Genomic DNA, 115,343 nt, shown 5'->3' with positions numbered 1-115,343 from the left:
CTCCAGCATATCCAGCAACCGCTCGTGCTCTTCGGCGCCGTAGCGCTTCTCGATTGCATCATAGATAGCGACGCGCTCGGGCGCCAACTCCTCGATCAGCGCAACACCGCTCGAACTGATGGCGAGCAAGGCCCGGCGACCGTCATCCTTGACCTTGTTGCGGGTGATGAAGCCGCGCTCTTCCAGCGTCTTGATGATGCGGGTCAGGCTGGGCGGCAGGATCGACGCGCGGTTGGCAAGCTCGGTTGCCTCAAGCGGCCCGGTTTCTGCGAGCACACGCAGCACGCGCCATTGCTGCTCGGTAATGTCGTGGCGGGCCAGCATCGGCCGGAAATGCGCCATGATCACTTCGCGGGCGCGAAGCAATGCCATCGGCAAGGAGCGGCGTGTGCTGGGCGGTAGCAAGATCAGGTCTCCAAAAATCCATCCAGTCCGAGTCGCGGTTGATATCAGGGCCTGGATCGCAGCTATATCCGTCATTTTGCCGGGAGCGGCAATCCCGGCCCTTTGGGGCATAGAACGACGCTTGACATTCCAGCGTCAAGATGTAATTCACATGTTAATTACAAGACCGTGGCGCCGGTGGAGGAAAGCCTTGCCGCATATGGCGATCGAATATTCCGCGAACCTCGATGCGAAAGTCGACATGCCGGCGCTGTGCGAACTGGTTTCTCGCACCATGCTCGACACCGGCGTATTCGAACCGGGCGCGATCAGGGTTCGCGCCTTTCGCGCCGAGGCCTATGCGATTGCCGATCGTCTGCCCGAGAACGGCTTCATCGACATGAACCTGCGCATCGGCAAGGGCCGCAGCGCCGAGGACAAGAAACGCGCCGGCGAGGCGATCTTTGCGGCGGTCTCGGGCCATCTGGCATCGCTGTTTGCCACCCCGCATTTCGCGCTGTCGCTGGAGATCCGCGAGATCGACGCCGAACTCAGCTGGAAGAAAAACGCCATCCATCCGCGCCTACGCGGCAAGTGATCAGGCGAGAAGAGAGACAGGAAAGACCCGATGGCGGCACTGGACGACAATCTGAGGAAGGCCGAGGCCTATCTCGAGCGCTTCCGCAAGGACGGCGTGCTCAACCAGATCGGCGGCGAGGCGGTACCTTCCGTCGACGGCTCGACATACGAGACGATCTCGCCGATCGACCTGAAACCCATCGCCACGGTGGCGCGCGGCAAGGCGGCCGACGTCGACCGCGCCGCCAAGGCGGCCAAAGCGGCGTTCAAGGACTGGGCGGCGATCTCGGGCGACGCGCGCAAGAAGCTCCTGCATAAGATCGCTGATGCCATCGTTGCACGCGCTGAAGAGATCGCTTTCGTCGAATGCATGGACACCGGCCAGTCGCTGAAATTCATGGCCAAGGCGGCGTTGCGGGGTGCGGAAAATTTCCGCTTCTATGCCGACCGCGCGCCGGAGGCCCGTGACGGTCAAACCATCCGTGCGCCGGGCCAGGTCAACATGACGACGCGCGTGCCGATCGGCCCGGTCGGCGTGATCACCCCGTGGAACACGCCGTTCATGCTGTCCACCTGGAAGATCGCGCCGGCGCTCGCCGCCGGCTGCACGGTGGTGCACAAGCCCGCCGAGCTTTCGCCGCTGACGGCGCGGCTGCTGGTCGAGATAGCCGAGGAAGCCGGCCTGCCCCAGGGTGTGTGGAACCTCGTCAACGGCTTTGGCGAGGATGCCGGCCGCGCGCTGACCGAACACCCCGACATCAAGGCGATCGGTTTCGTCGGTGAAAGCCGCACCGGCTCGATGATCATGAAACAGGGCGCCGACACGCTGAAGCGCGTGCATTTCGAACTCGGTGGCAAGAACCCGGTGATCGTTTTCGCCGACGCCGATCTGGAGCGCGCGGCGGATGCCGCCGTCTTCATGATCTACTCGCTAAACGGCGAGCGCTGCACCTCGTCGTCGCGCCTGCTGGTCGAGGCTTCGGTGCACGACAAGCTCACCAGCCTGGTTGCGGAGAAGGCAAAGCGCATCAAGGTCGGTCATCCGCTCGATCCCGAGACGGTGGTCGGCCCGCTGATCCATCCGGTGCATGAGGAGAAGGTGCTGTCCTATATCGAGATCGGCAAATCGGAAGGCGCGGTCGTTGCTGCTGGTGGCGGCAAGTTCGCCGGCCCGGGCGGCGGCTGCTATGTCAGCCCGACCCTGTTCACCGGCGCCACCAACACGATGCGCATCGCCCAGGAAGAAATCTTCGGGCCGGTGCTGACCGCCATCCCCTTCAAGGACGAAGCCGAAGCACTGGCGCTCGCCAACGACACGCAATACGGCCTGACCGGTTATCTCTGGACCGCTGACGTGACCCGCGCCTTTCGCTTCACCGATGCGCTCGACGCCGGCATGATCTGGGTCAACTCGGAAAATGTACGGCATCTGCCGACGCCGTTCGGCGGCGTGAAGAGCTCGGGCATCGGCCGCGACGGCGGCGACTGGTCGTTCGACTTTTACATGGAAACCAAGAACATCGCGTTCGCCACGGCGCCGCATTCGATTCAAAAGCTCGGCGGTTGACCGGAGAGACATGATGCCCCTGCCCCAACCCAACCTCTATCCCGCCTTCAACATCGTGCGGCTCAGCCATATCGAGCTTGCTGTCACCGATCTGACGAAATCCCGCGCCTTCTATGTCGACACGCTCGGCCTGCAGGTGACCGACGAGACCAGTGACGCCATCTATCTGCGCGCCATGGAAGAGCGCGGTCACCACTGCATCGTTCTGCGCAAGGGGCCAACGGCGGAAGCGCGCGACCTCGGCTTCAAGGTCTTTTCCGACGAGGACCTCGACAAGGCCGAGCATTTCTTCAAGGGCAAAGGCCTGCCGGTCGAATGGGTCGAACGCCCCTACCAGTCGCGCACTTTCCGCACCCGCGACCCGCACGGCATTCCGCTCGAATTCTATTCGAAGATGGAGCGGCTGCCGCCGATCCATCAGAAATACGCACTCTACAAGGGCGTGAAGCCTTTGCGCATCGATCACTTCAACTGCTTCTCGCCGAATGTCGACGAGGCGGTTGCCTTCTACAACGAGCTCGGCTTTCGCGTGACGGAATATACGCAGGACGAGGAGAGCCACAGACTGTGGGCGGCCTGGATGCACCGCAAGGGCGGCGTGCACGACATCGCCTTCACCAACGGTGTTGGCCCGCGCCTGCACCACGTCGCCTTCTGGGTGCCGACGCCGCTCAACATCATCGACCTGCTCGACCTGATGTCGACCACCGGCTGGCTGCCGAACATCGAGCGCGGGCCGGGTCGGCATGGCATCTCCAATGCCTTCTTCCTCTACATCCGCGACCCCGACAACCATCGCATCGAGATCTATTGCTCGGACTACCAGACGGTCGACCCAGACCTCGAGCCAATCAAATGGGATCTGAAGGACCCGCAGCGTCAAACGCTGTGGGGCGCGCCGGCGCCAAAAAGCTGGTTCGAGGAAGGCAGCGTGTTTGCCGGTGCAAAGCCGCGCACGTCGGATCTGGCGGCCTCGCCGATCATTGCGCCTTAATGGCCACGGAGTTTTGAGTATGAGCCATGGACGCCTCGCCACCTTCACCGTTGGCGGCAAGACGCGCTACGGCGCAATCACCGACAAGGGTGCTGTCGATCTTTTAGCGCGGCACAGCCAATGGCCAACGCTGCGCGAGGTGATCGAGGCTGGCGCCTTGCGGCGAATAGCCGAGGAAGCGGATGCCTATTCCCCCGACTTCGCGCTCGACCCCATCGCCTACGAGATCCCGGTCCCCTCGCCGGAAAAGATCATCTGCGTCGGCGTCAATTTTCCGGACCGCAATGAAGAGTACAAGGACGGACAGGCTGCCCCCTCCAACCCGTCGCTGTTCATCCGCTTTCCGCGCTCCTTCGTCGGCCACGGCGCGCCGCTGGTGCGGCCGCCGGAATCGCCGCAGCTCGACTATGAGGGCGAGATCGTCATCGTCATCGGCAAGGGCGGCCGCCGCATCGCCGAAGCCGATGCGCTCGGTCACATCGCGGCGCTGTCGCTGTGCAACGAAGGCACCATCCGCGACTGGGTGCGTCACGCCAAGTTCAACGTCACCCAGGGCAAGAATTTCGACCGCACCGGCTCGATCGGGCCATGGCTGGTGCCGTTTGCCGACGAGGCGCAGATTGCCGACATCGGACTGACCACGCGGGTCAATGGAGAGATACGGCAGCGGGACCGCACCGGCCGCATGATCTTTTCGTTCCGCAAGATCATCAACTACGTCTCGACCTTCACCACGCTGGTGCCTGGCGATGTCATCGTCACCGGCACACCGACCGGCGCCGGCGCGCGCTTCGACCCGCCGATCTGGCTGAAGCCGGGCGACGTCATCGAGGTCGAGGCCGACGGCATCGGCCTGCTCCGCAATGGCGTCATCGACGAAGGAGCCGCCCGATGATAACGGAAGCGCAAGTCGAGGAGGCTGCAGGCAGGCTGTTCGAGGCCGAACATGACCGCCGACAGATCAGGCTGCTCAGCCTCGATTTCCCTGAAGCGACGATGGACGATGCCTATCGCGTTCAGGCAGCACTGGTGAAGCGGAAGGCCGCATCGGGGCTCACAATCAAGGGCTGGAAGATCGGGCTGACCTCGAAGGCCATGCAGCAGGCGTTGAGCATCGACATTCCCGACTCCGGCATTCTGTTCGACGACATGTTTTTCGAAGACGGCGCAACGGTGCCGGCCGGCCGCTTCATCCAGCCGCGCATCGAGGCCGAGATCGCTTTCGTGATGAAGGCGCCGCTGGCCGGCCCCGACATATCGATCGACGATGTGCTCGACGCTACCGACTACGTCGCGCCTGCGCTGGAAATCCTCGACACCCGCATCGAGCGGATGAACAGGGAAACCGGCAAGATCCGCACCTTCTTCGACACGATCTCCGACAATGCCGCCAATGCCGGCATAGTGGTGGGAGGCCGTAAGGCCAATCCGCGTGACGCCGACTTGCGCTGGATCGGCGCCATCGTATCGCGCAATGGCGAGGTCGAGGAAACAGGCCTTGGCGCCGGCGTGCTCGACCATCCGGCCAAGGGCATCGTCTGGCTCGCCAACCGGTTGCATCAATATGGCATGCGCATCGAGGCCGGACAGGTCGTGCTGTCAGGTTCCTTCATACGACCGGTCGAATGCCGGCATGGCGATACCATCGTCTCTGATTTCGGACCCTACGGGACGATCCGCATCGCCTTTGCCTGACAAGCAGCAGCCGAATTCGATGCGCTAGGTGCGGCAAAATGATGCCCACTCGATTGTTCGGGCGGCATCTCAGGACCGACGCATTTGACCCGGCTGCGCATCCACATCGGTAATCAGCATGTGACCTGGCGACACCGTGACACACAACGCCAGTTCGGCGCGTGCAAGGGCATCTTGGGCCGTGAGGCTGCTGGCCCAAAATACAGGGACTTCACCTTCCCTGATTTCGACCGCATCGCCCCAGTCGGGCGCCATCAAATCCTTGATACCGATCGCCGCCGGATCGCCAACATGGATGGGAGAGCCGTGAGCATGCGGGTAGCGTGCGGTGAGCACGCGCACCTTGTCGACATCGCATCGTTTTATCGGCCGCATCGAGGCGAGCATCTCACCCCCGAACGGCCCAACCTGGCACGTCTGGATTCTGGTTCGGAAAGTGGGTGGTGTTTTTCGATAGTCGGTGCTGCGCAGCCTCACACCCTTTTCAGCAAGCGCTGAGTCTACGCTCAAGGCACTGCCGAGCGCGAAGGCGGCAAAGTCGTCGCGCCACAAATCGATGATGTCCGTTTTCCAGCCAATGACCTCGCCGAAACAATAGATGTTGTACTGCGGGGCGTCGGTACGGATATCGATGTCGCCAAGGGTCGGCAACGACGGGCTGCCGATGCGGTTGATGCCGACCAGCGGACAAGGTTTCGGATTGCGAACGCAAAACTGATGAAATTCGCCGGCGAAGCGGCGCGGCAAAATAACAACATTGGCCTGGAGCTTGCCGCGCGCAAGTCCGGTTGTGCGCCCCTCATAGGCGCCTGTTCTGACAAGTTTGCGCAGCCGGCTTGACTCGACGAGCCGCAAATCCTCAGACATCAGTGACGTGGAAGGGTAAGCCATGGCTTCCAGAGGTATGCACGGTTCAGAGTCAGGTCGTGACTGTCTAAGATCATCGACGCCTCGTCTGCCTGTCAAATTCTTATAATCTTTCCTTGCCGATAAATTCTATTTATTGGCCGGCCAATGCCTACGCTACAGACAGATCCTGCCACTATGCTTCAGCGACAGCCTCGACAGGCTATCGCTTCTATTTGCCGGCCGGCCTCGTGCAGGAAACCGAGGTCGCGATTCATATAGAAAATGAGGAACGCGGCGTAGAGGACGAAGACCAGGCTGAAAACCAGCGTCTTGACGACCAGCGAGAGCGCGAAAACGTTGAGATGGGGGGAAGCGCGGGCAAGAAATGCCAGCACGATGTCGGACAAAAGCATGCTGATGACGAGGGGAAACACCAGGGTGAGCGCCATCATCAGGATGCGATTGAGCAGGCCCAGGAACAGCAAGGCGGCCTCCTTGCTGAACACGGGCAGGAGCGCGTCGACCGGCCAGAGGCCGTAGCTGTCATAGATGCCGGTCAAGGAGAGCTGGAGCCCGCCGGCCGCCAGATAGACGCTGAGCATCGTAACCGCGAGCAAGGTGCCGGTGGAACTGGTTTCGTGGGTCATCATGGGATCGATCAGGCTCCCCATCGTCGAGCCGCGCTGCAGGTCGAGAATGTCGCCCGCCGCCTCGGCGGCCCAGAACGGGATCCCCATCGCCAGGCCGAGCGTCACGCCGACGACCGCCTCCTTGAGAATATAGAGGACGACCAACGTCATCGAGATGTCGGCGCTCGCCAGCTTGCTTGCGATCATCGGAAAGACCGGAACCGCCAGCGCCAGCGCAACGCCGTTGCGCAGAAGCCCCGACAGCGGCACGCGCGAAAAGAGCGGCATCAGCAGCATGAAGCCGATCAGGCGGGCCAGCGCAAAGCTGCCGGCAAGAAGGTAGAGCTGAAACTCCCGGAGGGACGCGAAGAGGGGTTCGGCCGCCATGTCGTGCGGCTCAGCGCGTAAGGGCCGGAAATTCATCCAGCGCCGCCGATGCCTGCTGGGCGATCTGCTGGCCAATCAGCGGGCCGGCGACCATGATGACCAGCAGGATGACGACGAGCTTGATGGTCTGCGGCAGCGACTGGTCCTGGATCTGCGTCAGCGCCTGCGCAAGGCCGACAAGGAGACCGACGGCAAGTGCTGCGACGATTGCCGGGCTGGATGCCAGCAACACCGTCATAAGCGCGCCCTGGACCCTTGCCAGGACAAGATCGTTGTTCATGCAGCTCTCCTGCGCCTCAAACGTAACTCAGGATGAGGCCATGCATCAGCCTCGACCAGCCGTCGATGGCGACGAACAAAAACAGCTTGAGCGGTATCGAAATGAGGACCGGCGAAACCATGATCATGCCAAGCGTCATCAGGACATTGGCGACGACGATGTCGATGATGAGAAAGGGCAGATAAAGCAGAAAGCCGATCTCGAAGGCACGCGTCAGCTCGGAGGCGACAAAGGCCGGAACCAGGATCGAGAGATCGTCGTCCCTGAGGTTCTGGCGCGCTTCCGGCGGCCAGAGACGGCTGGTGCCGTCGAGGAAGAACTGCCGCTCCTGTGGCTTTGTGAACTTCATGAGATGCCGCCGCAACGGCTCGCGAACCAGTTGCGCCGCCCTGGCGATGTCGTCGGTGGTCTGGAGCTGGACCTGCCCCTCTTCAAGCCGGTTCATCATCTCGCTCAGCACCGGCGTCGTGACGTAGACGGTCAGGACAAGCGCAATGCCGTAGAGCACGAGATTGGGCGGCATCTGCTGGACGCCAAGGGCGTTGCGGATGAGAAACAGCACAACCGATATCTTCAGAAAGCCCGTCATCGTGACGACTGCCAGGGGCAACAGGCCGACAAGGCCGATGGCCAGCAGGATCGCGAGCAGGTTGGGCGAATTCTCAACCATTGTCGAACATCCGCAGGATCCGTACGCCCAGATGGTCCCCCACCCGCACCACCTCGCCGCGGCCGACACGTTTGCCGTTGGCCATGATGTCGACCGTCTCTTCTACGGCATCGGGAAACGCAACGATGGCACCAGGCGCAAGCTGCCTGACGTCTCCAAGCGGCATGACAGTGCGGCCGACCTCGAAAGCGAGCGCAACGGGCAGCTCATCCAAGCTCGATTCTTCCAATGTCTGGCCGCTTGGCGGTGTCTTCTGATCCATGGTCCACTCCCAGTTCGATCCGGCGATTGCCGCCGGCGCGGCAAGCAATTGCGACCCGGCGGCTGTCAGGCGCACCGGCGCGAAAAATCGCTCTGCAACAATGATTGCCGCCGTTCGGTCCTTCTCGGCATCGCCCAGCAGGATGACATCGTCGGGCTGCAGGCTACGGAGCATGCCAAGGGTGATTGTGAGCGCGTCACGCCGAAGACAGACCAGCAGCGGGAAATCGGTCGGAACCGGAAGCGGTGCGCCGGCCTCGTCAAGGAGGCGGGCCAAGCGAACCGCGAGCTCGGCATCGTCGGCAAAAAACGTGCATTCCGTCGTTTGACCGTCACCGCTCAAGGCGAGGGCGAAGGGCGTCGTTGGCGGCGGTGCGGCGCTGCGTTTGATCGAGATGAATTCTATCTTTTCGCCGAGCGCGCCCTCGAGCCTTTCAATGTCGTCGGCCAGGACAGCTTCCAGCAGCAAGGCGGCGTGCGGGGGCGCAAGCTTGCTCAGGTCCACCGAAACCTTCGCCTTGGCCAACAACCGTTCGACGGCGCGAAGCGGCAGTTGCAATGTTGCCCTCTTTGCACCGACCGTCACACCGATCGCGCACAGGGATTGCTCCGCCACGTCCGTTGCCGGCCATCGGGCGGCAATTTCGGTTTTGTCGCCCGCAACCGTGATCCGGGCCTTGCCGCGCCGGCGGTAGAAGGCGTTCAACGCCGCCATCTCGGTTGCCGTCACAGATGCCGGCATCAGCCGTTCGGCACCGTCTGTCCGGCGGGGCTGGCGCTGCTCCCGATCCTGTCGCGCCATCGTTTCGGCTGACGCCAAAGCCTGCAGCATCTTGCGTTGATCTCCACCGTCAGGGCCGCATCATCGGGCCGGGGCGCTGCCGTTCCGCAAGAATGGCGAAGCGCGCGCCGTGCCTTTTGTTTTCAAGCAATTGCGAAGGACCTAGCGCGACGAACCACGTTCATCCTCCTCGGCGAGTTCCAGCAATGCGAGACGGCGACGCGCGCCGCGCCTGTCCAGGGCCTCCGTCAACCGATCCAGTTTCGACACCGCCAGCTGGCGCGCATGATGGCGGCGGCGGGCTGCCGACAGTTCCGATGCCAGGCGGTCCCTGTCCGCATCCGCGGCCTTTTGCCGATCGCGCAGTTCCTCGGTCCTACCGGCGGCGGCCTCGAAGCGGCCCCGAAGCCCATGCAGGCTCGCGACCTTGACCGGACGGCCAACGAGGGAACCGAACGCCGCATCCTCGGCATCGGCCGTTTGACGCACATGCCGGCTGACCGCCGTGGAGGCATCCCGAGCGATCACAGCCGCCCTGCGCTCGGCGCCATGTCCCTTGATGACGTCCTGCAGCGCGCGGTCTTGCCTGCGGCGCCTGAGCTCGCGTAGTCGAACGATCATGTCATGGTCGGTCATTGACGATGTCCCGCATGCGTTGACGTGTGGTCTCGAAATTTTCCTGGGTGGCAGAGGGCTGGCGCAGGAAGGCGTTGATCGCTTCCATCTTGGCCACGGCCTCGTCCGCGATCGCATCGCTGCCCTTTTCATACTCACCGACACGCAGCAAAAGTTCGATGTCGGCGTAGCGGGCAAGCAGCGCCCGCAGATGGCCCGCATCGGCGCGATGCGCCGGTTGCGTGACCGCTTCCATGAGGCGGCTGCGGCTGCGCAGCACGTCGATGGCGGGGAAATGGTTGCGCTGTGCCAGTTCGTTCGACAGGAACACATGGCCGTCGAGAAGGGCCTGGACCTCCTCGGCGACGGGGTCGAGCGTGCCGTCGCCTTCCAGAAGGACGTTGTAGAGGCCGGTGATCGAACCGATGCGGCCGGGGCCGGAGCGCTCGAGCAGGCGCGGCAGAACCGCAAACAGCGACGATGGAAAGCCGCGGCGGGTCGGCGGCTCGCCCGACGCCAATCCGATCTCGCGCTGCGCGCGGGCAAAGCGCGTGATGTTGTCCATTGCAAGCAGGACGTGCTTGCCCTGATCGCGAAAATATTCGGCAATGCTGGTCGCCACATAGGCCGCCTTGACGCGCTCGATTGCAGGCCTGTCGGACGTCGCCACCACAACGATCGCCCGCGCGCGCCCGCGCGGCCCGAGCTTGCGGTCGAGGAATTCGCGCACCTCGCGGCCGCGCTCGCCGACAAGGGCAACCACGGACACGTCTGCATCGGTGCCGCTGACGATGTCGGACAGGAGATTCGACTTGCCGACGCCGGGCTCGCCGAAAATGCCGACGCGCTGGCCACGCGCGCAGGTCAGCAATGCGTCAAGCGCGCGGATGCCGAGCTGGATCGGCTCGGAGATCAGGCTGCGCTCCAGCGGCGATGGCGGATAGGCGTTGACGGGGTAGGTGCCGGCAATGCCTCCGGGCGAAAGCGGAGTGCCGTCCAACGGCTCGCCGAGGGCGCTGATGACGCGTCCGAGCAGGCCGGGACCGACGGGCACACGCTGGTCCTTTCCGGTCGCAAGCACTTCCGTCAGGTTCGACAGGCCGGCCACATCGCCAAGCGGAACCAGGATCGCCATGTCGTCGAAGAAGCCGACGATTTCGGCCTTGGCGACGGCGCCGGTCCTGGGGTCGGACAGTTCGCAGACCTCGCCGATGCGGGCTTCCTCGACGGTCGCATGGATGACCCAGCCGGTGACCCTGCGCACTCGCCCCTTGCGAGGCCGGCTGGCTTCGTCGCGCAGCACCGACCGCAGGTTCGGAATGATCGACGCCAGACGGCTGTCGCTCTCGGACACGGGCGCCGTCATGAAGCCTGCGCCCTTGCGGCGATCGCGCCTTCTATGGCCCGCAATTGTGCGTCGATGCTTGCGTCGACGACGGCAAAGTCGGTCGACAAGGTGCAGGCGCCGGCGGCAAGGTTTTCATTGGTGTCGATCTCGACCGTCATGCCGAGCTGGCTGTCACGCAACATCGCGTCCAGTGCATCGCGCACCTTGTCCAGGGCGCCGGGGTGGATCTGGACCTTCAGATGTTTGCCTCTGCGCAGCTCGGCAACGGCTTGCCTTGCGGCCTGCGCCACAAGCGTGCCGACGTCGAATTCCCCAAGCACGCGCTCGACCACGCCAAGCGCCAGGCTGACGACCTCGTTTTGAATGCCGCCGAGGTAGCGATCCACCTTGACTGCTGCCTCGCTTATCAGGCGGGCGGCTTCCTCTTCGCCTCGCGCCTTGCCGTCGTCATAGCCCTGCGCATATTCGGTCGCATAGGCGCGCCGCGAGGCCTCCCGCAACTGCTGCGCTTCGCGCCGCGCATTCTCGACCAGGGCATAGCCCTCTCGCAGTTCGCGCGCCTCTGCCGCGCGCAGGATGCGGGCGTGGGGGCGCAGCGAAACCGTGCCGGATGCCGTGTGCGGTTCGCTCATGGCCCCATCGCTCGTCGCACAATGGCAGGCCCGGCCCTAACGAAGGCTTCGTCTGCCTTCTGGTCGATCAGCGCATGCGGCATGAGCTTCAAACGCACGCGCATGCCCGTGTCGCCGGGCTGCGACTGACACCAGGCGCCAAGGCAACGCAGGCCGTCCTCGTAAACCAGGCCATGGACATCTTCCAGCGGCTCGGTCGGCCGCTGCGGCCCTGTCAGATCGCGATTGGCGAGGGCAAAGGCATAGGCATCGGCTCCAAGCGCTGCCTGCAGGGCGGCGGCTTGCCGGCCGGCAATGACCGAGGCCAGACTGCCGGCCCAATAGATCGCGCCGGACCGCAGCGCTATGTCCTCCAGCGCCTCGCCGGAGGCAAGGGCGATGGCCCGGTCGATGTCATCGGCAGGCGCCGCGGTTTCCAAGGACAGGCCGTAGCGCTCCATCAAAATTCCGGACAGCCGGCCATGCAGGCGTTCAGCACCAAGCATGTGCAGGCATGCGGCTTCGTCGATCGAACCATCGAAGCACGGCACCAGCCGCGCCGCGTCCGCGTAGGCGGCGGGATTGGACAGGAATGCCTGCCAGCCAGCACTCTGCGCCGGGTCTTGCTGCATCACGTCCTCTTCAACGGAATTGCCGCGGGATCCAGCGCGTAGACCCCGGACGGCCGTCGGCGCCACTGCAGGTAGAAAAGCCGTGAGCCCAACGCCAGGATGACCGCCGCCATCCCGCAAAACAGCCACATGGCCGCGTTGAGGCTGTCGGGATGCAGCCAGATGCCGAGGAACGATGTGAGCCTTGGCTCGGTGATCGCCTCGGGCGCCGGCGCCGGGATGAGCGTGACCGAGACATTGTCATAGGTCAGCCCGGCCACGCCCTTGGCCACCAGCATCTTGACCTGCGGGACGAGCTCGTTCATCGCAACCGATGCACGATGCCGGATAAAGACCGACGCCGATGACGGCACCAGCTGTTGCCGCAGCGGGTCGTTTTCGGGCAGGACGAGGTGAACGCGCGCGGAAAGCACGCCATCTATGTCGGAGATCGTCTGCGACAGTTCCTGGCTCAGGCCGTAGATCATCGTCGCCCGCTCCTCCACCGGTGACGAGACCAGCCCGCCTCGCTTGAACACATCACCCAGCGTCTGAAATTCCTGTTTGGGCAAGCCGTTCTCATCGAGAATGGCCATGGCTTCGGCGAAGCGACCTTTCTCCACCGAAACCGCCATCTTGCCGTCCTTGGCCGTCTCGCTTTGCGCCGCGATGCCATGGCGCATCAGCGTCGCCACGATCTCGTTTGCCTGCCTCTGGTTCAAGCCCGAATAGAGCTCCACCGAACATGCCTGAAGCAGAAGAATTGCGAGAAAGACGAGCGCGAAGCGGCCGCGCGCGACGCAACCGTTCAACAGTCTTGTCAACAGCGGTGATGACAGGTTGAGCACGAACACTCCTTGACGCCTACTGTTGCTTGACGAGCGCGTTGGTCGACGAGGTGGCGGCGGTGACGCTGCTCGTCACCAGTTCGAGGTTGGCGGCCGCCCACATGACCGAGATGTATTTGTCGAGGAGTTCCTCGTTCGTCGTCGGATCGGTCGGATTGTCCGCCGCCCCGGTCGTCTGCTCGGGCGACTGCCCGGCCGTTGCTTTCGCCGACGAGGCCGGGTCTCCGAAGGCCTTCTGCATGCCCTGAAGCGGTCCTTTCAATGCGTTGATGGCCGCGCCGAACATCTCGGACGGCCCTTTGAACGCCATGCCGCCTGCCTTTTCCGCCTCGGCCAGATATTCAAACAGCTGTCGCTCAACGATCGGTTCGATTCTTCCAGGATTGGAGGACTGCCCGGCCATGGCCGGGCTGGCGCCGGCCGATGCCTGCGCCACCTGCTGGCCGGGCCGCGCGGCAGTATCGCCACGCTCGGCCGCGCCGGCTTTGGCCGCCTCATGCTTTTCCTGCATGGCGCCGACCATCCGGTTGCCCTCCGGCGTCGCGGCGGCAATCGTCTGCTGCTGCGTGGCGGCGCTTGTGGCCAGGCTCGAAAGCGTGGCCTCCAGCGCTCCGATGGGTGCGATAGCCATGGGCTTGACCTCCGTCCTCAGTCGGCCTTGTAGGAAGGCACATCCACCACCTCGGCCTGCTTGGCGCCGCGAAAGACGCGGATTGATGTAACTTTCGCGGACTGCTGCTTGGGTTGCGGTGCGGCGGCCTGCCCGAGCGTCTGCTTTACCAGCGCGATATAGGACGGCGGACCCGATACCGAGGCGGCTTCGTCCTGCCTGGAGATCGTGACGGGAAACCTTGGGTCGAGCACGCCCAGCCGCGACAGCCGGTCCTGCGCTCCCGCCACCGCGTTGGCACTGAGGGGCAGTATCTCGGTGCGAATTTCGGCCTCGGTCGCGACGTTCATGACGATGCCGTCGAAATGCCAGACCAGGCCATAGCGGCTGCAGATCGCTTCGAAAAATGCGCGCGCTGAACTCTGCGGCATGCCGGCGCTGAGCCGCCCCTTTACCTCGGCGCTGACCCGTATGGGCATACCCATATTGCGCCCCAGTTCGATGAGCGCGTCCGACACGGACTGGTCGATGGCAATGTATTTGTAGGGCCCTGGCGGCCAGTGCGGTTCGGCAGCGGCGGACCGGCCGGCAAGACCGAGCATCAGCAACAGTGCCAGAATACCTGTTCCGGCGGCCGCAGCCGCCGCCTTCAGGTCTAACCGGTCGATGTAGCGTCCAGTCGCCATCTGATCCTGCCCGAGGCTTGCAATCGGCCATCATCCGCCACGTCGCTCGAAAGCGCCGCCTGATCATTCTATCGCGCGGACATGGACATTGGAAGTCCAATTGGAATGCGATTGTTAAATTCGTGCCAAATGTTGCGCAGGATCTGCAAAGCGCTATGGTGTGGACTGAATCGGATGCAACCACCGACATCGCCGGCACGAACAGGCAAGAAGTACAGCCAACAGGATCGGTCTTTGTGACAGGAAACAGCGGTCCGCTTGCAAGACAGTCGGCCGGGTTCACCGCGCGAAGCCGCGGCCGGGCGGCGTTGGGCGGTGCATGGCTGATTGCCGGTACGATTGTGTCGGCACACGCTCAATCGAATGGCGGCTACGATCCCAGAAGCTGGACCTACGACCAGGATAGAAGCCTGCTAGTATCGCCTGCCGCTCCTGACGAAGCGCCGGACGAAGGCCCGACGCCGGCGCGCTCTGCGATGTCAAGGCAGGTCGTGGACTTCAACGAGCCTCAACCGAAGGGATCGATCGTGATCGACACCACGCAACGGCGTCTCTACTACGTGCTGGGGAACGGTAAGGCGCTGCGCTATGCGGTGGGCGTCGGCAAGCAAGGGCTGGAGTGGTCCGGCCGCGATACGATCTCCAGCAAGAGAGACTGGCCGGACTGGCGGCCGCCCGCCGAAATGCGGGCCAGGGAAGCAACCGGGGGTCGGGACCTGCCGGCACGCGTTCCCGGAGGACCAAACAATCCATTGGGCGCGCGCGCCCTTTATATCGGCAACACCCTGTACCGCGTTCATGGCACCAACCAGCCATGGACCGTCGGCCAGGCGAATTCTTCCGGATGCATCCGCATGACGAACGAGGATGTGATCGACCTCTATGACCGGGTCAAGATTGGCGCCCAGATCATTGTCCGGCATTGAACCTTGATCCCCTTCAACATCAAACAGCTCGAGACCTTTCTGCTGGTTGCGACCTTCGGCAGTTTTCGCAAGGCGGCCGACCGGCTGAACACGACGCAACCGGCGGTATCGGCGCGAATAGCGAGCCTCGAGGAGGCGCTCGGCGCCAGGCTGTTCGAGCGCCAGAGCAGCACAGTCAAACTGACTGCCGAGGGCCAGCGTCTGCTGCCGCCCGCGCAACGCGTTTTGCGCGACGCGGAGCGCTTGCAGCTCGCCGCCAGCTCGCTTTCCGAAACGGCGGGAGTGCTGAGGCTAGGCATGGCCGAATCGATCGTGCACACATGGCTGTCGGACTTCCTGGGCGAGCTCAAGGAACACTACCCGCTTGTGGAGACCGATATCGTCGTCGACGCCACGACAACGCTGCGCAGCGAGCTGATGTCTCATCGCATCGATCTGGCGGTGCTGATGGGGCCGGTGCTGGAGTACGGCATCGAGAATGTCGATCTGCCGTCCTTTCCGCTGGTATGGGTCTGCGCGCCAAACCTGAAGTTGCCGAAGTGCGGTCAACTGACCCTGAACGAGTTGATGCAGTTTCCAATCATCAGCTATGCCCGCAGTACGAGGCTCTACAGCGAAATCCATCGCAAGCTCAGCGGTGAAGTGGAACAGACGCCGCGCATCTTTCCCGCCAACTCACTCGCGGCGTCGATCAAGATGACGCTCAACGGCATCGGCATTGCCTCATTGCCCGAACAAGTGGTGCGGGAACACACCGCGGACGGCACATTGCGCATCGTCGACTGCGAATGGCATCCGTCCGATCTGCAATTTACCGCTTCTTATCCTTCGGAGCCCTCAAACTCCGTAGCCGAAAGGGCGGCCAATCTCGCCGCCTGCGTTGCCCGAAGGTACGCGGCGCGAGCCGTTGAGCCATAGCTGCCCGCCGCTTTGGTGACGCGGAGGGCGCCCTGTCCACTGGCCGTCACACCGACCTGTCGGGCAGATAGATCCTGTCGCCCGAGACGATCATATCCGGCGTCAGGATGTGATCCATGTTGAGCATCATTGTCTGCGCCACATCGACCGACTGGCTCCTCGCAATCAGGCGGATGGTATCGCCGCTTTGCGCCTGGACCCAGCGATAGCCATCCTTTTCCAGCGTGGGGTTCGTGCGGCCTTCGGAATCGCCATTGCCCTGCGGCTCGACATAGTTGACTGGCTTCAGGCCGCCACGCGGTCTCCCGCTTGTGGGAGGCGGCGATTGCGACGGCTGGGAGGACGTCGATTGAGGCGCCGGCGGTTGCGATGACTGTGGTGCTGGCGGTTGAGAGGCCGTCGTTTGGGGCGCCGGCGGCTGAGATGACTTAGGCGATGGTGGCACCGGCGACTGGGACGTCGTTGGTGTCGGTGTCGGTGTCGGCGGTGTGGCAGGCTTTACCTTCCAGGGTTCGCCGTCGAGAGTGTCCCAGGCAAACAGGATCATGCCGACGCCGAAGGTTATTCCGAGCGAGAGACGGTCGGCCGTCGCCCAGCGCTTGTCGGACTTGGCCCTTTGCTCGGACTCCTGCTCTGTCCTGGGAACCGGCTTGCGGTTCAGAATGTCGGTTCTGGCGGCCGACGCCCAGAACTCGCTGCAGCCGACGGTAAACAGGCCGCCCGCTACCCAAGCTAATGGGGAATCGAGGTTCTGGAATGTGTAGAAGGCCGACCCAAGCACATAGAGCGGTTCGCCGAGATGCTCGCCCGCATTTCGGAATACAGTCCGTCCGGTGAAGACTTGCAGCCCGGTCTTGGTGCCGAAGATGATATTGCCAAGACCATAGGTGCCGTTCACCCACAGATTGTCGCCGTGCAGGGCAGCATTGACTGAACCCGGCGCCGCAAAGACGAAGGTTACAGCGTTGATGGCGTTAAGCGTTCGCCCAAGCCGCGTGTTGCCTGCCGTGGCGTTGGGAAAAATTGCCTGTGCGCTGAAGACAAGGCCACGAACCCCAAAGGCCACGCCGGAAGCTGTTGCGGCCCATTGCGGCGGTAAGGCTTGCTGTATCCCGTAGGCGGTGCCGGCCATGCCACCGAACGTCGCGACGAGTTGGCTGTTTTCCTTCCACCGGGCATGGCCCAGAACCTCGTCGACCGCGGCGGCCTGTACAGGCGTCATGGTCTTCTTGTGGGTTGCCCGGAAGGTCGTCATGTGCAGCACGGAAAGCGCCTTGGCCTGATCCGCGGACATCCATTCAAACTGCTCGGGCGTGAACTTGCGGAAGAGGCCCGGGCTCATTTCGCCGAACCGTTTTGGCGGCACTGCAGCGATCTGCGGTTGGGTGAAGGCTTCAATGTGGTCAAGCGGGAAGTCACCCCATTGGGCCACGGTCAGCTGAGGGACTTGCTTTTCGGTCAGCCAGGGAACCTGACCGGCATTGAGCTTCTTCACGTCGATCGCCCCGACCTTGTCTTCGGGGATCGCTCGAACCATAGGTTCTGTAAATGAGCTCAACCGGCCAGCCTCGCCCAGATCCGCGAATTGCTTTGAGGTGAACTTCGCGACCTGGTCGGGTTCGAACCAGGCAATTCGGCTTGGATCCACCTTCGTCATATCGAAGAGGGCGACCTTGTCTCCCGTGATCTGCTGCCATTGCGGCCGCGTAAGGTTTGAACTCAAACCGGTATCGATCAGATCCTGCGTCTGTTTGTCGGTGAGATTGCCTATGTGGCCCTTGGTCAACCAGGGAATTTGTTTCCCTTCCAGACCCGCAATGTTGACATCAACGATCTTGGTCTCAGGGATGGCGCGCAATTGGGCCCTGGTGAGATGAGGCAGCAGGCCCGCGCGATCCATGTCACCCAACTGCTGTTTCGTCAGTTTCGCCACCTGCTTGGGTTTCAGCCAGGAAACCTGGTTCGGTTGAAAATTGCTCATGTCGAGGCCCGGCACTCGAGCGAGCGGGACCTTCTGGACGCCACTTTGGGTAAGCCCCTTCTTGGGCTGGCCTTTGTCTGCGGGCGCGGGCTGGCCGGGTTGCAGCAGAGGTCCGGTGGCGCCGCTTATGTAGTGGTCATACGCTTTGTCGGCCTGGTTGCGATAAAACTCGGTGTAAGTTCCCTCGCTGGTGCTCGGCTGCCTGTCGCCAATCAGCTTTGCCATGTCGGCGATAGCCTGGGGCCGACCGATCTCGCCGGACTTGTATTGGACGAATATTTCGGCCATCGGCACATCGCCGGCGAGAATTGCAGCCGGCTTGCCGCCATTGGCCGCAAGCTCGTCGGCCACGACATACTGAGTGAATGTCGCTTCGCCCTCGGGGTGCAGATTGGCTGAGACCACCGCGTCGCCATAAGCCTGCCGGTCGCTGAAGTTGTCGGGTTTGAGGTCGACCGCGCCGCTGGCAGCGTGCTTTGCCTCATGGCTGAACAGATCGACGAATTCGGCAAGCACAGTGTCGCCGTCCGAGCCGGGCGCGCGGAACGTTTCGGCGTCGACAAAGATGACCCCCAGATTGCTATCGAATTGCGATCCGGTCGCTGTCACGTCCTCGCCGGTGCCGGCGTCGGAAAGCCTGAGATCGCGCCGCGCCGGGTTGACGATACGCACGCCCCTGTCATGAGCGTCGCGCAGAAGGCCCATAAGCGTTGGCGACCTGCTGAACTGATCCACCAGGCTGTCCTTGGTGACTTCAGGCATGCCGAGATCCTGATGCAGCATGTCATTGAGCAGGCTCGACGCCTCCTTGCGATATGCCGCGATTTCGGTCGGCGTCAGCGGCTTGGCCATGGGGTTGTCGAAGAGCCCATGCAAGACCGGCCCGTTCTCTGATGACACCGGCCTTGGCGCCGGATTGCCGGGAGTAGCGATGTCCCTGCCTGTTGGCGATGAAGGCAATGCGCTTTGACGGGCGTCGCCCTCGAACAACAGATTGAGGTAATGGGCCTGCGTGGGTGTCAGTTCGCCCCGCGCCTGCTGATCCAATTGTTGCCGCAACGCTTTCCACGCCGCCCTGCTCATGCCGTCGGGCCGTCCCTGGGCAGTGGCGAGCTGGTCCGGATACGGCGCATTGCCGAGTTCCGGAAACACGTCCGAGACGCGTTCGCCGGCAAGCCTGACCTGAGGATTGGAAGAAGCAGCCGCCTCGCCGAGATAGGCATCGAGATGCACCAGGAAATCCGGTGTCACGCGCCCGCCCGACGTTCCCAGCGCCGACAGGACCTTGTTTGCGCCTTCGCTGAATTGGGGATGCGGGCGCGCGGTCCGGTCATGAGGAACCAAGGCCTTGTTCACCGAGCCGGCCTCCGCCGTCAGCAACGGCAATTGCGGCAGGCTCACGGACGCGCCGAAGCCGTAATCCGTCCGGTCCAGCCGGTTGACGGGGCCAGCGCCCGCCTCACGTGGCACACCCTGGAAGGCAACGCTGCCGCGCCAGGGCTCCTTGCCGCCTCCGAAAGGCGCAACGACGCTGAAATTCCGGTAGAGGACGCGGTCGTCCATGCCGGGCACCTTGCCTTCGGCGCTGTAGTGGCTGGCGCCGCCTCGCGTGGCCTCTTCCCAGAACGAGGCCGCCTCACGGCTGAGCGGGCCTTCGGGCCTTAACGTGTAGCCCGGCCGGCCGCCCTCGCCGCCAAGATAGTAGAGCTTGCGCGCGACGAAGGCTCCGCCGACGGAGAAGCCGCCGATGGAAACGGACAAGCCAAAGGCTTTTTCGCTTTGATACGTGTTCTTCGTCAGCATCGGCGCCGCGCCGATCCACTGACCGGTCGTTTTGTCGAATGCATAGTTCGGCCGGTAGCCATTGGCGAAAAGTGCCTGGCCCTTCGCATCGTCGGGATGGACAGGCAGCAGGAAGCCGGTGCCGCTGGGACCATTGTTCTTCAGGCTGAGTTCGCCATAGGCTTGGCGGCTCGGCAGCGGCAAACTGATGCCCAGCATCGATCCGCCGAGCCCAAGCGTGTTGGTCGCCAGGCTGTTCAGTGCCGGCCCGCCAACAATGTTGGACTCGTGCTCCTGCAGGAACCAGGAGACCGTCGCGCGGTCGGAGCGCCAGACACCTTGCGCATCGGTGAAGAAGTTCGGCGACCGCCACGAGCTTGCGCTGTCGGCATCCCGCAATTGCTGCAGAAGCACAGGCACGGTGCTGTTGATTTCGGTGCCGACCTTGGGCTTGCCGCCAGGCAGCGCGTCCGCCAGGGAGTGGGCCAGCGACTGGACCACGGGATCGGCGGATTTCTGCTGGTTGGCGGCATAGGCGCGCATCTCTCGCCACAGATGCGGCGTCCACGTGTCGTGCCCGGACAGAACCTTCTCATTGTAGCGGCCTTCCGGCGAAAGCTTGCCGGATGGGCTGAACGCCCGCCCCGGCTGCAGCCTGGGACCGTAAACCCATGTGCCGCCGGCATCGGCGGCAAGAACCTGCAGGAGCGCGTCCTGCTGCTCCGGTGTCACGACCTTGCCGGGCTTGGTGGCGCGTCCCTTCAAAGCCGGCAGCGCGGCCTTTGCCGCGGCGGCAAGGCTCGGATCGGTGGCGCCCGTCGCGGCCTCGACGTAATCGCGCACGATATCGCGGCCGGCATCGGTCCAACGGGCATTTGCCGGCAGCGCTCCTGATGTCAGCAACTGCTCGCCGCCAGGCAAGCCGCTTTCGGACGACAGACCAAGTCGGTCGATCACTTCGGCCGGCGACAGTTGCGGCAGCTTGCCTTGCACACCGAACACCTGGAGTGTCGTCACGCCGTTCATCGAAAGCTGCCCGACCGGCTTCGAGCCGGTGAAGGCGCTGTGCTGGTCCGCATCGAGGATTTCGGTCAACGCATGATGCTGGGCCGGCGTCATTTCGGTGCCGGCCTCTGGCAGGCCCCTGCCCCCCAGTTGCAGCCTGGTCGTGGTCACGGCATCGCGTAGAACCGGATCCGTCGAGCGTTCGAGCGAATGCAGATAGTCGCCGACGAGTTCCACCTGCTGCGGTGTCCATGTCGATGCGGGCGTTGCCGTCTCGCCGGGCAGTTCAGGCAAAGTCGCGGCAAGCGTTTCTCCCAGCGCCGAGCAGTTCGTGATCTCGGCATTGTCCTTGGGATCGAAGGTATGGACCTCGCGCGCGGGCGTGTTGACCCTGATCTGGCCGTTGGGCGTCGTCATAGACAGCCGTTTGGCGCGCTCGACGGTAGAGCCGGAACCCAGGTAGCCGGCTTCCGTGACATGTTCACCCGGCACGACATCGCCGTGGACAATGCTTGCCTGCGGACCGGCGATGATGACTGTCGCTTCCAGATATTTGCCGCCCGCCTCGACATAGATGCGCTGTCCCGCGGCGACCCCTTCCGGGACCGGTCGCTGGTAGATGCTGTCGACCAGTTCGCCAAGCTTCGGATAGTCATAGCGGGGGGCGGTGTCGAGGTAACGCGTGCCGATGCGCCGCAGGCCGGCTTTGATGGCGAGGAACGTCTGGCCCAGGCTGAGCGGGTTCGACGAGAACCTGTTGATGATAGGCGTGCCGTCGGACCTCACGGGTTGAGGTTGCCCGGTGTCGGTCACCGCGCTTGTCTCGGCCTCTTGCCACGTGAGCGGTTCGGTCGTCCAGCGGCCATTGTCGCCGAGATAAAGCACTGGCAAGGAGGGATCGAGTTCGACGGGAGCCGGAACCGGCTTCGCTGCGGCCTCGATTGCTTTGGTTTCAGGCAGGGCCGTCGTTCGTTGCCCTGCCGGCAGATTGAAGTCGGAAAGGGTCTCGCCGGTATGGCGATTGCCGATCGTATAGCGCATCAACGGATGGGAGCCTCCCGCGGAACCGCTGGCGTCCCGTGAGGTTTGATCACCAGAAAAACTGCGGCTTTCTGGGTCCCAGATCAGCGGACGCTGCGCATTTGCCACCACCACCGTGCCTGGCACGACGATCGGATCGTTGTCGGCGGGCGCATCCCCCTCCGGCTTTGTCGATGACCGCGAGACTGGAACCAATGCCGTGCCAGGTTCGCTCGCGCCACCGGCATCGTCCACGTCTTGGCGAATGACGGGAAAAGCAGGATCGTGGTAGACCAGTTCTCCTGTGTCCACAAACACGCCGTCTGCGTCGGCTTCCAGCAGTTTCATCGGTTTTCCCGAATGGCCTACGGCCGGCTCGGAAGTCCAGGAATCGGTGTAGTCGGACGAGGCATCCTCGTTGAAGCTGGCGGGCCCTGCCTCGTCGCCTGTTCCCGGGCGTAGCATGCGCAGCCCGTGTATGCCCAGGCCAGTTCCGGTAACGCCGGTACCCACGCCAAGGATTGCGTTGGCGAACTGGAGACCGCTCATCTGGTCTCCATTGCTGGCAAGATCGACAATCGACGCACCGACCAATGGCAGGCCTGCAGACACCGCGCCGACATCCACGCCCCAGGCCGCTTTGTTGAGCTTGGTGCCCGATTGCATATAGGTTTGCGTCGCATCAGCCAGCGGCGAACCCGCGCGTGTCGCGCCGATGCTGCCACGGAAGGCCTGAAGCGCGTTAATTTCCTTTTCGCCTAGGGCGACCTTCCCAGCCATGCCCACGGTGCGAAACGTGCTGGAGACTCCCGGCAAAACCGTTGTCACGACGCTGCCGATATTCATCAATGAAGCGCCATCGTCCCACTCGCCACCGTGGTTCAGATAGTCGACCTCCTTCATCAGCGCCCGGGCCCCGAGATACGCCGCTCCCGTATAGGCTATTGGCGCCGCGACCGGCGCAAGCGGCGTGAATGACAGGACGGTGGCGATGCCGGTGCCGAGGCCAATCAAAGGATCGACAAGCCTGTCCATGACCGAGACATGACGCGCATCGACGACCTCGAGCGCGATCTTGCCGTCATTGCCGGCCTTCATCTCAAGGCCCTTGGGAATAACCAGCTTGCCGCCTTCGGCAAACTGTATGGTGTGGTCCTGCATATCGGCCACGTCGGCAAAATCATGCGAGGTCGCATCGACAAAGCGCGTGCCTCCGTCGCTGTCATGCACGGCAAAGAAGGCCGTCGGCCGCATGCCTACGGCTTTATCGACGTAGAAGATCGGCACGACGCGCACCGCTGCATTCTTGCCGCCGATATCGCGAATCGCTTGCGCCACATCGTCGATGGTCTTACCGCCTTGTTCGGTCGAAGGATCGAGATTGAGCGCACGGGCTACGGTGTTCTCGAGGTCCTTGCCCGGCTGTTCGTGGAACGTGTTGTCATAGCCCGATTTCAGCATCTGCTTGAATTTGGGCTGATAGATCACATCGAGCGTCTCCTGCTCATGCCTGTCCAGATAGGATCTGTCCACGCTGGCGTTGCGCTCGATCAACAGCGAGGGCTCACTCGCCATGAGCTTGTGGTAGTCGCTGAAGCCCTGCACCACCTGGCGCAAATCTTCCGCTTTCGAGATCTTGTTGCTCGTTGCTTTCAGCGCCAGCTGGGCGGCAGCCAGCTTCGGATCGACCCAGCGGCCGGTGGCGTCGCCGTCCTGTGTATCGAGATCGATCCAGACCGCCTTGCCGCTCTGCGTCAACGCATCGATGCCTATCTGCGAATAGGCCTGGGCAACGTCCGGCGCCACTTTGATGGTCTGCCCGTCAACATCGATTTCGACCGGCTTCTCGCCTTTGGCCAGCGTTCCGTCAGGCGCGTTGATGGTTCCAGATCCGTTTGGCGCCGCAAGGCCCTTGTTGACGTCGGCTTGCAGCCCGGCCAGCTTGGCTTTCAAGTCCGCAATGCCCTTGTCGAGCTGCCCGTTGAATGTGTCGTTGAGCGTCTTGGCCGCCTGCTGCTCGGTGACCTTGACGGCCGTCAGACCGTCTGCAGTGCATTGCAGCGCGTTCGAACCATCCCCCTGTAGAAGTTGTTGCCAGTCCTTGTTGAGCTGACGGTCGCGATAGTCATTGCGGACGTTCTTGTTGTCCGACCTGTAGGTGAGCGCCTGCTCCGTCGTTCCCTCTTCGAAGTGGTTTACCACCCAAAGCTGCCCATCGCGAACCTCAAGGGTGGATCCCTGATAGCGTCCGAGGTAGTCGCCGTTGATACGGCTCACTTTCTCGTTCGGGTCGAATTTCTGCTTACCGAGGTACTCCTGAAGCAATCGCTGCTCGAGAGCGTCCTGCCGCGCGCCGACCTGGGCGGCGTTGTTGTGGGCGTCATAGTAGTTCTGTTGGGCCTGCGCCAGCTCCAGCTGACTGGTCGCGGCAGTCTGCAGCGCCTTGAGGTCCTTGTACTCCTTGGAGTCCACGGGAACGCCTTTGAAGTCGGCCTCATTGAGCATGGAATCGATGGTGAGCTTGTCGCCCTTGCTCAGATGCAGACTTACTTCGGAAAACTGCCTGTCGATGGCGGCGTGGTCGGCAACCTGCTGAGCGTATGACGGTCCGGGCGGCGCGCCCGTTGCCCTCACAGACGGCACATTCGGATTGGTCAGCGGGGCGAGCTTGCTGTTGCCCGCAATGGCCTCGCTGAGCACACGTCCGGCGTTTTCATACTCGGCGCGCGCGCCTTGCGCGCTCTTGAGCATGGTATTGGCCTTGGTCAGCCGATCCTGTGCCTCGGCGAGCGTTCCCTGCGGCTTCTGCACGGTCCATACCTGCCCCAAGGGGGCCAACCGCTTGTTGACGGTGGCGCGCGCTGCGGAGACGGCGCCTTTGTAGGCGGGATCGAGAAGCTGAACGTCCAACTGAGCCTGCTGCTGGGCAGCCAGCGCGCGTGTCTCATTTACCCGCGACCACGCAATGTTCTTGTTGATCATGGCCTGGGCGACTTGCGGATCGACCCAGGTCCAGACGCCATCGATATTCATCGGCGTCCACTTCCCTCCGGAAGGGGCGTTGCCTGGCGGCGGGGTGCCGAACGTACCGACCACCTTGTTGTTGCCGTCAAGCTGGGCCGGCTCGCCCGGGCCGTATTTGTCGAGCAAGGCCTTCAAATCCAGATCGGCCTTCGACGCATCCGCAATCAGACCAGGCAAGGCCTCCCCGGCCAGAATGCCCTCGACAAGGGTCTTCACGACCTGGCCTTCCTTGGCCACCTCGGGGTCGCTGCTGTTGGGGTTCACGGCCATCAAGGTGTTGGCCAAGGCCGCCTGCGTGCTTCCGGCATCGATGGCCAGATCGGCGCCCGTGGTGGCGTTGTGCAGCGTCATGCTGCCGTCGGGCCTGGTGGTCAGCGTATAGCCGTTGAAGGTGACCGTTACCGTCGTACGGCTGCCGCTCGCGACAGTGACCTTTTCGCCCGGATGGATGACTGAATCGCCAGGTGAACTGAAAAGCTGCGGGTTGGCCCGCCGCAAGTCGTCTACCGAAACGCCATATTGTTTCGCGATCGCGCCCAGGCTGTCGCCCGATTTCACCTCGTACTCGATGGGCTTGCCGCCATTGATCTGCTCGGTGGTGGTCGTCGTCACCCGGCCATCCTTGTCGGTGACCGTCTTGACTTGCGTGCCGGCTTTCGGATCGATGGCGGTGGTCGTCGTCTCGCCCGTCGCGATGGTGCGAACGGTTTCACGGGTCTTGCCGTTGCCATCGGCCCATTGCGTGGTTTCTTTGCCACCGGCATTGGTCACGACAGTGCGTTCGTCGTGCTGGATGTCGTTGGTGTAGACGGTTTTTGCGCCGGTGTGCGCGTCGACGATTTCGACCGACTGGACGTCGCCATTGCCGCTCGTTGCCGCCACGGTCTTGACCTTGTAGCCGGCCGCCTGAAGCTCGGCGGTGACCTGTTCCGGCTTGAGGTTGTTCTCGCGCGCGATCTGGTCGATGCTTTTCCCCGCGGCCAGGCCGTCCTTGATGATGCGCGTGCTGTCGCCGCCGGGCTTCTGCTTGGGAGCCAAGGTGGTCTTCGTTCCATCCGGACCGGTAACGGTGGTCACCGGAATGGACGGGCCGCCGCGCGGCGTCACCGTCTCCACCGACGCGCCGTTCGGCATCGATGTGCGCTCCGTTACCGTACCCGTGCCGAGATCGTCCTCGTAGCGCGTCGTCACCGCGCCGGTGTCGGAATTGTAGCTGCTGGTCTCCTTGCGCCCGAGCCCGTCGCGCACCGGCGTCGAGGTCGTCGGGCCGCCAGCCTTTTCCTGAACGGTCGTATAGTAGCTGCCGTGCTGGTAGTCGTAGTTTTGCGTGACAGTGCGGCCACCGCCAGCGTCTATGGTCGTGGTTTCGAATTCGCCATTGCCGCTGACGGTCACGTTCATATGTCCGGACCTGAGTGCGGCAATGACCTCCTCGGGCTTCATCCCGCGCGCGGCGGCGATCTGATCGATGCTCCTGCCGCGTACGGCCTCATCGACGATGCCACACGCCTTTGCCGCGTCGTCCTCAGCCTTGCTTGCGTTAAGCTTGACCGGAGCCATCGCGGTTGGCGCAAACTCGTAGCGCTGAGGAAAGATGTATGGCGTCAGCGCCGTGGAGGCGCGCACCGGTTGAAAACCGTTTGTGGTCGCATTGGCGCGCGCCAGATTGGTCACCGACGCCGCCTGCGCCTGAAGCCGGGCTGCCTCGATCGCGCTCGCAATCGCCTTTTGCAAATCGAGCAGGGTCCTGGCGAACGATATCATGGGTGCGACCTCCGGATTGCGTTGCCGGCGACAAGACAGCCGCCACCCGCTCCGGTCACACCCCTGGGGAGTCTACCGCGCGGGCTTCCAATAGATGCCGAAAGCAGCGAGTTGCTCTTCCGACTGTTTTACCCGTTCCGCAGCATCCGGCTCGGAGCGCGCCGCCATCAGCGCCACCAGCAGTTCGACGGCCGCGAAAGCCGGCGCCATGCTTGAAAAGAACGACTGCGAATTCGATGTGACGATGATCGTCTCTTGCGCGATCCGGGCGAGCGGCGCGACGCTGCTGTCAGTGATCGCCACCACGCTGACGCCTTGCCGGGCCGACTGACGCGCCATCTCGATCGTCGCGCGCTCATAGGGCGCCATGCTGATGGCAAGCACCATGTCGCCGCGGCCGGCGCGCCGCAGAGCGTCCAAGCCCTGGCCGGCCATTTCGGTAACGACAGCCACAGTGCGGTCATCGTCAGCCAGGAGCGACATGAGGTGCGCGAAGTGGCTTGCGACGGGATAGGCTGCGCGCGAGCCGAGACCGAAAAGGCGTCGCGATCGTTGCAGGACGTCGGCGGCGGCAATGATCTGCATGGCGCTGGTATATTCGCCGAGGCTCGAAATCTGCGCGGCAAGACTGTCGGCGACGACGCCGGCCACCGAATAGCCCGTTTCACCGGCTCCTCCGATCGCTTGCCGTGTCGTGCCTCGCGTGCTCGCCTCGCGCAACGCGCGAGCGTAGAGGCTGCGCATATCCTCGTAGCCTTCGAGGCCGAGCCATCGCGCCAACCGCATCATCGTGCTGTGCGAAACGCCTGCCTGTTGCGCCTGTTCGCGCATCGACATCAGCGCCACATCCTTGGGATGATCCAGCACAAAACGCGCCGCTACCCGCAACTGCGGCGGCATCGTTTCGAAGCGCTCGACCAATAGTTCCGCCAACGGACCATTTTCCATTTCATCAAACCCCTTTGACCCCTATCGCAGCTTATGCCTCAGACGCCTGCAATGCAACACTTGGAACTAAATTGGTTCATAAATTCCAAATGGACTTCCAATTCCAGTTGGACTGCCGTAAGGTGATAGTCGCAAGAGGCCAGGCAGCATCGCGCGGTCGCCTGGCGTTTGTAATTCGAATGGTTCTTCAAGGAGACGATCATGACCACAACCCCTCCGATCACCTCTGGCGGCTCGCCGGAAGACAACCTCGAGAAGATGATCAAGCAGCAGGAACGCATGTTCAGCCTCGAGGTAAAGAAAGATACCGCGAAATCTGAGCATGACATGAAAATGGGCCTGGCAAGCACGATGGGCCGGTCCGCCGAAAAAGTCTGACGGCTTACCGAATTCACGCCGCCGCGGACAAGCGGCGGCGTCTTCGCCGCCCGGCACCTTGAAAACCGTCATTGGGGAGACGAACCGGCATGACCGCCTTTTCAGCCGGCAAGCCAATGGAAGCGGTGCAGTTGCCACAGTTGAGGGCTGCAGGGACGACGCCCGCCGGCCATCCGGTCGTTCTGGCCGTCATTCACGGCGTGCACGGCGGCGCCGAAATCAGTCTGCACGAACCCGTTCACACAATCGGCTCCAGCACCGAAGCCGACATAGTCCTTGGCGATGCCGGCGTAGGGCCGATTCACGCAAGGCTGCGCCGGCAAGGCGGCATCGTGGAGATCGAAGCGATCGGCGGTGACGTGGTCCTCGCCTCGGGCGAGACGATCGAGGAAGGACATGGCAGCCGTTGCAGGCTTCCCGTCGTCATGACGCTCGGTGGCGCGACGGTCCGGCTGGCCAGCCAGCGACGGTCGACGGATTGGACCGCTGCCGGCCGCCTGGCTATGGCCGCGGGCTGCATCGTCTTCGTCCTGTGCGCGATCACCTTCACGGCAAGCGGGCTGTCGAAATCCTTGCCCGGCCTCACCCACCCGGCGTCGGCGTCGGACGGCGAGCCTGTCAAAGTCGCCTTCGCCGACCAGGCCAGGCAACGGACGCTCGACGATTCCTCGCCGCTCATGGCGCAGACCCTTGCCGAGGCGGAAAGCCAGCTCAGGCAGCGCCTCGACCAAAGCAGCCTGGGCGCACTGACCATTGAGAAATCATCGGAGCGTCTCGTGGTCTCGGGCGTGATCGCCAATGACATGTCGGGCGCCTGGACCGAAACGCAGTCATGGTTCGACCAGAAATTCGGCGCCCATGTCGCGCTTGCCTCCGCCGTCATGATCGGCAACGCCCAGCAGGCGCCGCGGCTGATGCTGCAGGCGATCTGGTATGGCGAGCAGCCCTATGTCATCGCGGCCGACGGAGCCCGCTATCACGAAGGCGCCTTCACCGACGATGGCTGGACGGTAAAGCACATCGGCGACACGGAACTCTTGCTGACCAAGGGCGGCGCCACGGTCGCGCTCAAGTATCAATGAGCCGCCGGCTCGAAGGGCCACGGCTGGACACGGCGCGAGCGGACGGCCGCGACGTCCGCCAGGCCGAAAGCGTTCGCGGCCAATCGATCGGTCGGCGACGCATGAACGACGCCGAGAGAGCCGCAAGCCGCACCCGGCAGGCGGCATCGGCCGGAGCCGCGGAAGACCCGCAAGTGCCGGAATTCCAATCGGCCAGAAATGCAGCCGACCTGTCTCTCGACGAGGTGCTCCTCGACTTCGTCATGCCGGTCGGCGCGGAGTCTGGAATCCTGCGGCGCTGCGTGCCGATTTTGCAGCGCTTCGTTGTGGACCTGGTTCCAGACCTTGAGGGCGGCGAGCAGCTCAGAACGCTTGCCGTGACGCTGATGGAAGAGGAAATCGAGCGCCATCGCAATCTGGTCGGTCGCATGCAGGAAGGAAGCGGAATCTGATTGAACCGCAAGAACCGGTGCATCTGCTGCATGTCCTGGGCTATCTCTACGGGTGTCACGGCCAGGCAAAGCGGGGCGTGGCCTACCTGCTCATCGCTGCGCAGCTCGAGCCACGCAATGCCGGCGTGCTGAAGACGCTTGCCCATCTGCTGATCCTGGAGGGCGAAGCCGAAAAGGCGCTGGCGACGGTTGCCAGGCTGGAGACCATGGACGGGAATGACCATCCGGCTCTCGCTCTCTTGAAGAGCCGCGCCCTGCTCGCGGCCGGCCGCAAGACCGAAGCGCGCAGCGCGCTCCGCAGCTTCCTATCGCAAAGAGGTGGTCAATGACGCAGCGGCTCCTGCAACTCCTGGTCAAGCTGTCTCGTCGCAGCGACCTGGTCGTCGCCGTCCTCCTGCTTTTCGCGGTGGTGATGATGCTCATCCCGCTGCCGACATTCCTCGTCGACATTCTCATCACCACCAACATCGCCATCAGCGTGCTTATCCTGCTGGCCGCGTTCTATGTTTCGCATCCGCTGCAGTTTTCCTCGCTGCCGTCGGTCATTCTGATCGCCACGTTGTTTCGGCTGGCCATCACCATCACGACGACACGGTTGATCCTGCTGCAGGCCGATGCCGGCGGCATCATCACCACCTTCGGCACCTTCGTGGTCGGCGGCAGCATCGCCGTCGGCCTGGTGATCTTCATGATCATCACCGTCGCGCAGTTCATCGTGGTTGCCCGCGGCGCCGAACGCGTCGCCGAGGTTGCCGCCCGCTTCTCGCTGGACGCGCTGCCGGGCAAGCAGATGAGCATCGATGCCGAGTTGCGTAACGGCGATATCGACCAGGCCGAAGCGCGCCGCCTGCGCCAGCAGCTCGAACGCGAGAGCCAGCTTTTCGGCGCCATGGACGGYGCGATGAAATTCGTCAAAGGCGACGTCATTGCCGGCATCGTCATCATCCTGGTCAATCTCATCGGCGGTTTCAGCGTCGGCACGCTGCAGCACGGCATGTCGCTCGGAGAGGCGGCCACGACCTATGCGCTGCTTACCGTGGGTGACGGGCTGGTCGCGCAGATACCTGCGCTGCTCGTTGCCGTGGCGGCCGGAACCATGGTGACACGGGTCGGCAGCGCGGATGGAAAAGGCGATCTCGGCGCACAGATTACCAGTCAACTCCTGCGCGATCCCCGAGCCATCGCACTGGCCGCCATCATCATGGTCGGCCTGGCCCTGGTGCCGGGCTTTCCAGCCCTGGTGTTCCTGGCAATCGGCGCCTGTCTTGGGGCGGGCGCCTATCTGATAAACCGCGCAATGCGGCGCCCAGACGAGGACGAGGACGCGGGCCAGGCCGCGGCTGGGGCTGCCGGCGACGGCAAAGCCGCGCTCGCAGCGCCTCAGACCCTGGCGCTGCCTGCGTCCTATCGCATTGTCGTGCGTCTCGGACGAGGGCTGGCGCAGGCTATATCGGAGACCGAATTCAGCACGCTCGCCGAAAGCGTGCGCGGCGAATTGTTCGGCGACCTCGGGGTCAACGTTCCAGCCATCGGCATGGAGGTCGACGAGACCGCTTCGCCGCGCGGCATCCGCATCGACCTGGAAGGCGCACCGATCCTCGACGAGGAAATCCCTGCCGCGCGCGTCCTCGTCGAAGCCGATGCCACGCATCTCGAGCTGCTTGACGTGACATTCGAAAAGGCGTCGCCCGTTGCCGGCGGGCGCAAATCCGTATGGGTCGACGAGCGCCATGTTCACGTCTTGAAGGAGGCAGGGTTCAGCTTCGCGACACCGGCCGAAGTGGCGGCAAGATGGGCGAGCAACGCGCTTCGTCTTTATGCCGGTCATTTCGTCGGTATCCAGGAGACACGCAAGCTCCTGTCCGACATGGAAGCCGAGTACGCGGATCTGATCAAACAGGCACAGGAAATCGTTCCGCTGCAAAAGATCGCGGAGGTCTTGCGCCGGCTCGTCGGCGAAAACGTGCCGATCCGCAATCTGCGCCTGATCCTCGAAGCCATCGTCGAATGGGGCCAGCGCGAGCAGGACGTCGTGCTTTTGACGGAAGGGGTGCGCACGGCACTGAAACGCCAGATCAGCTTTCGTTGCGCGGATCGCAACAACATCATTGCAGCCTATGTGCTGCAGCGATCAGCCGAGGACATCCTGCGAAAAGCCGTGCAGACCATGTCGAGCGGCACATTCCTGAACCTGTCCGACGACGATGCGCAGGCCCTGGTCGGGGAGATCGAACAGGTGCTTGCGCACAATACCGCCAATGCCGCGCCCGTGGTGCTCGCAGCGATGGATGTGCGGCGCCATATGCGCAGCCTGCTGGTGCACAATGGCATCGAACTTCCGGTCCTGTCCTTTCAGGAACTGGCGCAGGAATTCAACGTCCAGCCGCTGGCCACGATCACCGGTCGTTCCGGCAAGGCCGCGCGGGGTGGCGCGCAATCGCTGCCGCCGGCACAGGCAGAGGCCGAGCGAGAGGCCGCTTCGTGAGTTGGCGGACGGGATATTTTCGGGGAGCGGGAGACGCACGGTTAAGATCGAAAGATGAGCCAGGAAGCGGAAGAAAAAACACTGCCGGCTTCCGACAAGAAGCTGCGCGACGCCCGCCGCAAAGGACAAGTGTCGCATAGCCGGGATTTTGTCTCGGGCTTTACCTTCCTTGCAGTGCTGGCCTATCTCTACGTCGCATGGCCAATGCTTCTGGACCACATTCTACAGCTGGTTCAGACCGTGACTACACCCGGGGACGCATTCGCTGACATCAGCATGCGAGCCGTGCGACACACCTTTTCGGTGCTGATGATCGCCACGTTGCCACTGGTTGGGATCGTTGTCGTGCTCGCCATCGTGTTCGGCATGCTGTCGACGTTCGGACCGGTCTTTTCCTTCGAACCGCTGAAGCCGCAATTCGACAACATAAACCCGGCAAAGGGTCTTCAGAAAATCCTGTCGCTGCGCAATGTCATCGAATTCGCCAAGAGCCTGATCAAGGTGGTTCTGTTGGCTGGCGTGTTCGCAATTGTCCTGGCTTCGTCGCTGCAGCCGTTGTTCGACGCGCCCGGCTGTGGCCAGACATGCCTTGGGCCGACCGTCCTGGCTGTACTGGTGCCGCTGGGCTCTGCCGCAGCCCTCGCCTTCGTCGCCATCGGCGTGATCGATGTTCCACTGCAGCGCTGGCTGTTTCTTCGCGACATGCGCATGACGGTGAGCGAGTACAAGCGTGAAAACAAGGACCTCGAAGGCAATCCCCTGATCCGCCAGGAACAGCGGCGGCAGCGACGTCAGGCCGTGACGAGGCCGATAAGGCTCGGCGTGAAAAATGCGGTGATCGTGTTCGTTTCCGCCGACCGTGCCGTGGCATTGCGTTACATCAAGGACGAGACGCCAGTGCCGGCGGTCGTCGCCAAAGGCCAGGGCCGCGCGGCTGGCGAACTGGCGGCCCAGGCGCGTGAGGCAGGCATCGTCGTCGCCGAGGATGCAGCGCTCACTGAGGCCCTGTTCGAGGGGGCGCCGATGGGGTCCTATATCAAGCAGGAGATGTTCGCGCCCGTCGTTCGCCATCTCTCCCGCAACGGCCTCACCTGAAGCGCGTCGCGTGAATCCGTTTCAGCGTGACGGCTCTTTAGAGCGTTCGGGCGCTTCAATAGACTCTGAAAGGACCGATATCGGCGCGGCTATCCACATCGGTGATGAGCATGTAGCCGGGCGCGTTGGTGATGAAGATTTCCGGGCGCGGACGCTGCAGTGCATTCTGTGCGGTGAGGCCAGACGCCCAGAACACAGGAACTTCATCGTCCCGAACCCCAACCGCGTCGCCCCATTCCGGGGCCTCGATGTCATCGATGCCGATGACGTCTGGAGCGCCGATGTGGATTGGCGCGCCATGGGCCTGAGGATAGCGAACCGAAATCGCCCTCACCTTGTCGATATCGATACGGCGGATCGGGCGCATGGAAACAGCTAGGTTTCCGCTGAAGGGTCCCACACGGACTGTCCTGATGGCGCTGCGATAGACCGGCACCTTCATCCCCATTCTCACATGGCGCAGCTCGATGCCGCTTTCGATCAGCCTGTTCTCGAACGTGAAGGAACTGCCCAGGGCAAATGTGGAAAAATCTCCCCGCCACTCTTTGGTTATGTCCGTCTTCCGGCTCACCAATTCGCCAAATCGGTAGACATCGTATTGCGGCGCGTCGGTGCGCAGATCGATGTCGCCGAGCGCTCTTATGTGGGGCGACCCAACATTGCCCACCGCGACCAGGGGGCATGCCTTTGGGTTTCTGGCGCAGAACTGCTGAAATTCGTGGGCGTATCTGTTCGGGATCACCACGACATTTGCCTGAAGTTTGCCTGCCGACAGACCAGGGGTCCGTCCTACGAATTGCCCCAACCTGATGGAAATGCGCAGCCTTGCCGCGCTCATTTTGCGGACGTCTTCGTCCTTCTTCCAGGTGAGTAGCCGGAGAGTCGCGGCGCTCATGGCGACACCATGCAAAGAGCCGTCCCGGCCATTGGCGGGGTTGGGCGCTTTCCTGGTCCGCTTTTCCTGCGGAATGGCTGAATGGGTTGCAGCCTGAACTCGGCGCAAGACGGTCCCAGGCCGCAGTCTTCGCACGGCCCGGTCGTGCCGTATCGTTCCAGGCATCCGACCGGCCGGCAGGATGCGTGGCAATGTCGCTGCCTCATCAGCGAATTTACAGCGACCGACATCGTTCTCCCTCGTAGCGCAGGATGGACTTTGCGACCTGAGTGGTCTGTGCGCGATGCCGCATGGTTTGATCCCGATACCGCAGACTGTTGCAGCGGCTTCCAGCAGCCCGATTGCCTGGCCCCTCCGGCGCCAGGGCAAGTCTCGACCACATCGTGAGAGGACCTGAACTGCAGGCTGCTGGCGCACGCGGTCGCCGCCGGGAGAATTGCTGTCGTTCTCATCGTGATGGACCTAGAGAGAAAGGATCCAGTCAGCCCGTATCGCCGCTTGCCCGGATCGTGTTCAACAATGCCTGTTGCGTTGCTTGCCGGTACCAAACATGGGGTCGCTAAGGACCGCCGGCTTTCTCGACCCGGTAGCCGAATGTCGTGACGAAGCGTTTGCGGTCAGCCGGGCTGATTGCATCTGTGACGATCGTGAACCCGGCGCCGGGAGGGGCGACACGCACCAGTGCGCGACGGGCGAATTTCGAGGAATCGCCGACCGCGAGCACATGCGCCGACCGTGCGATCGCCTGCTGCTTGACCGCCACTTTCTCAAGATCGAAATCCATCAGTGCGCCATCCTCGTCGAAGCCGGAATAGCCGAGCACCGCGTAGTCGAAACGGAAGCGACCTATCATGGCCAGCGTCGTCTCGCCGGCCAGCGAACCGTCGGCGCCGCGCACCGCGCCGCCGAACACGAAGAGATCGATACCGGGGCGGCCGGTCAAAATCGCCGCAGCCGGCAGGCTCGCCGTGAAGACGCGCAGCCGCCGCTTTCCACATAGGGCCCGCGCGACGGCTTCGACGGTGGTGCCGACATCCAGAAAGACGATACTGTCCTCGGGAATCAACTCCGCCGCCCGCTCAGCGATGCGCAGCTTGGCGTCGGCGGCAACCGTTCGCTTTTCGGAGTAACCCAGACGCACGGACGCCTCGCACACCCCGACGCCGCCGTGAAAGCGCTGCAACAGGCCTTCGGCATCGAGCTTGATGATATCGCGACGCACGCTCTGGGCCGAAACGCTGAAATCGCGGGCCAGCGTGTCGATGGTGGCAAAACCGTGCTGGCTGACGATCTCGACGATGCGCGCCTGCCTCTCGGTAATCTTGTCGTTCAAGCTGGCTTCCATGGGTCCGACCTTGTCGCGACAGCTTCGAAGTGTGTAAGATATCTTCCATGTACTATCGCAGCATGATAAGCCTGCGGCAAGAGGAGAATAATGGTGAGCGAAGGGTTTTTGTGGTCGGCGTCCGAGAAAGCCCTGTTCGGCCCGGACGGCCGGTTCGATGCCTGGGCCATGGTATGGCGCGCTGGCGACGGGCCTGCGGACGCAGTTGCCGTCAGCGCAGTCGAGGCACTGCGCAGGCTGGCCGCCAATGGCGGCATCCGCCGCGTACCGGTCGGCATAATCGGACCGAAAATCGCCACGGACGACGAATTGGCAATGGCCGAACATATAGGCGGCGAGTTGGCGCGGCTCGGCCTGCAACTGTTATGCGGCGGCAGGAATGGCGTGATGGAAGCCGCCTGCAAGGGTTGCAGCGATGCCGGCGGGATGGCGATCGGCCTGCTGCCCGACGACGAATGGACCGCGGCCAACGACTATGTCGCCATTCCCATTGCCACCGGCATCGGCCCGGCCCGCAACGCCATCATCGCCCGCGGCTGCCAGATCCTTATCGCCATAGGCGGTGGCCACGGCACGCTTTCTGAAATGGCGCTTGGCCTGCATTTCAACCGCCCGGTTCTGGCGCTCGGCAACACGCCTCCGGTCGACGGCGCCACCCTGTGCCAGGATGCCGGCGAGGCCCTCGCCCGCCTGGCCGGATACATTCTGCGAGGCCAGAAACCAAACTTGTCATAAATCTATCACCCGCTGCGGATACATGGCACGATGAACGAAAACTTCCACGTACAGCCATTCAAATCAGAGGGACGCGGTTCGTGCTGCCAGTAACCGTTTTCTATCTGATCTTTCTGGCAGCGCCGATCCTGCTGTTGCTCATGGGTTCGTTTGGCGAGACGTGGAGCAACACGCTTCTGCCGCAAGGTTTTACCGGACGCTGGTATGCCGAGATCGCGGCGGACCCGAGCTTCCGCCGCGCCTTCACGACCAGTCTTCAGGTCGTGGCGGCCACATGCGTCCTCAACGTCATCGTCGGCCTGCCGCTGGCCTACGCCATCCATTCGGCAGCCCATCGCGGCCTGCGCTTCGCCGCGCGGCTTGCCGCGCTGATGCCGGTGGCCGCGCCCGAACTGGTGCTGGCCTTCGGCTTCATCCTGGTCTTTTCGTCGGACAGCCTGCCGTGGCTCGGCAGCTTCTGGCTGCTCGTCGCCGCGCATCTCGTGCTGACGCTTCCCTACAGCGTCACCACGCTGCTTGCCGATATGGAACAGCTGCGCCTTGCCGACTACGAAGGCGTGGCAGCTTCCCTTGGCGCGGGCTTTGCCCAACGCGCCCGCGACATCGTCGTGCCGCTTCTTGGCGCGAGCCTGACCTCTTCCCTGCTGACCGTGGCGGCGCTGTCGATCGGCGAGTTCCAGATTTCCAATCTGATCTCCGGCTTCCTCTCCCGCACCTATCCGGTGGTGCTGCTGCAGGCGTTCTACGGGGCGACGGGATTTGCCTGTGCGGCAACCGTGGTGCTCCTCGCATTGGCCACCATGGCGTCACTGGCGAGCTCGCTGGCGGCACGCACGACGGCCGGCGGGAGGACGGCCTGATGCTGGATCTCGACCAGGTCTCGTTCCACTATCCGCGCGCGAACGCCGGCGTCAGCGATGTGTCGCTGAAAGTCGGACGGGGCGAGCTGGTCGCCGTCATAGGCGCTTCCGGCTCGGGAAAGACCACCTTGCTCAACCTGCTTGCCGGCTTCCTGACCCCGGCCCAGGGACGCGTGATCATCGACGGCAAGGATGTCTCGGCCATGCCGCCGGAGCGGCGCGATCTCGGCATCGTGTTCCAGTCCTACGGCCTCTTCCCGCATATGCGCGCTTGGGAGAACGTTGCCTATCCGCTCAAGGTGCGGGGCATGACGCTGACTGAGCGGCGCAGGCGTGCGCTGGATGCCTTGGAGCGCGTCGGCATGAGCAACCGCGCCGACAACGCACCGCGCGAACTTTCAGGCGGCCAGCAGCAGCGCGTGGCGCTTGCCCGCGCGCTGGTGTTCCAGCCGCGCGGCCTTTTGCTGGACGAACCGCTTTCGGCGCTTGACGCCAATCTGCGCGTCGAGATGCGCGACGAGATCCTGCGCGTGCAGCGCGCGGCCGGCATCGCAACGCTTCTGGTGACGCATGACCAGCAGGAGGCGCTGTCGATCGCCGATCGCGTCGCCGTTATGCGCGACGGCAGGCTGGTGCAGGTGGCGCCGCCGCGCGAGCTCTACGACAGCCCTGCCGATGAGGCGGTGGCGCGCTTCGTCGGCGAGGCCAACCTCTGGCGCTCGACGATTACGGCCGCGGGCCACATCGAAACGCCGGTCGGCGTTCTCGCCTGCGACACGGCCGGCCATGCCCCTGGCGCGACCGTCATTGCGCTCGTGCGGCCCGAAAGCGTGGTTCCGCTCGGCGCGGATGCCCTGAGACACGTCAACTCACTTGCCGGCACCATCGTCGCCGACCGTTTCCTCGGCTCCACGCGCCGCATAGATCTTGCCGTCGGCAACGGCACGGTGCGGCTGGAAACTCGCATGCGCGAAGACGTAGGCGGCGTCGCGATCCCGCCGGACGCGATCCGGCTGCTGCCGCCCAACCAGCAAACCAGTTAGTCAAGCGACAGAGAGGAAATCGCAATGAACACGCATATCGGCCTCGGCGCCGCCCTTCTTACGGTCTCGCTGCTCAGCACGCCTGCCTTCGCCTTCGATGGGCCGGAACTGTACCAGGGGGAGCAGGCACTTTACGACGCCGCCCTTCAGGAGGGCATGGTCGTCTCCTTCGACACCGGTCCGACCTGGGCCAACTGGGCCGCCGAATTCAAGGCCTTCAAGACCCGCTATCCGGGCGTCGAAATGGTCTACAACGACCTTGGCTCGGCCGCGACGGTCGTGACGCTCGACAAGTCGAAGAACCGCCCCCAGGCCGATTCCGCCTACTACTTCGCCGCGTCCGCGCTCGACGCCGCGTCCAAGGGCCTGGCGGCCGATTTCAAACCGGTCAATTTCGACAGGCTGCCGGACGCTTTCCGTCATGAAAACGGCCAGTGGTTCACGGTCCATACGCTCAACGTATCGTTCCTCGTCAACACCAGGCTGGTCAAGAATGTGCCGCAAGGCTGGGCCGATCTCTTGAAGCCCGAATACAGGAATTCCATCGTCTATCAGGATCCGCGCTCGACGGGGCAAGGCCAGGTGATTGCCTTCGCCGCGGCCTTCGGCAATGGCGGCAGCATGGACGACGTTCAGCCCGGCATCAACTATCTCGGCAAGCTGACCGCGGCCGGCAACGTTCTGCGCACTGTCGGCACGACGCCTTACGCCCAGTTTCTGAAAGGCGAGATCCCGATCTGGATCGGCTACGAGAATGACGGCCTGAAGGCAAAGTACACGGACGGCATGGGCGACGACATTGCCGTGGTCATGCCGAAGGAAGCCTCCGCGGCCGCACCCTACGCCATCTCGCTGGTCAAGAACGGGCCGAACCCGAATGCCGGCAAGCTCTGGCTCAACTTCATCATGACCGAGACGGGACAAGGCATCTTCGCCGAAGGTTTCGTACGTCCGTCGGTGCCTGGCGTCAAACTGCCCGAGAGCGTGGCCGGCAAGTTGCCGGACGCCCCGCAACTGAAGCCGATCGATATCGTCAAGGCGACCGCCAGGAAGAGCGAGATCGATGCCGGCTGGGCGAAAGCGGTGCTTGGCCAGTAATCATTGCCGCATGACGGTCCGCGAGGACGAACCTCGCGGACCGATGCACAGCAAGGAACAAAAATGTCCGCAAGAACGCCCGGCGCCGTCACTGCGTCATTCGCCGTGCCAGGAACGGTGGTATTCGGCCTGTTCTTTCTTTTGCCGCTTGCCGCCATTCTGACCGAAGCCATGAGCGACGGCGGTTCCGCCTTCGCCCGCGTCTGGGACGATCCGACGTTCTGGACCGGCTTGCGCGGATCCATCCTGCTTGGCGTTGCCGCCCCGCTCTTTTCGCTTCTCGTTGGCGTGCCGGTGGCCATCACGCTGGCGCGCCTGTCGCCGCGCATGCGCACCTCGCTTCTGATCGCCATCTCGCTGCCCTTGACCTTCTCCGGCCTGATTGTCGCCTATGGCTTCATCCTGCTTTTGGGACGCGCGGGCTTCGTCACGCTGCTTCTGGCACAGCTCGGCTTCGACCCGGCGGCGGTCGGCGGCTTCATCTTCTCCACCCTCGGGCTCGGCCTCGCCTATTCCTACTATCTGGTGCCGCGCGTCGTCCTCATCGTGCTGCCGGCCGTGCGCAATTTCGACACCGTTCAACTGCGCGCAGCGCGCTCTCTGGGGGCCAGACCGCTGCGGGTTCTGGCGGATGTTCTCATACCGCAGATAATGCCTTCGCTGATCGCCGCTTTCTGCCTCACTTCGGCGGTGTCGGTCGGCGCCTATGGTACCGCGCTCGCCCTGGTCGGCACGCAAGTGAACATTCTGCCGTTGCTGCTTTACAGCAAGATCTCCGAGACCGGCACGGACCTGCCGTCGGCAGCCGTCATCTCGATCGTATTGATGGCTATCTGCGCCATCGCCATCGCCATCGGCGAGATCGTCTTCAGCCGCTCCAGGACGCGCGGCTGACCGCGGCTTCGCTGTCGACAGCTTCCTGCCATCCGGCTTCAAGCGCGCCGCCTTGGGCTTTGGATGGGGTATCATCCAAAACGCAATTCACGAGAACCAAGCAAGCCCTCGGGCCATCCTCGATGGCCGCTTCTGCCGTGCGGTCCCATGGGCAAATCGACAACGCATTCCCGCACACGTCTCGCAGTAAATTTGGTATGCATATGCGAGGGAGAGGGGAAAAACAGATGAAACACGATCCTGGCTTGCGGTCCGGCGCGGCGCCGACGCTCCTGTTTCCGAAGACCTGATGCAAAAGCAAAGCAAGATCTCATGTCTTCTTCAGATGTGACCGGCTCATCCAGTCCCGCAGGCTGGGGATTGGCTGCAAAGCTTTTTACAACCCTCGTCCTTCTTGGCGCGATCGCCGTCATGGTCACCGGGGCGCTCGGTTACTTCCGCGCCCGCGACGCTCTCGAAAAAGCAGTCTTCGACCAACTTACGGCCGCCCGTCAGACCAAGACGCGCCAGATCGAAACCTACTTCCGCACAATCGAGGCGGAACTGCGCCTGCTTGCCACTTCCAAGATGGTGGTCGATGCGACACGCGAGTTCCGGACCGCGGTCGACCAACTCGACCGGGCAGGCGCGCCGCCTGACCTGCGGCAGAGGGTCGGCGATTGGTACGCTGAGAACTTCATCCCCGAAATGACGCGCACCCTGGGCCGGGAACCAGCCCTGTCGGACTACCTGCCGGTCGATGGGGCCCCCTACTATCTGCAGTATCACTACATTGTGGACAATCCCAACCCCGCGGAGCGGCGCAACCTTCTCGACGACGCCGGCGACGGAAGCGAATACTCCAGGCTGCATGCCATCTATCATCCATTGATGCGCGCTGCGGCTACCACGGTCGGCTTTTTCGATTTCATGATTGCCGATCCCAAATCAGGTCGCCTGATCTATACGGTCGAGAAGGAGGTGGATTTCACCACGTCTCTTCAGTTGGGTCCGTACCGCAGCACCAACCTCGCGGCCGCCGTCGCCCGCTGCGCGCAGATCGCGGACCCGTCAGCCATCTGCCTCGTAGATTTCGCCTCTTATGCCCCATCAGGTGGCGCGCCGATCGCCTTCATGGCAGCACCGGTGATTGCCCAGGGCGTCGTCATCGGCGTGCTCGTCGCGCAATTGTCGAATGATGAGATCGACAACGTCGTCACCGGCAACCGCCGCTGGCGGCAGGAGGGGTTCGGCGACACGGGTGAGGCCTATCTCGTCGGACCCGATTATCTGGTGCGCTCTGGCCCGCGGGCGTTCTACGAGAACCGGGATAGCTTCTTCGCTGATCTCAAATCCGTCGGCACTTCAGACGAGGAGATCACCGTCATTCAGCGTTACGGGACACCAGTGCTGCATCAGCGCGTCGATACCAAGGCCTCGCGTGCCGCGCTCGCCGGTGTCGAGGGCACGGGCGAGATCATCGGATACCGTGGCGTCCCGACGCTCGCTTCATGGGGACCGCTCGCGATTTCCGATCTCAAATGGGCTGTCGTCGCCAAGATCGACAGCGCCGAGGCCTTCGCACCGATCGCCGAACTCCGCCGGGATCTGTTGCTCGCCGGAGGACTGGCGATGCTCGTGGTCGCGGCCACCGCCGCCTGGCTTTCGCGCGCGCTGCTCGGACCGCTCCGCGATCTCACTGCCGGGGTCAAACGCTTCTCTGCCGGCGACTATGCGACCAGCGTGCCGGTCCGCACGCGCGACGAGATTGGCGAACTCTGCTCGGCCTTCAATGGCATGGTTGAGGATCTGCGCCAGAAGAATGTCGTGATCGAGACCAAGAACCGCGAGAACGAGCTGCTGCTGCTCAACGTCCTGCCGGCACCGATCGCCAATCGGCTGCGCGCTGGCGAGGAGAGGATCGCCGACGGCTTCGCCGAGGTCACGGTCGCCTTCGCGGACCTGGTCGGCTTCACGGCACTGACATCGGACATGCCGCCGCACGATGTCGTGATGTTTCTCAACGGACTCTTCACGCGCTTCGACGTTGCCGCCAACGATCTCGGCATCGAGAAGATCAAGACGGTGGGCGACTCCTATATGGCGGTGTGCGGCCTACCCGTGCCGGTGGCCAACCACGCCGAGCGCATGGTCCGCATGGCCATCCGCATGGTCCACATTACCCGCGAGCACGCGCTGGAACACAACGTCTCGATGAAGCTCAGGGTTGGCGTCAATAGCGGGCCAGTGGTCGCCGGCGTCATTGGCAAGAGTAAGTACATCTATGATTTATGGGGTGACACAGTGAACCTGGCGAGCCGCATGGAGTCGGGTGGAGTTCCCGACTCTGTTCAGGTGACGCGCCCCGTCTACGAACAGCTCAAGGACCAATTCATCTTCGAGCCGCGCGGCGCTATCGAAGTCAAAGGCAAGGGAAAAGTGGAAGCCTGGGTGCTGAGATTTTAGTGGCGGGGCAGCTCCGATGCCGGTTTGCCCTCTACCTGTTCGGCGTCAATGGCTTTCGCCGCCGGCGCGACTTGGGCGTCCTGAGGGGAGCGGACCCGAATGTCCGCTTCACGCCTCAACGCGGTCAGCCGGTCGTCGTTCAACTCGATCCGCTCGCCGACCTGCTCAACCGAGCACCGCCCGGAGCCCTGAGTCGTCCTGGCGGAGACGTTCCTCGATCCATTGCGCCGTGCGGTCGTAGGCGTCCGAAAACAACTCGGAATGCCGACTCCAATCCATGAAGGTGCTCGAAACCTGCGGACAGACCAAGACATCCTCGTCGCCGACGGCAATGTCCTGCGGCCCGTGTGCCAGGATACTCGCGGCAATAACCTGAAGCATACTCGGAACCTGCGGCAGGCGGGCACGGCCGAAAGGGTTCAGCAGGGCGATCGCCAGTTCCGATCTTCCGGGGATGCGGTCATAGTCGATGTGGTATTTTTGCGGTGCACTGGACCCAAAGCTCACGATGACATTGGGGCCGGTCTTGAGTTCCCTCATCTGTTCCAGCGGCAAATTGTTCATGATGGCGCCGTCCACCAGCATATCGCCGTCGGCCGTAAAGAACGGCGGCAGGACACCCGGGAGCGAGCCGGATGCCCGAACGGCTTGCCAGAGTTTTCCACGACGGTGGACATGGGGCTGACGGCTGCTCAGATTGCTCGAAAGCGCAAAGAACGGAAACCAAAGATCTTCGATCAGAACGTCGCCGTATTCCTCCCGAAGGGCTCGATCGAAGGCTTTGTGATCCAGAAGCGCGAAACGCGGCCAGGTGGGGCGCCGAAACGCCCGACTCTTGACAAATACGTTGTGCGTGCCGCGGTCGATCTGCTCCGCGTCCAACCCTCTTGCGAAGCCGGCCATCATCGCCGCTCCGGAACTCGTCCCGCCGAGATAGTCGAAGCGCCCGCCCGCCTCGACGAAGGCCTTGTAAACGCCCAGATGGGCGCTGCCCAGGGACCCACCCCCCGCCGCCACGAAGCCACGTGCCTTGCAGGAAATAAATCGGACCAGGCGCTGGATATCAGACGCGTCCTCCAGCGCAACATGATGATGCTGGCCGACATGGGGGCGCTCATCGAGCCACGCAGAGGTGCCGGAGACCGCAGCCGAGCGATTGTCGTGAATTAAGACAAGCCGACCGGTCGATGGTGGATGGACCGATAGCGCCAATTCCTCGGACGTGTTCAAGTGAGGCGAGGAGGACGCGTTCGCTAGCAACAAAACGGTATCGGCCTGGCGAATGCAGACTCGTGTCCATTCATTAGGTTCTTCATCCGCGACGTAGACAACGAATTCAGCTTGCGCCTCCAGTTCGTTCAACCAGTTAAGGACCGGCTGGTCGTCGATCGGACGACCTGGGAACTTCGCGTGGACGTCAAGCCGGGAAACGAACTGAGCGCGCGTGACCGCGCCGAACTCTTGCTGTAGGTGCCCGATGAAAGCCGGTGAGATGCGACTTCCGCCGGCTGCAATGATGGCAAGCGTTCGGATTTTGGCAGGTTTCTGGAGACCTGACAAAATCGGAGATTGCGTGGCGAACCGACGCGCCAGAGATATTGTGACCGCCTCTCTCAGGTTCGGCAGAGCCTCGGCCGCCTTCTCGAAATGACTACGACTGATTTCAAGGACGATCGAATCGCGCGCTGCAAGGACAGTGGCCGTACGGGGCAGCCCTGCAAAGAAACCAATTTCGCCGACCAGTTCGCCCTGCGCGATCTCGGCGACCGAGCCAATCCGATCTCCTTTGTGTACCGTAAAGCGACCGGACAGCACGACGAAGAACCTGTCCGATGGATCGCCTTCGCGAACCAGGACCTCACCGCGCCTTAGGACCCGACGGTCGGATTCGGCAGCCAAAGCCTCGAGCGCCAGCAACGACGCACGATCGAACATCAATGTCGCCGACAATAATCTCGCGGCGAGAGAATCGGCGGACGACATTTTGAGCCATCCGGGGAACGCATTCGCTTCGGTATTGTATCCTGTACCGCTCGTGTTTGCAGCATCGCAAGGCGATACGAGCCGAACCGCAACGTTGCCGGCTGGGCCCGTCTAGGGGGCGGGGCAGCTCCGATGCCGGCTTGCCCTCCTCCTGTCCGCCGTCAATGGCTTTCGCCGCAGGTGTGACTGGGCGCCCTGAGGGGACCCGCTTCGCGCCTCAGCCCGCAATAACTTCGTGAACCACAAGGCGGACTGCCGGGGCCGCAAGAAGCTGTCATTTTCCGCACTGGTGCGATCCGATACTTTACATACTATGTGACCTTCAATCGGGGGCCATAGCAAATGAAAGAAGAGACCGGCGTTCAGAAGTTGGTGCGCACGCTACGTGCCCGAGCACCTGATGACGCAGCTGAATTGCTCGCCAGAGAGTCTCCCGAGTTCATCCGCGACACACTGAAGCTGTTACCGGACGGGCACGCCCGTAAGGTGGCCGAGCATTTGCCACTGCACATGCGGCCCATCGGGCCTCATGACGGTGGCGAGGATATCGCGATGCCCGAGTCGCTCATCGAGCTGATGGACCCGATTTCCGCCAGCGTTCCTGTCGGGACGACAGTTGCTGCCGCAGTTGAAGCTGTCAGACGCGCCCAGGTGCCGACCGAGCTCACTTATCTCTACGTCACGGACGAGGGCAATAAACTGGTTGGCCTGGTGGTCCTGCGCGATCTGATGCTGAGCGAACCGGACGCCATTGTCGATCAGATCATGCTGCCCAAGCCGTTCGCTCTCAATGTCGATCTCCCTTTGAGCAACGCATGCGAGGCAGCGGTACGGCGTCACTACCCTGTCTACCCGGTGGTGGACGCCGAGAACCGGCTGCTCGGGCAGGTTCGCGGTTGGCGCTTGTTCGAGCAGCAAATCATTGAGATTTCCGCCCAGTCTGGCCAGATGGTAGGCGTCCAGAAGGAGGAGCGCTCTTTTACGCCGCTGTTTTCAGCCTTCTTGAAGCGTCATCCGTGGCTGCAGTTGAACCTCCTGACGGCCTTCATGGCCGCATTCGTGGTCAGTTCGTTCACAGGCACGATCGAGAAGATCGTCGCCCTGGCGGCGTTCCTCCCGGTCTTGGCCGGGCAGAGCGGAAACACCGGCTGCCAGGCACTGGCCATGACGCTGCGTGGCCTTGCCTTGGGGGATGTGGACAAAAGACCGAAGCTGCACTTGGTGATGAGAGAGGGCGCGCTCGGGATCGCTAACGGCTTGCTGGTCGGCCTTCTTGCGGCTGCGGCGATGTGGTTCTACGCCTCGAGGCAGCCGGAGTCGGCGGCCCAAGCGCCCATGCTGGCACTTGTGATCCTGCTTGCCATGTCCGGAGCGTGCCTCTTGTCCGGAATCTCCGGCGTGCTGATCCCGTTGGGCCTGCGCCGGGTCGGTGCCGATCCGGCGGTCGCTTCGGCGATCTTCCTCACCACCTTGACTGATATTGTAGGCATGGGCCTGATGCTGTGGCTGGCCACCATGCTCGTGCTGTAGCAAGGCGCAGGCACGCGTCCCTGGGGATTGGGGGCAATAAGCTGGCCTCGTCGCCTTCGGAGAAATTGCGAGAGCCAGGCCGCATCGCGGACGCATGAGGAGCACCTCAGCATTTCGACCTTTGCGCAACGCGAAGGAAGACCTTTTGATAAAACGTGCGCGACCTTGAAGCCTCATCCGGTGACCGGATACGCGCAGAATCGCGCAAACAATGTAGATCTTGTTCCACGTAGGAGTTTGAATTATTTGCCACTAGAGCCGGATACTCCAATTACGTTCAGCAACGCTTGAGAAGATGTCTCGGCAAACAGCGTAGCCGAAATAGGAATGAACCCAAAAATTTGTTGCGCAGCTGCAACAGCTGCTGAGGCTCGCACGGTCTGGTGACGGTTCCGTCGCCTTTTTTCTTGTAGTCGTGCTAAATCCTTCGCACTAGTCGGGTTCGGGTGGGTTCTCGGCATGCTATCTTCGGCTCGAACGATCTTCGGCTTGGCCGCAGCGCTGCTTTTTAGCGGCGTATTGCCGGCCGGCGCACAAGGTCTTTCTACGGTCTATGACGATGCGTTTTCGGCCCGCATCGCCAGTCCGGCCGACAATGGAACACTCGCCCAATTCGTCACGGTTGCGGTCAACGCGGGACAATACGATCAGGCGATCTCCTCAATCGAGCAGTATCTGATCAAATACCCCCGCGATGCGCGCGCCCGGTTGGCGGCCAGCCGGCTGTATTATCATGTCGGGTCCTATGAATTGGCCCGGAGGCAGGTGCAGTACGGCATCGAAGTCGGCGGTCTGACCGCAAGTGAGCAGCAGGAAGCTGTCCGCCTGCTGGCGCGCATCGAGCGCGCGTTGCGTGGCGTCACCTGGGAACTCGCCCTGACTGGAGGCGTATTCAGCGCATTCACCGATTTTGAGCCAGGCGGGGCGCAGGACGACGACAGCTTCGTCTCGCCCTACGGGCGGGCCGACGGCTTTGTTCGGTGGGACCTCGGCACGCCAAGTGCTGACGCCCTCGTTCTTTCGGGCTCGTTGACGGCGACAGAGCGTTTTTTCACTGAAGACCTGTCGGTTCCGGGTAGCGAGAAGACTTTTGTCCACGGCAACGCAGCGATTACCTGGGACAAGGGGCTGCCCAACAGTGGGATTGATTCGCTTCGCCTGCTGCTTTCCGCGTTTACCGTTACAGATCGTTTCGACAGCGATATCCACGAAACCGGCGTCGGCCTCAGTGGACGTTTCCTCGTTCGCCCGACGGTCGAGACGACCCTCTTCGCCGGTGGCGGCTACATCGATCTAAGCGCCTCGCAAGGCATTTTCGCCGATAGCAGGGTCTTCTATGAGGCAGGCGGCAGTTACCGCTTCCGTAATGGCCAGGCGCTCGGACTGCGCTTTGTCGGCTCGAATGACTTCGCTTCGGGATCTGGCGAAATCGGCCGCAGCTACACGGGCGAGGTCCGCTATGGCGGCCTGTTGACGACCGTACCGGATTTTTTCGCATGGTCGCACCAGATCGCCCTCTCGGCCGGCCACAGCGACACTCCCGATCTGTCTGTCGGCATCGGCACAAATATCAAGAGCGACTTCTGGCGCATTGCCTCGGAAAGCGATTTTCAGATGACGGAAGCCCAGAAGATCAGCGTTGATCTCGCCTATCGAGAAACCAACTTCGCCATCGCTAACCGAGACCAAAAATCGTTCGAAATGCTCATGAGCTATACGTTGACGCTCAATTGAAAGGGCCGCGATGAGGTACCGTCCGATCGCGATTTTAATCGCCTGCCTTGCCTTCGCGGCACCCTCCGCCGCTGAGACGGTCGGGTCGATGACAGCCTATCAGACCAACATCGTCCGCAATAACGGTGGGACAATGAACGTTGGTGCCGGCGTCGAACTGGGCGACCAGCTGCGCAGCGATCCCACCGGTCTTGGAATGCTGGTGTTCCGGGATGAATCCAGCGCCAAGATAGGTCCGAACACCAGCCTGACGATCGATGAATTCGTCTATAATCCGGGCTCCGGCTCGGGAAAGATCGACATCGGGATGAACAGCGGCCTGGCCCGTTTTTATGGCGGTCAGGTTTCGAAACGGGGCGTCATGCAGGTTGCGACGCCGCACATGGTGCTCGGGGCGAGGGGCGGCATCATCGAAGTGCTGGTGGCAGCCGGCCAGACCGTCGGCATACTGCGCGCCGGCCGTATGACCTGCACGATCAATGGCAAACGGCTAGTCATCACAAACCCGGGCTACGCCTGCACATCGGAAGATGGCAAGCTGCTGGCCGGCTACGGCGGAATCGACACCTTCCCGATATTGGACAGTATCGACCGGATAGCCGGTACCGGCCTGCCAGGCGCACCGGGTCCTGGATTGGACGTAAGCGCAATTTGTGCGTCGGCGCTCGGCGGCTCGCTCAAAGTCTGCGACTCCACGGACGGCGCATTGCCAGGAGTGGTCATGGAATTCCCTGACAGCCCAACGCCACCTGTGGGCAGCGGAGGGCGGAGGGGCGATGGCGAGGGCGATGGCTGCTCCCGCTTCTGCAATTAAGCCCGGTCGTTCGGTATGAGCCCCTTTGCCGATCGGCGCTGGGCTGATCGGGGTTGGGCCGATTGGCGCTGGACCGTGAGGCGCAAGATATCCGGTCTCGTGCTCATTCTTTTGCTGCTCGCTTGCCATTTGGCTTTCGACGGGCCGCTGTCGCGCCTGCGCGAACGCACGTACGACTTCTACCAGTTTCTCGCCCCACGCCAAGCGACGAGCAATCCTGTCGTGATCGTCTCGATAGACGACGCCAGCCTCAATGCACATGGGCGATGGCCCTGGAACCGTGGCCTCTTGGCCGATCTGGTCGATGGCATCACCCAATCCGGCGCGTCGGTGGTCGGGCTTGCGCTGGTACTCCCCGAAGCCGACACCTCGCCTGAGGGCATCGCCGGAGACAAGCGCCTGGCCGCAGCGCTGGCCAAAAATCGGACGGCGCTTGCCGTCAGCCTGGGCAATGAGGCGACGGTTTCAGAAGCAGAACCCAAAGCCGGCTGGTCGATCGTCGGGCAAGTCCCGGATACACTTCCCGGCTTCACCGGCCTGACCGGCTCGCTTGCCGAATTCTCGCACGCGGCCGTGGGCCTCGGCGTGATTCGCACCTTGCCCGATCCCGACGGCGTACTGCGCCATGTGCCGCTGCTCTGGATTCGCAACACCGCTCAAGGCGTGCAACTGTGGCCGTCCTTCTCACTCGAACTCCTGCGCCTTTACGCCGGACAGGACGGTTACATAGCCCGGATGAATGCAGCCGGGTTCGACGCGCTCAGGATGGCCGGCGCCATTGTGCCGCTCGAGCCGGAGGGGGGCATCCGCCTCTGGGAAACCGCCACCGATACCCCCCGCCTGTCTGCCAGCACCATCCTTTCGGGCCATGGCGATCCGCGACTACGGAACGCTATCGCCATTGTCGACCTGTCGGCTGTGGGACTGACGCAGTACCTGCCCACGCCGACGCATCCAACGCGACCAGGCGCGGACATCCACGCCGATGCGATCGCCCAGATGCTTGCCGGGCGCTACCTGGCAGAGCCAACGCACGCGCGAATGCTCGAGCGGCTCTGGTTTCTCCTCGGTGCCGTCGTTTTCATCGGGCTTTCCGGCGTGCTCGCTGTGCGTGTCGTGGTTGGCGCCCTCGCCCTGACGCTGCTGGCCGTCACGCCGTTCGTGTTCGGCGCTCTCGAGTACAGCCTGCAGGGCGCACTCTATGACCCGCTGCAGCCGGCGCTTGCAACGATCATGGTTGCGGGCTTCGAAGGCTATGTCCTGTACAGGCGCAGCGAGCAGCGCCGGTCCACCCTGACGCGACAGTTCTCCCAATATCTTTCGCCCTCCGTGGTACAGCGCCTCGCAAGCTCGGACACAGAGGCAATCCTGTCCGGCGAGAAGCGCGAGATCACAATCCTGCTCAGTGACATACGCGGCTTCACGACGATGAGCGAACAGCTCGACACCCAGGAAATCGCCAAGGTGGTCAACCACTTCCTTGGCATTGCGACCGATGAGATCCTCAAGCGCGACGGCACCATCGACAAGTTCATGGGCGATGCGGTGCTGGCCTTCTGGAACGCACCGCTTGATCAACCTGATCATCGCGAGCGTGCGCTCGAGGCGGGCCTTGCCCTGATCGAGCGGGTGAAGCTCGAAGACGCCGCTTTCACCGCGGATGGCCATCGCTCCATCGAAATTGGCGTCGCCATCGAGACCGGCATCTGCTCGGTAGGCAATTTCGGCTCCGAACGGCGCTTCGATTACACCGCGATCGGCTCCCCGGTGAATCGCGCGGCACGGCTCGAATCGACGACCAAGAAGCTGGGCATCCCCCTGGTGCTTGGACCGGGCTTTGCGGCGGGAGCATCGATGCCGGTTGTTCAGGCGGGCGCCTTTGAGCTGCAGGGTTTCAAGGGCGAGGTACCGGTTTTCACCGTTCCGGAGATGCAAACTGCCGAGCCGCGAAGTACAGAGCCAACGTGAGCAATCTGGCGCCCCTGTCGGGGCGGGTGGTTCGCCGCCAACGGTGCAAATGGCACCGCCTAATGTTGCAGCCCGAACCCGAAGCACACTCTGACCGGTCCGCTCCCGGCTAACTTCAACATTTTCCACTTTGAGGTGAAATAATTCCCAACTATGATCCACCACGCTTAAGGCATGGGGGATTGCCGATGGTTTTGTCACGCAGGGGTGTCGTGATCGGTGGCCTGGCGCTGGTCGCAGCCAGTGCAACCGACACTGTTGTTCAAGCCGCGGCGGTGGCAAAATCCTTTTTCGCCGGCACCGCCACCGACAACAATTTTGTCTATCGCAAGACCAACTTCGCCAAGATCGACAAGAGATGGCATCGCCAGATCGTCAAGTATTTCAGCAGCGAGCCGGTCGGCACCGTCGTGGTCGATACCCGCCACCACTTCCTCTACCTCATCATGGAAAACAAGACCGCCATCCGCTACGGCGTCGGCGTCGGCAAGGAAGGTTTCAAATGGTACGGCCGCGCGACGATCGACCGCCGCGCGTTGTGGCCGCAATGGGTCCCGCCCCCCGAAATGCGTAAGCGCAGGCCGGAGCTGCCGGCCATGGTCGAAGGCGGCGCGCCCAACAATCCGCTCGGGCCGCGCGCGCTCTATCTGTACCGCGACGGCGCCGACATCGGCTACCGCCTGCATGGCACGCTGGAGCCATGGAGCATCGGTACCGATGCTTCCAGCGGCTGCATTCGCATGTTCCCGGAAGACATCATCGACCTCTACCAGCGGTGCCCGATCGGCACTGCGGTGGAGGTCCTGCCGCACATCGCCGACCAGGCGCCCCCTTCCACCACTGTCGAATGATTGGGCGCATCATGAACCGCTTGATTGAAAACACGCGCCGGCTGCTCGCCGCCAGCCTGCTGGTGCTGACCGCATCCTGCTCGACCAGCAACACGCTGACACCCACGCCGCCCACGCCCGACGTCACCAACGCCGAGATTGCCGGCTTCCAGAACGTGCAGCCGGGCAGCGAGGAGGATTTTATCCTCAATGTCGGCCGCCGCACCTATTTCACGAAAGGTTCGGCCGCGCTCGATTCTGTCGCCAAGACCACCCTCGACACCCAGATCGCCTGGTTGTCAAAGTATCCGCGCTGGCTGCTCAAGCTGCAGGGTTTCGCCGACGATCCCGGCGCAAGCGAAACTGCGCTGTCGCAGCAGCGCGCCGATGCAGTGATGAACTACCTCGCCGCCGGCGGCATTGACCGCAACCGGATGTGGGCCAAGGGCTACGGCAAGGACAGGCTCGTCCGCGACTGCCCCGACAACGCCTGCAGGTCGCAGAACCGCCGCGTTGTGTCCAATCTGCGCGATGAGAGGGACGACTCGTAGGAGGCTGCTGTTTTGCTTGTCACCAAATCAGAGCCTCACAACGCGACCGAATTTGCCCGTCTTGGCACTCCTGCCTGTATCATCCGCCGCCGCCCGCCTTGGCTTCCGGCATAACTTGCAGCAACGGTTGCGGTGATACTGCGATCTCTCCCGTAAAGGGCCGGTCGTGGGCAAGAATCAAGAGAACGGATGCCGCCACGCCGGTCGCAAAACTTCCAAGAGCGATCGCCGATGCCATTCGGTTATCACTATGAACGATCGCGATCGCGAGAAGAGCACAGAAGGCTTGCAGGATCAGGCATGCCCACTTCGTGGGGTTGACCTGTGCCGAGCTGACGAGAACCCGCTGGCGACGCGCCTCGAAGGCGTCTTCAAGCCACCTCGTAATCTCGCGCTGCGCGATCTCCTGGCCGGGATTGCTTGGCGTCAAAGCCAGCGTCGTCCGCAGCGCCTCGTTAAGCGCCGGTGGAATTATGGTGAGGGTCGCCGCGCTCTCGGCCATCAGCGGCCACTCCTGGCTCGTCGTTTCCTCGATATAGCTGCGCACCAGCGTCCGCAGGCGCGCCTCGGGCTCCCCGGGAAAGCTGCTCGCCAGAAGCACGACCGACCGCAACGCACTGGCCTCGCGATTGACTGCCGCATTGGCGCGATCGTTGTCGCTCCAGACCTGAGCGGCGGTGAACGCCACAAACAGGCCAAAGATGATACCGAGCGGCGGCAACATGCCAGGCGAAAGCGCCTTGAACGACCGCGCCGTGGAGCCCGCTGACAGAGCGGCGATGACTTGGTGCAAGATGAACGCGACGACATAGGTGGCCCCGAACACGACGACAGCCATCCAGGCGAGTGGAAGAGTATGCAACCAGCCACTCATAGTAGCGCCTGCCCCATCCTGAGAATTCGTCGTCAGCGTTTGTAAGGCCGTCGTTCCACTCGTGGCAATGCCACTGTGTTCCATCGTGTCAACAAAACTCTATGCACGTGTAATCGGCTGACAACCGGCGTGCTTACGCCGCGAAGTCGAAGCGGCAATGGTCGTGCCGGCCATCGCAGGCGCAATAGGTCTCCTCGCATTCCACTGCTGTCGGATCCACGATGCCGAGCAGGAATGAGAAAGCGCCAGTGATAAAACCTTCGAACATGTAGCAGACGCGCTGTCCGCGCTGCTGCCCGGCTTCGAGCGCGAAGATCGAATTCCTCAGGCTGATGCTGCCGCGGCGACTGGTGGTATCCAGCGTGTCGATGGAAAACTGGCCCCAGCCGCGTTGCGACAGGCGCTGGAAATAGTGGCGGAACGTCGCCGCAGGGTCGAGACCTTTGCCGCGCACCTGCGCCTCGCACCATTCGATGGCCGACTTCGCAGTCGATGCGCGCAGGATAGCGCGATAGGAATCGCGGCCGAGGGCTGCCTCGACCGCGAGATGGTTGTTCACCAGGAAATGCCTGGGCAGGTAGACCATGGGCAGCCCGTCGGTCCGCCAGATGCCGGTTGTGTCATCGACATCGATCGGGACCACAGGCTGCATGATGGTCGCCGGTTAGGCCGCTTGCCGCTGCGAAGCGACCGAGGCCGAGTGGTCCTTGTAGAGTTCGCCGTCCTTCATGATGACGATGAGGTTTTTCTCATGCACCATCATGTCGAGGTCCTTCAGCGGGTCGCCATTGACCAGCAGGAGGTCGGCGATGAAGCCTTCCTTGACCATGCCGAGCTCGTCGCCGAGGCCCATCACCTGGCCGCCGAGCCGCGTTCCGCATTGCAGGGCTTCGCTGGGCGAATAGCCCAGCAGGTCGACGAAGTGTTTTAGATCCCGCGCGTTGGTGCCTTGCGGCGTCTGCGCGAAACCATAGTCGCCGCCGATCAGCGCCCGCACGCCGCGCTTGCGCAGTTCGGTGTAGACCTTGCGGCTGTCGTCGAGGATGCGCTGCATGCCGAACTTCACCGCCATCTCATGAGTGAAGCCGAAGGGCTCGCCCTCGTAGAGCGTGCCGTAGATGATGCCGATGGCCGGGCCGACGAAGATGCGGTCCTTGGCCGATTCCAGCGCATCGAGCGCTTCCTCGTCGGCGGATTCGCAGTGGTAGATGACGTCTACGCCGCAGGTCACCGCGCGTTTCACCGAACCGGCGGCGCGGGCATGGCAGTTGATCTTCTTGCCGAAGTCACGCGCCACCGACACCGCCGTCATCACTTCGGCCTCGCTCATGACGGTGAGGCCGCCATGTGCGGCGGGGCTGAGATCGTCGCCCGAAATGTTGATCTTGATGTTGTCGGCCCCTTCGCGGCAGCACAGCCGCACCGCCTTGGTGATCTCCTCGACGCCGTCGGCGATCATGCCGAAGCTCTCGTGATACATATGCTGCTGGCGCTCGTCGCCGAGGCCGCCGGTGACGGTGATCTCGGGGCTGCCGGCGCGCATGCGCGGACCCGGCAGGCGGCCGGCATTGATCTCGTTGCGGATGACGATGTCGAGCCTGAGCTTCGAGGTCGCGGCGCTGTAGGCGCTGGTGAAACCATGGTCGAGCAAGGTCTTGGCGTTGCGCATGGTGAGCAGCAGATGCTCCTCGGGCGGGATCAGGCCGAGATCGGAATCCTTGATCGCGCCACCGAAGGAAATGTGAGCATGGCCTTCAACAAGGCCCGGCATCAGCGTCATGCCGCGGCATTCGACCGTCGTTGCGCCCTCGCCCGACAATTGTCCTGGCGTACGCGCAATGGTGACAATGCGGCCATTGTCGACCAGCAGATCGGCCGGAAAGGCATCGGCGCCGGTGCCGTCCCAGATCATGGCATTTCGAAACATCACTCTTGTCATGACATCGTCCTTTCGCGTTTGGCGGGTTACTGATTGACGGCTTGCCGGGCGGCGACATCGTCGGCCACGACATTGGACAGGATGCCGACGCCTTCGAGCTCGATCTCGCAGACATCGCCATGCTTCATGAACAGCTGCGGCTTGCGCGCCATGCCGACACCGGCCGGCGTGCCGGTGACGAGAATGTCGCCGGGCTCCAGCGTGATGGCTTCGCTGATGATCGAGATCAGCGAGGCAACATCGAAGATCATGTCGTTGGTCGAGGCGTTCTGGACGACCTCGCCATTGAGTCGCGTCTGGATGCGCAGGCCCTTGCCGCCCGGCGGCAACTCGTCCGCCGTCACGAAGATCGGCCCGAACGAACCGGTGCCGTCGAAATTTTTGCCGACGGTCCATTGCGGCGACTTGGTCTGGAAGTCACGGATCGAGGCATCGTTGAAGATCGAATAGCCGGCGACATGGCTGATCGCCTGGGCCAAGGGAATGTGGCGGCCGGCCTTGCCGATGATGGCCACCATCTCGCCTTCATAGTCGAGCTGGATCGAGGCTTCCGGGCGGCGGATGGCCGCGCCATGCCCGATCAGGCTGGACGAGAAGCGGGCGAACAGCGTCGGATAGGCCGGCGGCGTAAAACCGCTTTCGATCGAGTGGTCGACATAGTTGAGGCCGACGCAGACGATCTTTCCGGGCTTCGCGATCGGCGGCAGCCATTCGACGGCCTTCGCATCGATGCGCCGTCCGCAGGCCAGCTTCTCGCCTGCGGCGTAGAGCGCTTGCCCTCCTTCGGCGATCAGTTCGTCCAGCCAGCCCGGAAACATCGCATCGCTTGCGTCGATGCCGCGGAACTCGCCTGCCGGCAAGGCGATCGCCAGCCCAGGTCCCCGCGACGATTTATAGACTGCAAATCGCACTGGCCACATCCTCGTTGGTGAAGGCTGGACTTTGTTGAGAAATTATATATCTGTCAACAGAGAATATATTATTTTGCATTCTGATTTCTGGCTGAGATAATGTATCAAGACTCCTCAATGGACGGATTCGGCCGCGGGCAAGCGAATGGCTAGGGAAGGCTCGATCAATCTCACCCAGGGCGCGTATGAGGATCTGCGCGCCGACCTGTTGTCGTGCCGGATCGCGCCGGGCAGCCGGCTCAAGGTCCAGGAGCTCTGCGACCGGCTGTCCGTCAGCCTCGGCGCCATCCGCGAGGCGCTGTCGCGGCTGACCTCGGAAGGCCTGGTCGTGGCCGAGCCGCAGCGCGGCTTCCGCGCTGCCCCCATCTCGGCCGAGGACCTGCTCGACCTCACCAAGACGCGCATCCAGATCGAGACACTGTGCATTCGCCGGGCCATCGAGGTCGGCGATGTCGCCTGGGAATCGCAATTGGTCGCCGCGCTCCACCGGCTGTCGCGCACGCCCGAGCACACGCCCGACGATCCGGTGCATTCGAGCGACGAATGGGCGACCGCGCACGCGGCCTTCCACAAGGCGCTGGTGGCCGGCTGCGACAGCCACTGGCTGCTGCGCCTGCGCGACCAGCTTTACGACCAGAGCGAGCGCTATCGCCGCCGCTCGGTCTCGCTGGCGCCGAAGGCCCGCAACATCATCAAGGAACATCAGGACCTCGCCGCTGCCGTGCTCGACCGCAATGCCGAGAAGGCCGCCGAATTGCTGGCGGCGCATCTGGCTGTCACCACCGACATCCTGCTGGCGGCCGAGGCCTCCGACCTGCCGGCGCCAAAGACGAAGGTGCGGGCGTAGGGTTTCATCTCCAAATTCCTCCGGGAAACAAAACGCCGCCCGTGCAAACAAGCGGCGTTTTGCTGTCGGCCTACTGGCGCAGATTGGTCCAGATCCGGTCATAGGCGCGGATCGCCTTCTCGTCGCAGGACGGTGCGAACGAGATCTTCAAATCCGCCGGCGGATTGAACTCCGGCGAGCCGCCAATGTCCGCCGCCAGGAACTTGTTCGATCCGGCGATCGCGCTCTGGTAGCCGGTGTATTTCTGCTGCAGCGCGATGTTTTCGGGATCCATCAGGAAGTTGAGAAACTTCTTGGCGTTCTCGACATTGGGCGCGCTGGTCGGCACCGCGACATTGTCCATCCAGCCGACAACGCCTTCCTTGGGATAGACGTATTTGACCGTCGATTTCTGCTGCCGTGTCGCCAGCGCCTTGCCAGACCATTGCTCATGCATGACCGTTTCGCCGGCAACCTGGCGCTCGACGATGCCGTCGGAATTGTAGACTTTGACGAAGGGCTTCTGCGCCTCGAGCAAGGCATTGAGTTCCTTCAGATCAGCCGGATTGCTGTTGCACTGGTCCTTGCCGAGATAGACCAGCGCCAATGACATGACCTCGGTCGGCGAGCCGAACATGCCGACCTTGCCCTTCAGTTCCGCCGGCGGATCGAACAGCGGCTTCAGGCTGTCGGTCGGCCCTTTGTAGACGGCGGTGTCGACGGAATAGGAGGTCGTGCCCCACACCCATGGCACCGTGTATTTCGCATCCGGATCCCAGGGCCGATGCTGCCATTTCGCATCGACGTTCTTGAAGTTCGGCATCGCGCCTGCATCGACTTCCTGGAACAGCTTCTGTTTGACGAAGATCGGCACGAAGTCATTGCTGATGATCATCACGTCATAGCCGGCAGCACCGGAGCTCAGCTTGGCGAGTGCGGTCTCGTTGGAATCGTAGGTGTCGATGGTGACCTTCATGCCGGTCTCGGCCTCGAACTTCTTGATCATTTCGTCCGACGTGTAGTCGGTCCAGTTGTAGATGTGCAGCTCGCCGGCATCGGCGAGTGCCGTGGTGGTGATCGCGCCGAGCATGGCGGCGGCAAGCGCTATCCTCGAAAGTCCTTCTTTCCATTTGGTCATGGTCGTTCTCCTCTGGTCTGTTTTCTTGTTTTCTAGGCAAATCTGTTGCGTCGCCCGACGAGCAAGGCCGCCGCGACGAAGACGATGGAAACGGCAAGCAGGATGGTGGAGATGGCGTTGACCTCAGGCGTCACGCCAAGCCGCATCATGCCGTAGATGTAGACCGGCAGCGTGGTCGATCCGGCGCTCGAGACCATCATCGAGATCAGGAAATCGTCGAGCGAAACGACGAAGGCCATGATGGCGCCGGCAGAGATCGCGGGCAGCAGCAAGGGCAGTGTTATCAGGCGAAACAATCGCCACTCATCGGCATAGAGATCGCGTCCCGCCTCCTCCAGCGTACCGCCCATGTCGCGCAGCCGCGCCTGGATCGGCAGCAGCGCGAACGGGATGCAAAAGACGGTGTGGGCGATCATCAGATTGATCAGCCCGTGATGCATGCCGAGCCCTGAGAAAAAGATCAGCGTGGTGATCGCCACGACGATCTCCGGCACCACCAGCGGCATCGCAATCAGCGCAGTGGCTGCTCCTCGCCCGAAGCGCAGCCGGCCGCGCTCCAGCGCGAGCGCGCCGGCGGTGGCGATGGCCGTTGACGCTATGGTGGCGACAATGGCGACGATGACGCTGTTGTAGGCGGCGTCGCGGATCGCGCCATTGTTGGCCACAGCCACGAACCATTTGAAGCTGAAGCCGGCCCACACCGTGACCAACCGGCTCGAGTTGAAGGCATAGATCACCAGGATCAGCAGCGGCGCGTAGAAGAACAGGAAGATCAGCGCGGTGTAGGCCGACAGGCCGGGCGTATGCCGCCAGTCGAAAGGCTTGGCGCCATTCATCGCCGGTCCTCCTGTGCACGGCGCGAGCGGATGACGAAGACGGTCAGCACCACGACCGTGACGACGGTCGAAAGGGCTGCGCCAAACGGCCAATTGCGCGATGAGGTGAACTGCATCTGGATCAGGCTGCCGATCAGCAGCTTCTTGCCCCCGCCGAGCAGGTCTGGAGCCAGGAACGAACCGAGCGCCGGTGCAAAGACCAGCGTGGCGCCGGCCAGCGCGCCGGGCCGCGCCAACGGCCAGACGATGCGGCGGAACACGGCGGGGCGGCTGGCGTAGAGGTCGTGCGCCGCCTCGATCAGCCGGGGATCGATGCGCTCCAGCGTCGAATAGATCGGCAGCACCATGAAAGGCAGGAAAGTGTAGACGAGGCCGAGCAGGATCGAGCCGTCATTGTAGAGCAGCGGCAGCGGATCGGAGATGATGCCGGCATGGCGCAGCGCACCATTCGCCAGCCCTTCGTCACGCAGGATCAGGATCCAGCAATAGGTGCGGATCAGCGTGTTGATCCAGAACGGCAGCGTGACCGCGAACAAAAGGATCCGCCGCCGTTCCGGCGTCTGGCAGACAATGTACCAGGCAACCGGCAGGCCAAGCACGAGGCAGATCAGAGTGGTGGCGATCGCGAGATAGATCGAGCGCAGGATGATCAGCGCATAGCTTGGCGAGAACACCAGGCTGTCGTCGAAATCGCGCTGGTAGAGAAACTGCAGATAGGCGTCGAAGGTCGCCGGCTGGGTGACGCCGCCATAGGGATTGGCGGTCATGAAGGAATAGGCAACCGCCAACAGCAGCGGCAGCACCATGAAGATGCCGATGACCAGCATGGCCGGCACAATCAGGAGCCAGGTGCGGTTCGGACCCATCTCAGTTCGCCAGCTCGCGTTCGACGCCCGCGCCCAGTCGACGACAACCCTGTCGCCTGTCGAAAGTGCGGCACCGCCGCGCGAGCGCGAATGCAGCTTGGCCCCCTCCTCCAGCACGACCTCGTAGAGCGTGTCGGAGCCGAGGAAAGTGATGGCGGAGACCGCACCGGTGGCATGGCCCCTGGCGCCGTCCGATGCCGGCGACACCACGATATGCTCCGGCCGCACGACGATGGTCTTTGCCGGATCGCGGCCGAGGGCGGCGCCCGGTAAAAGATTGGACTCGCCGATGAAGTCGGCGACAAAACGGTCCTGCGGATTGTCGTAAATGTCGCGCGGCGTGCCGACCTGCAGCACGTCGCCGCCGCGCATCACCGCGATGCGATCGGACATAGCAAGCGCCTCTTCCTGGTCATGCGTGACCAGCACGAAGGTGATGCCGGTCTCGCGCTGCAGCCGCTTCAACTCGCTCTGCATGCCCTTGCGCAGTTTGAAGTCGAGCGCCGACAGCGGCTCGTCGAGCAGAAGCACGCTGGGCTTGGGGGCAAGCGCACGCGCCACCGCGACGCGCTGCTGCTGGCCGCCCGACAATTGCGCCGGGCGCCGCGTGGCGAAGTCTTCGAGCCGCACCATCTCCAGCGCTTCCCTCACGCGCTCTTCGATCAGCGCTTTTGGCGCGTTCTGCATTTCCAGCCCGAACGCGACATTCTCGGCAACGCTCATATGCGGAAACAGCGCGTAGCTCTGGAACACCGTGTTCACCGGCCGCTTTTGCGGCGGCAGGGCGGCGACATCATTGCCGGCGATGCGGATGGCGCCCGTGCTCGGCGCCTCGAAGCCCGCGATCAGACGCAAGAGGGTTGTCTTGCCGCAGCCCGATGGCCCCAGCAGCGTGAAGAATTCATTGTCGTAGATTTCGAGGCTGACTTCCTTCAGCGCGTGGACGGGATCGGTATCCCTGGTCACGAAGGACTTTGACACGCTGTGGATGTCGATCATGACCGGCACATTCCTGGACTGCATTTGAGATGGCCGGAAGGCCATCACGGTCGTCTGGCGCCGCACCTAAAAATTCGCTCCAAAATTATATTTGTCAACGGATAATATATTGTTTTTACAGTTCGACACGCGAATGTGTGGCGGACACCGTCCCGACCTGCTCCAGAGCCCTTTGCGCTCAGAGCACCTTGCCGCTTTCAGGGTCGAGCAGGTGCATGTGGCCCATGCCGAGCGACAGCGTTGCCATCTCCCCAGGCTTCGGCGTCGCCGCGGGATCGATCCGCGCCGTGGCCTCGGCGCCGGCGACCAGCACATGCAGCAGCGTCTCCATGCCCATCGGCTCGACGACCTCGACCGGCACCTTGATGTCGACGCTATCGGGCCGCTCGCGTTGCTCGGTGATGTGCTCGGGACGCAGGCCGAATTCGAGCTCGCGGCCGACGTGCGCAGCATAGCGCGCGGTGCGGGAGGCAGGCACGGCGAGTGCAGTACCATCGCCGAGCACCACCGCCAGCCTATCGCCATGCCCTTCCAGCCGGCACTTGAAAAAATTCATGCCGGGGCTGCCAATGAAGCCGGCGACGAAGCGGCTGGCCGGCTCATGATAAAGATCGTTGGGCGGCCCGATCTGTTCGATGCGGCCCTTGTTCATGACCACGACACGGTCGGCGAGCGTCATCGCCTCGACCTGGTCGTGGGTGACGTAGACGGTCGTGGTGGCGACCATCTGGTGCAGTTTCTTGATCTCGGCGCGCATCTTGACCCGGAGCTTGGCGTCGAGATTGGAAAGCGGCTCGTCGAACAGGAACACTTTCGGCTGGCGTACCATGGCGCGGCCCATGGCGACGCGCTGGCGCTGGCCGCCGGAGAGCTGGTGCGGCTTGCGGTGAAGAAGCTCGCTGAGGTCGAGAATGTCGGCGACGCGCGCAATGCGTTGCTTCACCTCGGCATCCGGCACTTTGCGGATGCGCAGGCCAAACGCCATGTTCTGCGCCACCGTCATTTGCGGGTAGAGCGCGTAGCTCTGGAACACCATGGCGATGTCGCGGTCGCGGGCCTGGACGGTGTTGACGAGCTTGCCGCCGATAAGGATATCGCCGCCGCTTGGCCGGTCCAGCCCGGCAACCATGCGAAGCGTCGTCGACTTGCCGCAGCCGGAGGGGCCGACGAGGACGACGAACTCGCCTTCGGCAATGTCGAGGTCGATATCGTGTACGACCTTCAGGTTCTGAAAACTCTTGGAAATCTTGCGCAGTTCGACATCGGCCATGGCGCTATTCCTTTGCCGTCGGCGCAAACATATCGAGCGCCAGAGCAGCTGTGCCGATCACGCCGGCGTCGTTGCCGTGCTCGGCCGCCACGATCACCGGCGGCCGGCCGGGCTTGAGCAGGACGAAATCCCGGACGTTCTTGGCAATGCGGTCGGTGAAGAACGGGCCGGCCAGCGACAAGCCTCCGCCGATGATCGCCGCCTCGATGTTGAGCATGTTCGACATGATGCCGATCATCTGGCCAAGCCAGCGCGCCACTTCGTCGACCACCTGCAGGGCGATCGCATCGCCGCCCTTGGCGAGATCGACGACGGTTTCTGCATCCTTTGCGTCGGTGTCCGGCTTGAGCTGGCGATATCGGTTGACCAGCGCCCGGGCGCTGGCGAGGTTCTCGACCATACCCGGCACCGGGTCAGCGATGTCGGTGCGGGCCGGGTCGAGCGAGATGCAGCCGAACTGCGGCGGCAGCCCATCCGGACCATCGATGACCTTGCGGTCGATGACCATGGAACCGCCAATGCCGGTGCCGAGCGTCAGCAGCGCAAAGCGCGAGAACGGACGCCCGGCGCCATGGCGCATTTCGCCATGGGTGGCGCTGACGGCATCGTTGCGGACAACGGCCGGCACGCCGAACCGGATGGAAAACAGTTTTGACAGCGATCCCTTGAGCAGCGCCGGGATCGCCGGACAACGGCCGTTGAGCATGCCGGTCTCGGGATTGGGCGTGCCCGGCACACCGATGCCGATGGCCGCGATGTCGGGATAAGCTTTTCTCAGCGTCTCGGTCGCTTCTGTGACCAGATGGACGAAATCCGCGAACTCGACATCGCGGTGTACAGGCACCGCATCCCGCGCGAGCACCTTACCTGAACCGTCGACGACGCCGAGCTTGACCAAGCTGCCGCCAATGTCGATTCCAACAGCGGTAACCATCACGCCTCCTTGCGGATGCGCACGTTGAGCCGCCGTCCGAGGTTGGGGTAGATCATCTTGTCGGGATCGATGCCGCGCGCGATCGCCAGCTCGCAGCCATACCATTGCAGCGGCATCGGCGCCCAGCTTCCGGCGAGCCATTGCTGCTCAGGTGCTGTCGGCCAGCTGACGTCGAGGTCGAAGCGGGTCGGGTGGCCAGAGAGGTTGAGGACGACTGTGCGCGGTCCAAGCTCGGCCAGCGCCTCGCCGAGATTGGCCGCAACCTTCGCCTCGCTCTCGGTCTGTGCAATAGCGATCACCAGGCTGTTGTTCGTCGTGCCGTAGACATGGCCGTGCAAGGCCTCTTCGGTGTCGAAGGCGGAGGTCGGCACGCCGCTGATCTCGGCGATCTTGAGCGACGCTTCGAGCGCAGTGCCGAGATGCGTCGCCTGGCCGGCGACCAGGATGTAGTCGGGAACGCCGAAACGACTGACCAGATCCTTCGCCGCAGCCAGACCGGTCTCCTCAGTCTTCTCCAGCTGGGCGAGCAGCCCCGAGACATCGAGTGTCTTCTTGGAGAGCTTGGCCGCGACCGCCAGCACCGAGATGACCGTGGCGGTGTAGCCCATGGTCTTGGGGCCGACCGTCTCCGGGCCGATCGGCATGACGATGATCTCGGCGCCGGTTTCGGTAATCAGGCTGCCGGCCTCGCCGGTGACGACGAGCGTTGGAAACCCAAGCTCCACCGACAGACGCACTGCCTCGATCGTGGTGATGCTCATGCCGGACTGCGACGCCGCCAGAACCAGCGTGCGCTGGTCCGATGCCTTGGGCGGCAGGCGCAGGAAGGCTTCCGGCTCCTTGGCGATGACCGATGCGCCGGTGCCCTCTTCCAGCGCCTCGGCGCCGGCCAGAAGCGCATTCATCGACGAGCCGGTGCCGAGCAGCACGATCCGCTGAGGCGCCTGGCGCAGGCTCGCAAAACCGTCGAGCTCCGCGCCGATCGCGGCGGGCAGGCTGGTGAGCGTCGCGGGCTGCCGCCGGATGTATTTGCCTATCTGCATTTCAATGTTCCATCAGTTCGAAATGTCGGAAATTACTTGCTGTAGCCCTTGCTCAGGCCGCTGATGAATTGCCGCGAGAACAGGGTGAACAGCAGCACCAGCGGCACCGCGCCGAGCGTCAGTGCGGCAAGCAGCGCCGGATAGTCGTTCATGAACTGGCCGACGAATTGCTGCACGCCGAGCGTCACCGTCTGGTTCTGCCGGCTTGGCGCCAGGATCAGCGGAAACCAGAGGTCGTTCCACACCGGCAGCATGGTGAGGGCCGCGACCGCGGCGAGGCCCGGCCGGACCAGCGGCAGCACGATCCAGAACGTGCGCAACTCGCTGGCGCCATCCATGCGTGCCGCTTCCTTGAGATCGGTCGGCACGGTGCGGAAATAGGTGACCATCAGCGTCACCGCGATCGGAATGCTCATGGCGGTGTAGACGAGGATGAGTGCCGCCAGCGTGTCCATCAGCCGCCAGGCCAGCATCATCTGGATCAGCGGGATGGTGCCGAGCCGGATCGGCAGCATGATGCCGAGCACGAACAGACCGCCGAGCAGCGATGCCAGCCGCACGCGGTATTCGACCAGCGCGAAAGCGGCGAGCGTCGACAGCACCACGGTGAGTGCGATCGTCGTCACCGTGACGATCAGGCTGTTGCGGTAGTTGACGATGAAATTGCCGCGGGTGAAGACGCGCTTGTAGCCTTCCAGGCTGAAGGTTTTGGCCGTCGGCAGATCGAACGGCCCGCCAAAGATCGCCGGCGTCGTCTTCAGCGAATTGATGATGACGATCAGCACCGGCCCGATGGCGAGCAGCACAAAGACGATCAGCAGCGCATGCACGATGATGCGCTCCGCCGTCCAGGGTTCGCGGTCCTGGCGGCGGCGGGCGGCTGAGGTCATGAGGTCCTGGGCGCTCATCTCAGTTCCTAGACCGAATAGGATTTCAGGCGGCGCTGGATCAGCCAGAAATAGGCTGCAGTCACCAGCAAGACCGTGAGGAAGATGACCGTCGCGACCGCGCTACCCAGATCGAGATCGGCAAGCTGTCCGCTCGAGCCGAAGAAGGTTCGATAGAAATAGGTGCCGAGAATGTCGGTGCTGTAGTTCGGCCCGGGCGCCGAGCCGTTGAGCGCGAACACCAGGTCGAAGCCGTTGAACGTCCAGATGTAGGTGAGGATGGCGATCAGCCCGAACTGCGGCGCAATCAGTGGGAACTTGATCTTCCAGAAGGTCGTCCAGCCGTTGGCGCCGTCGATGTTGGCGGCTTCGACCAGCTCGTTGGGCACCGCCAGCAGGGCGCTGTAGAGGAACACCATCGGGATGCCGAAATACTGCCAGACCGACATCAGCGAGATGGTGGTGAGCGCGGTCGATTCCGTGCCCAGCAGCGGGAAGCCGACCAGGCCCCAGAGCGGATTGATGATCAGCCGCCAGACAAAGCCGACAATGACCACCGACAGCGTCGCCGGGATGAACAGCAGCGTCCGATAAATGCCTTCCGAACGCGCCAATTTGCCCGAGGTCAGCAGCGCCGCCAGCAGCAGACCCATCGGCACTTCGACGATCAGATGGATGGCGAAATACTGCATGTTGTTGAGCAACGCATTCCAGAAGCGGGCGCTTATGGTTGGGTGGGTGAACAGCCGCTCGTAATTGGCGAAGCCGACAAAGACGTCACCCGCGCCGCCGCTGGTCTGGAAAAAGCTCATGACGATCGAGGTCGCCAGCGGCAGCACGGCAAAGACCAGATAGACGGCCAGCGCCGGCAGCACGAACAGCAGCAGGTTTCGATAGGCGGCAGCGGGAGATATCAACGGAAAACCTCATCTTCACGCCGACCGTCATGGCCGGCGTGCCGTCAGGCTTGCGCATGCCCCGCCAACTGGCAAGGCATGCGCTAAGCAGAGCCGGATTACTTCTTCTGCGGTCCGTACCAGGAGGCGAGGCCTGCCTGGAGTTCGGTCGCAACCTGCTGCGGCGTAACGTCGGACTTGGTGAACATCACCTGCAGCAGGCGCCAGGTCTCATCGTCGAGCGGCGGCGTGCCGGCGCTGAGCCGGTCCAGCGCCAGGCGCGGCGTCAGCTCGGCGCCCTTCTTCAGATCGGCAAAATCCTGCGCCAGCTTGTTCTTGTAGGTCACCGGCTTCGAACTCATGGCAAAGAAGCCGGGCGCTGCGTTGACGTAGAGTTCCTGGAACTCAGGGCCGGCGACCCAGTCGAGGAAGGTCTTTGCCGCATCCTTGTGCGCGCTCTTGGCGTTGATGCCGATGCCCATGTCGGGCATTTCCTGGAGATAGCGCTTGTCGCCAGCCTTCGGCACCGGCGGGCCGAAGACGCCGATGTTGAGACCCGTCGAGGTCGCCTGGTTGATGTCCCATGAACCGTCGGGAAGGATGGCCGCTTTGCCGAGCGTGAACAGCTGCGTCATGTCGGCATAGTTCAGGCTCTCCTGCCCGGCCGGCAGGAACGGCTTCCAGGCTTCGAAGGCGGCGATGGCGTCGACGAATTCAGGATCCGTCAGCTTCTTCTTGCCGTCGATCAGGCCAAGGCGACCCTCCTCGCCTTTCCAGTAGGCCGGGCCGATCGAGTAGAGGCCGTTATAGGCGAGCTGCCAGGATTCGGCTGAACCATAGGCGAGCGGCGTGTAGCGACCGTCCTTCTTGATTGCCGTGAGCACATCGATGAATTCGGCGCTGGTGGTCGGCACCTTGAGGCCCAGCTCCTTGAAGATGTCGGCGTTGTAGTAGAAGCCGGCGAGCACCGCGGCGACCGGCAGGCAGTAGGTCTTGTCGTCGGCGCCGGTCCAGGCCGCGCGGGACGTCTTGTCGAAGTTTTCCAGGCCCGCCAAGCCGTCAAGCGATTCGAAATAGCCGCGCTTGATCCATTCGCGGTTCACGTCGAATGGACGGCAGGTGATCAGGTCGCCACCGGCGCCGCCTTCGATCTGCGACTGGACAGCGGCATTGTATTCATTGGTGTTGATCGGCGCGAACTCGACCTTGATGTCGGGGTGCTTGGTCTCGAAGGCCGGCAGGATGGTGTCCTGCCACACGGCGATATCCTCGGTGCGCCAGCTGTTCAAGGTGATGGTGACCGGGTCGGCAAACGCGGCGCCGACACCCCCTGAAAACATCACGCCAAGCGTCGCCGCCAGCGGGATCGATACACGTATGGAACGCATTGTCCTGCTCTCCCTCAAGATGGTGCCTCGTGTGGATTCACGATTTTGCACTGTTGCCTCGGACCATACCTACTGATACATCTTGTGACAAGTGGTATTGTGTTGTCTTTTCCAATCAAGAAGCCGTGTTCGCCTCGGGCACAGCCAAAATTGATGGCAAGAAATCTGGGAGGACTTGTATGATTGGAGTTGGAATTCTGGGCTCGGGCTTCATTGCCGAGACCTATGCGGACTCGCTGCTCGACGTGCGCAATGCAGAACTGGTGGCCTGCTCGTCACGCAGTTTCGAGCGCGCCACGGCCTTCGCCAAGAAATGGGGTCCCAAGGTCACCGCGCACAAGGATATCGACGCGCTGTGCGCCGATCCGAAGGTTGAGCTGGTGGTCATCGCATTGCCCAACGAAATCCATCTCGAAGCCGTCAGGACGGCAGCAAAGCACGGCAAGGCCGTCATCTGCACCAAGCCGCTGGCGCGCACCGGCAAGGAAGCGCAGGAAATCCTCGACATCGTCAAGCGCGCCGGCATCTGGCACGGCTATGCCGAATGCGCGGTCTTCTCCCCCAACATCGCCAAGGCCCACCAGATGATCCAGGCCGGCGGCATCGGCAACCTCTTGACCATGCGCGCCCGCGAGGCGCATTCGGGCCCGCACGCACCGCATTTCTGGAACGCCGAACTTGCCGGCGGCGGCGCCCTGCTCGACATGGGCTGCCACACCGTCGAAAGCGCCCGTCACTTCTTCGGCAAGGACAATGCTATCACCGAGGTGTTCGCGTGGGGCGCGACGCTGGTCCACGGTGACAAGACGTCAGGGGAAGATACAGCCATCGCGCTTTTGAAATTCGCCGGCGGCCAGCTTGCCACCATCGAATCCTCGTGGATCGAAAAAGGCGGCATGCAGCTTCGCCACGAACTGGTCGGCTCGGCCGGCCGTCTGGTGACGGATACCTCCGTCGGCCCAGTCTGGGGTTTCATCGAGAAGCCGGTCGGCTATCTCGTCGAAAAGGCCGATGCCGAAACCGGCTGGGTCTATCCGGTGCCCGAGGAAACCCGCGCCTATGGTTTCTCGCAACAGATGCGCCATTTCGTCGACCATTTCGCGGCCGGGACGACGCCGCTGGAAACCTTCGAGGACGGCGTTATCGTCAACCACATAATTGACGCCTGCTACCGTTCGATGCGAACGGGCGTATGGGAAAAGATCAAGGGGTGACCGCGATGGAGGGCTCGCCACTGCAGTCGGACGGACCCGAACCACTCTGGCGGCAGGCCGCCGATGCGATCCTGCAGGAGATCGCCTCAGGCAAGCTTGCCTCTGGCGCGCGCCTGCCGGCCGAGCGCGACCTGTTCACGCGCATGTCGATATCGAGGGTGACCTTGCGCCGGGCCTTGCAGAGCTTGGTTGAGGAAGGTGTGCTGACGCCCTCGCACGGGCGCGGCTGGTATGTCTCGGCCAAGGTGCCGAAGGAGTTTCCCAACACGCTGGAATCATTCAGCGAGACCGCCAGGCGCCTTGGCCTGACGCCCTCCTCCAATGTGTTGCGCGCCGAACAGGCGTCGGCATCGCTGGACGAAGCCGAGGAGTTGTCGATCGCGCCGGGTGCTGCGCTGTTTCACCTCGAGCGCATCCGCCGTCTCGATCAGGTCCCGGTCGCCGTCGACACCTCGTTCTTTGCCGCAAGCCTCGTACCCGATCTCAGCCGCGTCGACTTCAGCAACGCCTCGCTGTTCGGCTTGCTGATCGATGCCGGTGTCGATCTGGCGCGCGCCGAAACCACGATCGAGGCGCATGACGCCGATCCCGTTCTGGCGCGGCACCTCGACATCGATGTCGGCAAATCGACCCTGGTGATGCGCCAGCTCATCGTCGACACCGCCGGCCGGCCGCTGCTGTCGTCGACCATCCGCTACGCCGGCGACCGCTACCGCCTGCGCACGTCATTTTCGCGCACAGGCAGACCGACGGGCCGCAATCCCTGAAACAGGCGGCGGCCTCGCCTACCGCCGCGCATCGGTATTGTGCTTGACTATGCCGCCCGCGCCATCCGCCGGACGCGAACGGACCAGAGCATTTCCGGGAAAAGTGTGAAACGCTTTTCCCTCGAAAAGCGTGTGGCGCTTTCCCCGAGCAATTGCCTCGAAATCAAAGAGATGGGGCGGTTTCAACGTGTCTGTGGAACGATTGACCGCTCTAGGTCTTTTGTCCGGGTTGGCATGGCTGGACACGTGCGGCTAAGGCTGGAAATGTGATTGCGTCTTCGCTGCCGGGGGGGCTGGCCGGAGGACGAGGAGGATGGCGCTGAATTTCGAATATATTGTCGGCCATCCGGCGCTGCATCGTCATGTCCAGGCGCAGTCGAAGGCGCTGCTGCACATCTATGAAACGAGCCCGCGCCTGGCCGCCGTATTCGCCACGCAACAGCGTTGGCTGCTGGCTCACACCGGCCTTGCCCTGCATTTCGCCCGTGACCCGCGCGATCCCCGCACGGAACTTACCCTCGCCCGCTTCATCGATGCCGTGCTTCACTATTCCGTCGCCAGCCGCAACACGGCCGAGGCCTTCATCAAGGAGATGCTGCACTATCACATCATCGAATATTTGCCGCACACCGGTGACGGACGCGCCCACCCGTTTCAGGTGACGCCGGCGACACTGAAGGAATTCGATGGCTGGGTGTTTGCGCATCTGCGCACACTCGACGGCCTCGACGGCGGCAATCGCCTCGCTTCGTTTCTCGAGCAGCCCGGCATGATTGCCAGGCTGCAGCCGCTGGTGGCGGAAGGCCTGCTTTCCTCCAACCCGGTGCGGGAGCCCAAGCAGACCTTCTCGCTGTTCATCTGGCTCAACAATGGCGGCATCGTCATGGATCGGCTGATGTCCGGTATTGACCCTGCCCATGCCGGCCTCGACCAGATCCCGACCAGCGTGGTTTCGATTGGCGAATTCGCCAGTTGGCTAAAACTGTCGCGCACCCACCTGGCGCGCAAATTGCGCGACGCCGAAAAGCTCGGCAGCATTGGCTGGATGGGCCGGCGCGGGCATTCGGTGATGTGGGTCTCGAACAGCTTCTATCAGGAATACATGACCGTGCAGGCCGCCAAGCTTGCGGTCATCGATGCCGCTTTCGAGGCCTGTCGCCCGATGCAGAAGGCTGGCTGAACCTCCACGCTCACAGGTAATCATCCCACTTGCCAGGACCTGGCAGCCCATGCCGGAATCGGTGGCTCTTCGCCGCCGGGATACGGACATCTGGACACCGGTGTAGAAGCCTGAAAATGTGAGTCCGTGGCTTGGTGGGATCGAGGCACGGGGGAATAATGCTTAATCTGGAAGATATTACCGGTCACCCGGCGCTGCACCGCTGTGTCCGGACACAGGCGCTGGCGATGATCACAGCCTTCAGAGCGGACCAGCGCCGCTCTTCGGTGTTTGCCACGCAGCAGCGTTGGCTGATGGCGCATCTCGGCCTCGCCCTTCATTTCAGGCGCGATCCCGGCGACTATCGCAAGCAATTGACGACGTCGCGCTTTCTCGACGTCATCGGCCAGCACTCCGTCGCCAGCCGCAACACCGCCGATGCCTTCATCCGGGAGATGCTGCACTATAATTTCATCGAGTATCTGGAAAACAGCGAGGACAGGCGCATCCGCCCGCTGCAGCCCACCGCAGCCTCGCTGGGGGCGGTGACCGGCTGGCTTCTTGCCCATCTGCAGACATTGGACAGCCTGGACGGCGCCAGCCGGCTGGCGAATTTCCTTCAACAACCCGATGGCCTCGCCAGGGTGCAGCCGCTTGTGGCCGACGGCCTGCTATCGTCCAGTCCGGTGCGTGAGCCCAAGCAGACCTTCTCGCTCTTCACCTGGCTCAACAATGGCGGCGCGGTCATGGACTGGCTGATCTCGGGCATCGACCCCGACCATGGCGGGCTGGACCGGATCCCGACCGGCGTGGTCTCGATCGGCGACTTCGCCAACTGGCTGAAGCTGTCGCGCACCCATCTCGCCCGCAAATTGCGCGACGCCGAAAATCTCGGCAGCGTCGGCTGGCTAGGCCAGCGCGGGCATTCGGTGATGTGGATCTCGAACAGCTTCTACCAGGAGTATATGAGCGCGCAGGCCGTCAAGCTCGCCATCATCGATAGCGCCTTCGCTGCATCGTTTCCGTTGCCGGCAAGTGGAACGATCCAGGCAGCACGATAGCGATCCACCCCGACTGCATCGGGATGGATCAACGCGTCAGGGACGCCGGCGCAGCGCCTCAGTCGATGTCGAACGACACGCCCTGGGCCAACGGCAGCGCCTTGGAATAGTTCACCGTGTTGGTGGCACGGCGCATATAGGCCTTCCAGGCGTCCGAACCGCTCTCGCGGCCGCCCCCGGTCTCCTTCTCGCCGCCGAACGCGCCGCCGATTTCGGCGCCCGAAGTGCCGATGTTGACGTTGGCGATACCGCAGTCCGAGCCATCGACGCCAAGGAAGCGCTCGGATTCCTGCAGGTCGCGGGTGAAGATCGACGACGACAGCCCGGCGCCGACCGCATTGTGCTCGTCCAGAACGGCGTCGAAATCGGAGTATTTCATTACATAGAGGATCGGCGCGAAGGTCTCTTCAGTAACCGGCGCAACCTGCTTCGGCATTTCGACCAGCGCCGGATGCACGTAATAGGCATCGGGATGGCCGTTCTCGACCCGCGTACCGCCGGTCACCTTGCCGCCGTGAGCGGTGGCTTCCTTCAGCGCCTTCTGCATGGCATCAAACGCCGCCTTGTCGATCAGCGGACCGACAAGCGAGGACGTCTCCAGCGGGTTGCCCACGGAAACGCTCTCATAGGCCTTCTTCAGCCGCGGCAGCAGCGCGTCATAGACGCTGTCATGCACGAACAAACGCCGCAGCGTCGTGCAGCGCTGGCCGGCGGTGCCCATGGCACCGAAGGCGATGGCGCGCAGCGCCATGTCGAGATCGGCGGTCGGGCAGACGATGCCGGCGTTGTTGCCGCCGAGCTCCAGCACGGCGCGGGCAAAGCGCTTGGCCAGCCTTGGGCCGACATCACGGCCCATGCGCGTCGAGCCGGTGGCCGAAACCAGCGGCACCTTCGGATGATCGACCAGGATCTCGCCAACGGCGCGGTCGCCGATCAGCACCGGCGCCAGTCCCTGCGGCGCGTCAGCGCCGAAGCGCTTGACCGCGCGGGCAAAAATCGCCTCGCAGGCGAGCGCCGTCAGCGGCGTCTTTTCCGACGGCTTCCAGACCACGGCATCGCCGCAGACCAGCGCCAGCGCCGCATTCCAGGACCACACCGCGACCGGGAAGTTGAAGGCCGAGATGACGCCGACGACGCCGAGCGGATGCCAGGTTTCCATCATGCGGTGGCCAGGGCGCTCGGTGGCGATGGTCAGGCCGTACAGCTGGCGGGAAAGGCCGACGGCGAAATCGCAGATGTCGATCATTTCTTGGACTTCGCCGAGGCCTTCCGACGGGATCTTGCCGACCTCGATCGACACCAGCCGGCCAAGCTCGGCCTTGTGCGCGCGCAATTCCTCGCCGAGCAGCCGCACCAGTTCGCCGCGCCGCGGACCCGGCACCATCCGCCATGCCTGGAACGCCGTGTGCGCGGCATCAATTGTCTTGGCCGCCTCGGCCGGTGAAATCGTCTTCAGCGCCGCGATCTGCTCGCCCGTCACCGGGCTGCGCACGATGAGGTCGCCGCCGGTGAGCGCGTCCTTGGCCACGCCCAATTTCGCCAGAAGTTCAGCCGTTTCCTTCGCTATCGTCATTTTTATCCCTTTCAGATCCGCTCGCCATCATGTGGCGGCGGTCAAGCCTTTGCGCCACGTCGCCCGCGTGCCGCAGGCACGTCAGGCGCTGTCATGGCGTGGCATTACTCGTTTCAGGGGAAAATCGCCACCCCGGCATGGTCCAAGCCGGGATTGCACGATTGAGCCAGCAGGCTTCAGTGCGCTGTCTTCGCCGGCGCCTTCACGGCGCCGTCCCGCATCAACCGGTCGATATGCATGCGGATATGGGCGGCTTCCGCCGCCGTATTGGCCAAAGCAATTGCGCGGTCAAAGGCGACGCGCGCCTCGTCGCCACGGTCGAGTTGCATCAGTAACCCACCCTTGAGGCCGAAGAAGTGGAAATAGCCGGACAGCCGCTCGCCGAGCGGCTCGATCATCGCAAGCGCAGCTTCCGGGCCGCGCACCTTGGCGACGGCGACCGCGCGGTTCAGCGTCACCACCGGCGATGGCTGCATCCTTTCCAGCAGACTGTAGAGCAAGTCGATCTCGGTCCAGTCGGTATCCTCAGGCGTTGCCGCCCGCGCATGCAGTGCCGCAATCGCCGCCTGCACCTGATAGGGCCCGGGCTTCTGGTGGCGCAGCGCCTTGTCGACCAGCGCCAGGCCTTCGTCGATCATCTTGCGGCTCCACAGCGAGCGGTCCTGGTCGTCGAGCAGCACGATCTCGCCATTCTCGTCGAAACGGGCCGGCGCACGCGCATGCTGCAGCAACAGCAGTGCCGTCAGCCCCATGATCTCCGGCTCGGTCTGGAACAGCCTGAGCAACAGCCGCGCCAGCCGGATCGCTTCCTCGCAGAGCGGCGCACGCGCCGGCGCTTCGCCGCTGTTGGTCGAATAGCCTTCGTTGAAGATCAGATAGACCATGGCTGCAACCGCGGCGAGCCGCTCCGAACGCTCGACTGCGCCCGGCGTCTCGAACGGCACGCCGGCGTCGGCAATGCGCGCCTTGGCGCGGGTGATGCGCTGCTCCATAGCGCTTTCGCCGACCAGGAAGGCGCGCGCGATCTGCTTGACGGTCAGGCCGGAGACGATGCGCAGCGCCACCGCGATCTGCTGCGTCGCCGGCAGGTCCGGATGGCAGCAGATGAACAAGAGCCGCAATATGTCGTCGCGGTAATGCGCGCCGTCCAGCCGCTCGGCGATGTCGCTCTCGGCATCTTCGAGGTCCGAGATCTGGTCCTCTTCCGGCATCGGCGCCTGCTTGGCGCGCTTGCGCACCGCGTCGATGCCGCTGTTGCGGCCGACAAAGATCAGCCATGCCGCCGGATCGCGCGGCGGCCCGTTTTGCGGCCAGTTCTTGAGTGCCCTCAGGCACGCATCCTGGAAAGCTTCCTCCGCCGTATCGAGATCGCGGAAATAGCGCAGCAGCGCACCCATCGCCTGCGGGCGGGCGGCTGAGATTGCGGAGCTGATCCAGGAAAGGTCGGTCATTTCAAAACTCGGGTTGGGTCGAAGACGGAAACCGGCCGGATCTCATAGGATCCGCCGCTCGGATTGACCTCGGACAGTTCGCGCGCGAAGTCGACGGCCTCATCGAGATCGGCGCATTCGAGCGTGTAGAAGCCAAGGAACTGCTCCTTGGTCTCGGCAAACGGACCGTCGATGACGACCGATTCGCCCTTGACCTTGCGCAGCGTCGTCGCAGCAGTGGTCGGCAAAAGCCGCGCCACCGGGCCAAGCCGGCCGGCGTCAGCGTATTTTTGCTGCACATTCAGGAGTTTCGCCATCACCTCGTCATCCTGTGCCTTGCTCCAGGAGGAGACGACATCTTCGGAGGCATAGCAGAGGATAGCGTAGAGCATGGGACGTCCTTTTCTCTCATCAAAGGACGAAACAGTAGGGCCTATGCCGACATGGCGTCGACAAAAAAGTTAGGGCATTTTTTCAACCTTCGCTGGCCTTCAACCACCGCAGCACCAGCGCCTCCTCGTCGTCCAGTCCGTCTATCGATCGCCTGCGCTTGTTGGCCTCGGTCATTTCGTCGAGCAGCCGCCCTTCCACCCAGGCTTCGAAGACTTGCGGATGGATGTAGCATTTGCGGCAGACGGCGCGCGTGTTGCCGAGCCGCTCGGCCACCTTGTCGATGACGGCATTCATCAGCCGCTTCACCCCGGCCTGGCTTTCGGGAAGCTCCGTCTGCGCGAACAACGACGCGGCATGGATGGTGCCGCCCCAGGTGCGGAAATGCTTCGAGCTGAAATCTTCTCCGACAGCATCGCGGATGTAGCGGTTGACGTCGTCGGAGCGCACCGGATGCCGGGCGTCGTCCTCGTCCAGGTACTGGAAAAGCTTTTGCCCCGGTATATCCTGAGCGCTGCGCACGACATGGGCGATGCGGCGATCGACAAGCTTCAGTTTCCATTCCTTGCCGGATTTGCCCTTGAAGGCAAAGCGCAGGCTCGATCCCTTGATGTCGACGTGGCGGTCCCGCAGCGTGGTCAGCCCGAAACTCTTGTTGTCGCGGGCATAGGCAGCATTGCCGACCCGGATCATCGTGTTGTCGAGCAGCCAGACGATTGCCGCCACGACGCGCTCGGCCGGCAGGCCGTGGCGGCGCAAATCGGCATCGATGCGGCGGCGCAAATCCGGCAAGCTTTCGGCAAAGGCGACGAGGCTTGAATATTTGGCGCCGTCGCGCTCGGCGGCCCAGAGCGGATGGTAGCGATACTGCTTGCGCCCGCGCTGGTCGCGGCCGGTCGCCTGGATATGGCCGGCGGGATCGGGCGAAATCCACACATCCGTCCACGCTGGCGGAACGGCCAGCGCCTTGATGCGGGCGATGGCCGAAGCGCTGACGGCCTGTCCCTTAGGGCCCTTGTAGGAAAATCCCTCGCCCGCCTTCAGGCGGCGGATACCCGGCTCGCTATCGCTGACATAGATCAGCGAGGCCTGATCGGCAGAGGCTTGCGCGCCATCCGTCGGCGTACCGTTCTTTCGTGCAAGCTCCCGGGCCGCCGATGAGCCGGATAGCGACGCGGATTTGTCCAGCATGCCCTCTCCCCACGGAATTTTTCCCGTAGATAAGCTGCGGGACCGGCAGCTGGTTCCACCGCGTTGCTATGGAATGTGGTCGGGTCCACCAATGGCGGCACCAGCCGACACGTCGGCCATCCAGAGGCCGCCATCGTCGACGTGAGGCGGATGGTAGTCGCGCCCGGGCGGAATCTGTTCGAACACGGCCCCTGCCTCATCGGCAAGGTAGTCATAGCCCACATCCTGCAGGACGCCCTTTGGATCGAGGTGGTCGTAGAGATTGCGGCGGGCGATCCTCCGCTTCGGCTCCATCATTTTCAGATGATAAAGGTTGAGCCCGCTTTTGCGGGCCTTGAAACCAAGATCGGGAGGGTACCAGAGCCCATGCAGGTCCTCTGGTCGGTACTTCGCCGGATCGTAGGCTCTGAATAGACGATACTGGAACTTTTCGGCCCACAGCCCGTCAACCCGGTACTCGGTCGGCGAATACAATTCGCGGAGCCGGAACCCCCAGGCCATGCGCCTGTAATCCCCCGTCAACTGTCCGATCCGCTCCGCGGTACCGCGTTCCAGCCGCTCATCGGGATCAATAGCCAGGATCCAGTCGGCGGCAGCTTCATGCGCTGCGTCGAGCAAGATCCGCCGCCGCCGCGGCTCGCTGCTGAACACGCCGGTCGCCCCGCGATCGTCATAGGCAATCCAGCCGTCAACGACCGGATCGATATTGGCGATCAGATCGGCAACCAGATGCGCGTCATAGCGATAGCTGAAAACTGCGACCGTTCTCTGCCGCGTCCAGAACAGTCGGCTCCGTCGCCAGCGTCGAGGCTTGATTTGGCTCGTTATCATTTTCTTGTTGCCGCTTTCACGCGATTTCGCACGCCAATATAGACACCCACGGATTTGACCAGCAGAGCAAGCCAGACAATTGGCATCGACATCATCGCGAAAGTTCGATCCCGATCGGAAAGCCCGATCTTCGCCAGCTTGCGGGCATTCCGCCGATCGCGAAACGTGTCGCGAAAACACCGAAACGGAGTGTTCGGGGCGGACGCTGCGAGGTAATCGCCGCGGCGACAGCCGCGCCTGTACTGATCGGCAAGCAATCTGGACAGCCGGGTTTCGTTGCGATGAACGGTTTGCACCTTAGGCTCCCAGACCGGCTGCAGTTCCTGCGGCAGCCGCCCCAGGAATTCGGTGTCTTCGGCAGCAGGCATGGTTTCATCGAACAAGCCATATTCATCGAACAGCCGCCGATCGAACGACACGCCGTAACGCAGCGCACGATCCGACGGCAGACCGGGAAGCCGTCGCATGAACATGATCAGATGAGCCGCACAGGCGATCAGATTGCGCGGATGGCTGTTCACCATGGCGCTCGCCACGGCGCGGTCGCCAGCCAGATGCCGCTGCATCCGTGCCTCGGCCCAGCCCGAACAGGCGAGGCAATCATCGGCAAGAAAGGCAACGAAAGGCGCTTTGGTGGCCGCAATGCCAAGATTGCGGGCTGCGCCGACAAACAGCCTTCGACCGACCTCGATCACTGGCACCTTGACCCCGGCGCCGGTCAGCAGCGCCAGCACCTCACCTCCGCCCGAGTTGACCACCATGATCTCGAGCGACGCATTCTGATCCAGCAGGGATGTCACCGCCTCGACGATTTGAGCCGGCGCGCGATAGCCGATGACAATGACGGCAAGCTGCGGCGGGGCTGATTCAGGCACGTTGCAACTGGGCGCGCGGAGAGGAAAACCAGCGCCGCAGCGCCAGCTTCAGCTGGTAGCGCCTGCAACGCCAGGTGTTCGACCGCGCCTTCGGCGCCGCCGCCGCGATCCTCAGGAACCGCGCCGCCGTCTCCAGATCGCCACGCGCATAGTGAACCCGGGCGATCTTGAGGGCGACTAGCCCTTCCCTGGTCTTCAGCGACGATAGTGGGATGCCACAGTCAGTCAGCTCGCGCAGCGCCAGCCGCCAGTCGAGAAAGCGGCGCACCGGCCTGATGATGAAGCGATCATCGGAACGCACTGCCGAAACGTCGTAGATCATGACGGGATGCACGATCAGGGCAAGCGACGCCCTGCCCATCAGCCTGGCCCAGAACAGCGTGTCCTCGTCATAGGCAAGCCCGGTCGGGAAGCGCGTGTCGCCGACGACGCGCCGAGAAACCAGCGCACTGCCCACGGCGATCGAGCGAATGCGACCTTCCAGATAGGCCGAGGCATTGGCTATACCGTCTTCTGTGTAGCCGGCTGGAAGCTTGAGGTTCCGATCCTCGCCATCGGTGCGCCGACGGTAGGCGCCGACCACCATGTCAGCGGTCGGCTGCTCCCCCGCCCGGACCAGCATCGACCGTAGCCCGCCCTCCAGATGCAAGTCGTCGGCGTCGATCGGGTAGATCCAGGAACATTGCGCCTGCGCCAGCGCCACATTGCGGGAGCCGCCCGCGTCCCGGCAGCTGCTCTTGAGCACGCGCAACGGCAACGAGAATTGCGTGGCGGCATTCAGCGCGGCTTCTGCCGTCCCGTCCAAGGAGGAATCGTCGACCAGCAGCACCTCGCCGATAACCTCGGCTTCAGAACGAAGCGAGGCCAGCGTGGCCGCTATAGTTGCCGCCGCATTGTGCGCCGGGATGATGACACTGATTGCCGTCAATACCGAACTCCGCATCGGCATGCCTGCCGACCGATCCTCCCCGAAGTTTCGACCGAGCATAACGGGCATGGCCGTTGTTGAGAAGCTGTGCTTCGAGGCTGTCAGGCCTTCTCGAGCGCGACCGGGATGACATCGACCGCCTGGTCGCCAACCTGACCGCCGGTGGTTTTCAGCACACCAACGATCGGCGCCACGTCGGAATAGTCGCGGCCATAGCCGACGGTGATGTGGTCGTTGCTGGCCCGCATGCCGTTGGTCGGGTCGAATTCCTGCCAGCCGGCATCGCGCCCGCACCACACCTTGACCCATGCGTGCATGGCGTCGGCGCCTTCGAGCCGCGGCTTACCCTTGGGTGGAATGGTGCGCAGGAAGCCGCTGACATAGCCGGCGGGGATGCCCAACCCGCGCAAGCCCGCGATCATGATGTGGGAGAAATCCTGGCACACGCCACGCTTCAAACGGAAGGCGTCGCTGGCCCTGGTATGCACGGTGGTCGCCTCACCATCATAGGTGAAGTCGCGATGGATGCGGTTGCAAAAATCCATCACCGTGCCGGTGGTCGACCCGGCAAGGCTCCGCCGCGCATAGGCGGTGATAGCCGCATCGATACCGGCATGATCGCTGGCCGTGAGAAAGTGATGCGGTGCGTCGGGCGCCAGGGATCGCACCGCGCCGAGTTCTTCCCTCAGCCGCTGCAAGTCGGGCGACACGTCGAGCCCAGGCTCCGGCCGCGACACCGACACGCGCGCGCTCATCCTGATGTCGAGCCCGTCATGGACATCGCGAAAGGCGATCGCGGTGACATTGTTGCCGAAGAAATCGGTAAAATCAGTGCGCTCCGACGGGGTCGGCACAAATGAAAGCGAGGCGGCGACCACGCGCTGCACGCCGGCAATGGTCTGCGGCAAGACACGCACCTGATGTCGGCTGCCACCGGCCGCGGCGTCATAGTCGTAGCTGAGATGAAGCCTGATGTCGTACAGCATGTTAACCGAAATACGCTTTGGCGAGGCTGTTGTAGAGGTTGCCGATCTCGGTGGCGAGATCGTCCAGCACCTCCGCCGACATCTCCGACGGCTCCATGACGGCAATCGCCGTGTTGAGCTGCAGGATTTCCTTGGCCGCCACCGACATGTGCCCCTCCGGGCCAACCGACGGCAGCAGGCCGATTTCCGCCTTCAGCCGCTCGAGCTGGAACAGGATCGAGCGCGGGTTGAGTGGGTCAAGCGCCAAGAGGTCGATCACTGTGCGCCGTCCGGCCCGCACCGGATACTGCCGGCGATGGGTCATGACGCTGTCGCCGATCTCCAGCATCATGTCGAGCGCGCCATCAGGTGCTTTTGCCCTGGTCAGGCGGGCAAGCGTGCGGGCGATCTGGATGCCGCGCTCGATGCGCCGGCCGATCTCGAGGAAACGCCAGCCGGTGAAGCGGTACATGTTCTCATGCAGCAGGCCGGAAAAACCAGCGAGCTTGCGCAGCATCACCGTCATCGCCCGTGTCGCATCGTCGCCCGGCGCCACTGTGGTGGCGAACTGGTGAATGGTCTTCGACAGATCCTTGAGCGCCAGCCAGCCGTCAGGCGAAAAGCGGTCGCGGATCTGCCCGGCGCTGTAGACGGCGCTGTCCAGCGTGCCGATCAATCCCGGAGGAATGGCCGATTCGAGGTCGATGCCGAACGGTTCGAGATAATCCCTGATATCGGTGAGCAATGGCATGTCCGGATCGGACGTCTCGGCCAGCCGCACGTGATAGGCGCGCAGGATACGCACCGTATCTTCCGAGCGCTCGATGTAGCGGCCGAGCCAGGTCAGGTTTTCGGCCGCACGGCTGGGCAGGCTGCCCGGCATGGTGCGGGCAAAACTGTCATGCTCCTGCGGCAGCAGCGTCTCGCGCTCGACCGGCTTCTCGCTGACCACCCAGACGTCGGCCGCCTGACCGCCGCGCTGCATGGCGATGGCCGTCGGGTCGAGCGACAGGCCGACGCGGGCGAAACCGCCCGGCATCACCGTCCAGCCTTCCGGCGTGCGCGCCAGATAGACGCGCAGGCTTGCCGGCCGTGGCTCCAGCCAGCCGCCGACGTAGACCGGCGTCGTCGACAGCGTCACCGCTTCCTGGCCGACGAAACCGCCGCCGTCGCTCTCGATCCGCGCAATCAGAGCAGTGCGTTCTTCCGGCGTCAGTGCCGAACCGAGCCTGGTCTGGTCGTCATCCTCGAAGGCAAGCCGCGTCGACAGAGCCGGCCCGACGACCATGCGGTCGAGATTGGCAAGCACATGCCGGCGTTCGCTGTCTTGCCCGCACCACCAGGTGGCGACGCTTGGCAACAAAAGCTCTTCGCCGCGCAATGCGCGCGAAATTTTTGGCAGGAAGGCGAGCAGCGCCCGCGTCTCCATCAAGCCCGAACCCAGCGCGTTGACCGTCGAAACGGCGCCGCGGCGGATCGCCTCGACCAGTCCCGGCGTGCCGATCTGCGAGTCTGGCCGCAGTTCCAGCGGATCGGCGAAGGCGGCATCGAGCCGCCGCCACAGCACGGTGATCGGCATCAGCCCGGAAACCGTGCGCACCATCAGCTTACCGCCGGAGACGGTCAGGTCCTCGCCCTCGAGCAGCATGATGCCGAGATAACGGGCGATATAGGCGTGCTCGTAGTAGGTCTCGTTGAGCGGCCCCGGCGTCAGTATGGCGACGCGGCCGTCATTCTCCTTGGCCATGCCGATCAGTGCGTCGCGAAAGCGGCGGAAGAAACCGGCAAGACGATGCACATGCATCTCGCCATAGATGTCCGACAGCGCACGCGTGGTGGCGACGCGGTTCTCCAGCGCAAAGCCGGCGCCCGACGGCGCCTGCGTGCGGTCGCCCAGCACCCACCAGCTTCCGTCCGGCCCACGGCCGAGCTCGAAGGCGCAAAAATGCAGGAAATGGCCGCTGGCCGGCCGGGTGCCGGCGACGGGCCGCAGATATTCAGCGCTCGCCGCAATCAGTCCCGCCGGCAGGATGCCCTTCTCGATCAGCCGGTTCGGCCCGTAAATGTCGGCGACGATCTCTTCGAACAGATCGGCACGCTGCACGAGGCCGGCGCTGATCTCGGCCCATTCCTTGTCCTCGATCAGCAGCGGGATATGCGCCAGCGGCCATTCGCGCTCATTGGCGCCGGCCTTGTCGTAGACGCGGTAATAGACGCCGGCGTCGCGCAGATACTGATCGGCGCGGGCGAAGCGCTGGCCGAGCTTCTCCGGACCAAGCTCTTCCAGCGCATCGATGAAGTTCTTCCACACCGGGCGCGGATTGCCCGCTGCATCGACCATCTCGTCGACGACGCCGTCAATCGGCTGGTAGTGTTCCAGCAGACTGTGCCTCAGCGGCTTGCCGCGCAGCTTTTTGTGATTCCCCTTTGCCATCGCTGATCAGAGTCTTGCCGGCCGCCTGAGGTCAAGGGTCATCGGGAAGTCTTCAGAGGCTTCTTCGTTGCGCAGCACATAGGCCGACGGCGTGTGGCCGCGCGGCTCGAAGCGGGCAAGCCGCCGCGCCTCGGCCTCATTGCCGTTAACCGGGAAGGTGTCGTAGCTGCGTCCGCCGGGATGCGCGACATGGTAGACGCAGCCGCCCACCGCCCGGCCCGACCAGCGGTCGTATATGTCGAAGACCAGTGGCGTGTTGACCGGCAGCGCCGGATGCAGGCCGGACGCCGGCTGCCAGGCCTTGAAGCGCACGCCCGCCACCGCGACGTCCCTGTTGTCGGTTACCTTCATCGGCACGACGCGGCCATTGCAGACGATGGAGTGACGTTCCGGGTTGAGGCCTTCGGTCCTGACCTGCAGCCGTTCGACCGAGGAATCGACGAAGCGCACCGTGCCGCCAATGGCGCCCTGCTCGCCCATGACGTGCCAAGGCTCCAGCGCTTGCCTGAGCTCCAGCTTGACGCCGGCATGCTGGACCTCGCCGCAGAAGGGAAAGCGGAATTCGAGCTGCGCGTCGAACCATTCCGGACGGAACTCGAAACCGTTGAGCTTGAGATCGTCGAGCACGTCGAGGAAATCCGCCCAGACGTAATGCGGCAACATGAAGCGATCGTGCAGCGACGTGCCCCAGCGCACGAAGCGGCCGTCGAGCGGGTTCTTCCACGCACGGGCGATGATCGCACGCACCAGCAATTGCTGCGCCAGCGACATGCGCGCATTGGGCGGCATCTCGAAGCCCCGAAACTCGACCAGGCCGAGCCGCCCGGTCGGCCCGTCGGGCGAAAACAGCTTGTCGATGCAGATTTCGGAACGATGCGTATTGCCGGTGACGTCGGTGAGCAGATTGCGGAACAGCCGGTCGACCAGCCATGGCAGCGGCGCGTTGCCCTGGTCCGGGTGCGGCACCTGCGCCATCGCGATTTCGAGCTCATAAAGCGAGTCGTGCCGCGCCTCGTCGAAACGCGGCGCCTGGCTGGTCGGGCCGATAAACAGGCCGGAAAACAGATAGGACAGCGACGGGCGCCGCTGCCATTGTAGCACCAGGCTCTTCAACAGATCGGGTCGGCGCAGGAAGGGGCTGTCATTTGGCGTCGCGCCGCCGACCACGACATGGTTGCCGCCGCCGGTGCCAGTGTGGCGGCCGTCGATCATGAACTTGTCTGCGCCAAGCCGCGTCTGCCGCGCCTCTTCGTAGATCGCTGTCGTCGTCGCCACACAGTCCTGCCAATTCGAAGCCGGATGGATGTTGACCTCGATGACACCGGGATCGGGCGCCACGCGGATGACGTTGAGGCGCGGATCGTGCGGCGGGCCATAGCCTTCGATGTGCACGGGAAGACCGATCGCCTTTGCCGCATTCTCGGCGGCTGCGACCAGTTCGAGATAATCTTCCAGCGCCTCGACCGGCGGCATGAACACGCAGAGCCGTCCGTCGCGCGGCTCGACGGAAAGTGCCGTGCGCACCGCGCCGCCGATCTCGGTGATTTCCTGCTCAACCCGGTCCTGCTGGCCGGTCGTCGCGGTGAAAGAAATCGCCTGCTGGCGGCGCGCCATTTCGTCGGCGCCTTCCAGTTCTGCCGGAGCCGGTTCCGGCAATATGGCTTCACGCGCCGGCAGCGGTCCGCGCGGCAGCGACGGATCAACCGGCACGATGTAGGGGAATTGCGCCGGCGGCACATAGGGCAGCGTGCCCAGCGGCAGGCGGTAGCCTACCGGTGAATCGCCAGGCACCAGGAACAGCCGGCCGCGCCGGGTCTTCCATTTCTCAGATCGCCAGCGCGGATCCGATGCCTGGCTGTTCCAGCGCTGCACCGGCAACACATAGCCTGACGGCTTGGTCAGCCCGCGCTCGAACACTTTCGTCATGCGGCTGCGCTCTTCCGGGTCTTCCAGCTTCGAGTTGGAAGGGTCGACATTGTCGGGCAGCTTGCCTTCCTTGAGCAGCCATTCTGCCGGATCCTCATAGGCTTCGCTGACCATGGCCTTGTCGATGCCGAGTTCGCCGGCAATCGCCGTCAGCAGGCTTTCGGCCTGCTGCGGTCCGACCTTTGCATCGCTCTTTTCGCGCGCGATCAGCGATGGATTGCTCCACACTGGCTGGCCATCGGTGCGCCAGTAGAGCGAGAAGGTCCAGCGCGGCAGACTCTCGCCGGGATACCATTTGCCCTGGCCGTAATGGAGAAAGCCGCCCGGCGCGAAGCGTTCGCGCAGCTTGCGGATCAGCGCATCGGCCTTTTCGCGCTTGGTCGGACCGACGGCAGCGGTGTTCCACTCGGCCGACTCGAAATCGTCGATCGACACGAAGGTCGGCTCGCCACCCATGGTCAGCCTGACGTCGCCGGCCTCGAGTGCCGCGTCGACCTTGTTGCCCAGCGCGTCCAGCGCCTGCCAGCTTTCGTCCGAAAACGGCTTGGTGATACGCGGATGCTCGGCGATGCGGTCGACCCGCATGTCGAAGCCGAACTCGACATTGGCAAAGCTCGCCATGCCGGAAATGGGAGCCGCATTGCGGAAATGTGGCGTTGCCGCCAGCGGCACATGGCTTTCACCGGTAAGCAGGCCCGACGTCGGGTCGAAGCCGATCCAGCCAGCGCCCGGCAGATAGACTTCGCACCAGGCGTGCAGGTCGGTGAAGTCGACCGCGGTCCCGGCCGGGCCATCGAGCGCCACCAGGTCGGGCTTCAGCTGGATCAGGTAGCCGGAGACGAAACGCGCGGCGATGCCCAGGTTGCGCAGGATCTGCACCAGCAGCCAGCTCGAATCCCGGCACGAGCCTTTTTTCGCCGCCAGCGTCTCCTCCGGCGAGAAGACGCCGGTTTCCATACGCACGATATAGGCGATCTCACGTTGCAGCCGCGCATTAAGGTCGACGACGAAATTGACGGTGTTGGTGGCGCTACGGTCGATCGTTGCGAGGAAAGCCGAAAGCAGCGGCCCGGCCGGCTCCGGCGTGCGGTAGATGGCGAGATCGTCCCTGATGTCTTCCGGATACTCGAACGGAAACGTCTCGGCCGCCGGCTCGACGAAGAAATCGAACGGATTGTAGACCGTCATGTCGGCGACAAGATCGACCTCGATCTTCAGTTCCGTCACCGGCTCCGGAAAGACGAAACGGGCGAGGAAATTGCCGTAGGGGTCCTGCTGCAGATTGACGAAGTGGTTTGCCGGTCCGACCTTGAGCGAATGGCTGAGCACCTTGGTGCGGGAATGCGGCGCCGGCTGCAGCCTGATGACCTGGGGCCCGAGAACCACGGGCCGGTCATATTTGTAGTGGGTCAGATGGTAGACGGCTGCCAGAATTGCCATGGGGCCCCGGAGATCGGCGTTTCAAACGAATTCGCGGAACCCTGACACATCTGCTGGCCAATCTCCAAGCAGAGATGTTGCGGTGCACCTAATTTAAGCAGCTAACGACTGCGCCGGCGACTGGTTCCACCGGCTTCCAGCCTCTGCGATTAGCGAGGGCTTTCGCGTCTTCGTCATCCTGGGGCGAAGCAAGGAGCGCAGCGACGCGGCGTAGACCCGGGGATCCATGCCGTTACGCCGATCGAAGAACGCAACGGCGCAGAACAAACCCGTTTTCGACCTACCCCGGAAATTTCGTTCACCTCAGCGGCGCCTTGACGTCGCGGCATGGATCCTCGGGTCAAGCCCGAGGATGACGACGCAGAGGGCTCAGAAGAACGCCTGGATACCCGTCTGCGCTCTTCCCAAAATCAGCGCGTGCACGTCGTGCGTGCCCTCATAGGTGTTGACGGTCTCCAGATTCTGCGCGTGGCGCATGACGTGGTAGCCGATCTGGATGCCGTTGCCGCCATGCATGTCGCGGGCCTGGCGGGCAATGTCGAGCGCTTTGCCGCAATTGTTGCGCTTGACGATCGAGATCATCTCCGGCGCCATCTTGCCCTCGTCCATCAGCCGGCCAACGCGCAAGCTCCCCTGCAGGCCCAGAGCGATTTCGGTCTGCATATCGGCGAGCTTCTTCTGGAACAGCTGCGTGCCGGCCAGCGGCTTGCCGAACTGCTTGCGGTCGAGGCCATATTGACGCGCCCGGCGCCAGCAATCCTCGGCCGCGCCCATGGCGCCCCAGGAAATGCCGTAGCGGGCGCGGTTGAGGCAGCCGAACGGACCACCCAGACCCTTGGCGTTGGGCAGCAGCGCGTCTTCGCCCACTTCTACGCCTTCCATCACCACCTCGCCGGTGATCGATGCGCGCAGGCTAAGCTTGCCGCCGATCTTCGGCGCCGACAGGCCCTTCATGCCCTTTTCCAGCACGAAGCCGCGGATTTCGTCCTTGCCGTTCTCGCCCTTGAGCTTCGCCCAGACGACGAACACGTCGGCGATCGGCGCGTTGGAAATCCACATTTTCGAGCCGGAGAGCTTGTAGCCGTTCGCCGTCTTCTCGGCCCGGGTCTTCATGCCGCCCGGATCGGAGCCGGCATCCGGTTCGGTCAGGCCAAAGCAGCCGATCCATTCGCCCGACGCCAGTTTCGGCAGATATTTCTTGCGCTGCGCTTCCGAGCCATAGGCATGGATCGGATACATGACCAGCGACGACTGCACTGACATCATCGAGCGATAACCGGAATCGACACGCTCGACCTCGCGCGCTACCAGCCCGTAGGTGACGTAATTGGCGCCGAGCCCACCATATTCCTCCGGAATGGTGATGCCGAGCAGGCCGGCCTCGCCCATCTCGCGAAAGATGCCGGCATCGGTCTTTTCCTCGAGGTAGGCCGCCTCGATGCGCGGCGCCAGCTTGTCGGCGGCGAAGGCAGCCGCGCCATCGCGCACCATGCGCTCATCCTCCGAAAGCTGGTTCTCGATCAGGAAAGGGTCTTCCCAGACGAACGCGTTCTTGTCGGCGGCCATGGCTCGGTCTCTCCCAGCGAAAATCTTGATTGCCCGGGCTTATCCGCCTCTGCCTCCTAAAAATCAAACGAAATTGCATCACCGATCAATGAGAGATAGTAATGGATCATGAACGTCCAGCGCCGCCTTTTGCCGAGCACCAGCGCCCTTGCCGCCTTCGAGGCGGTCGCCCGCCTCGGCTCCTTCACTGCCGCCGCACAGGAACTCGACCTGACCCAGGGCGCCGTCAGCCGGCAAATAGCACTTCTGGAGGACCAGTTCGGTCGCCGGCTGTTCGAGCGCGACAGCCGCAATGTCCGGCTGTCGGCTGCAGGCGAAACCTATGCCGAGGCGGTGCGCTCGGCACTTGGCCAGTTGCGCGACGCAGCGCTCGGATTGATGAGCAATCGGCATAGTGGCATGCTGAACCTTGCCATATTGCCGACCTTCGGCACACGCTGGCTGATGCCGCTGATCCCGGATTTCGTCGAAAACAACCCTGACATCACCATCAACTTCGTCACCCGCATCGGTCGTTTCGATTTCGCCCGCGAGCGGCTCGACGCCGCCATCCATCACGGACTGCCGGACTGGCCGGACGCGGACTCCACTTTGCTGATGCGTGAAACCGTATTGCCTGTGGTCTCGCCCGACTTCCTGGCCAGCCGCCTTATCGCTACGGCAGCCGATATCAGCCGCCTGCCGCTGCTGCACATGGCGACGCGCCCTGGCGCCTGGAGCGAATGGTTCGAAGAGCAGGGTCTCAGCGCGCCGAGCGGGCCTGGCATGCAGTTCGAGCAGTTCGGCACCGTCGCCCAGGCCTGCATGGCCGGACTTGGCGTCGCCCTCCTCCCGCAGGTTCTCATATCGGGCGAATTGCAGCGCGGTCAGCTCGTGCCCACTCCCGGCCAGCCGATGCAAAGCCGCAGCGCTTACTATCTCGTCGTGCCGCACGACAAGCGCGGCCACCCGCCGGTCGCCAGCTTCCGCGACTGGCTGCTGGGGCAGGTCGAGAAGGAGCCGGCTGTTCTGGCGTGGTAGCTACTTCCGCTTCAGCGCATCGGCCAGCGCCGCGCCGAACGCACCCTGCGACGGCCGCTCCGGCTGGCGCTGTGGTGTCGGCCCACGTGGCGCCGGCTTGCCGCCGCCACTGTCGCGCGGCCCTTTCGAGGCGCCGCCCTCGCCGCCATCCTTGCGCATGGAGAGCGCGATGCGCTTGCGCTTAATGTCGACATCGACGACGCGCACCTTCACGACATCACCGGCCTTCACCACCTCATGCGCGTCCTTGATGAAGCGGTCGGCGAGTTGCGAGACATGCACCAGCCCGTCCTGGTGCACGCCGATATCGACGAAGGCGCCGAAAGCCGCGACATTGGTGACGGTGCCTTCGAGCAGCATGCCGGGCTTCAGATCCTTGATGTCGTCGACACCGTCGGCAAAGGTCGCGGTCTTGAAGCCGGGGCGTGGGTCACGGCCCGGCTTTTCCAGCTCGGCGATAATGTCGCGCACCGTCGGCAGGCCGAAACGCTCGTCGACGAAGACGCGCGGGTCGAGCGCTTTCAGCGCAGCACTGTCGCCCATCAGCGCGCGCACATCGCGGCCGCAGGCGGCGACGATCTTCTTGGCCACGCCATAGGCTTCCGGATGCACCGACGAAGCATCGAGGGGCTCGCTGCCATTGGCAATGCGCAGGAAGCCGGCGGATTGTTCGAACGCGCGCGGTCCGAGCCGCGCCACCTTCAGCAATTCCTTGCGACTGGCGAACGGCCCGGTCGCATCGCGATGCGCAACGATGGCATCCGCGAGCGATGCGCCAAGGCCGGACACGCGGGCCAGCAGCGGTGCCGAAGCGGTGTTGAGGTCGACGCCGACGGCGTTGACCGCGTCTTCGACCACCGCTTCCAGCGAGCGGCCGAGCCGGTACTGGTCGACATCGTGCTGGTACTGGCCGACACCGATCGACTTCGGCTCGATCTTGACCAGTTCGGCCAGCGGATCCTGCAGCCGCCTTGCGATCGACACCGCACCGCGCAGCGACACGTCGAGGCCGGGGAATTCCGCCGCCGCCGTGGCCGAGGCCGAATAGACCGAAGCGCCGGCTTCGCTGACGATCACCTTGAGCGGCTTTGGGCCTGCACCGGCCGGCATATCCGACAGCATGTCGGCAACCAGCTTTTCCGTCTCGCGACTGCCGGTGCCGTTGCCGATCGAGATCAGCTCGACCTTGTGCTGGCGGATGAGGGCGGCGAGTTCGACTTGCGTGCCGCGCGCATCGTTTCTTGGCGGGAACGGATAGACCGTCGTCGTCGTCAGCACCTTGCCGGTGCCGTCGACCACCGCCACCTTGACGCCGGTGCGGATGCCGGGGTCGAGCCCCATGGTCGGCCGCGAGCCGGCAGGGGCAGCCAACAGGAGGTCTTTCAGGTTTCGGGCGAAGACATGGATCGCCTCTTCCTCCGCCCGCTCGCGCAGGTCGCGCATCAGATCGAGCGTAAGGTGCAGCGACAGTTTTATCCGCCAGGTCCAGCCGGCGACTTCCATCAGCCAGCGGTCGCCCGGCAGACTGGAGCCGATGGCATAGGCATTGGCGATCATCCGCTCGACCGGCTTCACTGACGAGGCGTCGTCGGCATCGACCTCTATGTCGAGCGACAGCACCTCTTCGTTGCGGCCGCGCAGCATGGCCAGCGCACGATGGCTCGGCACATTGGCCCAGCGCTCGACATGGTCGAAATAGTCGGAGAATTTGGCGCCGGCCTCCTGCTTGCCGTCGACGACACGGGCACGCATGAAAGCGCGTTCCTTCATGTAGCTGCGCAGCTTGCCGACCAGATCGGCATTTTCGGCGAATTGCTCCGACAGAATGTCGCGCGCGCCTTCCAGCGCCGCCTTGGCGTCGGCGACCTCTTCGGTCACATAGGCCAGCGCCGCCTCGGCCGGCACCAGCGAGCGATTGGTCAGGATGGCCTCGGCCAGCGGCCCGAGCCCACGCTCCCTAGCAATCTCCGCCTTGGTGCGGCGCTTGGGCTTGTAGGGCAGATAGATGTCTTCCAGCTCGGCCTTGGTGGTGGCGGCAACGATCTTGGCCTCAAGCTCCTCGGTCAGCTTGCCCTGCTCGCGGATCGAACCGAGAATTGTGTCGCGGCGCGCATCGAGCTCGCGCAGATAGGCCAGCCGCTCGGCAAGGTCGCGCAATTGCGTGTCGTCGAGCCCGCCAGTGACCTCCTTGCGGTAGCGCGCCACGAACGGCACGGTCGCCCCCTCGTCGAGCAGCCCGATGGCTGCCGCCGCCTGTTCCGGCCGCGCGCCGATCTCGGCCGCGATGATTGCTGCGATGCGCGTGCTGTCCGATGCCATGCTGGTCCTTGTCGCAAAAGAGCGGCGACCATAGGCGCAGACATCGGCGCCGCCAACTGCCGCGTCTTCACCAGCGCGCGAGATCCACAGGAAAGCACCGAAGTTCGGATGTCCGGGATGGGCTAAACCAGCCCGCTCAGCGCCTCGAAGAAGGCAACGATCTCGCGTTCAAGCGCAGGCTCCTCCGGCACTGGCTGCGACCCCATCTTTGCAATCACCACTTCCGTCTTCGGATTGACATAGAGCCATTGGCCATGGATGCCGATGCCGCAGAAGGCGCCGTTTTCGTGTCCCGTCTGGTACCATTTATTGCGATACCGGCCCTTCGGGAACAGATGCACCATGGTGCCGCGCTGCCAGGCTTCCGCATTGCCGCCGGTAACGACCGTATCGTGCACCCAGGCTTCCGGCACGATGCGCCGGCCATTGGCCGTTCCGCCCTGCCGCATCATCTCGCCGATGCGCGCGAGATCGCGCGGCGTCACCGAAATGCCGCCGGCGGTGCGCGCCGTGCCCTCCATGTCGACGCCGATCGAGGCTTCGCTGACGGCGCCGAGCGGCAGCCACAGTTTCTCGCGCATCAGGTCGGGGAAGCGCCGGCCCGAAGCGCGCTCCAGCAGGATGCCGAGCAGGTCGGAGTTGGGCGAACGGTAGCGAAAGGTCTCGCCATGCGGCTCGGCAAGCCGCTGCAGGGTCAGGATGAATTCACGCAGGCTTTCCGTGCCGCCGCCCGGATTCCACAGCGTGGCTCGGCGGTAGCGGGCAAAGGCGCTTTCGGGATCGAGATAGGCCTCCTCGAAATCGAGGCTGACGCTCATGTCGAGCACATGCCGGCAGCTCGCATCGGCATAGGCCGAGCCGGCGGCCTCTGGAATGTACTGCGCCACCGGCGCTTCCGGATCGAACACGCCCTCGGCTTCCAGTAGGCCGGCGATGATTGCGGTGACCGACTTGCTGATCGAGAAGATGATGTGACGGGCGCCGAACTCCATATTGGGCGCGAACCAGTCACCGACGATCTTGCCGCCCTTCATCACCGTCAGCGCGTCGCTGCTCGAGCGGACGAGAAATTCGGCCACCGTTTCCGGCGCGCCGGCGACAGAGACCTTTTCGCCAAGCAGCCCGCTCACGTCCCGCGCCGGCGCCTCGACGCTTCCCGGCGTCGCCGCCACGGGAGCGGTCGGCACCAGTTCGCCAAGATTCTGGAACGACCACTGGTTGAACGGGCTTTCGCGCCAGTTGGAAAGCAGCACCTCGTTGCGGGCAAAGCCGTAGCGGATCTCGAACGCGGTCTTGCCGGTCATGAACGTTTCCTCAAAGGGATGGTTTGTGTAATTTCAGCCAAGCGCCTTGGCGATGGCATGCACGGCCTTCAGCGTCGCCACCGAATAGGCGACATTGCTGAAATCCGGATAGGTCGAGAGCTTGACCACGACCATGTTCGTTTCCCAGTCGATATGGATCATCTGCCCGAACACGCCCCGGCACATCAGTGCGCGCGAGCGCGGGTTCTCGATCCAGAACTGGTTGCGGTAGCTGCCCTCCGGCAGGCTCGGATTGAAAGCCGGCCCATGCCTGCCGTTGCGCGTCGCCTCGATCCAGTCGGCCGGCACGATGCCTCGGCCCTTGTCGAGGATCAACTGGCCGAAGCGGGCGTAATCGCGCAGCGTCGCGTTGAAGCCGCCATCGGCCAGGGCATAGCCGGCGCTGTCGACCGTGAAGCAGGCGCTTTCGTCGGCGCCGATCTTTTGCCAGAGCTCCTCCGAGACCAGCTGCGCCAGCCGCTTGCCGGTCACCCGCTCCATGATGAAGGCCAGCACGTCAGTCTCGATCGAACGGTACTCGAACGCAGCGCCATGCGGACGCACTCTGTTTGTCAGCCGCAGGATCAGTTCGAACAGATGCGACGGCCATTGGAAATCCGGATCGCTGTCCGGCGGCACCGGCTTCCAGCCGGTGGCGACATCGACCTGGCCGATATCGGAATAGGGATCGGTGTATTCCTCGGAAAAGCGCACGCCGGTGGTCATGTCGAGCACATGCTGCACGCTGGCGCCGGCCCAGCCGGTCTCGCCGAGTTCCGGCAGATAAGTGGTCACCGGTTTGGCCGTATCGATCAGCCCGCGCCCGACCAGAATGCCGAACACCGTGCCGGTCACCGACTTCGCCATCGACTGCGACAGGTGCAGCGTGCGCTCGTCCATGCCGTTGAAATAGCGCTCGTAGGCAACCTTGCCGTCCTTGAGCACCAGGAAGCCGTCCGCATAGGTCTCGTCGAGCAGACCGGCGAGTGTGGTCGGACGGCCCTCGCTGTCCTCGACCGCCAGCGCGTCGAGATCGGTCTCGGCTCGCTCGAAACGATGGCGATGGCCTGTGCCGCGCCAAACCTCGATGGTCGGCAGGAATTCGCGGATGTGCTGGAAGGCCCAGCGGTTCCATGGCGGCCGGTCCCAATCGAGTTTCGGCAATACCATCTGCGGCGGCGAACCCTGCATGATCGGCGGCCGCGGATCGCTGTTGCGATAGGAGTCCATGAAAGCCATTCCGGAAAAGAAGAGACCCGGCGGGAAAGATCGCCGGGTCTCTCAAGAAGCGGTTACTTCTGCAGTTCGGTCCAGATCTTGGTGTAGATGTCCTGGATCTCAGGCGCGCACATCTTCTGGAATTCGCCCTGTGCCTTCGCAGCCTCCGGAATGACAACCTCCGGTGCGTCCTTCATGTCGGCCGGCATGTACTTGTCCGAGCCGGTGATGGCGTTGGCGTAGCGGTGGAAGGCCGAGAGGCCCGCCGCGTTTTCCGGATCCATGATGAAGTTCTGGAACAGCTTGGCGTTCTCGACGTTCTTGGCCTCCTTGAGAACGACGACGTTGTCGCTCCACAGGCCGTAGCCTTCCTTCGGATAGTTGTAGTGGATGGCCGGATTGGCCAGCCGCTGGCGCAGTGCCGAACCATTCCAGTCGCTGGTCGCCTTGAAGTCGCCGGCGCCCATCTTCTCGATGGTATTGTATTCCATGGCGATCCAGTTCGGCTTGGCCGCGACAAGCGTATCGCGCACCTTCTTCAGCACTGCCTTGTCGTCGGTGCACTGCTGGCCGCCGACATATTTGATCGCGGCGAAGATGACGTCATTCATCTCGGGAACGACATTGGTCTTGCCCTTGAGCTCGTCCGGTGTGTTGAAGATGATGCCCCACGAGTCGGCCGGTCCCTTGTAGACATCGGTGTTGACGACGACACCGACGGTGCCCAGCGCCCACGGAACCGAATATTTGCGGCCGGGGTCGAAATCGGGATTGGCCCATTCGGGCGCCACGTTCTTGAAGTTCTCCATCTTGCCCGGGTCGGTCTCGAGCACGAGGCCTTCCTTGATCCAGATCGGCACATAGGTCTGCGACGGCACGGCAATGTCGAAGCCGGTGCCGCCCTGGCGCACCTTGGCGAGCGCCGTGTCGTTGGAATCGTAGTCGGTGATGGTGACCTTGATGTTGTATTTGGCTTCGAACTTCTTGATCACGTCGGGGCTGGTGTAGTTGCCCCAATTGTAGATGTTCAGTTCGCCATCGGCGCGGGCCAGGCCCGTCGTTGCGAGCAGCGCCAACCCCATGGCGGCTGTCGTTGTTTTCCAGTTCATGGTTTTAACTCCCATTGTAGGTTCAGTCTCGTTTCCTGCTGACAAAGAAAAACAACGTGACGATCGCGACCGAAAGCAGCAGGAAGGCGGTCGATATCGCGTTGATCTCAGGCGTGATGCCGCGGCGGATCTGGCCGAGCATGTAGGTGGGCAGCGTGTCCTGCCCGCCGGATTTGACGAACTCGGTGATGACGACGTCATCGAGCGAGATGACGAAGGCCAGCATCAGTCCGGCCAGGATGCCTGGCCACAAAAGCGGCAGCGTGATGCGCCGAAAAGTCTTCCACGGCGTCGCATAGAGATCGGCCGCGGCGCGCTCCAGAGTCAGGTCCATGTTCTCCAGCCGCGCCCGGATCGGCAGGTAGGCGAACGGAATGCAGAACGCCGTATGCGCGGCGATGAGATAGCCGAGGCCGGAATAGCCGGTGAAAATCTTGATGCGCGAGAAGAAGATCAGCAGCGCCACGCCTGTGACGATCTCGGGCACCATCAGCGGCTGGTTGATTGCCGCATATTTGAAGGTGAGGCCGGGATAGGACGCCGTGCGGGTGGTGGCAAGCGCCGCCATGGTGGCAAAGATGGTCGACAGCACTGCAGCGATGGCGCCGATCTGGAACGAGCGCAGCGTCGCGTCGATAACCTGCACATTCTGCCACGCCGACTGGAACCAGCGCATCGAAAAGCCGCCCCATTCGGACGTCGAGTTCGCGGCATTGAAGGCGTAGGCGACCAGCACGATGATGGGCAGATAGAGCACGATGAAACAGGTCGCGGCGATCGCCGTGAAGCCGGTCTGGTGCTTGATCGAAAAGTTGCTAGCCATGTCGCACCCCCGACTTGCCGGCGTTGCGGACATAGGCAAGCAGCGCCACCATGACGATGATCATCACCGTGATCGACAGCGCCGAGCCGAGCGGCCAGTTGCGGCCCTGCCCGAACTGCAATTCGATCAGGTTGGACAGCATCATGTTCTTGCCGCCGCCAAGCACGCTCGGCGTCACATAGGCGCCAAGCGCCGGAATGAAGACCAGAATGGAGCCGGCGATGACGCCGGGTTTGACCAGCGGAAAGATGATCTTGCGCAGCACCTTGAAGCGCGTCGCGTAGAGATCATAGCCCGCCTCGACCAGGCGGAAATCAAGCTTCTCCATGCTGGCATAGATCGGCAGCACCATCAGCGGCAGGTAGACATAGGCCATGCCGATCAGGATCGCCGTGTCGGTGTAGAGGATCTGCACCGGCGCCGAGACGATGCCGAGCTTGATAAGGATGGTGTTGATGATGCCTTCGTTGCGGATGATCTGCAGCACGGCGAAGGTGCGGATCAGAAGGTTTGTCCAGAACGGAATGGTGATCAGGAACAGCCAGAGATCCCTGGTCTTTTCGCTGCGCGTCGCCATGAAATAGGCGGTGGGAAACCCCAGCGCCAACGTGGCGATGGTCGTCACCACCGCAAGCTTGATCGAGCGCCAGAAAATGGTGACATGCGCCGCCGCAAGCGAAAGCGTATCGTCGAAAATGTCGCGTTCCATGAATACCGACAGCCAGGCATCGGGCGAAAACTGCCACTTCACGTCGCCATAGGGGCCGGGCGTCAGGAACGAGTAGATCAGCACGATCAGCAAGGGGCCGGTCGCGGCGAGGAAAATCACTAGCAATGCTGGCGCTGACAGCAGCCAGCGGTCGCGCACATCGCGCCGCTCCGCTGCCTTGGCGACTTCTTCCGCGGTCGCCATGATCAGTCCTTCAGCACTTGCGCGGCGTCGTTGCCGATCATGATGCCGACCTGACCGCCCTGAACGATGCCGTCCCCGGCGCCGCGGCTGTTCTGGCGCCGCACGATGAACGGTTCGCCACCGGCAAGGCGCAGATGGAAGTGCGTGTCGGTGCCGAGATAGACGATGTTCTCGACGGTGCCGGACAGCGAAGCGCTCGGGCTGGCCGCACCCAGCTGCGCATGCTCGGGACGAACGACAATGGTGACCTTGCCGCTGGGGCTGAAACCGTCCGGCAACGAGGCCGGGATTTCCGTGCCAGACGAAAGCTTTACCGTCGCGCGGCCACTGGTCACGCCGACCACATCCGCCTTGAGGAAGTTCGACTCGCCGATGAAGTCGGCGACGAAGCGCTCGGCCGGCCGGTCGTAGATGTCGCGCGGCGAACCGACCTGCAGGATCTTGCCCGACGACATCACCGCGATGCGGTCCGACATGGTCAGCGCTTCTTCCTGGTCATGGGTGACGAAGATGAAGGTGATGCCGGTCTCGTGCTGCAGCCGCTTCAACTCGATCTGCATTTCCTTGCGCAGCTTGTAGTCGAGCGCAGACAGCGGTTCGTCGAGCAACAGGACCTTGGGCTGCGGCGCCAGTGCCCGAGCGAGCGCCACGCGCTGCTGCTGGCCGCCGGAGATCTGGCTGGTGCGGCGACCCGCCAGCGCCTCCATCTTCACCAGCTTCAGCATCTCGGCGACGCGCGCCGTGATCTCGGCCTTCGGCTTGCCCAGCATTTCCAGGCCGAAGCCGATATTGTCGGCGACCGTCATGTGCGGGAACAGCGCGTAGGACTGGAAGACGGTGTTGACCGGCCGCTTGAATGGCGGCAGCGGCGCAATGTCCTGGCCATAAAGCAGGATTTCGCCGGCGGTTGGAAAGTCGAAGCCGGCAATCAACCGCAGCAACGTGGTCTTGCCGCAACCGGACGGGCCCAGCAGGGTGAAGAACTCGTTCTCGCGGATGGATACCGAGACCGTGTCGAGGGCCGCGACCTGCCCTTCCCCTGATCCGAAAATTTTACTGACGTTTACGACTTCAATTGCATTCCGATCCGGTTTTTCCGGCACGATACGCCTCACTGTTGACCCCGCTCTTGTCGGCGGAGTTTTTCCCCTGTTCGATGTGATCACACGGCCGGTAGGTTGGCAAGTCCGGCATTGAATCACAGTTCAGTCAGTCAATTCGTCTTGCAAGCCGCAAGCTTTGCAAGCCGCATGCCATTGTCAGGCCTGGTAGGTGACCTTGCCGCCGCAGACCGTCGTCACCGGCCGCACCTTGTGCAATTCAGCCGGCGCCGTCTTCTCGATATCGGCGGACAAAACCACCAGATCTGCCATATAGCCGGGTTTCAGCACGCCTTTGCGCTGCTCGGCGAATTCGGCATAGGCGCCCTCGACCGTGTAGGCGGCGAGCCCTTCCTGCAGCGAGAAACTCTGGTCGGGATCGCCTTCTGCCCATGGTTTGCGCAGCAATGCCGCCTGGATGCTCAGGATCGGGTCGATCGCCGCCACCGGCCAGTCCGAGGCGAAGACGACATGGGCGCCGGCTTCCTTCAAGGTGCGCCAGGCATAGCTCAGCGGCCAGCGATCCCGCCCGATGCGCGATACGGTCGGCTCCAGCGGAAAATCCATGGCGCCGGGCGGATGCGACGGCTGCATCGACGCGATGACACCGAGTTCGGCGAAACGCGGCACATCTGCGGCGGTTGTGACCTCGATATGCTCGACCCTGTGCCGGCTGTCGCGCTTGCCATTGGCCTTTTGCGCCGCCTGGTAGCCGTCGAGCACCGCGCGCACGGCGCCATCGCCGATCGAGTGCACGGCGATCTGCAGGCCACGCTTGTCGATGGCGGTGGCGAGATCGATGAATTGCTGCGGCGTGAACAGCGGCTCGCCGACCCAGTCGGGACGGTCCGCATAGGGCTCGACCATGACCGCGGTCCAGGAGTCGAGCACGCCGTCATAGAACACCTTGACCATGCCCGATGACAGCCATTCGCTATCGTAGCGCTCAGCCATGACAGAGGCCTTCTCCAGGATGTGGAGGGTCATGAAATTCTTGTAGTGGAACGGGATCTTGACGCGGCAGGGCAAGCCTTCTTCGGCCTCGATCTCGGAGAGCAATTCGAGCTGGTAGAGATTGCCGTCCATGTTCTGGATCGAGGTGATGCCGTGGCGGGCGCACCAGGCAAGGCCTCGCCGCATGATGGCGCGGTCGGCGGCCCGCTCGGCAGCCGATGGCATCGGGTTGGGCTCGCCGCCGGTCGACAGCCCCAGCCGCACCCGGCTTTCGCCGGCAAGGTCGAGCACCGGACCGAAGGCTTCGCCCTCGCGCAATTCACCGGCAGCCAGGCCGTCTTCGCCCATGACGATCTCGTTGCCTGGACCGAGCGTGCGCCCCCGCAGAATGCCCGCCATCTCCAGCGCTTTGGTGTTGGCCCACATGGTGTGATGGTCGGGCGCCGCCATGCAGAAGGGACGGTCCGGCAGGATGGCGTCGAGATGATGGCGCGTCACCCGCTCGTCGCCGAGCACGGTGTAGTCGACCCCCTGCCCGACCAGCATTTTCGCCTCGGGCCGTGTCGTTGCATAGTCGCGGATCGCCTGCTGCAGCGCCTCGAAGCCGTGGATACCACCAAGCTGGAGGTGCGCGAGCTCGGCCCCTCCGGAGAACAGATGCATGTGGGCTTCGATGAAACCGGGCAGGACCGAACCGCCTTTGGCGTCGATAACCCTGGTAGCCGATCCCTTGAGTTCTTCGATGGAAGCGCGGCTGCCGATGGCGATGATGGCGCCGTCCTTGACGGCAATGGCCTCGGCGGCGGGATTGTCATCGTCCATGGTCCGCACGCGACCATTGATGACGATCAGATCAGCACCCGCACCCGTGACAGACATCGCGACTCCGCGCTTTTGACGACTGACTGAGACCGACAACCCTCTTGTCCGACAAGCTTCCACTCCGCTGGAGCGGCGCTATCGAACGAAAACTGATGCCAGTGCGCTGTTTTGAAATTCCCCTTGTGATCTCCGAAAACAGCGTGGATAAAAGAATGCGACTAATTATTCGCGTTTGTCAACGTGCCGAATTTCGAATGTATTGTGGACAACATCCGGCGCTTGGGACGGGCGAACGAGGGCATCGGGACGTGAAGCGCAATCTCAGCCGCGAAACCAGGATGGCGCTCGAACCGCGCAAGCAGCCGCGGCAGGAGCGGTCGAGCAAGGTGGTCGACCGGATCCTCGACGCGGCGCTGACCTTGGCGCGCGAGCAAGGAACCAAGACGCCGACGACGCTCGCCATTGCGCAGCGCGCGGGCCTGTCGGTCGGGTCGGTCTACCAGTACTTTCCCAACAAGGAAGCCATTCTCCTCGACCTCGCCCGGCGCTGGCTGTCATCCTTTCCCGAGGTGATCGCCAGGCGCATCGAGGTCGCTCCGCCCACCAACCGCGACGAGTTTCGCGAGGAAGTGCGCAAGCTCTTCATCGATACCTCCAAGATATATCTCGAGAACGCTACCCTGATGCCGGTGATCGAGGCCATCTCCGGCAACGCCGACCTCAGGCCGATCCAGGACGAATATGACGAGCAGATCATCGCGCTCTACGCCGCATGGCTGCAGCATGTGAACCCGGCGCTTGAAGACAAGATCGCCAGCCGGCTCGGCGTGCTGATGATGGATGTCGGCCACGCCTGCCGGCTCGTGGGGCTGAAACGGGACCGCAAGACATACGACCTCATCGAGGACGATGTGGAAAGAATGTGGCTCGCGCTGGTGACCCCCTATCTCAACCTTGACTGATTACGCACTTCGAGAGGAATTTCATGAAGACTGTCTATTCGCCGCTTCACGCCGGCCATGCCGGCCAGATGGAATTGGTCACATCAGCCATCGTGCCGGGTTTCGAAAAACCGTCGCGGGCCGAGTTCATCAAGGCGCGGGTCGAGAGCGAGAAGCTTGGACCGATCATCGGACCGGTCGAGCATGATCTCACCGCCGCCAAGCGCATCCACAAAGCCGATTACATCGACTTCCTGCCGACGGTATGGCCGCGATGGACCGCCGAAGGCCACAAGGGCACGGCCATGCCTTTCACCTGGCCGACACGTGGCCTGCGCGGCGACGTGCCGCCCCAGCGCGTCGATGCCCTACTCGGCTACTATTCCTTCGACGCCGGCGCCACCTTCGTCGAAGGCACCTGGACCGCGATCAAATCCTCCTACGATGTGGCGCTGACGGCGGCCGCCCTGGTCAAGGGCGGCGAACGGTCGGCCTTCGCGCTCTGCCGGCCGCCCGGCCATCACGCCGGCGCCGGCTTCATGGGCGGTTACTGCTTCATCAACAACGCCGCCGTCGCCGCCCAATGGTTCCGCGACCAGGGCGCCAAACGCGTTTCGATCCTCGATGTCGACTATCACCACGGCAACGGCACGCAGGAAATCTTCTACGACCGCGCCGACGTCCAGGTTCTCAATCTGCACGGCGATCCGATGGTCGAGTATCCCTTTTTCCTGGGCCATGCTGATGAACGCGGCGCCGGCGCCGGCGAAGGCTTCAACATCAATTATCCCATGCCCTTCGGCACCGACTGGGAGAGCTGGAACGCCTCGCTCGAAGACGCCTGTGCCAAGCTCGCCGCCTACGCGCCTGATATCGTCATCGTCTCGCTCGGCGTCGACACCTTCGAGAAGGACCCGATCAGCCAGTTCAAACTGAAAAGCCCCGACTATCCGAAGATCGGCCGCCGCATCGCCAAGCTCGGCCTGCCGACGCTGTTCGTCATGGAAGGCGGTTACGCCGTCGAGGAAATCGGCATCAACGCCGTGGGCGTGCTGACCGGCTTCGAGGACAAGTAGAAGTGGGGGGCCGCCACAGCCGCCCCCGGAACTCCACCTAGACAGCTGCGCCGGTGGTCGGCGCGGCCGCTGGAACGACTGGCTTTCGCGACCGGCCGATCCTATAGACGATCACCGCCGCGATCAGGCCGGCGGCCAGGATCCCTACCGCCAGCAGCGGCCGGTACCAGAACCAGGCGATGGCGATCGTCGTCGTGCCGACCATGATCGCCAGGACGAAGGCGATGATGCCGGTTCCCATCCGCGCCATGCTGCCGAGGAAGGGTATGACGTCGAGGATCACCCCGATCGGGCTGAGGAACAGCGCAAAGCCGATGGTCAGCAAAAGCAGGCCGGCGCCGCGTAGCAGCCAGGTGATCAGCGTGTTGGCGCTTACAGCGTCGGCGAACATCTTTTCGGCCGGCACGTTGCCGGTATCCACCATCAGCAACGCATCGCCCGCTTGCGTCTGGTATGGCTCGAACCGGCTGCCTGCCTGGCGCGCGACGATGCTGACCACGCCAAGCGGCGCCAGTTCGTAGCCGATGCGGTAGTCGCCCAGAGCAGGTGTTGTGTTGTCATTGCCGAGATAGATCCTGCCATCGACGATGCTGAGCGGCTTCGTCCCGGTATAGGCGGCCTTTATCGCCGCCGACTGATCGGCCGACAGCGAATAGTCCTTGTCGCCCTCGATGCGATCCAGCACCGGCGTATCCAGATCGAAGGCGACAAGCTTGCCCTGCGGGATCTGGAAAGTGCGGCTGTGGATCGCCATCGACGGATTCTGATGGCCGTCCGGCTTCTTGAAATCGGACGAGTCGATCTGGCTGTCGTCCCACACTTTCGAATAACTGTAGGTCGTCACCGTCTCTTCACCGCCGCCGAGCTTTTTCGTCGTCTCCGACTTGGACTCTTCCTTCCACTGATACATCTCGACGCTGCGCGACAGCCGCAATCCTTGCGCCGCGATGCCAAAATCCGGATCGGCGAGACCGCTGTCCGCTGTCACCGGTCCGCTGACATGGACCAGCTTGCCGTCATTGGCGGCATCGACGCTGTCGGCGCCGACCGAAACCACCGCGCCCGACCCTTCGGCCAGCGAGCGCGCCGTCTGCACGGCGCGGCCCTCGTTCCAGAACAGCCCGATCACCATCAGCACGATCAGGATGAGGCCGAAGATGACCCCGCCGACCGCACGCTTGATTCGCCCGAACCACGAGACGGATGTGACTTCTTGAAATGAATCGCTCATCGTTTCCCCCGAAACAAAGTACCCAAAATTTCAACGCGACCGGCGGCCGCGCGCCGAACTGACTAGTCTGCGTGGATCTGCGCGCCGCAATCCCGGTCGCCTGCGCAAGAGTGCACCGCCCGCGTCGTGCCGCCATCGCCGACCCGCCACGGTGAAGCCGACAGCGGCGCCTGCCGCTTGTTGCCGAGAAGATCGAGTGCCCGCATCGCGGTCTGCTCCGCCGTCTCTTCCCGTTTGACGACCAGCACATCCTTGAGGCCGATCGCGGCAAGCTGCGGCATCACCACATCCGGGTCGCCCGCCACCACGATCAGCGACGGATCCAGCGACGACAAGGCCAATGCCTGTTTCTGCACGGCGTCGAGCGTAAGTTTAGTGCGCGCGGCCATGCGGCCTTGCTGGTCCTCCAGCGTCGAGCCGCTGCCGACCGCAGCAATCAGCGAAGAGAACAGGCCGGCCGAGGTCTCGGCCGATCCGGCCAGCGCCCGGCGATAGACGGTCACCGTGCGGTCGACCTCGTCCTGCGCCACCGGCAAGGTGGTCAGGCCGGCAAAGCCTTTGAGGATTTCGGTGATCGCAGGACCGGTGTTGGCGCGCTCGACGGTGGTTGCCACCACCAGCCCCGAGCCGGCCTTCATCGGGCTCATCAGATAGCTCGACACGCCATAGGAATAACCCTTCTCCTCGCGGATCACCGAATTCAGCCGGCTGGAGAAATCGGCGCCGAGCAGGTTGGAGACCGCAGTCGACTCGGCACGCTCGCTTTCATCGGTGCCGGGCGCCGGCCGCGCCACGAACAGCGCCGACTGGCTTGCGCCGGGTTCGGGCACCAGCAGCACCTTCTGGCCGCCATTGAAATGCGCCGCCGGCGCTTGCTCGACAGCATAGCCGGCGGCGTCGCTTGTCCAGGCGCCGAATGCTTTCTCAAGGCCGGCGGCGACGGTCGCAACCGGCATCGGGCCGACGCTGTAGAAGGTCACCGCCTTCGGCGTGAACTCCGCCTTGAACGCGTCTCTCGCCTCATCGAGCGAGATCGAGGCCAGCGCCTTTGCCGACCAGTCGACCGCCGCCTTGCCAGGCACCGGTGGAATGAGCGCTGCCTTCGCCACGCGGCCGGCAACGCCGGGCAGATCGGCCTCGCGGCCATTCAGCCAGTCGACCGTCTGCGCCATCAGCACCGTCCATTCTGCCTTGTCGAAACGCGGCTTCAGCACCGCGTCGGCAAGCAGGCCGAGACCCTGGTCGAGCTTTTCCGGCGGCACGCCCAGCGTCATCGTCGTGGTCAGTGCGCCGGCCTGGTAGCCGACGCCGGCGCCGATGTCGCTGGCGGCCTTGGCGAAGTCAGCCGAGCCGCGATCCCCGGCTCCGCGCGTCGCCATGCTTGCGGCAAGCTCCAGCAGCCCCTCCTTGCCTTCCGGCACGCTGTTCCAGCCGCCCTGGGCAATGGCCGCGACATAGACCATCGGCGCTTCCGGCATTGTGTAGTGGACGAGCTTGATGCCGTTGGACAGCGTCGCCGTTTCTTTTGCGGGCAAGGTCGCCGAAGGCGCCTCGCCGGCTGCATGCTTTGGAATATCGATCGCTGCCCGCTCCGGTGCGGTGAACGGTTGCGGCGTGCCGGACGAGCCGATCAGAGCGTCGGGATAGCCCCCGCGCGGACCGGGCTTCAGCACCAGCACGCTGGCATCTTCCGGTTTCAACAGCCGCTTCATCGTCGCTTCGATATCGGCGATGCTGACATTCTTGACCCTGGGATCGTCGACCAACGCACTCTGCGCATCGCCGAGCACGTCGGCATTGTAGGAGACGGTGCCGGCCCGATCCTTCAGCCCTTCATTGCCGAGCCGCGCCGCCTGCAACAGGCCGGTGCGCGCGCGCTCGACATCGGCCGGATCGAGCGGCGTCTTGAGGAAATCGGCGAACGCCGTTTTCATCGCGCTCTCCAGCGCTTCCGGCTTGACGCCTTCGGCAGCACCCGCCTCGAAGGTAAAGCGGCCGCCGAGCAGGCCGACGGTCCAGTTCGCATTGGCATAGGTGGCGATGCCCAGTTGCGAAACCAGGCGGTTGCGCAGGAACCCATATTCGCCATTGCCGAGCAGTTCGGCGGCAATGCTGAGCGCGCCATTGTCGGGCGACTGCGCCACCGGGCCACTGAAGCCGACCACGACGATCGCGCTTGGCACACGATCCTCCAGCACCAGCTTCAGCCGGGCCTGCGTCGGTTCCGGCACAGCCGGCCGCGCCACATCGGCGCCGCGCGGCACCTTGCCAAACGTATCGGCAATCAGCGCCTTGGTGTCGTCGATTTTGAGATCGCCGACCAGCACCAGCACCGCATTGTTGGGCAGATAATAGCTGTTGAAGAAACCTCTGACATCGTCGAGCGTCGCCGCATCGAGATCGGCAACCGAGCCGATGACCATGCGGCTGTAGGGATGCGGTTTTGGGAACAGTCCGGACCAGAAGGCTTCCCAGCCGGAGGCGCCGGCCTTGTCGAGCACGTTCTGCCGCATCTCGTTCTTGACCACCGAGCGCTGTAGGTCGAGCTTGGCCTGCGTCACCGAACGGCCAAGATTGGCCATGCGGTCGGCTTCCAGCGACAGGATCATCGGCAGCGACGACGACAGCCCGTCGACGTAATAAACCGTGCCGTCCTCGGTGGTCCAGGCATTGATCTCGTTACCGAGTGCAGCGTGCGCGCCGAACACGTTCGGCCAGGCCGGGGTGCCGGAAAACATCAGATGTTCGAACAGATGCGCAAAGCCCGAGCGGCCCGCCGGTTCATTCATCGATCCGACGCGATAGCGCAGGTTCATCACCACCTTCGGCGCGCGATGGTCCGGCACCAGCACCACCTGCAGCCCGTTGTCGAGCGCATAGGTGACGATCGGCTCGGCCTTGGCGGGCGCTGCCGCGCCGGCAAAAACCGCAAGCACCACCACTGTGAACGCCAGGAAAACCTGCTTCATCACTACCCCCGATGCTGATGGCCGCGAAGCAAGCGCGCCCAAATCCGCCTTTTACGACCGAAGGGATGCCCACCCCTGCCGGTCGCCGAGAACCTATCGGAATCGATCGGCCCTCGATACGGCAGTGTCGCAACACCCTCTGTCTTTTTCGTGTCAGCGTTTCGGGTCGTTCGAGGCAGGAAAAGCCCACGAAAGCCGGCTCTGAGTCGCCTGAGTCCAAAAAAAACGATTTTGTCAAATCGCGTTTGATGTCGGATTCATCTGCGGGTAGATTAGACCCGAATCAGCCGGTCCTGGGGGGCGCGGCGACCACCCAAAGTCTCAAGTTCCGGCCTCTGACCGGCACCAGACGCGGACGGCTTCGCGTTCCCTGATGGATTCGGCGATCGGCGCGACCGCCGCGCCCGTGTGAGTGCTTCGTAAACGTAATGCGTCTTCAAGTTCGGCCGCTGGCGACCCCAGCATCCGGGCTCAAGAAAAGATTCCGGCCATGACATACAACCAAAGCATCCAATGAGCAGCTCCGCCGCGCTTCTCCAATCCGACACTTTAGGCTCGCGCCTCGCGTCCCGCGGCGATCTCACCTCCTTTTTCATGCAGCTTGCCGCCGAGATCGGCGCCGACAGCTATATGCTCGTCGCCATCGTCCATGACCAGGACCGCAACGACGCCCGCATCGTCTCCTCCAACTGGATTTTCGACGCCATCGAACTCATCGGCAAGCGGCTGATCGCCGGCCTCGCCCAGGGGCCGCTGACCGTAGCGCCCGGCATTCGTCCGAAGCCGCTTGTTGCCTCTGTCGCACCCGACACCGACGGTCTGGTCACCGGCGAGGAGGCCCGCCTGCTCGACGCGCTTGGCCATGCCGAAGTCTATTCGCTGCGGCTCAATGTCGGACGCCAGCGGCTGTTCGCCTTGTTCTCAGCGGCGGAGGCCGGCAAGATCGACCAGCCGGCGCTGATGAAGGCGCAGCTGAAGTGCTGCTATGCGCTGTCCGCCATTCCGCAATTGGTCGCCGCCGCCGCCATGCAGGACCCGCTGTCCGACCGCGAGCGCGAGTGCCTGTTCTGGGTGTCGGAAGGCAAGACCACCGATGAGGTCGCGGTCATCCTCGGGGTCTCGTCCAACACCGTCAACAGCTACATCACCCACGCCATCCAGAAATTCGCGGCCTCAAACCGCGCGATGGCCATCGCCACGGCGATCAGGAGCGGCATCATTTGAAACACGCTGACATCAAGGCGGCTGCCGAAGCCCTTTTCAACGAGCAGCGCAATCCGTTCGGCGCCTTCTCCATCGGCTCCGAGACGCACCACGCCGTCACCATCCCGGACGCGGTGCGCCGCTGCCGCTGGATCGCCGTCGACATCAACGCCTCGGCCTTCGGCCTCTACTTCGTCAGCCCGTCGCCGGAACGCGCGCGCCTGGTGCCGAGCTTCGATTCCGACTATCCCGCCACCGCGGTGACAACCAAGTTCATCGCCGGCGCCAATGGCGAGGAGATGGTGCGCCACAGCGGCGCCTCGACAGCGCCGCGTTGGTGGGCCGATGACGGCATCGCCGGCTCGGACGCCGTCTTCCAGAACCTTGCCTGGGCGGAGCGCACGGCGCCGCTGGCGCCGGGCACCAACGGCATTGCCTTTCCCGTCCATGCCGATCGCGGCCATTGCGGGTTGGTGGTGTTCCTGGGCTCGACGATCGCTCTGCCGGAGGACACTCTCTACGAAATCCACGCCCGCTGTTTCTCGCTGTTCGCCGCTGTTGCCCGCATTCGTCCCAACGACGCCAGCCGGATGCGCTCGATCTCCAAGCGCGAACTGGAGTGCCTGAAGCTGACCGCCAACGGCAACACCAGCGAAGAGATCGCCAGGCTGCTGAAGCTGTCCGTCCACACCGCCAACCAGTATCTCACCCAGTCCACGCAGAAGCTCAACGCGGTCAACCGCAACCAGGCGGTGGCCAAGGCGCTGCGGCTGGGGCTGATCGAGTGATCCAAGGACCAAGGCTGTCGTCTCGGAACGAAGTGTCTGAATCAAAAATCGTCAGGCCGCTGGCGAAAATGGTGATTTCGAGAACCGGAGCGGAGCGTACATGAAGGTACGCGAGCACCGGAAGCGCAGAAAGTGCCATTTGCAGCCCGGCATGGCGACTTTTGGATCAGACACTCAGCGATAGGCGAGCGGCTCGGTCCTCCGGATGCGCGCCTCTTCGATCACCGTTTCCAGCAGGACCGTGTTGTGCTCCGGGTCTTCGCCGGGCTTCTCGAACGATACATAGTTGACGGCAACCGAAGACCTCTCCTCGCTCAGCGTCAGCTGGAAATAGACGGTGACGCCGGGCGGCCTGAGCTCGAGATCGAGCACGATGCGCGGGCTGCCGCTCCAGTCGACATGCGCTTCACCGCCATGGCCGAGCCGCAGCGTGCCCGGCAGGAAGAAAAGCTCAACCGCCGAATCCACCAGGTCCGACAGGCAAGCGAAATGCTCCAGCCGGATGAAGGCGATGTAGTCGGCGACATCGATCAGCCGCAACTCGTCGACCACCTGCTCGATGGCCTTGGCGACGATGAGTTCGCGGGATTTTGCGTGCGGTTGGCGGTTCATGAAATTTGTCTCCGCTCAGCCTTTTTCGAGTAGACGATCCGCACCAGTTCGGCGACGGCCTGGTAGAATTGCGACGGGATCACGCTATCAACCGAAACTTGCTTGTACATGGAGCGGGCGAGCGCGACGTCCTCGAAGATCGGGATGTTGTGCTCCTTGGCGATCTCGCGAATCTTGAGCGCCACCAGGTCCTGGCCCTTGGCCAGCACCACGGGTGCCGAATCCTCGTCGCGGACATATTTAAGCGCGATGGAAAAGTGCGTCGGATTGGCGATGATCAGCGTCGCGCGCGGCACCGCCGTCATCATCCGCTTGCGCGCCCGGTCACGCGCCAGCGAGCGCAGCCGCGACTTGATGATCGGATCGCCCTCGGACTGCTTGAACTCGTCCTTGACCTCCTGCTTGGTCATGCGCAGATCCTGCTTCCAGTGGAAGCGCGACCAGACGACGTCGACAGCCGCGATCAACCCCATGACGAAGACGATCGCCACCAATATGTCGACGGTGATGCTTTTGATGACGAGGCCGAAAGCGACAGGGTTGGTGATCATGCCGGCCAGCAGCTGGCGGTAGTCCTGCGACAGCGTGAAGTAGAGCACGATGCTGGCGAAGCCGAGCTTGCCCAGCGATTTCAGGAATTCGACCCAGCCCTGAATACCGAACGTCCTGGTCCAGCCCTTGGCTATCGAGATGCGTGATAGCTGCGGCCGGATTCGCTCTCCGACGAATTGCGGCATGTTCTGCAGCACCGAGGCGCCGATGCCGGCCACCACCAGCAGCACCAGCAGGCTGACGACGGCACGGCCGATCTCCATCATCACGGTCTTGTAGAGCGCGATGACGTCGGTCTCAGTGTCCATCGGCCATGCCTCGGGTTTTTCCAGGAACATGGACAGGAACATGCCGAGATCGACGACGGCATCCTTGGCGTAGAAGACGGTGAACACCAGTATGGCGATGAAGGACGCCAGGAGTGCGGCTTCCCGCGAATGGGGCAGCTTGCCCTGTTCGATGGTGTCGCGGATTTTCTTTTCTGTCGCGTCTTCGGTTTTGGAGTCTTTGTCCGCCGCTTCAGCCATTTGAGGTCAGCGCTCGGCTTTAAGCCGCTTCGCTCTGCTGCGACGAGGACGGAAGTTCGAATGCCCCCTCGCGCGAAAGCCGGATCGTCGCCACCGCAATGGTCTTGCGCGCCGTCATGATGTCGACAAGCTGGATGCCTTCCGAGCCCTGTCCGAGTTCGGACTCAATCATGCGCCGCGACCGGGCGCCGATCGCCGACAGCACCGATTCCGTCAATCCGGGCGCAGCACCGCGCAGCGCCAGCGTGATCAGTTCGGTCGACAGCCCGTCGAACAGAAGCACCCTCGCCTTCTGCGTCAACAGCGGCAGATCGTCGAAGGCAAACAGCCTGGAGCGGACGCCGCCGAGGTCCGGCGTGCCGGCCTCTTCCAGATCCTGCATGACCTCTTCCAGCTGCGGCTTGTCCATTTCGTTGAGCACGCTGGCGACGCGCGCCTGTCCGGCCGATATGTCCTTGGTCGCGGTCTGCGCCAGCACGCTGGCGCGCAGCTGGTTCTCGATGATCCTGGTGGCCGCGTCGGGAATCGTCGCCATCGACACCATGCGCTTGATGATTTCGCTGCGCATCGGCTTTTCCATGGTCAGCAGAATGTTGGCCGCCGTTTGCGGCGCAAGCTTCGACAGCACCACGGCCGCTGTCTGCGGATGTTCGCCGGCAAGGAACGTACCCAGACGCGTTGGTTCGAGCTTTTCCAGTTCCGGCCAGATCGGCGGCGGTCCTTCCGGCGCAACCTCGAAGCGCTTGTCGCCCATGATGGCGCTCATCTCTTCGGGCGACAGCGATTCATTGAGGATGGTGTCCATCCGGTCGGCGGAATCGAGCAGGCCGGCGCCTTCGGTGAATTCGGCCTCGAATTCGGCGACGATGCGTTCGAGATCGCTCTGCGGAATGGTGCGCAACAGACGCGCCCCTTCGATCAGCGCCTTCAGCTCTTCCTGCTTGAAGAATTTCAGCAACCGGCTGGCCGACGGCTTGCCCATCGCCACCAGGATGGCGGCGGCCTTTTGCGGGCGCGTGAGTGTCACCGGCGTCGTCATGGCATAAGCTCCGATCGCTGCTGAGACCGCATATCGTCCATCCCTTTGAAGCAATTCCAGGAAAAGTGTGTGCGGTTTTCCGTCCGGAATTGCGTAAAAACAAATACTCTATGCGCTCTTGGTGGCAGCGATGATTTCGGTCAGCCGGATGCCGAAGCGCGACGGATCGCTTTCCAGCACGGTGATTTCGCCGCGCGCGATCTTGCGGCCGTTGACCACCACATCGACCGGTTCGCCGATGCGCCGGTTGAGCGCCACCGTCGAGCCCTTCTGCAGCGCCATCAGGTCCGACACCGGCATTTCCGTGCTGCCGAGAATGATCTGCACGTCGACCGGGATGCTCATGATGATGTTCGGATTGGTGCCGGACATGGCGGCCCGCAAACCGGCGTCGGGCCGCTTTTCCTCCTCCTGGAGCACGCCGCGCAATTCCTCGATGGCGCGGTCGAGCTGTTCGTCCGGCTGGTCGATATTGGCTTCCACCTTGGTCTTGGCCATACGTCGTCTCCAAATGCTTGGGTTTGCCCGGCGTCAGCCCGGCATAAGCCCATCGATAAAATCCTGACCGGCATCGTAAGGGTGCCTGATCCGGACGGTGTAATTCTGCCCGAGTTTGCCGAACTCGCAGACGAACAAAGTCTTGTCGCGCGCGCTCAGCTTTGCGTGCGACTGCGCCGTTTCCTCGAATTCGATGACCTGGCCAGGCTCGAAGCCGGCGAGGTCGCCGAGCGTCAGGCGTGCCAACGGCATGGTCGCTTCGAGCGTCACCGTCGAGCGCATCACCTCTTCCGAAAAGCGTGCCCGCCAGTCGGAGGTCGTGCCTTCGCCGTCATGGACATCGGCGATACCGCGGGTTGCTAGCAGGATGCGCTGCGGGATCATCACCGTGACCGTGCCGCTGTCGGTCGGCGTCGAGATGCCGAACACGATGCGCACCGCCGCGCCATCGCGCAATACGCGGCGCCTGGCTTCGTTGCCCGAAAGCGCCCGCGGCACCGGCAGCCGCAATTCGAGCGAGCGGCGGCCCGATCCGTTCAGCGCCTGCGCAACCTCCTGGAAGACCGTCGTCGCCACGTCCGTCTCGATCTGCGACAGCTCGCGCTCGATCGGCGCAACCGGCTGATCCGGATCGCCACCGAACAGCGCGCAGACCATGACTGCGATCGCCGGTGCATCGATCACCAGTGTCATCGCATCGGAAGAGGTCGGCGATGGGATGATGGTCATGGCAAAGCTGTCGCCGGCATGCACGCGCGCATCCGGCACGCGGCTGACCTCGACCGCGCGCAGGTCGACGGTGACTTGAGCGCCGAGTTCGCCGGCCAGGCTCTTCTGCAGCAGCGGCAGCGCGCGCTCACCCATCGAGCGCCCGGTGCCGATGACGTGAGCGGCCTCGCCACTGTCACCGACCAGACGCTCGATGATCAGCGAGCGGGCTTGCGAGGGGCTGCCAGGACTTGTCATGACGGCGTGCGGTCCTGTCTGTCGTCATGCATGGCTCAGGCCGCTTTCTTCTCGGCGGAGGCAGTGTTCATCGTACTCTGCTCGACGGCGTCGATGGTCGGCCGCTCATAGGACGAGATGGTCTTGCGGCCGAACTCGATCGCCACCTGCGGCAGGGCGCCGTTCATGTAGGCGAGCAGCGTCTGCTTGACGATGATGTAGAGGCGGTTCTTCTTCTCGCGCACCGTCTTGATCTTGGTGGCAACCGGCCCGACCACGGCATAGGACAGGAAGATGCCGAGAAAGGTTCCGACAAGGGCGGCGCCGATCAGGCCGCCGAGGATTTCCGGCGACTGGTCGAGCGCGCCCATCGCCTTGACCACGCCGAGCACGGCGGCGACGATGCCGAGCGCCGGCAGGCCGTCGCCCACTGCGACGAGCGCGTGATAGGCCTTCATCTTGTCGGACTTGATGGTCTGGATTTCCTCATCCATCAGTGCCTCGATCTCATGCGAGCGGGCATTGCCGATGATGATGATGCGGCAGTAGTCGCAGATGAAATTCGTCAGATCGTGATTTTTCAGCACGGTCGGGAACGCTTGGAAGATCGCCGATTCCTCGGGGTTGTCGATATGCGCCTCGACCTCGCTGCGCGACTTCGAGCGCAATTCGCGCATCAGGCTGTGCAGGACGCCCAGCGTCTCCAGATAGTCGCGCTCCTTCGGCACCGCCTGCTTGAAGGCTTCCAGGATGCCCTTGCCGGTGTCCTTGACCGTCTTCATCGGATTGGCGACGAGGAAGGTGCCGAGTGCGGCGCCGCAGATGACCACCGCTTCCCAGGGCTGCATCAGCACATGCAGATGGCCGCCCATGGCCATGAAGCCGCCGAGAACACAGCCGAGCGTCACCACAAGTCCGATCAGAATGCCCACGCCAGATCCTTCCACATCACGTCAGGCCTAACCGATAGTCCTCGTGCCTTGTGTGAGGCTTGAATCACACATCGCGAGCCGATTCAGCCTCGCGCAAGCAAGTCCGCATACTCTGTCACTGAAGCTGCGACCGGAGGCACGTCGTGTTGAGCACTTTTACCAGCTACCAGCTCATCGCCAGGGATATTCCCAAGGCGATCGATCGCATCGAGGCGGACCCGATCACCAAGCGCGACACCGACTACTATCTGGCCAACATCGGCAGCGTGAAATCGATCGACGATTTCGTCAAAAACACCCGGCTGTTCACCTATGCCATGAAGGCCTTTGGCCTTGGCGACATGGCCTACGCCAAGGCCTTCATGGTCAAAGCCCTGAAGGAAGGCGTCTCCGACTCCGATAGCTTCGCCAACAAATTGACCGACAAGCGCTACGCGGAATTCGTCTCGGCCTTCAATTTCGCAGCGCTGGGTGCGGATGCCACCAGCTACAATCCCGCGCAGCAAGGCGTGACCAAGAACTATACGGCCCAGATTGGGCTCGGCGCCTTGCAGAACGGGTTCGACTACTACAAGGGCGAGACCTCCTACTTCATTAGCAACATCTCGAACGTCAAATCGATCGACGATTTGATGGGCAACGATCGCCTGCTCACCTATGCGATGGCCGCATTCGGCCTCGATGCAGACGCCGAAGCGCCTGCGACCGTCCGCGCCATGCTGGAAGGCGGCGTCACCGACCCTAACAGCCCCGCAAACACGTCGACCAACAAGGGCTATGCGGCCTTCGTCGCCGCCTTCGACTTCGTCCAGTATGGCGACCAAGCGACAGCACGCGACGCCGTTCAGCAGGCGGTTCCCAAAGCCATCATGGCCGGAACCGGGCTGGTGCTGGTCAAGCCGACCGCGCAATATATCAAGGGCGAGGCCGACTACTACGCGGCCAACATCTCCAAGGTGAAGTCGATCGAAGACCTCTTGAAGGACAAGCGCCTGCTGACCTTCGCCATGGCTGCCTATGGGCTGGACGCATCGACCCAGACGGCCAGGCAGATCCGCACGATGGTCAACGGCGGCGTCACCGATCCGTTGAGCCCCGCCAACCAGTTGACCGACAAGAGCTACGCCAACTTCGTCAGCGCCTTCGACTTCGCCCAGTATGGCGACCAGACGACCACGCGCGACGCCGTGCTGAAGACCACGCCGAAACTCTACACGACCGAGTCCGGTCTTGGCCTCATCAAGCCGAATGCCGACGCCGTCCAGGCCGAGACCAGCTACTACCTCGCCAACATCACCAAGGTGAAGTCGATCGACGACCTGATGGCCGACAGCCGGCTGTACAACTATGCGCTGTCCGCAAGTGGGCTCGATCCGGCAACCACCAACAAGGATCTCGTCCGCGATGTCCTGGCGGGCGGCGTGCGCGATCCCGCCAGCATTGCCAACAAGCTCTCCAACAAGGCCTATGCCAGGCTCGCCACCTCGCTGAATTTCGAGGCTTACGGCGAAGCCGCAACGACACGCAGTCCGTCGCAGCAGCCGGTCATCGACAAATACATGCGACAGACACTGGAAGAGGATGCCGGCAAGACCAATGAGGGCGTGCGGCTGGCACTTTATTTCGAACGCAAGGCGCCGACGATCACCAACTGGTACGACGTCCTGGCCGACACCGCCTTGGCCAGCGTGGTGCGCACCGCGATCGGCCTGCCCGATTCCTTCGCCACCGCCGATATCGACAAGCAGGCGCAGGCCTTCGAGGCCAAGCTCGACCTGACCGATTTCACCGATCCGGCCAAGCTCGACAAATTCCTGACCCGCTTCACCAGCCTGTGGGAAATCAATCATCCGACCTCGACGGCATCGACATCGGTCGGCGTGCTGTTTGCCCAACCGACCACCGTCGGCATCTCGACCGATCTGATGATGGCCATGCAGAAACTGAAATTCTGAGAGCACCATGCAGGACAGCCTTTACGTCGCCCTTTCCTCGCAGATCGCGCTCGAGCGCCGTCTCGACACCATCGCCGACAATGTCGCCAACGCCTCGACCATCGGCTTTCGCGCAACCGGCGTGAAGTTCGAGGATGTCGTCTCCGGCAGCGGCCCCAAATCTGTATCCTTCGCCTCCTCCGGCAAAACCTATTTGTCCGGCGCGCATGGCGCGATGACGCAGACCGGCAATCCGTTCGACTTCGCCGTCCAGGGCGATGCCTGGTTCGGCATCGATACGCCGGCCGGCACCGTGATGACACGTGACGGGCGCTTTTCGATGAACGAGAACGGCGAGCTGATGTCGCTTGAGGGCCATCCGGTGCTCGATGCCGGCGGTGCGCCGATCCAGCTCGACCCGCGCGACGGCCCACCCAAGGCGGGCGCCGACGGTTCGCTGCGCCAGGGCGACAAACTCGTCGGCGCCATCGGCCTGTTCAATTTCGACCCAGGCCCGAATTTCGTTCGCTACGGCAATTCGGGCATCGTTCCCTCACGCGCGCCGGAGCCGGTCACCGACCGCTCCGATCTCGGCGTCGCGCAAGGCTTTGTCGAGGAATCCAACGTCAATCCGGTGCTCGAGATGACGCGCCTGATCATGGTTCAGCGCGCCTTCGAGAACACGGCGGCGCTGATGCGCCAGACCGACGCCTCGACCGACGACGCCATCAAGACGCTCGGCTCCAAGTCGTAGCGCATGTCGAGCCCGCAATCATCGATACGTGCGCTTGAACGGCAGCCGGAAGCAGCACCGGAAAACCGGCTGGCTGCGCTGGAGCGGATCTGGCACCGGTTCGACGATACGGAAACTCTGCTGCGGCGCGGCGGTCGCGTCGCCGAGGTTTCGCCGACGCACTACAAGGTGCGCGGCCTGTCCAAAGTCGCCAGGCTCGGTGACCTCGTCGAGCAGCGCGGCCAAGCCGGCACGCGCCGTGGCGAGATCGTCAGGATCGGCCGCGACGAGGTCGTCATTGCGCCTTTCGAACGCAGCGCCGATGCCGGCATCGGCGACGCCGTGTTTCGCCGCGGTCCACTGGTGGTAACGCCGCACGCCTCGTGGCGCGGCCGCGCCATCGACGCGCTGACCCGCGTCATTGACGGCGGTCCGCCGCTGATCAGGAACGGCGAAGCTGCAAGTGGCGACGGCACCACGCCCGGCGCCATGGCGCGGCAGCGAGTCGGCACCGCCTTCACGACCGGGGTCAAGGTCATCGACATCTTCACGCCGCTTTGCTTCGGCCAGCGCCTCGGCGTTTTCGCCGGATCCGGCGTCGGCAAGTCGACGCTGCTTGCCATGCTGGCCGGCGCCGATGCTTTCGATACGGTGGTGGTGGCGCTGATCGGCGAACGCGGCCGCGAGGTGCGCGAATTCCTCGAAGACACGATCGGTGCGCAAAGCATGGCCAAGACGGTCGCCGTCGTCGCCACCAGCGACGAGAGCGCCATGATGCGGCGGCGCGCGCCCGACACCGCCATGCGCGTCGCCGAACATTTTCGCGACCAAGGCCACCGCGTGCTTCTGGTGCTGGATTCGATCACCCGCTTTGCCCATGCGCTGCGCGAGGTGGCGACCGGAACCGGCGAACCGCCGGTCGCGCGCGGCTATCCTGCTTCGGTTTTCACCGACCTGCCCAAGCTGCTTGAGCGTGCCGGACCGGGCGCTGAAGGCCCAGGCGCCAAAGGCCAGGGATCGATCACCGCCATCATCTCGGTGCTGGTCGACGGCGACGACCACAACGACCCGGTCGCGGATTCGGTGCGCGGCATTCTCGATGGCCACGTCGTGCTCGACCGCGCCATAGCTGAACAGGGCCGCTATCCGCCGGTCAATCCGCTGTCGTCGATCTCGCGCCTTGCCGACAAGGCATGGAGCCCCGAGCAGCGCATGCTGGTGACGAGACTGAAGTCGATGATTTCGCGCTTCGAGG

At 63.3% G+C, this 115,343-nt stretch carries 95 protein-coding genes and 2 pseudogenes (2 of these 97 only partly in view); 38 read left to right on the top strand and 59 right to left on the bottom strand.

Annotated elements, in window-relative coordinates; translation table 11 throughout:
* Window positions 1-372: the 5' portion of a homoprotocatechuate degradation operon regulator HpaR gene (hpaR, locus tag AC1DZ8_RS11335; protein WP_477303883.1), read on the bottom strand. 33 nt of this gene lie to the left of the window's left edge; the window shows 372 of its 405 coding nt (coding positions 1-372); its start codon is at window positions 370-372; the stop codon falls past the left edge of the window.
* A gap of 223 nt (window positions 373-595) precedes the next feature.
* Here hpaR and AC1DZ8_RS11330 point away from each other — a divergent pair, with 223 nt between their 5' ends.
* Genes AC1DZ8_RS11330 through hpaH form a run of 5 tightly spaced genes read left to right on the top strand, consistent with a single transcriptional unit; the run spans window position 596 to window position 5,219 of the window.
* A complete protein-coding gene (locus AC1DZ8_RS11330; protein WP_477303397.1) occupies window positions 596-982 on the top strand; it encodes a 5-carboxymethyl-2-hydroxymuconate isomerase in 387 nt (128 codons plus the stop codon).
* A gap of 30 nt (window positions 983-1,012) precedes the next feature.
* A complete protein-coding gene (gene hpaE, locus AC1DZ8_RS11325; protein WP_477303399.1) occupies window positions 1,013-2,530 on the top strand; it encodes a 5-carboxymethyl-2-hydroxymuconate semialdehyde dehydrogenase in 1,518 nt (505 codons plus the stop codon).
* 13 nt (window positions 2,531-2,543) lie between these two features.
* The gene (gene hpaD, locus AC1DZ8_RS11320; RefSeq protein WP_477303401.1) at window positions 2,544-3,524 is read left to right on the top strand and encodes a 3,4-dihydroxyphenylacetate 2,3-dioxygenase; all 981 of its coding nucleotides are present in this window, start codon (window positions 2,544-2,546) and stop codon (window positions 3,522-3,524) included.
* Window positions 3,525-3,543: 19 nt separating this feature from the next.
* A complete protein-coding gene (locus tag AC1DZ8_RS11315; protein WP_477303403.1) occupies window positions 3,544-4,419 on the top strand; it encodes a fumarylacetoacetate hydrolase family protein in 876 nt (291 codons plus the stop codon).
* On the top strand, window positions 4,416-5,219 hold the full coding sequence (hpaH, locus tag AC1DZ8_RS11310; RefSeq protein ID WP_477303405.1) for a 2-oxo-hept-4-ene-1,7-dioate hydratase: 804 nt from the start codon (window positions 4,416-4,418) through the stop codon (window positions 5,217-5,219). The genes AC1DZ8_RS11315 and hpaH overlap by 4 nt, the downstream gene beginning before the upstream one ends.
* 69 nt (window positions 5,220-5,288) lie before the next feature.
* Here hpaH and AC1DZ8_RS11305 read toward each other — a convergent pair whose 3' ends face one another.
* From AC1DZ8_RS11305 to AC1DZ8_RS11250, 12 genes are all read right to left on the bottom strand, one after another.
* Window positions 5,289-6,110, bottom strand: coding sequence for a D-glutamate cyclase family protein (locus AC1DZ8_RS11305; protein WP_477303407.1), 822 nt, complete (start codon window positions 6,108-6,110; stop codon window positions 5,289-5,291).
* Between the two features lie 158 nt (window positions 6,111-6,268).
* The gene (sctT, locus tag AC1DZ8_RS11300) at window positions 6,269-7,084 is read right to left on the bottom strand and encodes a type III secretion system export apparatus subunit SctT (RefSeq protein WP_477303409.1); all 816 of its coding nucleotides are present in this window, start codon (window positions 7,082-7,084) and stop codon (window positions 6,269-6,271) included.
* A gap of 10 nt (window positions 7,085-7,094) precedes the next feature.
* Window positions 7,095-7,364 (bottom strand): EscS/YscS/HrcS family type III secretion system export apparatus protein, encoded by a 270-nt coding sequence (locus AC1DZ8_RS11295; protein ID WP_477303411.1) that lies wholly within the window; start codon window positions 7,362-7,364, stop codon window positions 7,095-7,097.
* Between the two features lie 16 nt (window positions 7,365-7,380).
* The gene (sctR, locus tag AC1DZ8_RS11290; RefSeq protein ID WP_477288481.1) at window positions 7,381-8,034 is read right to left on the bottom strand and encodes a type III secretion system export apparatus subunit SctR; all 654 of its coding nucleotides are present in this window, start codon (window positions 8,032-8,034) and stop codon (window positions 7,381-7,383) included.
* Window positions 8,027-9,127 carry a type III secretion system cytoplasmic ring protein SctQ gene (sctQ, locus tag AC1DZ8_RS11285; RefSeq protein WP_477303413.1) on the bottom strand — a complete coding sequence of 367 codons (1,101 nt, stop codon included), beginning with the start codon at window positions 9,125-9,127 and terminating at the stop codon, window positions 8,027-8,029. Before sctQ ends, sctR begins: the two co-directional genes overlap by 8 nt.
* A gap of 111 nt (window positions 9,128-9,238) precedes the next feature.
* Window positions 9,239-9,712, bottom strand: a complete 474-nt coding sequence (locus tag AC1DZ8_RS11280; protein ID WP_477303415.1) for a hypothetical protein — start codon at window positions 9,710-9,712, stop codon at window positions 9,239-9,241.
* On the bottom strand, window positions 9,699-11,057 hold the full coding sequence (locus AC1DZ8_RS11275; protein WP_477303417.1) for a FliI/YscN family ATPase: 1,359 nt from the start codon (window positions 11,055-11,057) through the stop codon (window positions 9,699-9,701). Before AC1DZ8_RS11275 ends, AC1DZ8_RS11280 begins: the two co-directional genes overlap by 14 nt.
* Entirely contained in the window at window positions 11,054-11,671 is a 618-nt protein-coding gene (sctL, locus tag AC1DZ8_RS11270; RefSeq protein WP_477303419.1) for a type III secretion system stator protein SctL, read from the bottom strand. Before sctL ends, AC1DZ8_RS11275 begins: the two co-directional genes overlap by 4 nt.
* Window positions 11,668-12,282 carry a SctK family type III secretion system sorting platform protein gene (locus AC1DZ8_RS11265; protein ID WP_477303421.1) on the bottom strand — a complete coding sequence of 205 codons (615 nt, stop codon included), beginning with the start codon at window positions 12,280-12,282 and terminating at the stop codon, window positions 11,668-11,670. Before AC1DZ8_RS11265 ends, sctL begins: the two co-directional genes overlap by 4 nt.
* Window positions 12,282-13,109: a type III secretion system inner membrane ring lipoprotein SctJ gene (sctJ, locus tag AC1DZ8_RS11260; protein WP_477303423.1), complete on the bottom strand. Its 828-nt coding sequence runs from the start codon at window positions 13,107-13,109 to the stop codon at window positions 12,282-12,284. Before sctJ ends, AC1DZ8_RS11265 begins: the two co-directional genes overlap by 1 nt.
* Window positions 13,110-13,125: 16 nt before the next feature.
* Entirely contained in the window at window positions 13,126-13,740 is a 615-nt protein-coding gene (locus tag AC1DZ8_RS11255) for a hypothetical protein (protein ID WP_477303425.1), read from the bottom strand.
* A gap of 17 nt (window positions 13,741-13,757) precedes the next feature.
* Window positions 13,758-14,405: a type III secretion protein gene (locus AC1DZ8_RS11250; RefSeq protein WP_477303427.1), complete on the bottom strand. Its 648-nt coding sequence runs from the start codon at window positions 14,403-14,405 to the stop codon at window positions 13,758-13,760.
* A gap of 17 nt (window positions 14,406-14,422) precedes the next feature.
* Here AC1DZ8_RS11250 and AC1DZ8_RS11245 point away from each other — a divergent pair, with 17 nt between their 5' ends.
* Window positions 14,423-15,331, top strand: a complete 909-nt coding sequence (locus AC1DZ8_RS11245) for a L,D-transpeptidase (protein WP_477303429.1) — start codon at window positions 14,423-14,425, stop codon at window positions 15,329-15,331.
* A gap of 3 nt (window positions 15,332-15,334) precedes the next feature.
* The gene (locus tag AC1DZ8_RS11240; protein WP_477400892.1) at window positions 15,335-16,249 is read left to right on the top strand and encodes a LysR family transcriptional regulator; all 915 of its coding nucleotides are present in this window, start codon (window positions 15,335-15,337) and stop codon (window positions 16,247-16,249) included.
* Window positions 16,250-16,295: 46 nt separating this feature from the next.
* Here AC1DZ8_RS11240 and AC1DZ8_RS11235 read toward each other — a convergent pair whose 3' ends face one another.
* Both AC1DZ8_RS11235 and AC1DZ8_RS11230 read right to left on the bottom strand, forming a co-directional pair.
* Entirely contained in the window at window positions 16,296-26,825 is a 10,530-nt protein-coding gene (locus tag AC1DZ8_RS11235) for a LysM peptidoglycan-binding domain-containing protein (RefSeq protein ID WP_477303433.1), read from the bottom strand.
* A gap of 72 nt (window positions 26,826-26,897) precedes the next feature.
* Entirely contained in the window at window positions 26,898-27,758 is an 861-nt protein-coding gene (locus tag AC1DZ8_RS11230; protein ID WP_477303435.1) for a MurR/RpiR family transcriptional regulator, read from the bottom strand.
* A 216-nt stretch (window positions 27,759-27,974) separates the two neighbouring features.
* Here AC1DZ8_RS11230 and AC1DZ8_RS11225 point away from each other — a divergent pair, with 216 nt between their 5' ends.
* From AC1DZ8_RS11225 to AC1DZ8_RS11200, 6 genes are all read left to right on the top strand, one after another.
* Entirely contained in the window at window positions 27,975-28,151 is a 177-nt protein-coding gene (locus AC1DZ8_RS11225; RefSeq protein WP_477303437.1) for a hypothetical protein, read from the top strand.
* A gap of 89 nt (window positions 28,152-28,240) precedes the next feature.
* Complete coding sequence (locus AC1DZ8_RS11220; protein WP_477303438.1) at window positions 28,241-29,233, top strand: SctD/MshK family protein; 993 nt, start codon at window positions 28,241-28,243, stop codon at window positions 29,231-29,233.
* 101 nt (window positions 29,234-29,334) lie between these two features.
* A complete protein-coding gene (locus AC1DZ8_RS11215) occupies window positions 29,335-29,664 on the top strand; it encodes a hypothetical protein (protein WP_477303440.1) in 330 nt (109 codons plus the stop codon).
* 77 nt (window positions 29,665-29,741) lie between these two features.
* On the top strand, window positions 29,742-29,993 hold the full coding sequence (locus AC1DZ8_RS11210) for a tetratricopeptide repeat protein (protein WP_477400890.1): 252 nt from the start codon (window positions 29,742-29,744) through the stop codon (window positions 29,991-29,993).
* A complete protein-coding gene (gene sctV, locus AC1DZ8_RS11205) occupies window positions 29,990-32,149 on the top strand; it encodes a type III secretion system export apparatus subunit SctV (protein WP_477303444.1) in 2,160 nt (719 codons plus the stop codon). Before AC1DZ8_RS11210 ends, sctV begins: the two co-directional genes overlap by 4 nt.
* 54 nt (window positions 32,150-32,203) lie before the next feature.
* Window positions 32,204-33,244: an EscU/YscU/HrcU family type III secretion system export apparatus switch protein gene (locus AC1DZ8_RS11200; RefSeq protein WP_477303446.1), complete on the top strand. Its 1,041-nt coding sequence runs from the start codon at window positions 32,204-32,206 to the stop codon at window positions 33,242-33,244.
* Window positions 33,245-33,299: 55 nt separating this feature from the next.
* On the opposite strand, the gene AC1DZ8_RS11195 is transcribed toward AC1DZ8_RS11200, so the two are convergent.
* Both AC1DZ8_RS11195 and AC1DZ8_RS11190 read right to left on the bottom strand, forming a co-directional pair.
* Window positions 33,300-34,139, bottom strand: a complete 840-nt coding sequence (locus AC1DZ8_RS11195) for a putative hydro-lyase (RefSeq protein ID WP_477400888.1) — start codon at window positions 34,137-34,139, stop codon at window positions 33,300-33,302.
* 559 nt (window positions 34,140-34,698) lie between these two features.
* On the bottom strand, window positions 34,699-35,472 hold the full coding sequence (locus AC1DZ8_RS11190) for a DeoR/GlpR family DNA-binding transcription regulator (RefSeq protein WP_477303450.1): 774 nt from the start codon (window positions 35,470-35,472) through the stop codon (window positions 34,699-34,701).
* A gap of 105 nt (window positions 35,473-35,577) precedes the next feature.
* Between AC1DZ8_RS11190 and AC1DZ8_RS11185 the strand changes: the two genes are divergently transcribed.
* The 6 genes from AC1DZ8_RS11185 to AC1DZ8_RS11160 all read left to right on the top strand — a co-directional run bounded on the left by AC1DZ8_RS11185 (window position 35,578) and on the right by AC1DZ8_RS11160 (window position 42,559).
* The gene (locus AC1DZ8_RS11185) at window positions 35,578-36,219 is read left to right on the top strand and encodes a TIGR00725 family protein (protein WP_477303452.1); all 642 of its coding nucleotides are present in this window, start codon (window positions 35,578-35,580) and stop codon (window positions 36,217-36,219) included.
* Between the two features lie 80 nt (window positions 36,220-36,299).
* Window positions 36,300-37,079: an ABC transporter permease gene (locus tag AC1DZ8_RS11180; protein WP_477303454.1), complete on the top strand. Its 780-nt coding sequence runs from the start codon at window positions 36,300-36,302 to the stop codon at window positions 37,077-37,079.
* Entirely contained in the window at window positions 37,079-38,122 is a 1,044-nt protein-coding gene (locus AC1DZ8_RS11175; protein WP_477303456.1) for an ABC transporter ATP-binding protein, read from the top strand. Before AC1DZ8_RS11180 ends, AC1DZ8_RS11175 begins: the two co-directional genes overlap by 1 nt.
* 24 nt (window positions 38,123-38,146) lie before the next feature.
* Window positions 38,147-39,220, top strand: a complete 1,074-nt coding sequence (locus AC1DZ8_RS11170) for an extracellular solute-binding protein (protein WP_477303458.1) — start codon at window positions 38,147-38,149, stop codon at window positions 39,218-39,220.
* Between the two features lie 63 nt (window positions 39,221-39,283).
* Entirely contained in the window at window positions 39,284-40,114 is an 831-nt protein-coding gene (locus AC1DZ8_RS11165) for an ABC transporter permease (RefSeq protein ID WP_477303460.1), read from the top strand.
* Window positions 40,115-40,426: 312 nt separating this feature from the next.
* Window positions 40,427-42,559: an adenylate/guanylate cyclase domain-containing protein gene (locus tag AC1DZ8_RS11160; RefSeq protein ID WP_477303462.1), complete on the top strand. Its 2,133-nt coding sequence runs from the start codon at window positions 40,427-40,429 to the stop codon at window positions 42,557-42,559.
* A gap of 165 nt (window positions 42,560-42,724) precedes the next feature.
* On the opposite strand, the gene AC1DZ8_RS11155 is transcribed toward AC1DZ8_RS11160, so the two are convergent.
* The gene (locus AC1DZ8_RS11155; RefSeq protein WP_477303464.1) at window positions 42,725-44,542 is read right to left on the bottom strand and encodes a patatin-like phospholipase family protein; all 1,818 of its coding nucleotides are present in this window, start codon (window positions 44,540-44,542) and stop codon (window positions 42,725-42,727) included.
* Window positions 44,543-44,884: 342 nt separating this feature from the next.
* Here AC1DZ8_RS11155 and AC1DZ8_RS11150 point away from each other — a divergent pair, with 342 nt between their 5' ends.
* The 6 genes from AC1DZ8_RS11150 (at window position 44,885) to AC1DZ8_RS11125 (ending at window position 51,969) form a co-directional block, all read left to right on the top strand.
* On the top strand, window positions 44,885-46,072 hold the full coding sequence (locus tag AC1DZ8_RS11150; protein ID WP_477303466.1) for a magnesium transporter: 1,188 nt from the start codon (window positions 44,885-44,887) through the stop codon (window positions 46,070-46,072).
* Window positions 46,073-46,561: 489 nt separating this feature from the next.
* Window positions 46,562-47,806, top strand: coding sequence for a tetratricopeptide repeat protein (locus tag AC1DZ8_RS11145; RefSeq protein ID WP_477303468.1), 1,245 nt, complete (start codon window positions 46,562-46,564; stop codon window positions 47,804-47,806).
* An 88-nt stretch (window positions 47,807-47,894) separates the two neighbouring features.
* On the top strand, window positions 47,895-48,620 hold the full coding sequence (locus AC1DZ8_RS11140) for a FecR domain-containing protein (RefSeq protein ID WP_352586370.1): 726 nt from the start codon (window positions 47,895-47,897) through the stop codon (window positions 48,618-48,620).
* Between the two features lie 15 nt (window positions 48,621-48,635).
* On the top strand, window positions 48,636-50,588 hold the full coding sequence (locus tag AC1DZ8_RS11135; RefSeq protein ID WP_477303471.1) for a CHASE2 domain-containing protein: 1,953 nt from the start codon (window positions 48,636-48,638) through the stop codon (window positions 50,586-50,588).
* Between the two features lie 188 nt (window positions 50,589-50,776).
* Complete coding sequence (locus tag AC1DZ8_RS11130; RefSeq protein ID WP_477303472.1) at window positions 50,777-51,439, top strand: L,D-transpeptidase; 663 nt, start codon at window positions 50,777-50,779, stop codon at window positions 51,437-51,439.
* A gap of 11 nt (window positions 51,440-51,450) precedes the next feature.
* Entirely contained in the window at window positions 51,451-51,969 is a 519-nt protein-coding gene (locus AC1DZ8_RS11125; RefSeq protein ID WP_477303474.1) for an OmpA family protein, read from the top strand.
* 79 nt (window positions 51,970-52,048) lie between these two features.
* Here the strand turns inward: AC1DZ8_RS11125 and AC1DZ8_RS11120 are convergent, their stop codons facing one another.
* The 4 genes from AC1DZ8_RS11120 to AC1DZ8_RS11105 all read right to left on the bottom strand — a co-directional run bounded on the left by AC1DZ8_RS11120 (window position 52,049) and on the right by AC1DZ8_RS11105 (window position 55,693).
* A complete protein-coding gene (locus tag AC1DZ8_RS11120; RefSeq protein ID WP_477303476.1) occupies window positions 52,049-52,843 on the bottom strand; it encodes a bestrophin-like domain in 795 nt (264 codons plus the stop codon).
* 133 nt (window positions 52,844-52,976) lie between these two features.
* Entirely contained in the window at window positions 52,977-53,495 is a 519-nt protein-coding gene (locus AC1DZ8_RS11115; RefSeq protein ID WP_477303478.1) for a DUF5943 domain-containing protein, read from the bottom strand.
* A 12-nt stretch (window positions 53,496-53,507) separates the two neighbouring features.
* Window positions 53,508-54,782 (bottom strand): metal-dependent hydrolase family protein, encoded by a 1,275-nt coding sequence (locus AC1DZ8_RS11110; RefSeq protein WP_477303480.1) that lies wholly within the window; start codon window positions 54,780-54,782, stop codon window positions 53,508-53,510.
* 26 nt (window positions 54,783-54,808) lie between these two features.
* Window positions 54,809-55,693, bottom strand: a complete 885-nt coding sequence (locus AC1DZ8_RS11105) for a fumarylacetoacetate hydrolase family protein (protein ID WP_477303482.1) — start codon at window positions 55,691-55,693, stop codon at window positions 54,809-54,811.
* A 145-nt stretch (window positions 55,694-55,838) separates the two neighbouring features.
* Here AC1DZ8_RS11105 and AC1DZ8_RS11100 point away from each other — a divergent pair, with 145 nt between their 5' ends.
* Complete coding sequence (locus AC1DZ8_RS11100) at window positions 55,839-56,540, top strand: GntR family transcriptional regulator (RefSeq protein WP_477400883.1); 702 nt, start codon at window positions 55,839-55,841, stop codon at window positions 56,538-56,540.
* A gap of 70 nt (window positions 56,541-56,610) precedes the next feature.
* On the opposite strand, the gene AC1DZ8_RS11095 is transcribed toward AC1DZ8_RS11100, so the two are convergent.
* From AC1DZ8_RS11095 to AC1DZ8_RS11050, 10 genes and pseudogenes are all read right to left on the bottom strand, one after another.
* Window positions 56,611-57,657, bottom strand: a complete 1,047-nt coding sequence (locus AC1DZ8_RS11095) for an extracellular solute-binding protein (RefSeq protein WP_477303486.1) — start codon at window positions 57,655-57,657, stop codon at window positions 56,611-56,613.
* A gap of 32 nt (window positions 57,658-57,689) precedes the next feature.
* Complete coding sequence (locus AC1DZ8_RS11090) at window positions 57,690-58,493, bottom strand: ABC transporter permease (RefSeq protein ID WP_477303488.1); 804 nt, start codon at window positions 58,491-58,493, stop codon at window positions 57,690-57,692.
* Window positions 58,490-59,074 (bottom strand): annotated as a pseudogene (locus AC1DZ8_RS11085) (ABC transporter permease); the annotation flags it as partial. The pseudogene AC1DZ8_RS11085 and the gene AC1DZ8_RS11090, both read right to left, overlap by 4 nt.
* A 330-nt stretch (window positions 59,075-59,404) precedes the next feature.
* Window positions 59,405-60,358: pseudogene (locus tag AC1DZ8_RS11080) on the bottom strand (ABC transporter ATP-binding protein); the annotation flags it as partial.
* A 178-nt stretch (window positions 60,359-60,536) separates the two neighbouring features.
* Window positions 60,537-61,628: an ABC transporter ATP-binding protein gene (locus AC1DZ8_RS11075; RefSeq protein WP_477303490.1), complete on the bottom strand. Its 1,092-nt coding sequence runs from the start codon at window positions 61,626-61,628 to the stop codon at window positions 60,537-60,539.
* Between the two features lie 4 nt (window positions 61,629-61,632).
* Entirely contained in the window at window positions 61,633-62,562 is a 930-nt protein-coding gene (locus AC1DZ8_RS11070; RefSeq protein ID WP_477400881.1) for an ROK family protein, read from the bottom strand.
* On the bottom strand, window positions 62,562-63,605 hold the full coding sequence (locus AC1DZ8_RS11065) for an SIS domain-containing protein (RefSeq protein WP_477303494.1): 1,044 nt from the start codon (window positions 63,603-63,605) through the stop codon (window positions 62,562-62,564). Before AC1DZ8_RS11065 ends, AC1DZ8_RS11070 begins: the two co-directional genes overlap by 1 nt.
* Before the next feature lie 32 nt (window positions 63,606-63,637).
* The gene (locus tag AC1DZ8_RS11060; protein WP_477303887.1) at window positions 63,638-64,495 is read right to left on the bottom strand and encodes a carbohydrate ABC transporter permease; all 858 of its coding nucleotides are present in this window, start codon (window positions 64,493-64,495) and stop codon (window positions 63,638-63,640) included.
* 26 nt (window positions 64,496-64,521) lie between these two features.
* On the bottom strand, window positions 64,522-65,409 hold the full coding sequence (locus AC1DZ8_RS11055) for a carbohydrate ABC transporter permease (RefSeq protein WP_477303496.1): 888 nt from the start codon (window positions 65,407-65,409) through the stop codon (window positions 64,522-64,524).
* Between the two features lie 98 nt (window positions 65,410-65,507).
* Complete coding sequence (locus tag AC1DZ8_RS11050; RefSeq protein WP_477303497.1) at window positions 65,508-66,776, bottom strand: ABC transporter substrate-binding protein; 1,269 nt, start codon at window positions 66,774-66,776, stop codon at window positions 65,508-65,510.
* A 179-nt stretch (window positions 66,777-66,955) separates the two neighbouring features.
* On the opposite strand from AC1DZ8_RS11050, the gene AC1DZ8_RS11045 reads away from it, so the two are divergent.
* The 4 genes from AC1DZ8_RS11045 (at window position 66,956) to AC1DZ8_RS11030 (ending at window position 70,977) form a co-directional block, all read left to right on the top strand.
* Window positions 66,956-67,990 carry a Gfo/Idh/MocA family protein gene (locus AC1DZ8_RS11045; RefSeq protein ID WP_477303499.1) on the top strand — a complete coding sequence of 345 codons (1,035 nt, stop codon included), beginning with the start codon at window positions 66,956-66,958 and terminating at the stop codon, window positions 67,988-67,990.
* A 5-nt stretch (window positions 67,991-67,995) separates the two neighbouring features.
* The gene (locus tag AC1DZ8_RS11040; RefSeq protein ID WP_477401045.1) at window positions 67,996-68,757 is read left to right on the top strand and encodes a GntR family transcriptional regulator; all 762 of its coding nucleotides are present in this window, start codon (window positions 67,996-67,998) and stop codon (window positions 68,755-68,757) included.
* 313 nt (window positions 68,758-69,070) lie between these two features.
* Window positions 69,071-69,937, top strand: coding sequence for a hypothetical protein (locus AC1DZ8_RS11035; protein WP_477303501.1), 867 nt, complete (start codon window positions 69,071-69,073; stop codon window positions 69,935-69,937).
* A 158-nt stretch (window positions 69,938-70,095) separates the two neighbouring features.
* Window positions 70,096-70,977: a hypothetical protein gene (locus AC1DZ8_RS11030; protein ID WP_477303503.1), complete on the top strand. Its 882-nt coding sequence runs from the start codon at window positions 70,096-70,098 to the stop codon at window positions 70,975-70,977.
* Window positions 70,978-71,035: 58 nt separating this feature from the next.
* On the opposite strand, the gene amaB is transcribed toward AC1DZ8_RS11030, so the two are convergent.
* From amaB to AC1DZ8_RS10975, 11 genes are all read right to left on the bottom strand, one after another.
* Window positions 71,036-72,550, bottom strand: coding sequence for an L-piperidine-6-carboxylate dehydrogenase (gene amaB, locus AC1DZ8_RS11025; RefSeq protein ID WP_477303505.1), 1,515 nt, complete (start codon window positions 72,548-72,550; stop codon window positions 71,036-71,038).
* Window positions 72,551-72,726: 176 nt separating this feature from the next.
* Entirely contained in the window at window positions 72,727-74,001 is a 1,275-nt protein-coding gene (locus AC1DZ8_RS11020; protein ID WP_477303507.1) for an RNA polymerase sigma factor, read from the bottom strand.
* Entirely contained in the window at window positions 73,998-74,372 is a 375-nt protein-coding gene (locus AC1DZ8_RS11015; RefSeq protein WP_477288209.1) for a YciI family protein, read from the bottom strand. Before AC1DZ8_RS11015 ends, AC1DZ8_RS11020 begins: the two co-directional genes overlap by 4 nt.
* Window positions 74,373-74,454: 82 nt before the next feature.
* Window positions 74,455-75,561 (bottom strand): DNA topoisomerase IB, encoded by a 1,107-nt coding sequence (locus AC1DZ8_RS11010; RefSeq protein WP_477303509.1) that lies wholly within the window; start codon window positions 75,559-75,561, stop codon window positions 74,455-74,457.
* A 66-nt stretch (window positions 75,562-75,627) separates the two neighbouring features.
* Window positions 75,628-76,392, bottom strand: coding sequence for a hypothetical protein (locus tag AC1DZ8_RS11005; RefSeq protein WP_477303511.1), 765 nt, complete (start codon window positions 76,390-76,392; stop codon window positions 75,628-75,630).
* On the bottom strand, window positions 76,389-77,267 hold the full coding sequence (locus tag AC1DZ8_RS11000; protein WP_477303513.1) for a glycosyltransferase family 2 protein: 879 nt from the start codon (window positions 77,265-77,267) through the stop codon (window positions 76,389-76,391). The genes AC1DZ8_RS11005 and AC1DZ8_RS11000 overlap by 4 nt, the downstream gene beginning before the upstream one ends.
* On the bottom strand, window positions 77,260-78,195 hold the full coding sequence (locus AC1DZ8_RS10995) for a glycosyltransferase family 2 protein (RefSeq protein WP_477303515.1): 936 nt from the start codon (window positions 78,193-78,195) through the stop codon (window positions 77,260-77,262). Before AC1DZ8_RS10995 ends, AC1DZ8_RS11000 begins: the two co-directional genes overlap by 8 nt.
* Before the next feature lie 101 nt (window positions 78,196-78,296).
* On the bottom strand, window positions 78,297-79,181 hold the full coding sequence (locus tag AC1DZ8_RS10990) for a transglutaminase family protein (protein ID WP_477303517.1): 885 nt from the start codon (window positions 79,179-79,181) through the stop codon (window positions 78,297-78,299).
* Window position 79,182: 1 nt separating this feature from the next.
* On the bottom strand, window positions 79,183-81,594 hold the full coding sequence (locus AC1DZ8_RS10985) for a circularly permuted type 2 ATP-grasp protein (protein WP_477303519.1): 2,412 nt from the start codon (window positions 81,592-81,594) through the stop codon (window positions 79,183-79,185).
* A 6-nt stretch (window positions 81,595-81,600) separates the two neighbouring features.
* On the bottom strand, window positions 81,601-84,960 hold the full coding sequence (locus tag AC1DZ8_RS10980) for a transglutaminase family protein (RefSeq protein ID WP_477400877.1): 3,360 nt from the start codon (window positions 84,958-84,960) through the stop codon (window positions 81,601-81,603).
* 369 nt (window positions 84,961-85,329) lie between these two features.
* Entirely contained in the window at window positions 85,330-86,526 is a 1,197-nt protein-coding gene (locus tag AC1DZ8_RS10975) for an acyl-CoA dehydrogenase (RefSeq protein WP_477303523.1), read from the bottom strand.
* Window positions 86,527-86,634: 108 nt separating this feature from the next.
* Here AC1DZ8_RS10975 and AC1DZ8_RS10970 point away from each other — a divergent pair, with 108 nt between their 5' ends.
* Entirely contained in the window at window positions 86,635-87,546 is a 912-nt protein-coding gene (locus AC1DZ8_RS10970; RefSeq protein WP_477400875.1) for a LysR family transcriptional regulator, read from the top strand.
* Here the strand turns inward: AC1DZ8_RS10970 and AC1DZ8_RS10965 are convergent, their stop codons facing one another.
* From AC1DZ8_RS10965 to AC1DZ8_RS10930, 8 genes are all read right to left on the bottom strand, one after another.
* Window positions 87,547-89,865: a Tex family protein gene (locus tag AC1DZ8_RS10965; RefSeq protein ID WP_477303527.1), complete on the bottom strand. Its 2,319-nt coding sequence runs from the start codon at window positions 89,863-89,865 to the stop codon at window positions 87,547-87,549.
* Window positions 89,866-89,987: 122 nt separating this feature from the next.
* Window positions 89,988-91,169 carry a serine hydrolase domain-containing protein gene (locus tag AC1DZ8_RS10960; RefSeq protein ID WP_477303529.1) on the bottom strand — a complete coding sequence of 394 codons (1,182 nt, stop codon included), beginning with the start codon at window positions 91,167-91,169 and terminating at the stop codon, window positions 89,988-89,990.
* A gap of 33 nt (window positions 91,170-91,202) precedes the next feature.
* A complete protein-coding gene (locus AC1DZ8_RS10955; RefSeq protein WP_477303531.1) occupies window positions 91,203-92,399 on the bottom strand; it encodes a serine hydrolase domain-containing protein in 1,197 nt (398 codons plus the stop codon).
* A gap of 62 nt (window positions 92,400-92,461) precedes the next feature.
* On the bottom strand, window positions 92,462-93,496 hold the full coding sequence (locus AC1DZ8_RS10950; RefSeq protein WP_477303533.1) for an ABC transporter substrate-binding protein: 1,035 nt from the start codon (window positions 93,494-93,496) through the stop codon (window positions 92,462-92,464).
* Window positions 93,497-93,518: 22 nt separating this feature from the next.
* Entirely contained in the window at window positions 93,519-94,319 is an 801-nt protein-coding gene (locus AC1DZ8_RS10945; RefSeq protein WP_477303535.1) for an ABC transporter permease, read from the bottom strand.
* The gene (locus AC1DZ8_RS10940) at window positions 94,312-95,232 is read right to left on the bottom strand and encodes an ABC transporter permease (RefSeq protein ID WP_112559356.1); all 921 of its coding nucleotides are present in this window, start codon (window positions 95,230-95,232) and stop codon (window positions 94,312-94,314) included. Before AC1DZ8_RS10940 ends, AC1DZ8_RS10945 begins: the two co-directional genes overlap by 8 nt.
* Window positions 95,233-95,234: 2 nt before the next feature.
* The gene (locus AC1DZ8_RS10935; RefSeq protein ID WP_477303891.1) at window positions 95,235-96,335 is read right to left on the bottom strand and encodes an ABC transporter ATP-binding protein; all 1,101 of its coding nucleotides are present in this window, start codon (window positions 96,333-96,335) and stop codon (window positions 95,235-95,237) included.
* 156 nt (window positions 96,336-96,491) lie between these two features.
* Entirely contained in the window at window positions 96,492-98,165 is a 1,674-nt protein-coding gene (locus AC1DZ8_RS10930) for an amidohydrolase (RefSeq protein WP_477303537.1), read from the bottom strand.
* Between the two features lie 251 nt (window positions 98,166-98,416).
* On the opposite strand from AC1DZ8_RS10930, the gene AC1DZ8_RS10925 reads away from it, so the two are divergent.
* Together AC1DZ8_RS10925 and AC1DZ8_RS10920 are read left to right on the top strand one after the other, a co-directional pair.
* Complete coding sequence (locus AC1DZ8_RS10925) at window positions 98,417-99,070, top strand: TetR/AcrR family transcriptional regulator (protein WP_477303539.1); 654 nt, start codon at window positions 98,417-98,419, stop codon at window positions 99,068-99,070.
* A 23-nt stretch (window positions 99,071-99,093) separates the two neighbouring features.
* Complete coding sequence (locus AC1DZ8_RS10920; RefSeq protein ID WP_477303541.1) at window positions 99,094-100,125, top strand: histone deacetylase family protein; 1,032 nt, start codon at window positions 99,094-99,096, stop codon at window positions 100,123-100,125.
* A 37-nt stretch (window positions 100,126-100,162) separates the two neighbouring features.
* Here AC1DZ8_RS10920 and AC1DZ8_RS10915 read toward each other — a convergent pair whose 3' ends face one another.
* Window positions 100,163-101,356: a TMEM43 family protein gene (locus AC1DZ8_RS10915; RefSeq protein WP_477303543.1), complete on the bottom strand. Its 1,194-nt coding sequence runs from the start codon at window positions 101,354-101,356 to the stop codon at window positions 100,163-100,165.
* Window positions 101,357-101,418: 62 nt separating this feature from the next.
* The gene (locus tag AC1DZ8_RS10910; protein WP_477303545.1) at window positions 101,419-104,325 is read right to left on the bottom strand and encodes a M16 family metallopeptidase; all 2,907 of its coding nucleotides are present in this window, start codon (window positions 104,323-104,325) and stop codon (window positions 101,419-101,421) included.
* A 513-nt stretch (window positions 104,326-104,838) separates the two neighbouring features.
* On the opposite strand from AC1DZ8_RS10910, the gene AC1DZ8_RS10905 reads away from it, so the two are divergent.
* Together AC1DZ8_RS10905 and AC1DZ8_RS10900 are read left to right on the top strand one after the other, a co-directional pair.
* Window positions 104,839-105,549 carry a helix-turn-helix transcriptional regulator gene (locus AC1DZ8_RS10905; RefSeq protein ID WP_477303547.1) on the top strand — a complete coding sequence of 237 codons (711 nt, stop codon included), beginning with the start codon at window positions 104,839-104,841 and terminating at the stop codon, window positions 105,547-105,549.
* Window positions 105,546-106,316, top strand: coding sequence for a helix-turn-helix transcriptional regulator (locus AC1DZ8_RS10900; RefSeq protein ID WP_477303549.1), 771 nt, complete (start codon window positions 105,546-105,548; stop codon window positions 106,314-106,316). Before AC1DZ8_RS10905 ends, AC1DZ8_RS10900 begins: the two co-directional genes overlap by 4 nt.
* Before the next feature lie 174 nt (window positions 106,317-106,490).
* Here the strand turns inward: AC1DZ8_RS10900 and AC1DZ8_RS10895 are convergent, their stop codons facing one another.
* The 6 genes from AC1DZ8_RS10895 to motA all read right to left on the bottom strand — a co-directional run bounded on the left by AC1DZ8_RS10895 (window position 106,491) and on the right by motA (window position 111,421).
* The gene (locus AC1DZ8_RS10895) at window positions 106,491-106,928 is read right to left on the bottom strand and encodes a hypothetical protein (protein ID WP_477288253.1); all 438 of its coding nucleotides are present in this window, start codon (window positions 106,926-106,928) and stop codon (window positions 106,491-106,493) included.
* Entirely contained in the window at window positions 106,925-108,007 is a 1,083-nt protein-coding gene (gene flhB, locus AC1DZ8_RS10890) for a flagellar biosynthesis protein FlhB (RefSeq protein WP_477303550.1), read from the bottom strand. Before flhB ends, AC1DZ8_RS10895 begins: the two co-directional genes overlap by 4 nt.
* Before the next feature lie 19 nt (window positions 108,008-108,026).
* Entirely contained in the window at window positions 108,027-109,046 is a 1,020-nt protein-coding gene (locus AC1DZ8_RS10885) for a flagellar motor switch protein FliG (RefSeq protein WP_477303551.1), read from the bottom strand.
* Window positions 109,047-109,154: 108 nt separating this feature from the next.
* Complete coding sequence (fliN, locus tag AC1DZ8_RS10880; RefSeq protein WP_477303553.1) at window positions 109,155-109,544, bottom strand: flagellar motor switch protein FliN; 390 nt, start codon at window positions 109,542-109,544, stop codon at window positions 109,155-109,157.
* 33 nt (window positions 109,545-109,577) lie between these two features.
* A complete protein-coding gene (locus tag AC1DZ8_RS10875; RefSeq protein ID WP_477303555.1) occupies window positions 109,578-110,510 on the bottom strand; it encodes a FliM/FliN family flagellar motor switch protein in 933 nt (310 codons plus the stop codon).
* Window positions 110,511-110,545: 35 nt separating this feature from the next.
* Window positions 110,546-111,421 carry a flagellar motor stator protein MotA gene (gene motA, locus AC1DZ8_RS10870; protein WP_477288263.1) on the bottom strand — a complete coding sequence of 292 codons (876 nt, stop codon included), beginning with the start codon at window positions 111,419-111,421 and terminating at the stop codon, window positions 110,546-110,548.
* Window positions 111,422-111,564: 143 nt separating this feature from the next.
* Between motA and AC1DZ8_RS10865 the strand changes: the two genes are divergently transcribed.
* The 3 genes in view from AC1DZ8_RS10865 to fliI are tightly spaced (at most 7 nt apart) and all read left to right on the top strand, a layout consistent with a single transcriptional unit that may run on beyond the window.
* Window positions 111,565-113,376, top strand: coding sequence for a DUF1217 domain-containing protein (locus AC1DZ8_RS10865; protein WP_477303557.1), 1,812 nt, complete (start codon window positions 111,565-111,567; stop codon window positions 113,374-113,376).
* 7 nt (window positions 113,377-113,383) lie between these two features.
* Window positions 113,384-114,109 carry a flagellar basal-body rod protein FlgF gene (flgF, locus tag AC1DZ8_RS10860; RefSeq protein WP_112559340.1) on the top strand — a complete coding sequence of 242 codons (726 nt, stop codon included), beginning with the start codon at window positions 113,384-113,386 and terminating at the stop codon, window positions 114,107-114,109.
* Window positions 114,110-114,112: 3 nt separating this feature from the next.
* A protein-coding gene (fliI, locus tag AC1DZ8_RS10855; protein WP_477400871.1) for a flagellar protein export ATPase FliI crosses the window boundary here: on the top strand, window positions 114,113-115,343 show its 5' portion. 191 nt of this gene lie beyond the right edge of the window; only the first 1,231 of its 1,422 coding nucleotides appear in the window; it begins with the start codon at window positions 114,113-114,115; its stop codon lies off the right edge, out of view.

This window comes from Mesorhizobium sp. P2_F7 (genome assembly GCF_056403695.1).
This window is presented reverse-complemented; position numbering and strand designations above follow the sequence as displayed.

Excerpts from the sequence above, each read along its gene's own strand:
- AC1DZ8_RS11095 (WP_477303486.1), bottom strand. The coding sequence starts at position 57,657 with ATGACCAAATGGAAAGAAGGACTTTCGAGGATAGCGCTTGCCGCCGCC.
- AC1DZ8_RS11035 (WP_477303501.1), top strand. The coding sequence starts at position 69,071 with ATGGCGCTGAATTTCGAATATATTGTCGGCCATCCGGCGCTGCATCGT.
- AC1DZ8_RS11225 (WP_477303437.1), top strand. The coding sequence starts at position 27,975 with ATGACCACAACCCCTCCGATCACCTCTGGCGGCTCGCCGGAAGACAAC.
- AC1DZ8_RS11295 (WP_477303411.1), bottom strand. The coding sequence starts at position 7,364 with ATGAACAACGATCTTGTCCTGGCAAGGGTCCAGGGCGCGCTTATGACG.
- AC1DZ8_RS11235 (WP_477303433.1), bottom strand. The coding sequence starts at position 26,825 with ATGATATCGTTCGCCAGGACCCTGCTCGATTTGCAAAAGGCGATTGCG.
- fliN (WP_477303553.1), bottom strand. The coding sequence starts at position 109,544 with ATGGCCAAGACCAAGGTGGAAGCCAATATCGACCAGCCGGACGAACAG.
- AC1DZ8_RS11120 (WP_477303476.1), bottom strand. The coding sequence starts at position 52,843 with ATGAGTGGCTGGTTGCATACTCTTCCACTCGCCTGGATGGCTGTCGTC.
- AC1DZ8_RS11115 (WP_477303478.1), bottom strand. The coding sequence starts at position 53,495 with ATGCAGCCTGTGGTCCCGATCGATGTCGATGACACAACCGGCATCTGG.
- AC1DZ8_RS11255 (WP_477303425.1), bottom strand. The coding sequence starts at position 13,740 with ATGGCTATCGCACCCATCGGAGCGCTGGAGGCCACGCTTTCGAGCCTG.
- AC1DZ8_RS11075 (WP_477303490.1), bottom strand. The coding sequence starts at position 61,628 with ATGGCCGATGTCGAACTGCGCAAGATTTCCAAGAGTTTTCAGAACCTG.
- AC1DZ8_RS11050 (WP_477303497.1), bottom strand. The coding sequence starts at position 66,776 with ATGCGTTCCATACGTGTATCGATCCCGCTGGCGGCGACGCTTGGCGTG.
- AC1DZ8_RS10920 (WP_477303541.1), top strand. The coding sequence starts at position 99,094 with ATGAAGACTGTCTATTCGCCGCTTCACGCCGGCCATGCCGGCCAGATG.
- AC1DZ8_RS10895 (WP_477288253.1), bottom strand. The coding sequence starts at position 106,928 with ATGAACCGCCAACCGCACGCAAAATCCCGCGAACTCATCGTCGCCAAG.
- AC1DZ8_RS10940 (WP_112559356.1), bottom strand. The coding sequence starts at position 95,232 with ATGGCGACCGCGGAAGAAGTCGCCAAGGCAGCGGAGCGGCGCGATGTG.
- AC1DZ8_RS11020 (WP_477303507.1), bottom strand. The coding sequence starts at position 74,001 with ATGACCGACCTTTCCTGGATCAGCTCCGCAATCTCAGCCGCCCGCCCG.
- AC1DZ8_RS10960 (WP_477303529.1), bottom strand. The coding sequence starts at position 91,169 with ATGACCGGCAAGACCGCGTTCGAGATCCGCTACGGCTTTGCCCGCAAC.
- sctL (WP_477303419.1), bottom strand. The coding sequence starts at position 11,671 with ATGAGCGAACCGCACACGGCATCCGGCACGGTTTCGCTGCGCCCCCAC.
- flgF (WP_112559340.1), top strand. The coding sequence starts at position 113,384 with ATGCAGGACAGCCTTTACGTCGCCCTTTCCTCGCAGATCGCGCTCGAG.
- AC1DZ8_RS11165 (WP_477303460.1), top strand. The coding sequence starts at position 39,284 with ATGTCCGCAAGAACGCCCGGCGCCGTCACTGCGTCATTCGCCGTGCCA.
- AC1DZ8_RS11045 (WP_477303499.1), top strand. The coding sequence starts at position 66,956 with ATGATTGGAGTTGGAATTCTGGGCTCGGGCTTCATTGCCGAGACCTAT.
- AC1DZ8_RS10875 (WP_477303555.1), bottom strand. The coding sequence starts at position 110,510 with ATGACAAGTCCTGGCAGCCCCTCGCAAGCCCGCTCGCTGATCATCGAG.
- AC1DZ8_RS11130 (WP_477303472.1), top strand. The coding sequence starts at position 50,777 with ATGGTTTTGTCACGCAGGGGTGTCGTGATCGGTGGCCTGGCGCTGGTC.
- AC1DZ8_RS10915 (WP_477303543.1), bottom strand. The coding sequence starts at position 101,356 with ATGAGCGATTCATTTCAAGAAGTCACATCCGTCTCGTGGTTCGGGCGA.
- AC1DZ8_RS11150 (WP_477303466.1), top strand. The coding sequence starts at position 44,885 with ATGAAAGAAGAGACCGGCGTTCAGAAGTTGGTGCGCACGCTACGTGCC.
- AC1DZ8_RS10985 (WP_477303519.1), bottom strand. The coding sequence starts at position 81,594 with ATGGCAAAGGGGAATCACAAAAAGCTGCGCGGCAAGCCGCTGAGGCAC.
- AC1DZ8_RS11110 (WP_477303480.1), bottom strand. The coding sequence starts at position 54,782 with ATGACAAGAGTGATGTTTCGAAATGCCATGATCTGGGACGGCACCGGC.
- hpaD (WP_477303401.1), top strand. The coding sequence starts at position 2,544 with ATGCCCCTGCCCCAACCCAACCTCTATCCCGCCTTCAACATCGTGCGG.
- AC1DZ8_RS11100 (WP_477400883.1), top strand. The coding sequence starts at position 55,839 with ATGGCTAGGGAAGGCTCGATCAATCTCACCCAGGGCGCGTATGAGGAT.
- AC1DZ8_RS10975 (WP_477303523.1), bottom strand. The coding sequence starts at position 86,526 with ATGGCCGCCGACAAGAACGCGTTCGTCTGGGAAGACCCTTTCCTGATC.
- AC1DZ8_RS10950 (WP_477303533.1), bottom strand. The coding sequence starts at position 93,496 with ATGAACTGGAAAACAACGACAGCCGCCATGGGGTTGGCGCTGCTCGCA.
- AC1DZ8_RS10905 (WP_477303547.1), top strand. The coding sequence starts at position 104,839 with ATGAGCAGCTCCGCCGCGCTTCTCCAATCCGACACTTTAGGCTCGCGC.
- AC1DZ8_RS10945 (WP_477303535.1), bottom strand. The coding sequence starts at position 94,319 with ATGGCTAGCAACTTTTCGATCAAGCACCAGACCGGCTTCACGGCGATC.
- AC1DZ8_RS10885 (WP_477303551.1), bottom strand. The coding sequence starts at position 109,046 with ATGACGACGCCGGTGACACTCACGCGCCCGCAAAAGGCCGCCGCCATC.
- AC1DZ8_RS10970 (WP_477400875.1), top strand. The coding sequence starts at position 86,635 with ATGAACGTCCAGCGCCGCCTTTTGCCGAGCACCAGCGCCCTTGCCGCC.
- flhB (WP_477303550.1), bottom strand. The coding sequence starts at position 108,007 with ATGGCTGAAGCGGCGGACAAAGACTCCAAAACCGAAGACGCGACAGAA.
- sctR (WP_477288481.1), bottom strand. The coding sequence starts at position 8,034 with ATGGTTGAGAATTCGCCCAACCTGCTCGCGATCCTGCTGGCCATCGGC.
- hpaE (WP_477303399.1), top strand. The coding sequence starts at position 1,013 with ATGGCGGCACTGGACGACAATCTGAGGAAGGCCGAGGCCTATCTCGAG.
- AC1DZ8_RS11280 (WP_477303415.1), bottom strand. The coding sequence starts at position 9,712 with ATGACCGACCATGACATGATCGTTCGACTACGCGAGCTCAGGCGCCGC.
- AC1DZ8_RS11155 (WP_477303464.1), bottom strand. The coding sequence starts at position 44,542 with ATGTCGTCCGCCGATTCTCTCGCCGCGAGATTATTGTCGGCGACATTG.
- AC1DZ8_RS11010 (WP_477303509.1), bottom strand. The coding sequence starts at position 75,561 with ATGCTGGACAAATCCGCGTCGCTATCCGGCTCATCGGCGGCCCGGGAG.
- AC1DZ8_RS11005 (WP_477303511.1), bottom strand. The coding sequence starts at position 76,392 with ATGATAACGAGCCAAATCAAGCCTCGACGCTGGCGACGGAGCCGACTG.
- AC1DZ8_RS11175 (WP_477303456.1), top strand. The coding sequence starts at position 37,079 with ATGCTGGATCTCGACCAGGTCTCGTTCCACTATCCGCGCGCGAACGCC.
- AC1DZ8_RS11135 (WP_477303471.1), top strand. The coding sequence starts at position 48,636 with ATGAGCCCCTTTGCCGATCGGCGCTGGGCTGATCGGGGTTGGGCCGAT.
- AC1DZ8_RS10930 (WP_477303537.1), bottom strand. The coding sequence starts at position 98,165 with ATGTCTGTCACGGGTGCGGGTGCTGATCTGATCGTCATCAATGGTCGC.
- AC1DZ8_RS10955 (WP_477303531.1), bottom strand. The coding sequence starts at position 92,399 with ATGGACTCCTATCGCAACAGCGATCCGCGGCCGCCGATCATGCAGGGT.
- AC1DZ8_RS11070 (WP_477400881.1), bottom strand. The coding sequence starts at position 62,562 with ATGGTTACCGCTGTTGGAATCGACATTGGCGGCAGCTTGGTCAAGCTC.
- hpaH (WP_477303405.1), top strand. The coding sequence starts at position 4,416 with ATGATAACGGAAGCGCAAGTCGAGGAGGCTGCAGGCAGGCTGTTCGAG.
- AC1DZ8_RS11315 (WP_477303403.1), top strand. The coding sequence starts at position 3,544 with ATGAGCCATGGACGCCTCGCCACCTTCACCGTTGGCGGCAAGACGCGC.
- AC1DZ8_RS11215 (WP_477303440.1), top strand. The coding sequence starts at position 29,335 with ATGAACGACGCCGAGAGAGCCGCAAGCCGCACCCGGCAGGCGGCATCG.
- AC1DZ8_RS10990 (WP_477303517.1), bottom strand. The coding sequence starts at position 79,181 with ATGCTGTACGACATCAGGCTTCATCTCAGCTACGACTATGACGCCGCG.
- AC1DZ8_RS11125 (WP_477303474.1), top strand. The coding sequence starts at position 51,451 with ATGAACCGCTTGATTGAAAACACGCGCCGGCTGCTCGCCGCCAGCCTG.
- sctT (WP_477303409.1), bottom strand. The coding sequence starts at position 7,084 with ATGGCGGCCGAACCCCTCTTCGCGTCCCTCCGGGAGTTTCAGCTCTAC.
- AC1DZ8_RS11030 (WP_477303503.1), top strand. The coding sequence starts at position 70,096 with ATGCTTAATCTGGAAGATATTACCGGTCACCCGGCGCTGCACCGCTGT.
- AC1DZ8_RS10910 (WP_477303545.1), bottom strand. The coding sequence starts at position 104,325 with ATGAAGCAGGTTTTCCTGGCGTTCACAGTGGTGGTGCTTGCGGTTTTT.
- AC1DZ8_RS11040 (WP_477401045.1), top strand. The coding sequence starts at position 67,996 with ATGGAGGGCTCGCCACTGCAGTCGGACGGACCCGAACCACTCTGGCGG.
- AC1DZ8_RS10965 (WP_477303527.1), bottom strand. The coding sequence starts at position 89,865 with ATGGCATCGGACAGCACGCGCATCGCAGCAATCATCGCGGCCGAGATC.
- AC1DZ8_RS11160 (WP_477303462.1), top strand. The coding sequence starts at position 40,427 with ATGTCTTCTTCAGATGTGACCGGCTCATCCAGTCCCGCAGGCTGGGGA.
- AC1DZ8_RS10980 (WP_477400877.1), bottom strand. The coding sequence starts at position 84,960 with ATGGCAATTCTGGCAGCCGTCTACCATCTGACCCACTACAAATATGAC.
- AC1DZ8_RS11090 (WP_477303488.1), bottom strand. The coding sequence starts at position 58,493 with ATGAATGGCGCCAAGCCTTTCGACTGGCGGCATACGCCCGGCCTGTCG.
- AC1DZ8_RS11200 (WP_477303446.1), top strand. The coding sequence starts at position 32,204 with ATGAGCCAGGAAGCGGAAGAAAAAACACTGCCGGCTTCCGACAAGAAG.
- AC1DZ8_RS11275 (WP_477303417.1), bottom strand. The coding sequence starts at position 11,057 with ATGACGGCGCCCGTGTCCGAGAGCGACAGCCGTCTGGCGTCGATCATT.
- AC1DZ8_RS11195 (WP_477400888.1), bottom strand. The coding sequence starts at position 34,139 with ATGAGCGCCGCGACTCTCCGGCTACTCACCTGGAAGAAGGACGAAGAC.
- sctQ (WP_477303413.1), bottom strand. The coding sequence starts at position 9,127 with ATGCTGCAGGCTTTGGCGTCAGCCGAAACGATGGCGCGACAGGATCGG.
- AC1DZ8_RS11060 (WP_477303887.1), bottom strand. The coding sequence starts at position 64,495 with ATGACCTCAGCCGCCCGCCGCCGCCAGGACCGCGAACCCTGGACGGCG.
- AC1DZ8_RS11265 (WP_477303421.1), bottom strand. The coding sequence starts at position 12,282 with ATGCAGCAAGACCCGGCGCAGAGTGCTGGCTGGCAGGCATTCCTGTCC.
- amaB (WP_477303505.1), bottom strand. The coding sequence starts at position 72,550 with ATGACGATAGCGAAGGAAACGGCTGAACTTCTGGCGAAATTGGGCGTG.
- AC1DZ8_RS11065 (WP_477303494.1), bottom strand. The coding sequence starts at position 63,605 with ATGCAGATAGGCAAATACATCCGGCGGCAGCCCGCGACGCTCACCAGC.
- AC1DZ8_RS11220 (WP_477303438.1), top strand. The coding sequence starts at position 28,241 with ATGACCGCCTTTTCAGCCGGCAAGCCAATGGAAGCGGTGCAGTTGCCA.
- AC1DZ8_RS11170 (WP_477303458.1), top strand. The coding sequence starts at position 38,147 with ATGAACACGCATATCGGCCTCGGCGCCGCCCTTCTTACGGTCTCGCTG.
- AC1DZ8_RS11015 (WP_477288209.1), bottom strand. The coding sequence starts at position 74,372 with ATGCTCTACGCTATCCTCTGCTATGCCTCCGAAGATGTCGTCTCCTCC.
- AC1DZ8_RS11140 (WP_352586370.1), top strand. The coding sequence starts at position 47,895 with ATGACAGCCTATCAGACCAACATCGTCCGCAATAACGGTGGGACAATG.
- AC1DZ8_RS11250 (WP_477303427.1), bottom strand. The coding sequence starts at position 14,405 with ATGGCGACTGGACGCTACATCGACCGGTTAGACCTGAAGGCGGCGGCT.
- AC1DZ8_RS11305 (WP_477303407.1), bottom strand. The coding sequence starts at position 6,110 with ATGGCTTACCCTTCCACGTCACTGATGTCTGAGGATTTGCGGCTCGTC.